78 protein-coding genes and 1 riboswitch are annotated in these 115,343 nt (G+C 74.5%); of the genes, 44 read left to right on the top strand and 34 right to left on the bottom strand.

Going from position 1 to position 115,343, the window contains the following annotated elements:
- Positions 1-170 precede the first annotated feature (170 nt).
- The gene (locus tag IF89_RS0113460; protein WP_043193866.1) at positions 171-968 is read right to left on the bottom strand and encodes a hypothetical protein; all 798 of its coding nucleotides are present in this window, start codon (positions 966-968) and stop codon (positions 171-173) included.
- A 165-nt stretch (positions 969-1,133) separates the two neighbouring features.
- Positions 1,134-2,813, bottom strand: coding sequence for a PucR family transcriptional regulator (locus IF89_RS0113455; RefSeq protein ID WP_030766105.1), 1,680 nt, complete (start codon positions 2,811-2,813; stop codon positions 1,134-1,136).
- A gap of 254 nt (positions 2,814-3,067) precedes the next feature.
- On the opposite strand from IF89_RS0113455, the gene IF89_RS0113450 reads away from it, so the two are divergent.
- The 7 genes from IF89_RS0113450 (at position 3,068) to IF89_RS0113420 (ending at position 12,762) form a co-directional block, all read left to right on the top strand.
- Complete coding sequence (locus IF89_RS0113450) at positions 3,068-3,961, top strand: FAD binding domain-containing protein (protein WP_030766102.1); 894 nt, start codon at positions 3,068-3,070, stop codon at positions 3,959-3,961.
- Between the two features lie 2 nt (positions 3,962-3,963).
- A complete protein-coding gene (locus IF89_RS0113445) occupies positions 3,964-4,563 on the top strand; it encodes a (2Fe-2S)-binding protein (RefSeq protein ID WP_030766099.1) in 600 nt (199 codons plus the stop codon).
- 2 nt (positions 4,564-4,565) lie between these two features.
- Positions 4,566-6,965, top strand: coding sequence for a xanthine dehydrogenase subunit D (pucD, locus tag IF89_RS0113440; protein WP_030766097.1), 2,400 nt, complete (start codon positions 4,566-4,568; stop codon positions 6,963-6,965).
- Between the two features lie 324 nt (positions 6,966-7,289).
- Complete coding sequence (locus tag IF89_RS0113435) at positions 7,290-8,753, top strand: NCS2 family permease (RefSeq protein ID WP_030766094.1); 1,464 nt, start codon at positions 7,290-7,292, stop codon at positions 8,751-8,753.
- 130 nt (positions 8,754-8,883) lie between these two features.
- On the top strand, positions 8,884-10,035 hold the full coding sequence (locus tag IF89_RS0113430; RefSeq protein WP_030766092.1) for an XdhC family protein: 1,152 nt from the start codon (positions 8,884-8,886) through the stop codon (positions 10,033-10,035).
- Positions 10,036-10,166: 131 nt separating this feature from the next.
- Positions 10,167-11,414, top strand: coding sequence for a YncE family protein (locus tag IF89_RS0113425; protein ID WP_030766089.1), 1,248 nt, complete (start codon positions 10,167-10,169; stop codon positions 11,412-11,414).
- A 103-nt stretch (positions 11,415-11,517) separates the two neighbouring features.
- Positions 11,518-12,762: a GNAT family N-acetyltransferase gene (locus IF89_RS0113420; protein ID WP_030766086.1), complete on the top strand. Its 1,245-nt coding sequence runs from the start codon at positions 11,518-11,520 to the stop codon at positions 12,760-12,762.
- A 47-nt stretch (positions 12,763-12,809) separates the two neighbouring features.
- On the opposite strand, the gene IF89_RS0113415 is transcribed toward IF89_RS0113420, so the two are convergent.
- Both IF89_RS0113415 and IF89_RS0113410 read right to left on the bottom strand, forming a co-directional pair.
- Entirely contained in the window at positions 12,810-15,026 is a 2,217-nt protein-coding gene (locus IF89_RS0113415) for a terpene synthase family protein (RefSeq protein WP_043193863.1), read from the bottom strand.
- Positions 15,027-15,136: 110 nt separating this feature from the next.
- Positions 15,137-17,185 (bottom strand): ABC transporter ATP-binding protein, encoded by a 2,049-nt coding sequence (locus IF89_RS0113410; RefSeq protein ID WP_078628277.1) that lies wholly within the window; start codon positions 17,183-17,185, stop codon positions 15,137-15,139.
- 350 nt (positions 17,186-17,535) lie between these two features.
- Between IF89_RS0113410 and IF89_RS0113405 the strand changes: the two genes are divergently transcribed.
- Complete coding sequence (locus IF89_RS0113405; RefSeq protein ID WP_030766078.1) at positions 17,536-19,044, top strand: immunity 49 family protein; 1,509 nt, start codon at positions 17,536-17,538, stop codon at positions 19,042-19,044.
- 127 nt (positions 19,045-19,171) lie between these two features.
- Here IF89_RS0113405 and cobN read toward each other — a convergent pair whose 3' ends face one another.
- A complete protein-coding gene (gene cobN, locus IF89_RS0113400; protein WP_030766075.1) occupies positions 19,172-22,789 on the bottom strand; it encodes a cobaltochelatase subunit CobN in 3,618 nt (1,205 codons plus the stop codon).
- Positions 22,790-22,842: 53 nt separating this feature from the next.
- Positions 22,843-22,922, bottom strand: a riboswitch (cobalamin riboswitch).
- Between the two features lie 425 nt (positions 22,923-23,347).
- Between cobN and IF89_RS0113395 the strand changes: the two genes are divergently transcribed.
- From IF89_RS0113395 to IF89_RS0113385, 3 genes are read left to right on the top strand one after another with little or no spacing between them, the layout of a single operon-like run.
- Complete coding sequence (locus tag IF89_RS0113395) at positions 23,348-24,628, top strand: cobalamin biosynthesis protein CobG (RefSeq protein ID WP_234327752.1); 1,281 nt, start codon at positions 23,348-23,350, stop codon at positions 24,626-24,628.
- A gap of 4 nt (positions 24,629-24,632) precedes the next feature.
- On the top strand, positions 24,633-25,280 hold the full coding sequence (locus IF89_RS0113390; protein WP_030766069.1) for a precorrin-8X methylmutase: 648 nt from the start codon (positions 24,633-24,635) through the stop codon (positions 25,278-25,280).
- Entirely contained in the window at positions 25,277-26,776 is a 1,500-nt protein-coding gene (locus IF89_RS0113385; protein WP_030766066.1) for a precorrin-2 C(20)-methyltransferase, read from the top strand. The genes IF89_RS0113390 and IF89_RS0113385 overlap by 4 nt, the downstream gene beginning before the upstream one ends.
- Positions 26,777-26,876: 100 nt before the next feature.
- Here IF89_RS0113385 and IF89_RS0113380 read toward each other — a convergent pair whose 3' ends face one another.
- The 3 genes from IF89_RS0113380 to IF89_RS0113370 are packed head-to-tail and all read right to left on the bottom strand — an operon-like array spanning position 26,877 to position 29,699.
- On the bottom strand, positions 26,877-27,650 hold the full coding sequence (locus tag IF89_RS0113380; RefSeq protein ID WP_051807048.1) for a cobalt-precorrin-6A reductase: 774 nt from the start codon (positions 27,648-27,650) through the stop codon (positions 26,877-26,879).
- On the bottom strand, positions 27,640-28,389 hold the full coding sequence (cobM, locus tag IF89_RS0113375; RefSeq protein ID WP_030766060.1) for a precorrin-4 C(11)-methyltransferase: 750 nt from the start codon (positions 28,387-28,389) through the stop codon (positions 27,640-27,642). The genes IF89_RS0113380 and cobM overlap by 11 nt, the downstream gene beginning before the upstream one ends.
- Positions 28,386-29,699, bottom strand: coding sequence for a bifunctional cobalt-precorrin-7 (C(5))-methyltransferase/cobalt-precorrin-6B (C(15))-methyltransferase (locus tag IF89_RS0113370; RefSeq protein WP_051807047.1), 1,314 nt, complete (start codon positions 29,697-29,699; stop codon positions 28,386-28,388). The genes cobM and IF89_RS0113370 overlap by 4 nt, the downstream gene beginning before the upstream one ends.
- A gap of 143 nt (positions 29,700-29,842) precedes the next feature.
- Here IF89_RS0113370 and IF89_RS0113365 point away from each other — a divergent pair, with 143 nt between their 5' ends.
- Positions 29,843-30,808, top strand: coding sequence for an oxidoreductase (locus IF89_RS0113365; RefSeq protein ID WP_030766054.1), 966 nt, complete (start codon positions 29,843-29,845; stop codon positions 30,806-30,808).
- A gap of 34 nt (positions 30,809-30,842) precedes the next feature.
- On the opposite strand, the gene IF89_RS0113360 is transcribed toward IF89_RS0113365, so the two are convergent.
- The 3 genes from IF89_RS0113360 to IF89_RS37950 all read right to left on the bottom strand — a co-directional run bounded on the left by IF89_RS0113360 (position 30,843) and on the right by IF89_RS37950 (position 33,870).
- Positions 30,843-31,592, bottom strand: a complete 750-nt coding sequence (locus IF89_RS0113360; RefSeq protein ID WP_030766051.1) for a hypothetical protein — start codon at positions 31,590-31,592, stop codon at positions 30,843-30,845.
- Complete coding sequence (locus tag IF89_RS0113355; RefSeq protein WP_030766048.1) at positions 31,585-32,826, bottom strand: hypothetical protein; 1,242 nt, start codon at positions 32,824-32,826, stop codon at positions 31,585-31,587. Before IF89_RS0113355 ends, IF89_RS0113360 begins: the two co-directional genes overlap by 8 nt.
- Positions 32,827-32,910: 84 nt before the next feature.
- A complete protein-coding gene (locus IF89_RS37950) occupies positions 32,911-33,870 on the bottom strand; it encodes a trypsin-like serine peptidase (protein ID WP_051807046.1) in 960 nt (319 codons plus the stop codon).
- A 162-nt stretch (positions 33,871-34,032) separates the two neighbouring features.
- On the opposite strand from IF89_RS37950, the gene IF89_RS0113345 reads away from it, so the two are divergent.
- The 5 genes from IF89_RS0113345 (at position 34,033) to IF89_RS37935 (ending at position 43,465) form a co-directional block, all read left to right on the top strand.
- A complete protein-coding gene (locus IF89_RS0113345; protein ID WP_043193897.1) occupies positions 34,033-35,229 on the top strand; it encodes a GDSL-type esterase/lipase family protein in 1,197 nt (398 codons plus the stop codon).
- 144 nt (positions 35,230-35,373) lie between these two features.
- Positions 35,374-36,642 (top strand): hypothetical protein, encoded by a 1,269-nt coding sequence (locus tag IF89_RS0113340; RefSeq protein WP_051807045.1) that lies wholly within the window; start codon positions 35,374-35,376, stop codon positions 36,640-36,642.
- Positions 36,639-38,714, top strand: coding sequence for a caspase family protein (locus IF89_RS40775; RefSeq protein WP_051807044.1), 2,076 nt, complete (start codon positions 36,639-36,641; stop codon positions 38,712-38,714). Before IF89_RS0113340 ends, IF89_RS40775 begins: the two co-directional genes overlap by 4 nt.
- 30 nt (positions 38,715-38,744) lie before the next feature.
- Entirely contained in the window at positions 38,745-39,890 is a 1,146-nt protein-coding gene (locus tag IF89_RS0113330) for an AAA family ATPase (protein WP_030766035.1), read from the top strand.
- Positions 39,887-43,465: a pentapeptide repeat-containing protein gene (locus IF89_RS37935; protein ID WP_030766032.1), complete on the top strand. Its 3,579-nt coding sequence runs from the start codon at positions 39,887-39,889 to the stop codon at positions 43,463-43,465. The genes IF89_RS0113330 and IF89_RS37935 overlap by 4 nt, the downstream gene beginning before the upstream one ends.
- Before the next feature lie 18 nt (positions 43,466-43,483).
- Here IF89_RS37935 and IF89_RS0113320 read toward each other — a convergent pair whose 3' ends face one another.
- The 4 genes from IF89_RS0113320 to IF89_RS0113305 all read right to left on the bottom strand — a co-directional run bounded on the left by IF89_RS0113320 (position 43,484) and on the right by IF89_RS0113305 (position 47,113).
- Positions 43,484-44,395: an ion transporter gene (locus IF89_RS0113320; protein WP_030766029.1), complete on the bottom strand. Its 912-nt coding sequence runs from the start codon at positions 44,393-44,395 to the stop codon at positions 43,484-43,486.
- A 150-nt stretch (positions 44,396-44,545) separates the two neighbouring features.
- Positions 44,546-45,319, bottom strand: coding sequence for a thioesterase II family protein (locus IF89_RS0113315; protein ID WP_051807043.1), 774 nt, complete (start codon positions 45,317-45,319; stop codon positions 44,546-44,548).
- 37 nt (positions 45,320-45,356) lie between these two features.
- Positions 45,357-45,551, bottom strand: coding sequence for an acyl-CoA carboxylase epsilon subunit (locus tag IF89_RS0113310; RefSeq protein ID WP_030766022.1), 195 nt, complete (start codon positions 45,549-45,551; stop codon positions 45,357-45,359).
- Between the two features lie 2 nt (positions 45,552-45,553).
- Positions 45,554-47,113 (bottom strand): acyl-CoA carboxylase subunit beta, encoded by a 1,560-nt coding sequence (locus IF89_RS0113305; RefSeq protein WP_051807042.1) that lies wholly within the window; start codon positions 47,111-47,113, stop codon positions 45,554-45,556.
- A gap of 254 nt (positions 47,114-47,367) precedes the next feature.
- On the opposite strand from IF89_RS0113305, the gene IF89_RS0113300 reads away from it, so the two are divergent.
- From IF89_RS0113300 to IF89_RS0113265, 8 genes are read left to right on the top strand one after another with little or no spacing between them, the layout of a single operon-like run.
- Positions 47,368-49,179: a fatty acyl-AMP ligase gene (locus IF89_RS0113300; protein ID WP_030766018.1), complete on the top strand. Its 1,812-nt coding sequence runs from the start codon at positions 47,368-47,370 to the stop codon at positions 49,177-49,179.
- On the top strand, positions 49,173-50,930 hold the full coding sequence (locus IF89_RS0113295; protein ID WP_030766017.1) for an acyl-CoA dehydrogenase: 1,758 nt from the start codon (positions 49,173-49,175) through the stop codon (positions 50,928-50,930). The genes IF89_RS0113300 and IF89_RS0113295 overlap by 7 nt, the downstream gene beginning before the upstream one ends.
- A 48-nt stretch (positions 50,931-50,978) precedes the next feature.
- Positions 50,979-51,281, top strand: coding sequence for an acyl carrier protein (locus tag IF89_RS0113290; RefSeq protein ID WP_030766016.1), 303 nt, complete (start codon positions 50,979-50,981; stop codon positions 51,279-51,281).
- Positions 51,281-54,235, top strand: coding sequence for a type I polyketide synthase (locus IF89_RS0113285; RefSeq protein ID WP_030766015.1), 2,955 nt, complete (start codon positions 51,281-51,283; stop codon positions 54,233-54,235). Before IF89_RS0113290 ends, IF89_RS0113285 begins: the two co-directional genes overlap by 1 nt.
- Positions 54,232-55,272: a 3-oxoacyl-ACP synthase III family protein gene (locus tag IF89_RS0113280; RefSeq protein WP_030766014.1), complete on the top strand. Its 1,041-nt coding sequence runs from the start codon at positions 54,232-54,234 to the stop codon at positions 55,270-55,272. The genes IF89_RS0113285 and IF89_RS0113280 overlap by 4 nt, the downstream gene beginning before the upstream one ends.
- Positions 55,273-55,279: 7 nt before the next feature.
- Entirely contained in the window at positions 55,280-57,172 is a 1,893-nt protein-coding gene (locus tag IF89_RS0113275) for an HAD-IIIC family phosphatase (protein ID WP_030766010.1), read from the top strand.
- On the top strand, positions 57,159-57,395 hold the full coding sequence (locus IF89_RS0113270; protein ID WP_030766007.1) for a phosphopantetheine-binding protein: 237 nt from the start codon (positions 57,159-57,161) through the stop codon (positions 57,393-57,395). Before IF89_RS0113275 ends, IF89_RS0113270 begins: the two co-directional genes overlap by 14 nt.
- Positions 57,392-58,261 (top strand): 4'-phosphopantetheinyl transferase family protein, encoded by an 870-nt coding sequence (locus IF89_RS0113265; RefSeq protein WP_030766004.1) that lies wholly within the window; start codon positions 57,392-57,394, stop codon positions 58,259-58,261. Before IF89_RS0113270 ends, IF89_RS0113265 begins: the two co-directional genes overlap by 4 nt.
- Here IF89_RS0113265 and IF89_RS0113260 read toward each other — a convergent pair.
- Complete coding sequence (locus IF89_RS0113260) at positions 58,258-59,289, bottom strand: LuxR C-terminal-related transcriptional regulator (protein ID WP_030766001.1); 1,032 nt, start codon at positions 59,287-59,289, stop codon at positions 58,258-58,260. The two genes, IF89_RS0113265 and IF89_RS0113260, sit on opposite strands and share 4 nt — an antisense overlap.
- A gap of 250 nt (positions 59,290-59,539) precedes the next feature.
- Between IF89_RS0113260 and IF89_RS49035 the strand changes: the two genes are divergently transcribed.
- On the top strand, positions 59,540-59,662 hold the full coding sequence (locus IF89_RS49035) for a hypothetical protein (protein WP_267882097.1): 123 nt from the start codon (positions 59,540-59,542) through the stop codon (positions 59,660-59,662).
- A 21-nt stretch (positions 59,663-59,683) separates the two neighbouring features.
- Here IF89_RS49035 and IF89_RS0113250 read toward each other — a convergent pair whose 3' ends face one another.
- Positions 59,684-60,412: a 4'-phosphopantetheinyl transferase family protein gene (locus IF89_RS0113250; RefSeq protein ID WP_030765998.1), complete on the bottom strand. Its 729-nt coding sequence runs from the start codon at positions 60,410-60,412 to the stop codon at positions 59,684-59,686.
- Between the two features lie 310 nt (positions 60,413-60,722).
- Between IF89_RS0113250 and IF89_RS0113245 the strand changes: the two genes are divergently transcribed.
- From IF89_RS0113245 to IF89_RS0113235, 3 genes are all read left to right on the top strand, one after another.
- Positions 60,723-61,550 carry a metallophosphoesterase family protein gene (locus tag IF89_RS0113245; RefSeq protein ID WP_030765995.1) on the top strand — a complete coding sequence of 276 codons (828 nt, stop codon included), beginning with the start codon at positions 60,723-60,725 and terminating at the stop codon, positions 61,548-61,550.
- A gap of 170 nt (positions 61,551-61,720) precedes the next feature.
- The gene (locus IF89_RS0113240; protein WP_078628276.1) at positions 61,721-64,468 is read left to right on the top strand and encodes a helix-turn-helix transcriptional regulator; all 2,748 of its coding nucleotides are present in this window, start codon (positions 61,721-61,723) and stop codon (positions 64,466-64,468) included.
- Between the two features lie 258 nt (positions 64,469-64,726).
- Positions 64,727-65,674: a polyprenyl synthetase family protein gene (locus IF89_RS0113235; protein ID WP_234327750.1), complete on the top strand. Its 948-nt coding sequence runs from the start codon at positions 64,727-64,729 to the stop codon at positions 65,672-65,674.
- A 70-nt stretch (positions 65,675-65,744) separates the two neighbouring features.
- Here the strand turns inward: IF89_RS0113235 and IF89_RS0113230 are convergent, their stop codons facing one another.
- From IF89_RS0113230 to IF89_RS0113215, 4 genes are read right to left on the bottom strand one after another with little or no spacing between them, the layout of a single operon-like run.
- Positions 65,745-67,490, bottom strand: a complete 1,746-nt coding sequence (locus tag IF89_RS0113230) for an AMP-binding protein (protein ID WP_051807041.1) — start codon at positions 67,488-67,490, stop codon at positions 65,745-65,747.
- Positions 67,481-69,754: an ATP-binding protein gene (locus tag IF89_RS0113225; RefSeq protein ID WP_234327749.1), complete on the bottom strand. Its 2,274-nt coding sequence runs from the start codon at positions 69,752-69,754 to the stop codon at positions 67,481-67,483. The genes IF89_RS0113230 and IF89_RS0113225 overlap by 10 nt, the downstream gene beginning before the upstream one ends.
- Positions 69,751-72,468 carry an AfsR/SARP family transcriptional regulator gene (locus tag IF89_RS0113220; protein WP_063831289.1) on the bottom strand — a complete coding sequence of 906 codons (2,718 nt, stop codon included), beginning with the start codon at positions 72,466-72,468 and terminating at the stop codon, positions 69,751-69,753. Before IF89_RS0113220 ends, IF89_RS0113225 begins: the two co-directional genes overlap by 4 nt.
- A 5-nt stretch (positions 72,469-72,473) precedes the next feature.
- Positions 72,474-73,478, bottom strand: a complete 1,005-nt coding sequence (locus IF89_RS0113215) for an AfsA-related hotdog domain-containing protein (RefSeq protein WP_030765979.1) — start codon at positions 73,476-73,478, stop codon at positions 72,474-72,476.
- A gap of 348 nt (positions 73,479-73,826) precedes the next feature.
- On the opposite strand from IF89_RS0113215, the gene IF89_RS0113210 reads away from it, so the two are divergent.
- The 11 genes from IF89_RS0113210 (at position 73,827) to IF89_RS0113160 (ending at position 85,909) form a co-directional block, all read left to right on the top strand.
- Positions 73,827-75,188, top strand: a complete 1,362-nt coding sequence (locus IF89_RS0113210; protein WP_030765975.1) for an MFS transporter — start codon at positions 73,827-73,829, stop codon at positions 75,186-75,188.
- An 89-nt stretch (positions 75,189-75,277) separates the two neighbouring features.
- Positions 75,278-76,225, top strand: coding sequence for an AIR synthase-related protein (locus IF89_RS0113205; RefSeq protein ID WP_030765972.1), 948 nt, complete (start codon positions 75,278-75,280; stop codon positions 76,223-76,225).
- Between the two features lie 246 nt (positions 76,226-76,471).
- Positions 76,472-77,071, top strand: a complete 600-nt coding sequence (locus IF89_RS0113200) for an acyltransferase (protein ID WP_030765969.1) — start codon at positions 76,472-76,474, stop codon at positions 77,069-77,071.
- A 432-nt stretch (positions 77,072-77,503) separates the two neighbouring features.
- Positions 77,504-78,673 (top strand): hypothetical protein, encoded by a 1,170-nt coding sequence (locus IF89_RS0113195; RefSeq protein ID WP_030765967.1) that lies wholly within the window; start codon positions 77,504-77,506, stop codon positions 78,671-78,673.
- A complete protein-coding gene (locus IF89_RS0113190; protein ID WP_030765965.1) occupies positions 78,670-79,440 on the top strand; it encodes a WecB/TagA/CpsF family glycosyltransferase in 771 nt (256 codons plus the stop codon). The genes IF89_RS0113195 and IF89_RS0113190 overlap by 4 nt, the downstream gene beginning before the upstream one ends.
- Positions 79,440-80,696 carry a nucleotide sugar dehydrogenase gene (locus IF89_RS0113185; protein WP_030765962.1) on the top strand — a complete coding sequence of 419 codons (1,257 nt, stop codon included), beginning with the start codon at positions 79,440-79,442 and terminating at the stop codon, positions 80,694-80,696. Before IF89_RS0113190 ends, IF89_RS0113185 begins: the two co-directional genes overlap by 1 nt.
- Positions 80,697-80,699: 3 nt before the next feature.
- Entirely contained in the window at positions 80,700-81,830 is a 1,131-nt protein-coding gene (gene wecB, locus IF89_RS0113180) for a non-hydrolyzing UDP-N-acetylglucosamine 2-epimerase (RefSeq protein WP_030765959.1), read from the top strand.
- Positions 81,831-81,859: 29 nt separating this feature from the next.
- Positions 81,860-82,570, top strand: coding sequence for a chain length determinant protein (locus IF89_RS0113175; RefSeq protein WP_199820500.1), 711 nt, complete (start codon positions 81,860-81,862; stop codon positions 82,568-82,570).
- On the top strand, positions 82,567-84,015 hold the full coding sequence (locus IF89_RS0113170) for an oligosaccharide flippase family protein (RefSeq protein ID WP_234327748.1): 1,449 nt from the start codon (positions 82,567-82,569) through the stop codon (positions 84,013-84,015). The genes IF89_RS0113175 and IF89_RS0113170 overlap by 4 nt, the downstream gene beginning before the upstream one ends.
- Before the next feature lie 9 nt (positions 84,016-84,024).
- The gene (locus tag IF89_RS0113165) at positions 84,025-85,089 is read left to right on the top strand and encodes a hypothetical protein (RefSeq protein WP_051807039.1); all 1,065 of its coding nucleotides are present in this window, start codon (positions 84,025-84,027) and stop codon (positions 85,087-85,089) included.
- A gap of 25 nt (positions 85,090-85,114) precedes the next feature.
- Positions 85,115-85,909, top strand: coding sequence for a glycosyltransferase family 2 protein (locus IF89_RS0113160; RefSeq protein ID WP_030765948.1), 795 nt, complete (start codon positions 85,115-85,117; stop codon positions 85,907-85,909).
- 31 nt (positions 85,910-85,940) lie between these two features.
- On the opposite strand, the gene IF89_RS0113155 is transcribed toward IF89_RS0113160, so the two are convergent.
- Both IF89_RS0113155 and IF89_RS0113150 read right to left on the bottom strand, forming a co-directional pair.
- Complete coding sequence (locus tag IF89_RS0113155; RefSeq protein WP_051807038.1) at positions 85,941-86,912, bottom strand: glycosyltransferase; 972 nt, start codon at positions 86,910-86,912, stop codon at positions 85,941-85,943.
- Positions 86,852-88,882, bottom strand: a complete 2,031-nt coding sequence (locus IF89_RS0113150; protein ID WP_030765941.1) for an O-antigen ligase family protein — start codon at positions 88,880-88,882, stop codon at positions 86,852-86,854. Before IF89_RS0113150 ends, IF89_RS0113155 begins: the two co-directional genes overlap by 61 nt.
- Positions 88,883-88,962: 80 nt before the next feature.
- On the opposite strand from IF89_RS0113150, the gene IF89_RS0113145 reads away from it, so the two are divergent.
- Positions 88,963-89,715 carry a hypothetical protein gene (locus tag IF89_RS0113145; protein ID WP_063831288.1) on the top strand — a complete coding sequence of 251 codons (753 nt, stop codon included), beginning with the start codon at positions 88,963-88,965 and terminating at the stop codon, positions 89,713-89,715.
- Here IF89_RS0113145 and IF89_RS0113140 read toward each other — a convergent pair.
- From IF89_RS0113140 to IF89_RS0113110, 7 genes are all read right to left on the bottom strand, one after another.
- Entirely contained in the window at positions 89,634-90,683 is a 1,050-nt protein-coding gene (locus IF89_RS0113140) for a glycosyltransferase (protein WP_030765933.1), read from the bottom strand. The genes IF89_RS0113145 and IF89_RS0113140 overlap by 82 nt on opposite strands.
- Positions 90,680-93,982 (bottom strand): DUF4082 domain-containing protein, encoded by a 3,303-nt coding sequence (locus IF89_RS0113135; protein ID WP_051807037.1) that lies wholly within the window; start codon positions 93,980-93,982, stop codon positions 90,680-90,682. The genes IF89_RS0113140 and IF89_RS0113135 overlap by 4 nt, the downstream gene beginning before the upstream one ends.
- A 30-nt stretch (positions 93,983-94,012) precedes the next feature.
- On the bottom strand, positions 94,013-95,125 hold the full coding sequence (locus IF89_RS0113130) for a DegT/DnrJ/EryC1/StrS family aminotransferase (RefSeq protein ID WP_030765930.1): 1,113 nt from the start codon (positions 95,123-95,125) through the stop codon (positions 94,013-94,015).
- Positions 95,122-95,976, bottom strand: a complete 855-nt coding sequence (locus tag IF89_RS0113125; protein WP_078628275.1) for a NeuD/PglB/VioB family sugar acetyltransferase — start codon at positions 95,974-95,976, stop codon at positions 95,122-95,124. The genes IF89_RS0113130 and IF89_RS0113125 overlap by 4 nt, the downstream gene beginning before the upstream one ends.
- Positions 95,973-97,142 carry a DegT/DnrJ/EryC1/StrS family aminotransferase gene (locus IF89_RS0113120; protein WP_234327747.1) on the bottom strand — a complete coding sequence of 390 codons (1,170 nt, stop codon included), beginning with the start codon at positions 97,140-97,142 and terminating at the stop codon, positions 95,973-95,975. Before IF89_RS0113120 ends, IF89_RS0113125 begins: the two co-directional genes overlap by 4 nt.
- A complete protein-coding gene (locus tag IF89_RS0113115) occupies positions 97,139-98,176 on the bottom strand; it encodes an SDR family NAD(P)-dependent oxidoreductase (protein ID WP_234327746.1) in 1,038 nt (345 codons plus the stop codon). Before IF89_RS0113115 ends, IF89_RS0113120 begins: the two co-directional genes overlap by 4 nt.
- Positions 98,177-98,240: 64 nt before the next feature.
- Positions 98,241-99,365 (bottom strand): Gfo/Idh/MocA family protein, encoded by a 1,125-nt coding sequence (locus IF89_RS0113110; RefSeq protein ID WP_234327745.1) that lies wholly within the window; start codon positions 99,363-99,365, stop codon positions 98,241-98,243.
- Between the two features lie 373 nt (positions 99,366-99,738).
- Here IF89_RS0113110 and IF89_RS0113105 point away from each other — a divergent pair, with 373 nt between their 5' ends.
- The 3 genes from IF89_RS0113105 to IF89_RS0113095 all read left to right on the top strand — a co-directional run bounded on the left by IF89_RS0113105 (position 99,739) and on the right by IF89_RS0113095 (position 103,076).
- Positions 99,739-100,599, top strand: coding sequence for a glycosyltransferase (locus tag IF89_RS0113105; protein ID WP_043193852.1), 861 nt, complete (start codon positions 99,739-99,741; stop codon positions 100,597-100,599).
- Between the two features lie 123 nt (positions 100,600-100,722).
- A complete protein-coding gene (locus tag IF89_RS0113100; protein WP_051807036.1) occupies positions 100,723-102,051 on the top strand; it encodes an MFS transporter in 1,329 nt (442 codons plus the stop codon).
- A gap of 8 nt (positions 102,052-102,059) precedes the next feature.
- The gene (locus tag IF89_RS0113095; protein WP_030765913.1) at positions 102,060-103,076 is read left to right on the top strand and encodes a TolB family protein; all 1,017 of its coding nucleotides are present in this window, start codon (positions 102,060-102,062) and stop codon (positions 103,074-103,076) included.
- 16 nt (positions 103,077-103,092) lie between these two features.
- Here IF89_RS0113095 and IF89_RS0113090 read toward each other — a convergent pair whose 3' ends face one another.
- From IF89_RS0113090 to IF89_RS0113075, 4 genes are read right to left on the bottom strand one after another with little or no spacing between them, the layout of a single operon-like run.
- Positions 103,093-103,938, bottom strand: a complete 846-nt coding sequence (locus IF89_RS0113090; protein ID WP_063831287.1) for an alpha/beta fold hydrolase — start codon at positions 103,936-103,938, stop codon at positions 103,093-103,095.
- Positions 103,939-103,952: 14 nt separating this feature from the next.
- Complete coding sequence (locus tag IF89_RS0113085) at positions 103,953-105,116, bottom strand: acyl-CoA dehydrogenase family protein (protein ID WP_078628274.1); 1,164 nt, start codon at positions 105,114-105,116, stop codon at positions 103,953-103,955.
- A 1-nt stretch (position 105,117) separates the two neighbouring features.
- The gene (locus IF89_RS40770; protein ID WP_051807035.1) at positions 105,118-111,540 is read right to left on the bottom strand and encodes a type I polyketide synthase; all 6,423 of its coding nucleotides are present in this window, start codon (positions 111,538-111,540) and stop codon (positions 105,118-105,120) included.
- Entirely contained in the window at positions 111,522-113,279 is a 1,758-nt protein-coding gene (locus IF89_RS0113075; RefSeq protein WP_030765902.1) for a fatty acyl-AMP ligase, read from the bottom strand. The genes IF89_RS40770 and IF89_RS0113075 overlap by 19 nt, the downstream gene beginning before the upstream one ends.
- Between the last annotated feature and the right edge of the window lie 2,064 nt (positions 113,280-115,343).

Raw genomic sequence — 115,343 nt, 5'->3', positions numbered from 1 at the left:
CGGGTTGTCCGGTTCGGGTTCGAGCCTCGGGGCTCCGCCCCGGACCCCGCGCCTCAAACGCCGGCGGGGCTGGGTTGGGCCAGCTGGGCTGGGTTGGGCCCGTGGGGCTGGGTTGGGCCCGCGGGGATGGAGTGGGCCCGCGGGGCCGGGTTCGTGGTGCGGGGGGCGTGTTACGCCGCTGGGGTGGGGGCCGGGGTGGGGTGGAGTTGGTCCGCCAGCCAGGTCGGGATGCCGCCCAAGAGGTGGAACAGGCGGCGGGCCTCGGCGCGCAGGCGGGTCGCCTCCGGTTCCGGCTCGGCCTCGGCCAGGGCCGCCAGTGCCGGGGCCGTGCCGATCAGGAAGCCCAGGTCCTCCCGGATCCGCAGCGACTCCGCGAAGCCCTTGCGGGCCTCGGCCACCTCGCCGTCCCGCAGGGCCAGCGCGGCCAGGTGCCGGAATGTGAACGACAGCAGCAGGGTGTCGCCGTGCGCCTCCGCCCCCGCGTGGGCGCGGTGGTACGCCGGCCGCGCCGACTGCGGGGCGTCCGCCAGGTGCTCGGCGACCAGGCCGCGGCGGAAGTCCAGCAGCGGACGGGTCCGGGAACCGGGCGACAGCAGGGCCGCGGCCCGTCCCAGCGCGGAGCGGGCCTCGTCGGCCCGGTCGCGTACGCCGAGCACGGTGGCGGCGTAGGCCAGCTGGCCCCGCTCGCACGCCGCCGCACCCCGGTCGTCGTCGTCCTGCGCGACCGCCTCGGCGACCCGCAGCGCGTCCTCCGCCTCGGACCAGCCCTGGCCCGTGAACAGGCACCGCTCGACCAGCAGCGCGGTCCGCTGCACGGCGGCGGCGGCCTGGCCGGCCCTGCCGACGTGAGGCGTCAGCAGTGCTGCCGCGTCGGTCCAACAGCCGCGCGAGCGCAGCCGCCATATCGCCCGCTGGAGGGGATCGTCTCCCCCGGTGGACCCGGCACCCGACATGGCGGTATCCGCCACATTGCCCTCCCCGAAGCAATCAAGCAGCACATGGTTGAGCCCTGGGGCGAAATGAGAGCACGGATCGGCGGCTCCGGCCAAGGGGTCGGGTGAACTCTTTCACAAAGTCCGGACGGATCATCAGCCGCACCGGTCGACCCGCGGCCGGTGGCGGGGGTGATCTCCTCAGCTCATGCGCAGTGCGAGGAAGAAGTCGAGCTTGTCCTCCAGCCGGGACAGGTCCCGCGCCGTCAACTGCTCGATTCGCCCGACCCGGTAACGCAGCGTGTTGACGTGCAGGTGCAACCGGGTGGCGCAGCGGGTCCAAGAGCCGTCGCAGTCGAGGAAGGCCTCCAGGGTCGGGATGAGCTCGGCCCGGTGGCGGCGGTCGTAGTCCCGCAGCGGGTCGAGCAGCCGGGCGGTGAAGGCGCGGCGCACGTCGTCGGGGACGAAGGGCAGCAGCAGCACGTGCGAGGCCAGCTCGTGGTGGCCGGCCGCGCAGACCCGGCCCGGGCGGGCCGCCGCGACCCGGCGGGCGTGCCGTGCCTCCTCCAGCGCCCCGCGCAGCCCCTCGGCGGAGTGCACGGCCGCGCTGACGCCCAGCGTGAGCCGGCCGTCGTCGGCGAGGCCGGCCGCCAGGGGCTCCCGTACCACGGCGAGCAGTTCGTCGGCGTGCAGGGCCGAGTCCGGGCCCTTGTCCTCCCCGGCGTCCCCCGGGAGCGAGGGCAGCGGGACCAGCGCGATGGCTTCGTCACCCGTGTGGGCCACCGCGATCCGGTCGGACGGCTCCGGGCCCGAGACCGACGGGTCGACGAGGATCTCCTCCAGCAGTGACTGGGCCACCGGCCCGCCGGGGATCTCCCCGTTCTCCCAGTCCACCCGCGCCACGACGACCTGCCAGTGCGGGGCGGCGCCCAGGCCGGGCAGCAGCACCGGGGCGGCCACCCGCAGGCGGGCGGCGATCTCGGCGGGCGCGGCCCCCGTCTGCACCAGCTCCAGGACCTCCTGCGCGAGGCGGCGGCGCACGGTGCGGGCGGCATCGCGCCGGTCGCGCTCCACGGCGATCAGCTGGGTCACGCCCTGGAGCAGGTCGAGGCGCTCGGCCGGCCAGTCCCCGGCGTCCGCCTCGACGGCCAGCAGCCAGTCGGACAGCACGGTCTCGCGTACGTCCCGCACGGCCGGACCGGCCGCGCCGCGGCCGTGTCCCCTGATCGGGAAGAGCGAGTAGGTAATACCCTGGATGGAGATCCGGTGCGGTCCTCTGCGGCCCGTCCGGACCGCCGCGAGGTGCTCGCCCGCCAGCGCCGCACAGATGCCCGGCGCCAGCGGCTCACCCGCCCCGGCGATCTGCCGGCCGGTGGGGGACAGCACCCACGCCCGGAGGTCGAGGTCGGTGGTGAGGAGATCCAGCACCACGTCGGGGCCGCCCCCCGCCGGGCCCGATGTCATCAGGCGGCGGTGCCGGTCCACGACGGCCGCCAGGTCCCCGGCGCGCTCGCCCGAGACCTGCCGGACGACGTACTCGGTGATCGTGGCGAATGCAACGTCCTCGTTCACTGCGAACAGCGGCAGCCGGTTGCGGACACAGGCGGAGACGAGATCGTCGGGGATGTCGCCCAGCTCCGCCTCGCCGGCGGCGAGCCCGGCGACGCCGGCGCTCGCGAGGATTCGTACGAATGGCTCGGAGTCGGCCGAATCTCGCCGCCAGGCCAGGCCGGTGAGGACCAGCTCGCCCCCGGACAGGTACCGGCTGGGATCGCGCAGGTCGGTCGTCATGACCCCGCGGACCGTCCGGTCGAGTTCGTCCTCGCCGCCGAGCAGCCGCAGCCCCAGCACCTCGGTCTCCAGCAGTGCGCGCAGCCGCATGATGTCGCCGCCGATCTGTCTCGAATGTTGCCGTTGGAAATCGGGCAGGTCGTCGCATCCTGCCTTTCATACGAATCTACAAGACGAGGGAGGCCGTCAGCCAACTCCTTCATGGTTTCGGTGACTGCACCCGGGGGACGGGCGGCTTGTGTACTGAGTCCACACCGCGTTAACAGCACGTGAACGACCAGTCGAGGGCCCTTTGGCCTCCTGGCTTGAAGTGAACGACACGATGAAGAAGAAGAGAGCCGCACATGGACTTCCTTCGCCCCGCCAGCTGGGAGGAGGCGCTCGCCGCTAAGGCCGAGTTCCCCACAGCTGTGCCGATTGCGGGTGGCACCGACATCATGGTCGAGATCAACTTCGACCACCGCCGTCCGGAGTACCTCCTTGACCTCAACCGCATCGAGCTGCTGCGGGAGTGGGAGGTAGGCGAGGAGGTCACCAAGCTCGGCGCCTCCGTCCCGTACGCCCAGATCATGGAGAACCTGCGCACCACGTTGCCGGGTCTCGCGCTCGCCTCGCACACGGTCGCGTCCCCGCAGATCCGCAACCGCGGCGGTGTCGGCGGCAACCTCGGTTGCGCCTCGCCCGCCGGTGACTCCCACCCCGCCCTGCTGGCCGCCGGCTGCGAGGTCGAGGTCGAGTCCGTACGCGGCTCGCGCATGATCCCGATCGACGAGTTCTACACGGGCGTCAAGCGCAACGCGCTGGCCGCCGACGAGCTCATCAAGTCGGTCCACATCAAGAACGCCACGGGCCCCCAGCAGTACTCGAAGGTCGGCACGCGCAACGCGATGGTCATCGCGGTGTGCGGCTTCGGCCTGGCCCTCCACCCCGACACCCGCACCGTGCGTACGGGCATCGGTTCGGCCGCCCCGACCCCGGTCCGGGCCAAGGCCGCCGAGGAGTTCCTGAACGCCGCGCTCGAAGAGGGCGGCTTCTGGGACAACGGGAAGGTCATCACCCCGTCGATCGCCAAGCAGTTCGGTGAGCTCGCCTCCGCCGCCTGCAACCCGATCGACGACGTCCGTGGCACGGCGAAGTACCGCCGTCACGCGGTCGGCATCCTCGCTCGCCGCCAGCTCGTCTGGACCTGGGAGCAGTACCGCGGCACGAACGGCCGCTCGCTTGAAGGGGCTGCGTAAGCATGCGCGTCAATTTCACCGTCAACGGTCGTCCGCAGGAAGCCGACGACGTCTGGGAGGGTGAGTCCCTCCTCTACGTGCTGCGCGAGCGCCTGGGTCTGCCCGGCTCGAAGAACGCGTGCGAGCAGGGCGAGTGCGGCTCCTGCACCGTCCGCCTCGACGGCGTGCCGGTCTGTTCCTGTCTGGTGGCCGCCGGCCAGGTCGAGGGCCGCGACGTCGTGACCGTCGAGGGCCTGGCCGACTTCGCCAAGCAGCGCGAGGAGCACGGCCACGGCTGCGGCACCGGCGCGTGCGGCAGCGGCGCGGGCGTGTCCACGGACGAGGCGCAGCGGTGGTCCGCCAGGGGCACCGACTCGCAGACCGGTGAGGGCGTCGAACTCTCCACCATCCAGCAGGCGTTCATCGACGCCGGCGCGGTCCAGTGCGGTTTCTGCACCCCGGGCCTGCTCGTACAGGCCGATGCGCTCCTGGAGCAGAACTCCGACCCGTCCGACCAGGACATCCGTGAGGCCCTGTCCGGCAACCTCTGCCGCTGCACGGGCTACGAGAAGATCCTCGACGCGGTCCGCCTCGCGGCCGCCCGTCAGGGAGAGGCTGTCTGATCATGGCCAACACTCGCACCGTGCCCTCCGGTACGCCGACGAACGTCACCCAGAAGCACACCAAGGGTGGGATCGGCGAGTCCACGCTCCGCCCGGACGGCACCCTCAAGGTGACCGGTGAGTTCGCGTACTCCTCGGACATGTGGCACGAGGACATGCTGTGGGGCCAGACGCTGCGCAGCACCGTCGCCCACGCCGAGATCGTCTCCATCGACATCTCCGAGGCGCTGGCCATGCCGGGCGTCTACTCGGTCCTGACGTACGACGACCTGCCGGCCGAGATGAAGAACTACGGCCTGGAGATCCAGGACACCCCCGTCCTCGCCAACGGCCGGGTACGCCACCACGGTGAGCCGGTGGCCCTCGTGGCCGCGGACCACCCGGAGACCGCCCGCCGCGCGGCCGCCAAGATCAAGATCGACTACCGGGAGCTGCCGCTCGTCACGGACGAGGCCTCCGCCCTCGCCGCCGACGCGCCGCTGATCCACCCGGGCCGCGACGACCACCACTCCGGCCACGTCCCGCACCCGAACATCGTGCACCGCCAGCCGATCATCCGCGGCGACGTGGAGGAGGCCCGCAAGCGCGCCGACGTCATCGTCGAGGGCGAGTACACCTTCGGCATGCAGGACCAGGCCTTCCTCGGCCCGGAGTCCGGCCTCGCCGTGCCGTCCGAGGACGGCGGTGTCGACCTCTACGTCGCCACCCAGTGGCTGCACTCGGACCTCAAGCAGATCGCCCCCGTCCTCGGCCTGCCCGAGGAGAAGGTCCGCATGACGCTTTCCGGCGTCGGCGGTGCCTTCGGCGGCCGCGAGGACATCTCGATGCAGATCCACGCCTGCCTGCTGGCCCTCGCGACCAACAAGCCGGTCAAGATCGTCTACAACCGCTTCGAGTCCTTCTTCGGCCACGTGCACCGCCACCCGGCGAAGCTCTGGTACGAGCACGGCGCCACCAAGGACGGCAAGATCACGCACATGAAGTGCCGGATCGTGCTCGACGGCGGCGCCTACGCCTCGGCCTCCCCGGCCGTCGTCGGCAACGCCTCCTCGCTCTCCGTCGGCCCGTACGTCGTCGACAACGTCGACATCGAGGCGATCGCGCTCTACACGAACAACCCGCCCTGCGGCGCGATGCGCGGCTTCGGCGCCGTCCAGGCCTGCTTCGCCTACGAGGCCCAGATGGACAAGCTCGCGGCGAAGCTGGGCATGGACCCGGTGGAGTTCCGCCAGCTGAACGCCATGGAGATGGGCACGATCATGCCCACCGGCCAGGTCGTGGACTCCCCGGCGCCGGTCGCCGAGCTGCTGCGCCGGGTCAAGGCCCGCCCGCTGCCGCCGGAGCGCCAGTGGGAGACCGCCGGCGAGGGCGCGGACGTCCGCGCGCTGCCGGGCGGCCTGTCGAACACCACGCACGGCGAGGGCGTCGTCCGCGGCGTCGGCTACGCGGTCGGCATCAAGAACGTCGGCTTCTCCGAGGGCTTCGACGACTACTCCACCGCCCGCGTGCGCCTGGAGGTCATCAACGGCGAGCCGGTCGCGATGGTCCACACGGCCATGGCGGAGGTCGGCCAGGGCGGTGTCACCGTCCACGCGCAGATCGCCCGTACCGAGCTGGGCGTCACGCAGGTGACCATCCACCCGGCCGACACGCAGGTCGGCTCCGCCGGTTCCACGTCCGCCTCGCGGCAGACGTACATGACCGGTGGCGCCGTGAAGAACACCTGTGAGGCCGTGCGCGAGGCGCTGCTGGAGATGGGCCGCCGCAAGAACGGCTCCTACCACCCGGCCTGGGCCCACGCCGAGCTCCTCCTGGAGGGCGGCAAGGTCGTCACCGACGGCGGCGAGGTCCTCGCGGACATCGCCGACATCCTGGAGGACGAGGCCATCGACCTCGAACTCGAGTTCCGCCACCGCCCGACGGTCGCCTTCGACCTGAAGACGGGCCAGGGCGACGGCCACGTCCAGTACACCTTCGCCGCGCACCGCGCGGTCGTCGAGGTGGACACCGAGCTCGGCCTGGTCAAGGTCGTCGAGCTCGCGACCGCCCAGGACGTGGGCAAGGCCCTCAACATGCTCTCCGTGGTCGGCCAGATCCAGGGTGGTACCACCCAGGGCCTCGGCGTGGCGGTCATGGAGGAGATCATCGTGGACCCGAAGACCGCGAAGGTGCGCAACCCCTCCTTCACGGACTACCTGATCCCGACCATCCTCGACACCCCGACCATCCCGGTCGACGTCCTGGAGCTCGCCGACCCGAACGCGCCGTACGGCCTCCGCGGTCTGGGCGAGGCACCGACCCTGTCGTCCACCCCGGCCGTCCTCGCGGCGATCCGGCAGGCGACCGGTCTGGAGCTCAACAAGACCCCGATCCGTCCGGAAGCCCTCACCGGGACCCTCTAGGACGGACCCGGTCCGGGGGCCGCGAGGCCCCCGGACCCCCTCGGACTCTCCGGGCGGTGCGACTCGGGAACGTCACACTTCACCGCCGCACCGCCCGGAGTACTCGAAGCACCGCACCGCTCGCGGTCGCCTTCGGCCGGCAGTACCCCTGCGAAAACCCCCATGTAGTACAAGCGGACACCCCGCTCTACCCGCAGTACACGCAGTGCACCTTCGCGTCGCCTCGGGCCGTCACCCCGGGTCGTGCAGCCAAACGCAGCATCCCAAATCCCGCATCTCCAATCCCCAAGCGGGTGCCCCTTTGAACCTTGGGAGTTAGGCACCATGACCCAGTCGTCAGTGGAGCCCAAGACCACCGCGGAAGAGGCCGGCGACGGCTCTCCGACCCCCGCCGGCACGTCTTGGCTCGACCGTTACTTTCACATAACCCACAGAGGGTCCAACGTCGGCAACGAGGTTCGTGGCGGTATCACGACCTTCATGGCGATGGCGTACATCCTCCTGCTCAACCCCCTGCTCCTCTCGGGCAAGGACGTCGCCGGAACCACGATGGACGGTTCCGCGATCATCACCGCCACGGCTTTCGCCGCCGCCGTGACGACGCTCCTCATGGGCTTCGTCGGCAAGGTCCCGCTGGCGCTCGCCGCCGGACTCTCCGTCTCCGGCGTGCTCGCCTCGCAGGTGGCCCCCCAGATGACCTGGCCGCAGGCCATGGGCATGTGCGTGCTCTACGGTGTCGTGATCTGTCTCCTGGTCGTCACCGGCCTCCGAGAGATGATCATGAACGCGATCCCGCTCGCCCTCAAGCACGCCATCACCATGGGCATCGGCCTCTTCGTGGCCCTGATCGGCTTCGTGAAGGCCGGTTTCGTCGGCAACGGCGGGGAGTTCATGCCCCCCGTCCAGCTGGGTGCGACCGGTGAGCTGTCCGGCTGGCCCGTCCTGCTGTTCGCCGTCACCCTGATCGCCATCTTCATGCTCCAGGCCCGCAAGGTGCCCGGCGCGATCCTGATCGGCATCATCGGCGGCACGGTCCTGGCCGCCATCCTCAACGCCATCCTGGACATCGACCCCAAGGCCTGGAAGAACGGCCCGCCGGAGCTGGACGGCTCCGCGGTCTCGATGCCGAACTTCTCGCTCTTCGGCGACGTCTCCTTCGGCGGCTGGGGCGACGTCGGCTACATGACCGTCGGCATGATCGTCTTCACCCTGGTGCTCGCCGGCTTCTTCGACGCGATGGCCACCATCATCGGCGTCGGCACCGAGGCGAAGCTGGCCGACGACAAGGGCCGGATGCCGGGTCTGTCCAAGGCCCTGTTCATCGACGGCGCCGGTGGCGCCATCGGTGGCGTCTCGGGCGGCTCCGGCCAGACCGTGTTCGTCGAGTCCGCCACGGGCGTCGGCGAGGGTGCCCGCACGGGCCTCGCCTCGGTCGTGACCGGCCTCTTCTTCGCCGCCTGCCTCTTCTTCACCCCGATCACGCAGATCGTCCCGGGTGAGGTCGCCTCCGCGGCGCTGGTCGTCATCGGCGCGATGATGATGCAGAACGCCCGCCACGTCGACTGGGCGGACACCTCCACCTCGATCCCGGTCTTCCTGACCGTCGTGATCATGCCGTTCACCTACTCGATCACCGCCGGTGTCGCCGCAGGTGTCATCTCGTACGTCGCCATCAAGATCGCTCAGGGCAAGGCCCGGGAGATCGGCGGCTTCATGTGGGCGCTGACGGGTATCTTCCTGGTCTTCTTCGCGCTCCACCCGATCGAGAGCTGGCTCGGGGTCGGCTGACCCCCACCCCCACGGGGTCGCCCGACCCCGTGGGGCCGCCCGTACGCCCCGGCGCCGCCGGACGTACGCGGCACCACCCGCACCCTCCGCCTGTCCGATACTGGAACCGAATCCTCCGAGGAGGCCGCACATGCTGGACATCGCCGAAGAGCTGAACCGGTGGGTCGAGCAGGGACGCGACTTCGCCGTCGCCACGGTCGTGGCGGTCGGCGGCAGCGCGCCCCGGCAGCCCGGGGCCGCCCTCGCCGTCGACAGCGAGGGCACGGCCATCGGCTCGGTCTCCGGCGGATGCGTGGAGGGTGCGGTGTACGACCTGTGCCGGCAGGCGCTCGAAGACGGGGAGGCCGTCGGTGAGCGCTTCGGCTACAGCGACGACGATGCCTTCGCCGTGGGTCTGACCTGCGGCGGCATCATCGACATCCTCGTCACCCCGGTCCCGGTGGGCTCGCCCGCCCGGGCGGTGTTCGAGGCCGCGCTGGCCGCCGCCGCCCGCGGGGAGGCCGCCGCGCTGGCCCGGGTCGCCGAGGGACCGGCCGAGCTGATGGGACGCGCCGTGCTCGTCCGGACGGACGGGCCCTACGAGGGCGGCCTCGGGGGACACCCGGAGCTGGACCGCACCGTGGCGGAGCAGGCCCGGGCCCTGCTCGACGCCGGCCGGACCGGCGTGCTGGAGATCGGCGCGGACGGCGGGCTCTGCGGAGAGCCGCTGAAGGTGCTGGTCGAGTCCAGCGTCCCGGCCCCGCGGATGATCGTCTTCGGCGCCATCGACTTCGCCTCCGCCCTCGTGCGGATCGGCACGTTCCTCGGGTACCGGGTGACCGTGTGCGACGCCCGGCCCGTCTTCGCGACCAAGAACCGCTTCCCCGAGGCCGACGAGATCGTCGTGGACTGGCCGCACCGCTACCTGGAGCGCACGGAGGTGGACGGCCGGACCGTCCTGTGCGTGCTCACCCACGACGCCAAGTTCGACGTCCCGCTGCTGCAACTGGCCCTGAGACTGCCCGTCGCCTACGTCGGCGCCATGGGTTCCCGCCGCACCCACGAGGACCGCAACAAGCGGCTGCGCGACGTCGGCGTCACCGAGCTCGAACTGGCCCGGCTGCGCTCCCCGATCGGCCTGGACCTCGGCGCCCGCTCCCCGGAGGAGACCGCGCTGTCCATCGCCGCCGAGATCGTCGCCAACCGCCGCGGCGGCAGCGGCGTCGCCCTCACGGGCGCGCACATCCCGATCCACCCGGACGTCGCGGGCACCGTGGTCGACAGGATCGGCTCCGTCGCTTGAAGGAGTGACGGCGGAAGGTGAGGAAAGGGCGCACCCCGTGGGGGTTGCGCCCTTTCGGCGTTCCCCCTATCTTACCCGCCGGTAATCGGAGGTCACCCTCTCCATCCTTTCCTCACAACGGAGTTGAGCGGATGTTGCGTACCGTGCGAACCCTGGGCGTGCTGGCAGCGGCCACCCTCCTGACCGCCTTCACGCCCGCCCCGGCCGCACCGCCCGCCGCGGCGGAGGGCGGCCTGCGCGAGGTGCTCTTCGTGGGGAACAATTGGGAGGGGACCGCCGACGTCCTCGCCTCCACCGGAGACCTGGCCAAGGTCGGCCGGATCGACGTGATCCCCGACAAGGCCGAGCGGCTCCGCGAGATCTACCTCAACCCGGTCAAGCTCGCCTTCTTCCTCGGTATCCGCGAGAGCGCCGGAGAGGGCCACGACCAGTTCGTCGACGACATGTTCACCACTCCGGACGGCTCCGCGGTCGTCGTCTCCCGCCCCAGTTTCGCCGACGTCGTCTCCATCGACCTGGCCTCCGGACGCATCAACTGGCGCTTCCCCGTCTCCGGTCACCGCTCCGACCACATGGCGGTCTCCCCGGACGGCACCCGCGTCGCGGTCTCGGCCTCCACCTCCAACACCGTGCACGTCCTGGACATCTCCACCGGGCGCCAGGCCGGCTCCTTCCGCACCGGCGACAAGCCGCACGAGAACACCTTCACCCGTGACGGCCGCTACCTGTGGAACAGCTCCATCGGCGAGGTGAACACCGCACTCGACGCGCCCTGGCTGGACTGGACGAAGGGCGACCGGAAGATCACCGTCGTCGACGCGCAGACCTTCCGCACGGTCCGGGTGATCGACATGCGGGAGCGGCTGGACGCCTTCGGCCGCAAGGACCTCTCCGACTCGGTACGCCCCGTCTCCTTCAGCCCCGACGAGTCGAAGCTGTACTTCCAGGTGTCGTTCTTCGGCGGCTTCCTGGAGTACGACGTGGCCACCGACCGGATCACCCGCCTCAAGGACCTCCCCGCCAACCCCGCCACCAGCACCGACCGCACCAGCTGGGTCAACGACTCCCGCCACCACGGCATGTCGATGAGCCCCGACGGGACGAAGCTCTGCGTCGCGGGCACCATGGACGACTACGCGACCGTCGTGGACCGCGCCACCCTCGCCGAAGGGCCGCTGGTCCCCGCGTCCAAGCCCTACTGGGCCACGGTCAGCGGCGACGGGACCGCCTGCGTGATCTCCGAGAGCGGCACCGACCGGGTGACGGCCATCGACTTCGCGACCGGCGCCAAGCGGGTGTCCGTCCCCGTCGGGGACCACCCGCAGCGGGTGCGGATCGGGCACGTGCCCGCCGCCTGGGCCGGCCCGACGGGCCGGTAGCCGCAGGCCGCCGCCCAGGAACCGGGATACGGAAACCGGCCGAACCCGCAGATCAAGCCACTATGGGATGACTGGTCCCCGATGACCGATTAGTCTCGTGATCATGGTGGACATCCGCGACGTGCCCGAGGCCGACATCGACCGCGCCCTGGAGCTCGCCTACCTGGTCTTCCACGACCGCCCGCCGAAGGAGGCCCGCGAGCGGCACCACGCGCTGCTCGTGCGCTGCGACCGGATCGGCGCCTACGACGGGGACGCCCTCGTCGGCTTCATGGCCGCGCACGACTTCCGGCTCTCGGTGCCCGGGGCGGACCTGCCCTGCCCCGGGCTCACGTTCGTCGGCGTCGCGCCCACCCACCGGCGGCGCGGTGTGCTCACCGGGCTGATGGCCCGGATGATGCGGCGCACCACCGACGCCGGTCGCCCCCTCGCCGCCCTCTGGGCCTCCGAGGCCGCCATCTACGGCCGCTTCGGCTACGGCAGCGCCACCACCGGCGCCACCGTGGAGATCGACTCCACCCGGCCGCTGGCCCTGCGCATCGACCCCGACCCCCGCCCGCTGCGGCTGGTCGACCCCGACGAGGCCGTCGACGTGATCGGCCCCCGCCACGAGGCCGCCCGCGCCGGCCGGGCCGGCCGCCCCACCCGCAGCCCGGAGCGCTGGCACGAGGAGTGGCTGGCCGAACAGGACGAGGAGGACGAGGAGCTCAGCCCGCCCAGGATCATCGTCCTGGGGGAGCCGGACGAACCCGTTGCCGGTTACGTCCTCTACCGCACGAAGCCCGAGTCGGCCGGGGACACGGCGGGGGCCGCCGCCCGCACCGCCGGGCTGGTGCGGGTCGACGAGCTGGAGGCCGACACCCCGGCGGTCGCCGCCGCCCTCTGGGAATGCCTGGCCGCCCTCGACCTCACCGGCAGGGTCTCCGCCCGGAACCGCCCGGTGGACGACCCGCTGCTCCACTTCGCCGCCGACCGCGACCAGGTGCGCGTCACCGCCCAGTTCCCGGCGCTCTGGCTGCGCCTGGTCGACGTACGCGCGGCGTTGACCGCACGGTCCTGGGCCGCGCCGGTGGACCTGGTGCTGGAGGTCCACGACGTACGGCTGCCCGCCAACGCGGGGCGGTTCCGGCTCAGGGCCGGGCCGGAGGGGGCGACGTACGCCCATGCGGACGGCGCCGCCGACCTGGCCCTCGATGTACGTGAGCTGGCCGCCTGCTACCTCGGCGGGACCCGGGTCCGCGACCTCGTCGCGGCCGGGCTGGTGCAGGAGCACACCCCGGGGGCGGTGGCCGCCCTGGACGACGCCCTGCGCACACCCGTACTGCCGCACACGGGCGACGAGTTCTAGTCCGCGCGGTGGTGGGGGCCGCCGGGCCGCCCCCGCCGCCGTACGGCTCACGCCGGCCGGGACAGCCGGGCGGCCGCCATGCCGAAGCCGGGGCCGAGGACCGCGGCGGCCAGGCCGCCGTCGGACCGGCGCAGGTCCTCGGGCCGGTAACGACGGCACTGCGCATGCCAGTTGAGGACGCCTGCGTGCCAGTCCCGCAGCTCCTGCACGTAGGCGTCCAGGGCGGCCCGGGCCCCGGCGTCGAGCTTCCAGTCGTCGTGGAGCAGCGGCAGCCGGCTCGCCGCGATGTGCTCGAACTCCTCGGTGCGCCGGGTCATCAGCGAGTGGCAGATGTGCAGGGCCTCCGGATAGCCGATGTCGAAGAAGTTCCGTGTGACCAGGATGTGGTTGTGGACCTCACCCTCGAACTCCACCTCCTTCTGGTACGAGTAGACGTCGTTGACCAGGCAGGCCGCGTCGGCGACCGCGTTCTCCAGGGAGCGGATGGTCCCGGAGGCGTAGATCTCCTCCGGGATGCCGCGGCCCCGGTGCCCGAGTCGGCAGAGGTACATGGTGAGGCGGCTGCCGAAGGTGCGCCGCCGCATCTCCGCATAGTCCACCGGGTCCGGGATGCGGTGGTGCACGGCGTTGTCCACCTCCCACAGCCAGCTCTCCAGCATCTCCACCACCGTCGCCCGGAACTCCGCGCGCTGCTCCATCGGCATGGCGGCGCTTGTCCGCAGCCACAGGTCGGCGAGCCCGCGCTCCATCGCGGTGGCCGGCTGCGGCTGCGCGGAGTGGTCGACGGGCAGCATGGCGACCAGCCGGGCCGTGGTCGCCTTGGCAGCCTGCAGGCCCCCGGCCCGCGCGAAGACCGCCGGGTAGTAGTCGTCGCCGTAGGTGCCCCAGGTCAGCCAGCAGGCGTTGAGGGCGAGTCCGTCGGGTGTGGCGTCCGGGTCGATTCCGGCCGAGCAGAGCGCGAAGTCGTAGCCGCGCAGCTTCTCCTCGGTCCAGATGGCCGACCCGGGATCGCCGGGCTGCGGGTCCAGCAGGCCCGTCCGCCGGGCCCAGGCGACCGACTCCTCGCGCGCGTGCGCCAGGTGGGGGCTCAGCGTGAGCCGGTGCGGCATGTAGATCTCCGGGATCACCGAGGGCCCGGTGGGTTCGAAGGGGACGTGGGTGAAGGAGCGGTGGCGCAGCTCCACCGAGCGCCGGGTGAACATGGACCGCAGGTCCAGCGCGCTGGTGCCGAGCCCCGACGGCATGAACGGGAGGGTGAGCGGGGCGGTCGGGCGGGCCTCCTTGTTCATGTAGCGACCGGAGACCATGTGCCATTCGTGGCCGCCGGACTGCCAGTCCTGGAGCCCCTTGGTGTAGGCGAGCACTGCTGCGATCTCGGTCGGCGCCAGGGCCAGGTCCGCGAAGAGCTGGGGCAGTTCGCACAGGGCGGTCTGCTCGAACTGCTGGAGGCGGGAGGTGAGCAGGTCGTTGCAGACCTCCGCGGCCTCCTGGGTGCCGCAGCCGAGGAACGTCTCCAGGACCAGCACGGCGTTGGAGAGTTCACCCTCGTCGGTCACCTCCCGTTCGTAGGAGAAGAGGTCGTTCCTGAGGTGGACGGCGTCGGAGAAGGCGTCGCGCAGCACGCCGAGCGGTCGCGCATGTGCGACGCGCGCCGGGACTTCGGCGGCGACGAACTCGACGAGGCCCGCCGACCAGGGGGCGCCGCCGACCTTGCGGCGCATCTCGATGTATTCGAGGGGGTTCGCCACCCGGCCGATGTCGATGTTGGCCAGCTCCCACATCGACTCGTCGAGGAGGTTCCTGGTGGAGAGGGAGAACCGTTCCCGCCAGTCCGCGGACATCGAGGGAACGGTTCGCCGCCACAGATCGGCGAGACCGGCCTCCACGGGGTTGGTCGGCTCGGGGAAGCCGGCGGCCGGGTCCATCGGCATGAAGGCGGCCAGCCGGTCGAGGTACGCCTTGGCACCCAGGCGGTCCCGCGAGCGCTTGAAGGTCTCCAGGAAGTGGTCGTCGAAGAAGAACACCCACACATACCAGTCGGTGACCAGCGACAGCGCCTCGGCGTCGCAGTCCGGGTGGGTGTAGGAGCACAGTAGCGCGTAGTCGTGCGCGTCGAGGTCGCTCTCCTCCCACACCCCGGAACCCTCCAGCATCCCGAAGTCGCGTGCCCACCGCTTGGTGTGCCGCCTCGCCTCCTCCAGGTGGGGGTTCAGTCGCGCCGGATACGGCAGGTAGAAGTCCGGCAGTCGGAACGGCTGCGTCACGGCGGGGTCGGCCCTTCGTCGAAGGTGCGGGGGCCGGTGGCCCGGCCCCCGCAAGAAGATCAGCAGTGCCCCGTCCCGGGTGCCCCCGGGACGGGGAGGAGTTCACCGCATCAGGTGACGGAAGTGTCGTTCGGGGCCGTGCGGGCCTGGCGGGGGTCGGGCACGCGGGCGTCCGGGCGGGGCCGCGGTGCGGCCGGGGGCCGGGTCGCCGGCTCGGGGTGCCCGGCGAACTGCTCCGCCTGCATCCGGAACATCGACGCGTACCGGCCGCCGCGTGCCATCAGCTCCTCGTGGCCGCCCTGTTCGACGAGCCGTCCCTCGTGCAGTACGTAGATGACGTCCGCGAACCGCACACCGGACATGCGGTGCGTGACGAGGACGACGGCGCGCTGCGGCCCCGCCAGCCCCCGGATGCTGTCGAAGGCCGCGATCTCCGCCTCCGGGTCCAGTGCGGAGGTGGGCTCGTCCACCACGATGACGCGGGCGTCCCGGAACCGGGTCCGGGCCAGCCCGACCTTCTGCCACTGGCCCCCGGACAGCTCCGAGGCGCCCCGGAACACCCGGGCCAGCAGCGTCTCGTAGCCGTTCGGCAGCTTCTCGACCACGCGGTCGGCCCCCGCGTACCGGGCCGCGGCGACCACCTCGGCCGCCCGTTCCACCGCCTCGTCGCAGCCCTCCCCACCGGGCCGGCCGATGGCGATGTTGGTCCGGGCGGTCACCGGCCACCGCTCGAAGTCCTGGGTCAGGAGCGCGACCCGGTCGAAGACCTGCTGCCGGTCGGCACCCCGCACGTCGACACCGTCCCAGGTCAGCGAGCCGGAGTCCGGCAGGTGCAGCCCCGCGAGAAGCTTGACCAGCGTGCTCTTGCCCGAGCCGTTCTCGCCGACCAGCGCGACCACGGTGCCGGCCTCGATGGTGAGCGAGACCCCGTCGAGAGCGGGCTCCTCCCGGTCCGGGTAGCTGAAGCGGACGTCCTCCAGCCGCACCGTTCCCAGCCGCTCCGGCAGCGGCAGCCCGCCGCCGGGGATGGCCCGCCGTCCGGCCTCGGCGACGAACCGTTCCAGGTCCCGTACGTAGAGGGACTCCTCGTGGAGGGTGTTGGTGGTGGCGACCAGCGCGCCGAGGCTCGCCGATCCGGTGCGCACCGCGATCACTGCGGTGCCGGCGACCGCGAGGTCCATCCGGCCGGTGACGATGAGCGCGATCATCGCCCCGTACGTGATTAGCGCGGCCGTACCGGAGAGCGCGGCGGCGAGCAGTTCGGTGGCCGCCTTGTCCTTGGCCAGGCGGGTGGCTTCCGTCTCCGCGACCTCGGCCATGTTGCGGTAGTGGCCCAGCAGGTAGCGGCCGACTCCGTGCACCCGTACCTCGGGGGCCGAGGTACGGGAGATCAGCAGCTGGCCGATGAGCCGGGCGGCCCGCACGTGCTCGACCCAGGTGATCACGGACAGGTAGCGGCGCTGCGCCACCCGCATCGCGCCCCAGCCGCGCGGGGCGGCGATCAGCAGCAGCATGGGCAGCAGCAGCGGGTGCAGGACGGTGAGCACCCCGGCGGTGGCGACGAGGGAGATGACCCCGCCGAGGGTGGCCACGCAGGCGCCGACGGTACGGCGGGCCGACGGCGGGCCCCACTGGGCACTGTCCAGCAGCCGCCTGAACTCCCCGTCCTCGATGGCTTCGAGTTCCACCTCGACGGCGGCCTTCAAGTACTGCTCGTGCGCGGCCCGTTCGATCTTCGGCTCCAAACGTCCGGCGGCCGCCGTGGAGCGGGAGGCCAGTACGGCCCCCAGGACGGCGACCAGCGCGCCCGCGGCCAGGGCGGGCAGCGCGGCATGCAGCCGCTCGGCGGGACTGCCCGGCGCGAGCAGCGTACGGAGCACCTCGCTCAGGACGAGCAGGCCGGCGGCGGAGGTGACCCCCTGCCCGGCCTCGGAGGCGGCGACGGTCAGCAGCGCGGGCCGGTCGGTGTCCCAGGCCAGGCGCAGCGTGCCGGCGACCATGCGGGGCATGGAGCGCAGGGTGGACAGCAGCCGCCCCTCCAGACGGGCGTAGTCGTGATGGGACCAGCCGGCGTCGTAGCGCAGGGGCCCGCCGAAGAGCCGTCGTTCGCTCTCGGAGACGGTGGGCTGGAGGGTCGTGGGCCGTTTGAGCAGCCTCATGCGCGGCCACCTCCGCCCGGTGCCGTGTCGAACACCACATGAACGTGCACGGATCGCAAGTTTCCTCCCGAGGCGCTGTCGGCTGCGCGCTGACGCCGGAAGAACGTGGCTGCTCAGAGCGGCGTCACGGCCTGCCGGGAACGAAAGCCCGCACACAGTTGCGACGCCCGCCCGGACCCCAAGGGCCGTGCGGAGACCCGCCCGTTCGAACCACCCGCAGGTGTCGGCCCCCTCTTCCGAGGGATTGCGCCCGCCCCTGCCGCCCGGAGGGAGCGGCCGCCTGCCGCGCATGCCGGACCGGCCGTCGGGGGCCGGGGGCGGGGTGAGGGGGCGTCTCGTAGGGTTCGGGGGTGAACCGAGACAACTCACCTGAATACAGCGCCGGTCGTGGCGGCGAGAGTGCCGAGGAGCTGCTGCGCGGGGTGCACGCGCGGCTGCTGCCCGTCGGGTTGGTCACACCGGAGGTCGCCGGCGGGATGCGCTACGCGCGGATCATCGCGGACGATCTGGTGTACGCCTACGCCTTCGACGGTCCCACCAGCGTGCGTTCCCTCACCGACGCGGACGTGGAACGCGTCGGGGCCGAGGAGCTGGGGCGGGCGGCGCACGCCAACCTGATGCGGATGCCGGTCTCGTACGAGGAGATCCCCCTCGCAGGGCGTGCCACGCTGCACTCCGTCTTCGGCGACTCGCACTTCGTCGCCTCCAAGGCGCTGTACCTGGGGGAGCTGGCGCGCCAGGTCACCGGTGTGATGCTGCCGTCCGCCGGTGCCCTCGTCGTCGTCCCGACCCGGCACCTGCTCGCCTTCCACCCGATAGCCGACGGCTCGGTGGTGGACGCTCTCAACGATCTCGCCGCGTACGCCCTCGGTGCCTACGAGGATGGTCCCGGACGGCTGTCACCGCGCGTGTACTGGTGGCACCGGGGCGGCCTTACCTCGCTCACCGTCGTCGACGAGGACACGCGCACGCTGTCGCTGCGGCCCCCGCAGGAACTTCTCGGCCTGATGAAGGGGCTGGTCCGCCTCGACGGTGCCGGGCGGATCGCCGTGGACCGCGCCGCCCCGGATCCGGCCGGTCTGACCCGGACGACCGTCGAGTCCGTCGCACGGCTCGCGCAGGACCCGTCGGGGCTCGGGGAGGCCTTCGCCGCGGCACTGGCGCTGGCGCACGTGCGCTGCACCGACGATCCCGTCGTCTCCGAGCTCGTCACGTGGGACGCGTGGGAGACGGCCGTACGCCTCGGCTCCGCACTGTTCGCCGGATCCGAGGCGGAGCAGTGGTACCTCGGCGAGGAGAACGCCCTCCGGTTGCCCGCCACGCCCGCCGCCCCGCCCGCGGACGCCCGGGCCTGGCTCGACGCCGTCTACCTCGCGCTCGCCTGCCGCGCGCACGACCGGGTCGCCCGGCTGTGCCGGGTCCCGCTGGAGACGCTGCGGCAGGACGACACCGTCGACGCCTACGTCCTGCACTGGATCGACACCCTGCGGACCTACCTCTCCGGCGGCCCGTCCGACGAGGTCGTGGAGAAGCTGCTCGCCGCCATCGGGACGTCCCTGCCCGAGGCGCTCACGCACGCGCCGGACGACTTCGTGAACCGGATCGACTTCCAGCCGGTCTCGCTCTTCCACCGCCTCTTCACCCAGGAGCACGAGGCCTTCGCCGAGGTACTGGCCGAGGCTCTCGCAGAACACGGCGGCTACTGGGGGCAGTCCGGGGCGCCGCGCGCCAGGGTGGCGCTCGGTCCGCTCGCCATGGCCTGCCTCGCCCACGACCGGGGCTTCCTGATCGACCCGGCGCGGCTGCCGCACCTGCCCCGGTACCTCGTCGACGGCAAGCGGGTCGAGGACATCTCCTGACGCACCGGCGGCACACCGCGGCGTGAGCCGGTCGTGCGCGGTCCCGACCGCCCGAAGGCCGCCCTCGCCGACCCGCCGGAGCGGGGGGCGAGGGCGGCCTTCGTCGTACGGGCGGCGGGCGGCGGGACTACTCCGCCTCACCCTCCAGGTTGCCCTCCGTGTCCAGGTACACCTGCCGCAGCGCCTCCAGCACCTGCGCGTCCGGCTTCTCCCACATGCCGCGGGACTCCGCTTCGAGCAGGCGCTCCGCGATGCCGTGCAGCGCCCACGGGTTGGCCTCCTCCAGGAAGGCGCGGTTCACCGGGTCCAGGACGTACGTCTCGGTGAGCTTGTCGTACATCCAGTCCGCGACGACGCCCGTCGTGGCGTCGTAGCCGAAGAGGTAGTCCACCGTGGCCGCCAGCTCGAAGGCGCCCTTGTAGCCGTGGCGGCGCATCGCCTCGATCCACTTCGGGTTCACCACACGGGCGCGGAAGACGCGCGAGGTCTCCTCCACCAGGGTGCGGGTCTTGACCGTCTCCGGACGGGTGGAGTCGCCGATGTACGCCTCCGGGGCCGTGCCGCGCAGTGCGCGGACCGTGGCCACCATGCCGCCGTGGTACTGGAAGTAGTCGTCGGAGTCCGCGATGTCGTGCTCGCGGGTGTCCGTGTTCTTCGCCGCGACCGTGATCCGCTTGTAGGCCGTCTCCATCTCGTCGCGGGCCGGGCGGCCTTCGAGGCCACGGCCGTAGGCGTAGCCGCCCCACACCGTGTAGACCTCCGCCAGGTCGGCGTCCGTGCGCCAGTCGCGGGAGTCGATCAGCTGGAGGATGCCCGCCCCGTACGTACCCGGGCGCGAGCCGAAGATACGGGTCGTCGCACGGCGCTCGTCGCCGTGCACGGCCAGGTCCGCCCGGGCGTGCGCGCGGACGTAGTTCTCCGACTCCGGCTCCTCCAGCGACGCCGCCAGCCGGACCGCGTCGTCCAGCAGGCCGATCACATGCGGGAACGCGTCACGGAAGAAGCCCGAGATGCGCAGCGTCACGTCGATGCGCGGCCGTCCCAGCTCCGCCGGCGGGATCGGCTCCAGCCCGGTCACGCGGCGCGAGGCCTCGTCCCAGACCGGGCGGATGCCGAGCAGCGCCAGGGCCTCGGCGACGTCGTCGCCCGCCGTGCGCATCGCGCTCGTGCCCCACAGGGACAGGCCGACGGAGGCCGGCCACTCGCCGTTGTCGGTGCGGTAGCGCGTGAGCAGGGAGTCGGCCAGCGCCTGCCCCGTCTCCCATGCGAGGCGGGACGGCACGGCCTTGGGGTCGACGGAGTAGAAGTTGCGGCCCGTCGGCAGGACGTTGACCAGGCCGCGCAGCGGCGAGCCCGAAGGGCCGGCCGGGACGAACCGGCCGTCCAGGGCGGCGACCACATGGGCGATCTCGTCCGTCGTCCCCGCCAGGCGCGGCACCACCTCGTGCGCGGCGAACGCCAGGACCGCCGCCACCTCCGGGGCGTGGCCGGCGGCGACCGCGGCGACCGCGGACGGGTCCCAGTCCGCGTCCTCCATCGCCTGCACCAGGGCGCGGGCCGTCTCCTCGACCGCGTCCGCCGAGGTACGGGTGGCCGCGGCCTCGTCCAGGCCGAGCGCCTCGCGCAGCCCCGGGAGGGCCGCAGTGCCGCCCCAGATCTGCCGGGCGCGCAGGATCGCGAGGACCAGGTTGACCCGGGCCGCACCCGTCGGGGCACCGCCCAGGACGTGCAGACCGTCGCGGATCTGGGCGTCCTTGACCTCGCACAGCCAACCGTCGACGTGCAGCAGGAAGTCGTCGAAGCCGTCGTCGTCCGGCCGCTCCTCCAGCCCCAGGTCGTGGTCGAGCTTGGCCGCCTGGATGAGCGTCCAGATCTGCGCGCGGATGGCCGGCAGCTTCGCCGGGTCCATGGCGGAGATCTGCGCGTACTCGTCCAGGTGCTGCTCCAGGCGCGCGATGTCGCCGTACGACTCCGCGCGCGCCATCGGCGGCACCAGGTGGTCGACCAGGGTGGCGTGCACGCGGCGCTTGGCCTGGGTGCCCTCGCCCGGGTCGTTGACCAGGAACGGGTAGACGAGCGGCAGGTCACCGAGGGCTGCGTCCGGCGCGCAGGCGGCGGACAGTCCGGCGTTCTTGCCGGGCAGCCACTCCAGGTTGCCGTGCTTGCCCAGGTGGATCATCGCGTCGGCGCCGAAGCCGCCGTCCTCCGCGCGCGCCTGGATCCAGCGGTACGCGGCCAGGTAGTGGTGCGAGGGCGGCAGGTCGGGGTCGTGGTAGATCGCGATCGGGTTCTCGCCGAAGCCGCGCGGCGGCTGGATCAGGATCAGCAGGTTCCCGCGGCGCAGGGCGGCGAGGACGATGTCGCCCTCCGGGTTCGCGGAACGGTCCACGAACATGCTGCCCGGGGCCTCGCCCCAGTGCTCCTCGACGCTCTCCCGCAGCTCGGCCGGCAGCTCGGCGAACCAGCGCCGGTAGTCGGCGGCGGGAATGCGGACCGGGTTGCGCGCCAGCTGCTCCTCGGTGAGCCAGTCCTGGTCGTGGCCGCCGGCCTCGATCAGGGCGCGGATCAGTTCGTCGCCGTCGCCCGAGACGAGACCGGGAATGTCGGCGACCGGGCCGAAGTCGTAGCCCTCGGCGATGAGGGTGCGCAGCAGTTCCACCGCGCTGGCCGGGGTGTCCAGGCCGACCGCGTTGCCGATGCGGGAGTGCTTGGTCGGGTACGCGGAGAGGACCAGCGCGATCTTCTTGTCGCGGCGCTCGATGTGCCGCAGGCGGGCGTGGCGCACGGCGATGCCGGCGACCCGGGCGGCCCGCTCGGGGTCGGCCACGTAGGCGGGCAGGCCGTCCTCGTCGAGCTCCTTGAAGGAGAACGGGACGGTGATCAGGCGGCCGTCGAACTCGGGCACGGCGACCTGGGTCGCGGCGTCGAGCGGCGAGAGGCCCTCGTCGTTCTCCTCCCAGGCGGAGCGCGACCCGGTGAGGCACAGGGCCTGGAGGATGGGCACACCGAGCGCGGCGAGCGCGCCCGCGTCCCAGGACTCGTCGTCCCCGCCCGCCTGGGCGGTGGCGGGCTTGGTGCCGCCGGCCGCTAGGACGGTGGTGACGACGGCGTCCGCGGAGGCCAGCGCCTCGACCAGCCCCGGCTCCGGGCTGCGCAGGGAGGAGACGTAGAGGGGGACCGGCCGGGCGCCGTGGGCCTCGATCGCGTCGCAGAGGGCGTGCACGAAGCCGGTGTTGCCGCTCATCTGGTGGGCGCGGTAGTAGAGCACGGCCACCTCGGGGCCGTCGGCCCGCTGCGCGGTGCGCTCCAGGGGGCCCCAGGTGGGGGCGGCGGCGGGCGGTTCGAAGCCGTGGCCGGTGAGCAGGACGGTGTCGGAGAGGAACCGCGCCAGCTGTTCCAGGTTGGCCGGGCCGCCGTGCGCGAGGTAGGCGTGCGCCTCGGCCGCGATGCCGATCGGTACGGTGCTGGCCGCCATCAGCTGGGCGTCCGGGGCCTGTTCACCCGTCAGGACCACCACCGGACGGGTCTGGCCGGGGGCCAGCAGCAGGTCCAGGCCGTCCTGCCAGGCGCGCAGGCCGCCCAAGAGGCGTACGACGACCAGGTCGGCGCCGTCGAGGAGACCGGGGAGGTCGTCGAGGGGGAGGCGGGAGGGGTTCGCGAACCGGTACGGGACGGGGGCGTCCGCCGTGTTCGCTGCGCGAGCGCTGAGCAGATCGGTGTCGGACGTCGACAGCAGCAGGATCATGCGGCGGCAGGCCTTCCTCGGGGTTTCCGCGCCCCGGGCAGTGAGGACAGCGGGAGTTCCTGACTCACCCGGCCGTGTGGCTCTGCCGGGTTCACAGTGGCGGGACCGCGCCGGATTCGCACCGGGCTTCCTCCCATGTCGCCGTCCTCGGCGACGGCGGACCGTATGGGCCGCCGGAAGGTCATCCTAGGTGGCGTGCGCGGTGGTCGGGAGCGGGGGTGGCCGGTGGCTCCGCCGGCTGGGGCGGGTGCGGTGCGCGGGTGCGGCGCCGCTGCGGGGGCTCTGCCCCCGAACCCCCGCGCCTCAAACGCCGGCGGGGCTGGAGATGTGCGGGGGCTCTGCCCCCGGACCCCCCGCGCCTCAAACGCCGGCGGGGCTGGAGTGTGCGTGACGGGGCTGGGAGTGTGCGTGGCAGGGCTGGGAGTGTGCGGGGCGGGGCTGGAAGCGTGCGCGGCGGAGCCGGGTGTGTGCGCGGCAAGGCCGGAGAGGTGGGGCGGGTGACGGAGGGTGGCGGTGGACACAGTTCCGGGGAGGGGAATCGTGGGTATGCTCGCCGCCATGCCCCAGCCGCCCTCCGCCGTATCGCGGGACGAACCCGTCATACGGGACCGCGGTGACGCCTGCCCCGGTGCGCTCCGGCTGCACGCGGCGGACGACGGATACCTCGCGCGCGTCCGGCTCCCCGGCGGGCTGCTGACCGTGCACCAGGCCGCGCTGCTGGCTTCGGCCGCCGACCGGTTCGGCGACGGGCACCTGGAACTCACCTCCCGCGGCAACGTCCAGCTGCGCGGCCTCGGCGACGGCTGCGGCACCGCGCTCGCGGAGCTGCTCGACGCCGCCGGGCTGCTGCCGGCACCCAGTCACGAACGCGTACGCAACATCGTGGCCACCCCCGCCTCCCAGGACGTCCTGCCCTGGGTGCGCGAGCTGGACCGCCTGCTGTGCGCGAACACCCGCGTCACCGCCCTGTCCGGCCGCTTCCTCTTCGCCCTCGACGACGGGCGCGGGGACGTGGCCGCGCTGGATCCCGACGTCACCGTGCTCGGGCGGCCGGGCGGCCGGGCCCTGGTGCGTCTGGGGGCCGCCCCGGGCGCCGTGGCCGTCGCCGTGCGCAACGCCCCGCGCGCCGCGCTGCTCGCCGCCGAGTACTTCCTCGACGCCGTCGAAGCGGCCGGCACCCGCGCCTGGCGGGTGGCCGAACTCCCCGCAGGCCACGCCCTGGACGACGCCGGGTTCGCTGCCCGGCTGGCCGCCGCCGGCACCGACGCGCTGCGTGTGCCCGCCGTCGACTGGCCCTCCTGTGCCCCGCCCGCGCCCGGCCCGCGCGATCCCCTGTGCGTGCTGCCCCCCTTCGGCCGGCTGAGCACCGGTCAGTGGAGGGTCCTCGTGCAGGTGGCGGAGGGCGGCGACGGGCTGCGGATCACCCCGTGGCGCACCGTCGTCCTCCCCGGCACCCCGGACCCGTCCCCCCTGGAGGCGGCGGGGCTGGTCGTGTCCCCGGACAGCCCCTGGCGGGGCGTCACCGCCTGTACAGGGCGACCCGGTTGTGCCAAGTCCCTCGCCGACGTACGCGCCGACGCCCGCGCCCTGGTGGACCGGGCGCGGGGGCCGCTGCCCGTCCACTGGTCCGGCTGCGAGCGCCGGTGCGGCCACCCGCGGGGCACGCAGTGGGTGGACGCGCTCGCCACCGCGGACGGATACCGGCTCTCCGTGGACGGGCGCACCCTGCCGCACCGGCCGGACCTGGCGGCCGCCCTCACGGCCGCACGCGACGGCACCGCACGCGACAGCGCCGTACGCAAGACCACCTCATCAGCCCAGAGTCCGAAGACGCAGTGAAGAAATGAGCGAGTACACCGTGTTTGAGTACGAGAAGGACGGCGCCGCGATCTACCGCCAGTCCTTTGCCACGATCCGCGCCGAGGCGGATCTCTCCGGGCTGCCCGCCTCGGTCGCCCAGGTCGCGGTGCGCATGATTCACGCCTGCGGGATGACCGACCTCCCCCAGGACCTGGGATACACCCCCGAGGTGGTGCTGCGCGCCCGTGCCGCTCTGGAGGCGGGGGCGCCGATCCTGTGCGACGTCCAGATGGTCGCCAGCGGGGTCACCCGCAAGCGGCTGCCCGCCGACAACGACGTGATCTGCACCCTCTCCGACCCGGCGGTCCCGGACCTGGCCGCGAGGATGGGCACCACCCGCAGCGCCGCCGCCCTCGAAGTCTGGCGCGACCGCGGTCTGTTGGAGGGCGCGGTGGTCGCCGTCGGCAACGCCCCGACCGCCCTGTTCCGGCTGCTGGAGATGATCGAGGAGGGCGCCCCGCGCCCGGCCGCCGTCATCGGCGTGCCCGTCGGCTTCATCGGCGCCGCCGAGTCCAAGGACGCCCTCGCCGCCCACCCCTCCGGCCTCGACCACCTCGTCGTGCGCGGCCGCCGCGGCGGCAGCGCCATCGCCGCCGCCGCCCTCAACGCCATTGCGAGCGTGGCCGAATGAGCGACGCACAGCCCAAGGGCCGCCTCTACGGCGTCGGACTCGGCCCCGGCGACCCGAACCTGATGACCCTGCGGGCCGTCGAGGTCATCGGCGAGGCCGACGTCGTCGCCTACCACAGCGCCCGTCACGGCCGGTCCATCGCCCGCTCGATCGCCGCGCAGCACCTGCGCGACACGCACATCGAGGAGCCGCTGGTCTACCCGGTCACCACCGAGACCACCGACCACCCCGGCGGCTACCAGGGCGCGATGGAGGAGTTCTACGAGTCCGCCGCGGCCCGGCTCGCCGCCCACCTGGACGCCGGCCGGACCGTCGCCGTCCTCGCCGAGGGCGACCCGCTCTTCTACAGCTCGTACATGCACATGCACAAGCGGCTCGCGGACCGCTACGACACCGAGGTCGTCCCCGGCGTCACCTCGGTCAGCGCGGCCGCCGCCCGGCTCGGCACCCCGCTCGTGGAGGGCGAGGAGGTCCTGACCATCCTCCCCGGCACACTGCCCGAGGAGGAGCTGACCGCGCGCCTCGCCGCCACCGACTCGGCGGTCGTGATGAAGCTCGGCCGGACCTTCCCCGCCGTGCTCGGCGCCATGGAGCACAGCGGCCGGCTCGCCGAGGCCCGCTACGTCGAGCGGGCCACGATGGAGGGCGAACGCACGGGCCTCCTCGCCGGCACCGACCCCGCCAGCGTGCCGTACTTCGCCGTCGCCGTGGTGCCCAGCCGGATCGGCAACCCGGGCAGTGTGCCGTCCGGCCCCGGCGAGGTCGTCGTCGTCGGCACCGGCCCGGCCGGTCCGCTGTGGCTCACGCCGCAGACCCGGCGCGCCCTCGCGGACGCCGAGGTACTGGTCGGGTACACCACCTACCTGGACCGGGTGCCCGTCAGGCCCGGCCAGATCCGGCACGGCTCCGACAACAAGGTGGAGTCGGAGCGCGCCGAGTTCGCCCTCGACCTCGCCCGCCGCGGCAAGCGGGTGGCCGTGGTCTCCGGCGGCGACCCGGGCGTCTTCGCCATGGCGACGGCCGTCCTGGAGGTCGCCGCGCAGCCGGAGTACAAGGACGTGCCCGTACGGGTCCTGCCGGGGGTGACCGCGGCGAACGCGGCGGCCGCCGCGGCCGGTGCCCCGCTCGGCCACGACTACGCGACCGTCTCGCTGTCCGACCGGCTCAAGCCGTGGGAGGTCATCGCGGAACGGCTGCGCGCCGCCGCCGCTGCCGACCTCGTGCTCGCCCTCTACAACCCCGGCTCGCGCAGCCGGACCTGGCAGGTGGCGCAGGCCCGGGAGCTGCTCCTGGAACTGCGCGCGCCGCAGACCCCGGTGGTCGTCGCCCGCGACGTCGGCGGCCCCGAGCAGTCGGTCCGCATCGTCACGCTCGCCGAACTGGAGCCGTCCGAGGTCGACATGCGCACGATCCTGCTGATCGGCTCCTCGCAGACGCAGATCACCGAGCGGGCCGACGGTTCGCGGATCACGTGGACGCCGCGCCGCTACCCGTGACCGTGACGGGTGCGAGGTGACGGGCCGCCGGGCCCGGGGTGCGGTGCCGCTCCGGGCCCGGCGGCCGCACGTCCGCTGCCTCAGCCGGTCGGGGGCGGCCTCACGTGTGCTGCCGCAGCCAGTCCAGGGCCGCGGGCACCGAGTCCGCTTCCGGCACGCCCTCCGGGACCGGGGGCCGGCGCACGACGAGGACCGGGAGGCCCGCCTCGCGGGCGGCCGCCAGTTTGGGGGCGGTGGCCGAGCCGCCGCTGTCCTTCGTCACCAGGACGTCGATCCGGTGCCGCGCCAGCAGCTCCCGTTCCCCGTCGAGGGTGAACGGACCCCGGTCGAGCAGGACTTCGAGGTGCGCGGGCACCGGCCCCGCCGGCGGGTCCACCGAGCGCACCAGGAACCAGACGCCGTCGAGGTCCGCGAAGGTGTGCAGGCCCATCCGGCCGGTGGTCAGGAACGCCCTGCGGCCCAGCCCCGGCAGCAGGGCGGCGGCTCCGGCCAGCGAGTCCGCGAGCGTCCACGCGTCGCCCGGGCCGGGCTCCCAGCCGGGGCGGCGCAACGCCAGCAGCGGGACCCCCGAAAGCGCTGCCGCCCCGGCCGCGTTGAAGCTCATGCGCTCCGCGAAGGGGTGGGTGGCGTCGACCACCCGGGTGACCCCGTGCGCGCCGATCCAGGCCGCCAGCCCGGCGACCCCGCCGAAACCGCCGATGCGCGTCCCGCCCGGCGGGAGAACGGGCGCCGCGACCCGCCCCGCCAGCGAGGTCGTCACCCGGTACGAGGACCCGCGCGCCAGCGCCTCCGCCAACCGGCGGGCCTCGGTGGTGCCGCCCAGGATCAGGACGTGGCCGCCGACCGGGCCCGCGGCCGCCGGTTCAGCAGACATGCCGGTCGCGTTCGGGGGAGTACAGGTGGCTGTCGCGGAACTGCTGCGCGCCGAGGGTGCGGCCCACCACGATGACGGCGGTGCGGACGAGGCCCGCTCCCTTCACCTGGCCGGCGATGTCGGCCAGGGTGCCGCGCAGGATCAGCTCGTCGGGCCGGCTGGCCATGGCCACCACCGCGACCGGGCACTCGGCCCCGTAGTGCGGCAGCAGTTCGTCCACCACCCGGTCCACGTAGCGCGTGGCCAGGTGCAGGACGAGGAGCGCGCCGCTGCGGCCCAGGGTGGCCAGGTCCTCGCCGGGCGGCATCGGCGTCGCCTGCTGGGCGATCCGGGTGAGGATCACGGTCTGCCCCACGGTGGGCACCGTCAGCTCCCGCTTGAGGGCGGCGGCCGCGGCGGCGAAGGCCGGTACGCCCGGGACGACCTCGTAGGGGATGCCCGCCGCGTCCAGGCGCCGCATCTGCTCGGCGACGGCGCTGAAGATCGACGGGTCGCCGGAGTGCAGCCGCGCCACGTCCAGGCCCGCCTCGTGGGCGCGTACGCACTCGGCGACGATCTCGTCCAGGTTCAGCTGCGAGGTGTCGACGAGGCGGGCGTCCACCGGGCACTCGGCGAGCAGCTCGCGCGGCACGAGGCTGCCCGCGTACAGGCAGACCGGGGCGGCGGCGAGGGTCCGGGCACCGCGCACCGTGATCAGGTCGGCGGCGCCGGGGCCCGCACCGATGAAGTACACGGTCATGTCTGATCCTTCTCCTTCGTTGCCGGCCGGGGTGTCGGCCGGTGTGCCGTCCGGGGCGACGACTGCGGTGCCGCCGCGGGCTTCGCCACCGACCACTGGGTGACCGGCATGGCCTGCCGCCAGCCCGTGAAACCGCCGACCGGCACGGCGTGCGCCACGGCCAGCTTCACCAGGTCGCCGCCGTGGCGCCGGTGGCGCTCGGCGAGGACCGCCTCCGATTCCAGGGTGACCGTGTTGACGACCAGTCGGCCGCCCGGGGCCAGGGCCGCCCAGGCCGCGTCGAGCAGGCCCGGCGCGGTCAGTCCGCCACCGATGAACACGGCGTCGGGCGCCGGGAGCCCGGCGAGCGCCTCCGGCGCGGAGCCGACGACCACGCGCAGGCCGGGCACGCCGAGCGCCGCCGCGTTGTGGGTGATCCGGGCCGCGCGCTCCGCGACGCGCTCCACGGCCACCGCCCGGCACGAGGGGTGCGTTCGCATCCACTCGATGCCGATGGAGCCCGAGCCGCCGCCGATGTCCCACAGCAGCTCGCCCGGGGCCGGGGCGAGCGCGCACAGCGTCGCCGCGCGGACGTGGCGCTTGGTCAGCTGCCCGTCGTGCTCGTAGGCGGTGTCCGGCAGGCCCGGGGTCGCGCCCAGACGCGGCGCGCCGTGGGACGGGTCCCGGCGGCAGTCGACGGCCACCACGTTCAGGGGGTCGCCGGGCGGTCGGGTCCAGGTGTCCGCCGTGCCCTCGTACGCGTCCTCGCGCTCCGAGCCGAGCTGTTCGAGCACCCGCATCCGGCTCGGGCCGAAGCCGCGCTCGCACAGCAGGGCGGCGATCTCGCCGGGGGACGCGGCGCCCGCGCTGAGCACGAGGACCCGGCGCCCCTCGTGCAGCGCGGCGGCCAGCCGGGCCACCGGCCGGCCGACGACCGTGACCACCTCCGTGTCCTCCACCGGCCAGCCCAGGCGGGCGCACGCGTAGGAGACGGACGACGGGTGCGGGCGGACCAGCAGGGCGCGCGGACCGAGCTCCTCGGCGAGGGCGCGGCCGATCCCGTAGAACATCGGATCACCGCTGGCCAGGACCGCGATCCGGAGCCCGGCGTGTTCGGCCATCAGCGTCGGCACGGCCGGCCGCAGCGGGCTCGGCCACGCCACCCGCCGCCCGGGGCACTCGGCGGCGGGCAGCAGGTCCAGCTGGCGCGGCCCGCCGATGAGGACCTCCGCCGAGGACAGCGACGACCGTGCGGCGGCGGTGAGCCCGGCCCACCCGTCGGCGCCGACGCCGACGACCGTCACGGGCAGGGGGGGCGGTGCGGAAGTCACTGCGCTGTACCTCGGGGCGGGAACGGGATGAGGGCGGAACCGCAGCCTACTGGCCTGCGGCTGCGGCGCCCGCGCCCACCCTCGCCAACCGGGACGGCCCCCCGGGGCTACCCTCGGGAACCACCGCGACCGAGGGAGCTGCCATGCCCGGCTGGAACGCCACGAACGTCCCCGACCAGAGCGGCCGGGTCGCCGTCGTCACCGGAGCCAACAGCGGCATCGGCTACGTCACGGCCCGTGTACTCGCACGGCGCGGTGCCTCGGTCGTCCTCGCCTGCCGCAGCGCGGCCCGCGGCCGGGCCGCCGTGGTCCGGCTGCGGGCCGAGGTTCCGGGGGCCGAGGCGGAGTTCCTGCCGCTCGACCTCGCCGACCTCTCCTCCGTACGGGAGTTCGCCACCGCCTGCGGACGACGGCACCCCGCGCTGGACCTGCTGGTCAACAACGCCGGCGTGATGGCGCTCCCGTACGGGCGGACCGCCGACGGGTTCGAGACCCAGTTCGGCGTCAACCACCTGGGGCACTTCGCCCTGACGGGGCTGCTCCTGCCGCGGCTGCGGGCCGCCGCCCCCGGAGCCCGGATCGTGAACGTCTCCAGCGGCTTCCACGTCCTGGGGAGGATCCCCTTCGGGGCGGACGGCCCTGCCGAGACGGGCGGCTTCGGCGGACCGGGCAGCGAGCACGCCTACCGCCGCTGGGTCGCCTACGGCCGCTCCAAGACCGCCAACCTGCTCTTCACCCACGAGCTGGCCCGCCGCTTCACCGCCGCAGGCTCCCGGATCACCGCGGCCGCGGCCCACCCGGGCTACGCCGCCAGCAACCTCCACGCCGGAGCGGCCGCGGTGGAGGGCCACACCCTGACCTCGCGGGCGGCGGCCCTCGGCAACAGCGTCCTGGCGCAGCCGACCGAGTCGGGCGCACTTCCCACCCTCTACGCGGCAACCGCGCCGGGCGTCCGGCAGGACGCCTTCATCGGCCCGCGGTTCGGCTGGCGCGGCGCGCCGGCGCCGTCCTGGCGGGCGGGCTGGACCCTCGACGACACCGCGGGCGAACGGCTCTGGGCCGCCTCCGAGCAGCTGACAGGCGTCTCCTACGCGTCCCTGCCGCGCTGACGGCAGCCCCGGCGGGCCGTGCCGCAGGTGGGCGTCACACGGGCGGCAGCAGGTCGCTCCCGCTGACGGTGTACGTCAGCGGGGGGTAGCCGAAGTCCGTTTCCTGGTTCTCGCGGCGGCGCAGACGGTAGAACTCGCGCTGCTGCTCCTCGTCGGCCGCCGTCAGCCGCGCGCCCCCGGGCAGGTACGGATGTCCGTCGCGGAACCGGACGAAGGTCCTGGACGTGCGGAACGTCACGCCCAGCCAGGGGTTGTCCACCGGGGGGCCGGCTGCGTCCAGCACGATCCTGTGCCTGAGCCGCCGGTTCGCCCCGACGGAGAACGCCACGATGCCGTGGTGGGCGAGAGGGACCTCGAACGTCTCCCCGCCCGACTCCTTCGACTCGAAGACCAGCTTCCGCGGCGGGCCCGCCGCGGGGTGCCGGTAGCACGAGAACACGGCGATGAACGAGTCGTCGGCCAGGTCCAGGGCCTGGTCGGAGTGCGCGCCCATGGTCCGACAGGCGTGCGTGTACGTCTCGATGAGGGCGTTGTTGAAGCCGACCGGCAGGGCGGCCCGCTCCTGGACCTGCCGGGCCAGCCGTTCGTGCACCGCCCCGAAGCGCTGGGCCGGGACGCCGTAGCGGGTGGTGGTCCGTACCAGGGGCACCCGGCCCGCCTCGTCGGTCCTGACGAGCGTGGCGCCCCGCCGGCCCTTGCCCACGTCCTCCCACTCGACGGAGGCATACAGGCGGCCGAAGAGGTCCTCGTCGGTCGGCAGGGCGCACGTGAGGATCTCATCCATGATCAGGCACCTCGGGCGCCAGGTAGTCCCCGGTGTTCATGCTGAAGAGGACGTCGTCGCCGTAGTCGACGAAGGACGAGGTGCGGTTCTCCTCGGCGTACAGGCGGCGCAGTCGGTCCATTCCGGCCGGTGTGGGCGGCTCCAACGGCGCCAGGCCCCGGGCCGTTTCGATGAACGTGCGGCCCCCCTTGTGCACGGCCACGGTGTCCGAACAGCGCACCACGTACCCCAGCCGGGTCGGGAGCAGCCCGGCGTCCAGGGACGAGGGCCGGACCTCGTGCGTGTACAGGCGGTTGGTGGACAGCGGCATGAGGAACACCGAGCCGGGGTGCAGGGTCAGGGTGAACTGTGCGGGCAGCGCCGCCCCGTCGGGCCGTGCCGCGGGGTCCTTCAGGCGGAAGTGGAGCCTGGTCAGAGCGCTGACCCCCTTCACACCGCGGTCGAACGGGTCGTCGGCCAGCGGCTCCAGCCCGTCCAGTCCGTCGTAGAAGGTGCAGAACGCCATGATGCCGTTCGCGGGCATGTCCTTGGTCTTGTCGGCGTGCGCCGAGATGCGGGCCTTGGACTGCCTGCGCCCGGGGGCTGCCAGGGTGTTGTGGTAGACCTGCGCCAGTACGTGGTTCAGCGGTGCCTGGTCGCGGAAGACGGTCGCGGCCTCGCGGTTGAGGGCCTCGACGACGGCGGTGTCGGTGGGGCCGAAGCCTTCGGTCGGCCCCGAGAGGTTCGTGGAGCACCGGAGCAGCCGGAAGTGCAGTTCGTCGCCGTGCCGGGTGACGGGCGTCAGGTAGATCCCACTGCGGTGCGCCGTTGCGGGCTTGTCGGACTCCGTCAGCGACTGGAACGCGTGCTCGGCGCGGATCCACCCGAAGTGGCCGGCGTCGGCTCCGAAGAAGCAGCGGTAGTACACGCCGACCCCGTGGACGCGGAGGGGGATCCGGCCGGGGCCGACGAAGGTCCAGGGTCCGTCGGTGCCTCCGGTGCCTCCGGTGCCTCCGTCCCGGACCGCGAACACCCGTGCGGCCGCGCGCAGTCGGTCGCGGCCGGCCGGGGACGGGTCGCCCCACACGTAGACGGTCCTCCCGGCCGGGTCGGCGGAACCGGAGGCGAGTTCCTCCGGCGTGACGACGGAGCCGAAGAAGTCCCTGGCCGCGGCCTCGCCGTGCAGGGCGGACGGCGCGACCAGGAGGGTGCCCGCGTCCTCCAGGCGGGCTTCCGGCGGCTCTGCCGTGTGCATCGGACCGTCCCTGTCGTCGGCGCGTCGGTGGACTGATCCGAACAGTAGCCGGTCCGCTCCGTCGAGGACCGGGTCGGGACCGGGTCAGGAGCGGGCGGAACGCTCGTAGAGGGCGCGGACGCCGTCGCCGAAGAAGCTGCTGTACGAGGTCTCCTCGTCGCCGCCCCCGTCGCGGCCGCCGATCACCCCGATGAGCGTGTGCCCGTCGGTGAGCACCGGGCCTCCGCTGGTCCCGTTGGGCACGCCGGCGCAGTCCAGCCTCAGCTGGGCCGGCCCGGCGGCAAGGGCCGTGGTACGGCAGTCCAGTGGCTCCTCGGAAGCGTTCGGATAGCCCACGAGCCGTGCGGGAGCCGGCAGTTCGGTTCCGAAGGCGATGGTCTTGGCGCCGGTGACGTCCTCCAGCCGCTGCCCGGGGTACCCGGGCCGGCGCAGCCGCAGGAAGGCGATGTCGTGGTCGGGGTCCTGCTCCGCGGTCCACCGCGGGTCCACCTCGATCCGGGCGGGCACCCAGACGCCGTACGGTGCGGTCCCGTCCCGGTAGCCGGGCACGAAGGCCAGGTTGGTACGGAAACCGCCGCCGTGGACGCAGTGGGCGGCGGTGGCGACGAGGTCGCCGGCGGGGGAGTGGACCACGACGCCCGAGCAGTGGTGGTCGGGATCGCCGTCCCTGCCGGGGGAGAAGAGCGCGCCGACCGCGGGGTCCGCGGGGGCGGGCCCCGCCTCCAGCGGGTCGGAGGGCTCCCAGCCGCCGGAGCGCCAGTCCACCGCAGCGCTGCCGGCGAAGGCCCTGCCGTCCGTCGGCGGCTGCGCCTCCTCGCGGACGATCCCGTCGAGCACGGCCGCCGCCGTCCGGTCGGCGCGCTCGGGGTCCTGCTGGTAGACGCCGCGGGCGGGATCGCCGTCCGCGCGGACGGCGGCGATGCCGCGCAGCTCCCGGGCGACGTACCCGGCGCCCGCGAGGACCAGCGCGCACACCAGGCCGACGCCCACCAGGCCCCGTGCCGCGGTCCGTCCCCGCTCCCGCCCCTGCACCCTGCTGGACATCCGGCCCCTCCCGCCCGCGTACGCGTCCGACTCTCGGTTCGATGGGTGGATCGCGGCCCGGGTTCCGGGGCCGGTACGTGTCCGTTCTCACAGCCCGGCCGCACCCGGAGCCCGCCGGAAACCCGAGTGCGGAACGCCCGCCCGGTCGGCAGGGTGGGCGGTATGGACGACTTCGACGACCTGCGACGCGACCCGGCCCCCGACGGCACACCCGGCTGGACCACCACCCCCGTAGGACCGGAACTCCTGCGCGGCGCACTGGAGGTGGAACGCACCGCCCGCGGCGTCCTGCCGTACCGGCTGCCCGCCCGGGCCCGCCGCCAGGCCCCCGCCGACCTCGTCGAGGTCGCCGCCCAGCCCGCCGGCGTACGCCTCGCCTTCCGCACCCGCGCCACCGCCGTCGAGCTGGACGTCCTCGCCACCACCACCGTCCACCGGGGAGCGCCCACACCCCCGGACGCCGTGTACGACCTCCTGGTCGACGGCCGCCCGGCCGGCCGGGCCTGCGCCGACGGCGGCACCGTCCGGACGGTCGACGTCACCACCTGGGCCGAGGTCCTCACCCCCGGTCCGCCCGGCACCGTCCGGTTCGCCGGACTGGGCGAGGGCATGAAGGACGTCGAGATCTGGCTGCCGTACCGCGGGACCCACGAACTCATCGCCCTGCGCACGGACGCCCCCGTGGAGCCCGCACCGGACGCGGGCCGGCGGGTCTGGCTGCACCACGGCAGCTCGATCAGCCACGGCTCCACCGCCGACGGCCCGACCGGTACCTGGCCCGCACTGGCCGCCGCCCGGGCCGGTGTGGAACTGGTCAACCTCGGCTTCAGCGGCAACGCCCTGCTCGACCCCTTCACCGCGCGGACCCTCCGCGACACCCCCGCCGACCTGATCAGCCTGAAGATCGGCATCAACCTCGTCAACCACGACGTGATGCGGCTGCGCGCCTTCACCGCGGCCGTCCACGGCTTCCTCGACACCGTCCGCGAGGGCCACCCCACCACGCCCCTCCTGGTCGTCTCCCCGCTGTACTGCCCGATCCACGAGGACACCCCCGGTCCGGCGGCGGCCGACCTCCGCGACGGCCGGCTGCGCTTCCGCGCCCTCGGCGACCCGGCCGAGGCCGCCCACGGGCGGCTGACCCTGCGCGTCGTACGCGACGAACTCGCCCGCGTCACCGCGGCCCGTGCCACCGACGACCCCCACCTGCACCACCTCGACGGCCGCGCCCTGTACGGGGAGGCCGACCACGGCGAACTCCCGCTGCCCGACGCGCTCCACCCGGACGCCGCCGGCCACCACCGCATCGCCGAGCGCTTCGCCGAGCACGCGTTCGGCTCCGCCTGGGCGGCCCGCTGACCCGAACCGGGCGTTCCCTACCCCCGGCCGAGCCCCCGGCGCTATCGTGCCGGGGCCGGGTCCTGTCGCCGCAGCAGCACCGCCCGGCGGTGCTGCTGCGGCGACAGGACCCGGGGGCGACGGCACGAGGGGGGCGGGGCGGCCATGCGTTTTCTCTTTGTCCACGGCACGGGCGTACGGCGTGAACGGCACGACCGGCTCTTCGCGCTGGTGCGCGACCGGCTGACGGCCAGATTCCGTGACGCAGCCGTCGACTCCTGCTACTGGGGCGACCGCTTCGGCGCGACGCTCGGCGCCGGCGGCCGCTCCGTGCCCGGTCTGCGGCCCGCCGCCGGATCCGCATTACCGGACTCCGCCGACGCGGAGACGGCCGAATGGGCGCTGCTGCTCGCCGACCCGCTCTGTGAACTGCGGGTCCTCGCCGAGGCCGGCTGGGCGGACGACGCCCGCGACCCGGGCGGCCCCGGGGACGGGGACGACGACGCCTTCGCGATGCCCGGCGTCGCGCCCGCCGGGACCCGCGTGCTCGCCCTGCTGGCCGCCTTACCGCCCGCGCCGCCCCACCCGGGCGGCGAACTCGGCGCCCTCCTGCACGGCACAGGCCTCGCCGCGGCCTTCCCCGCGGCGCTGGCCGCCGCCGCCGACTCCACCGAGGCGGCCCGGGCCGCGGACCGCGCCACCGGCGAACCGCAGGCACGGGAGCTGGCCACCGCCCTCGCCCGGGCCGTGGCCGCCGGCGCGCTCGCCACCGCCGGAGCCGACGCCGACTGCACCGGCGCCGAACGGGACCGGCTCGTCGAACTGCTCACCACCCGCCTCGGCGGCGACGCCCGCGTGCCCGGCGCCCGCGCCGCCGCCGTCCTCGGCCGGCTCGCCCTGCGGGTCACCACCCAGCCCCTGCTCAACGCCTGGCGCGGCTCCCTCACCGCCGGCGCCACCCCGGCCCTCGGCGACATCCTGCGCTACCAGGCCCGCGGCCGTGACCTGCGGGACTTCCTGCACGCGCGGATCACCGCCGACCCGGCACCGACCGTACTCATCGGCCACAGCCTCGGCGGCATCGCCCTCGTGGACCTCCTGGCCCTCGCCGCCGCCCGCGGCGAGGCCGTCCCCGGCGCGCACCTGCTCGTCACGGTCGGCTCCCAGGCCGCCTTCCTCCACGAACTCGGCGCCCTGACCGCGCTCGAACCCGGCGGGAAGCTCCCGTACGGCTTCCCGCGCTGGCTCAACGTCTACGACCGCCAGGACGTGTTGTCCTACCTCGCCGAGCCCGTCTTCCCCGGCGACCCCCGCATCACCGACCACGAGATCGGCAGCCGCCAGCCGTTCCCCGCCTGCCACAGCGCCTACTGGAAACAGGACGCCCTCTACGAGCGGATCGAACAGGCGGTGGCCGAAGCGGGGATCGGGTGATCCCCGCCGACTTCCTGCCCCCGGCCCTCGGCCCGCAGCGCACCTTCGCGCTCGTCGCCGGCGTCGAGCGCTACGACGTCAGCCACCGCTGGAACCTGCGCGGCCCGGCCCGCGACGCCCTGCGCTTCGCGCACTGGCTGACCGGACCGGCCCAGGTCCCGCCAGGCAACCTCAGGCTCCTGCTGTCGCCGCTCGACGCAGCCGAAGCCCTCGACTGGCCGGACTCCCCGGCCATGGCCGCCCTGCGCGCCGCCTGCCGCCCGGCGACCGAGGAGAACGTCAAGGCGGCGCTGCTCGACGAACTCCCGCAGTGCGACGGGGACCTGCTGTGGATCTTCTGGGCCGGACACGGCTACCTCGGGCCCCGCCAGGAGCTCATGCTGCCGTGCGCCGACGCCCGCCCCAGCCAGATCCGGCACCTCAACCTCGACTCGGCACTGCGCTGGTGGCGCACCGACCTCGTCAAGCACCGCAGGTTCCCCCTCCAGGCCGCACTCGTGGACTCCTGCCGCGTCGACGCGCCCCGCGACGCCCGCTGGAACTTCGGCAGCACCGACTACGGCGGCGGCAGCTCGGTGCCGGGGCGCCGGCAGTTCCGGCTCTACGCCTCCCGCGAGGGCGAGGCCGCGCAGAACGACGCAGAGCGCGGCGCCGGCCGCTTCACCGAAGCCCTCCTCACGGAACTCGGCGGACGTTCCGTCCGCGAGAGCGTCACCGGGCTGCCCACCGCCGCCCGCAGCATCCACCGCACCTTCCGGGAACTGCGCGAACGCGGCGAGGGCTGGCAGCTCCCGCAGTTCCTCGTGGACCGCGACTGGGACGCCTGCTCCTTCCTCGACGACGACCCGACCGCGATCGCGCTGCCCCGCGCGGCCCGCCTCGACCAGCAGGCGTGGGACGGCCTCGGTGTGCTCTTCGAAGGCCGCGCCCTGCCGCGCTGCGCCTACGAGGCCTACGCCTGGGCGTTCCGGACGGCCGGCTGCACCACCCCCGTCGGCGGCGGCCTGCCCGGGGACGGCCTCCTGGATGTGGTCCAGGACCTGGACGAACGCCAGGGCGGACGCGGCGGGATGCCGCTGGCCGTGCCCTTCGTACGGTTCCTCGCCGACCGGTCCGCCACGGCGGGCGACGCGCAGTGGGCGGCCCGGCTGAAGGACTGGGTGGACACCACCCGCGAACGGCTCGCCCTGCCGGCGCTGCCCCCGCCGCCGCCCCCGGCCCGTACGACCGTCGTGCACGTCGCGCTGGAGCCGCCGCCGGACGGCGGACCGGGCCTGCGCGCCCGCATGTGGCTGCGCGGCGAACGCACCGAGCACATCTGGGAGTCGCGGGGCGCGCCCGTACGGCTGGACACCGTGCGGGAGGAGCTCGTACGGCAGCTCGCTCTCGTCGGCGCGGCGTCCGCGGACGCCGCAGGAGCGGGGCCGCCCGCCGCGGGCGGCGTCGACCGCGTCGAGTTCCACGTGCCGTACGAACTGCTCGACGCCGACTTCGACCAGTGGCCGGTGCCCCGCGGCCCGGCCGGCCGGACCCGCGCCCTCGGCCTGCTCCACCAGGTCGTGGTGCGCTGCCCGCAGGAGCGCACGGACACCCGTCCGGAGTGGCACACCAGCTGGCGCTGGCTGTGCACGCGGGGCGGCCGCCACCCCGAGGCCGTGCGGGTGGTGGAGGAGGCCGAGGTGACGGACGTGCTCGGCATGGAGCTGGCCGAGCGGCCGGCGCCCGCGTGCGTCGTCGCGCACACCACCTCCGCCCCGCACGCAGGCCTGCTGGAGGCGGTACTGGAAGGCGGTGTCCCCGTCGCCGTGTGGCGGCGCGGCGGTGGAGCGCCGGCGCGCCCGCTCCTGGACCTGCTCGCACCGGCCGGGCCCGACGGCCGGCCGGACCCCGGCGCACTCGACGTGCTCGCCCTGCCCGCGCGCGTGCGGGAAGTGCGCCGGGCGGCCGCCGGCGCGGCCGCGGCAGCTGCGCGCGCCGGCCCGGATGCGGCCCAACGTCCCCCGAGGGAAGACCAGTTGGTGATCCTGTGGGACGATCCCGACGACATACCGGGCTCCCGGTCCCTGGCCTGACCCCGACCACTGACAGACGGCGACACGACGATGGAGGCAGAGGCAGTGGTGAAGGACTGGTGGCTGTACCACGGGACCGGTGAGGGCACGGACCGGCGCGCCCGCCTGGAGACCGGACCCCCGCCGCCCTGGCGGGACTTCACCGGCACCCCCGACCCGGGGTACGCGCCCCCCGGCTGCGAGGGACCCGCCTGGGAGCGCACCCGCCTGCGCGGCGAGGGCTACGTCCCCGACGAGCAGGAGAAGGACGTCGTCAACACCGCCCTGCACCTGCGCAGGCCGCTGCTGATCACCGGGAAGCCGGGTGTGGGGAAGTCCACCCTGGCCTACAGCATCGCCTCGGACCTCGGCCTGGGCCCCGTACTGCACTGGCCGATCACGAGCCGGACGGTGCTGCGCGACGGGCTGTACCTGTACGACGCCATCGGCCGCCTCCAGGAGGCCGGACTGGAGCAACTGCGCCTGCCGTCCACCCCGGTGGGCAACGCCGCTGCGGACGTGACCCGGCACGGGGCGGGCCCCGCCGGGGACGCGGCCCCCGCCCGGGCGACCGTCCCCGCGCCGGGGACCGAGCCGGCCCGCGCGCCGTCGATCTCCCGCTACCTGCGCCTCGGGCCGCTCGGCACCGCCCTGCTGCCGCAGGACCGGCCCCGGGTCCTGCTCGTCGACGAGATCGACAAGAGCGACATCGACCTCCCCGGCGACCTCCTCACCGTCTTCGAGGACGGCGGCTTCGCCATCCCCGAGCTCGCCCGCCTCGCCAAGGAGGACCCCACCGTCGCCATCGGCACCGACGACGACCCCGACGCCTCCGTGCGCGTGTCGCAGGGACGCGTGCAGTGCCGGTACTTCCCCGTCGTCGTCCTCACCAGCAACGGCGAACGCGACTTCCCTCCCGCCTTCCTGCGCCGCTGCGTCCGCCTGCACCTGGAGCCCCCAGGCCCGGAGAAGCTGGCCCGCATCGTCCGCCGCCGGCTCGGGGTCGACGTGGGGGCGGACGACGAGTACCAGGAACTCGTCCAGGACTTCATCGACCGCTCGGGGGACGGCGACCTCGCCACCGACCAGCTCCTCAACGCCATCCAGCTCCGCCTGGCCGGGGCCTGGTCCGCCCCCGGCGACCGGGACCGCTTCCTCAAGACCGTCATGCAGCACCTGACCGGGCCCACGGCGTGATCGAGGACCTGCTCGCCGCCCTCGCCGACGGCGCCGGCGTGGCGGGCCCGCGTCCCGGCATCGGGGCCGAGGAGGTCGCCGACATCCTGTGGCTGGCCGCCCGCGTGGACCCGGCGGGGCCCCGCCCGCCCCCGGTGGCGCCCGACGACGTCGAACCCGAGCCCCCGCCGGCGGCCGAGGCGGCGGCGTCCGAGGAGCCGGCGGCGGCCGGGGGACCGGCCGACGGCCGGCCGGCCGTGAAGCTCTTCCCCGCCTCCCTGCCCCACCCGGCCGGGAAGCCCGCCGACGACGGCGTCGGCCGCCGGGGCACACCCGTGCGGCTGCCCCGGGCCGCCTCCCTCGACGACCCGCTGGCCCTGATGCGCGCCCTGCGGCCCGTCGGGCGGCGCTCCATCGGCGGCCCCGGGGAGGAACTGGACGAGCAGCTGACCGTCGAGCGCAGCATCGAGCGCATGGTCCCGACCCCCGTCCTGCGGCCGGCCGAGAGCCGCTGGCTGGACCTTGCGCTGGTCGTCGACACGCACCACTCGATGCTGCTCTGGGCGGACCTCGTGGACGAACTGCGCCGTGTGCTGACCCGCAGCGGAGTCTTCCGCGACGTACGCACCTGGCAGCTGACCGGCACCGGCCCAGGCGCCGTCCCGATGCTCACCCGCGGCCGGTCCGGCCCGCCCCGCCACCCGCTGGAACTCGCCGACCCCGCGGGCCGCAGACTGATCCTGGTCCTCTCCGACACCGTGGCGGGCGGCTGGCGCGAGGCCTCCGTGCAGGGCGTGCTCCGGCACTGGTGCACGCACAACGCGGTGGCCGTGCTCAACGTCCTGCCCGAGCGGCTCTGGACGCGCGGCGCCGTCCGGCCCGTGCCCTTCGCCGTCCGGGCCGACCGGCCGGCGGCCGCCACCCGCTCCTGGCAGCGTGCGGCGACCGCCCGCCGCTCCCGCCCCCGCACCGGCCGCGCGCGCCCGGTCGACGTCGTCCCCGTCGTCGGGGTCGCGCCCGGCAGCCTGGCCCGGCTGGTCCGGGTGGTTTCCGGGGACGGCCGCTGGCGGCGCCTCGCCTGCCTGCGGCTCGACGCCGAGCCGGGGAGCGGCGGCCCCCGCGAAGCCCCGGCCGGCGGGGTCCGCAGCGCGCTGGAGGTGGTGGAGCGCTTCCGGGCGGGCGCCTCCCCGACCGCCCAGCAGCTCGCCGCCCACCTGGCCGCCGTACCGCTGACCCTGCCGGTCATGAACCTCGTCCGGCGCTCCCTGCTGCGGGACTCCGAGCACGGCCACCTCGCCGAGGTGGCCCTGGGCGGGCTGTTCGCCCCCTGGGACCACGAACGCAGTGCCGAAGAGGTGGAGTTCGAGTTCCTGCCGGGCGTACGGGAGGCGCTGCTGGGCTCGCAGCTGCGCGGGGAGGTGGCCGCCGTACGGGAACTGGTCCGCCGCCGCGTGTGGGAGTACATGTCCCGCAACCGCGGGACCGGGCCGGACTTCTCCGCGACCCGGGTCACCGACGGGCGGGAGGGGCGCCGCCGGGTGGCGGAGGGGGCCCTGCCGTTCGCGACGCAGCCGCCGCAGGACCCCGGCCTGGCGGACCGGGTCGTCCGGGTGCGGTACCACGGGCTGCCGGAGCCGCTGGAGGTCGGCACCCTGCTGACGCCCCGGCTCGTCCTCACGGTCGGGGACGCGGCGCCCGGGGCGATCGGCTGGGTACGGGCCGGTGAACGCGAGGTCTCCTGCCGTGCGGTGTGGTGGGACGACGCGCTGCCCCGCGTGTTCCTGCTCCTCGCCGACGAGGACCTCACCGGCCCGGCATCCCGGCTCGACCCCCTGCCGTGGTGGCCGGCGGAGGTGCCGCAGGGCCGCGTCAGGATCGACGGCCGCACCGACCAGGGCGACGCCGTCGCGCTGACGGGGGAAGTGGTCCCCTACGAGGGCGCCCGCAACGGGGAGCTGGTCCGGCTCTCCGCCGAACCGGAGGTCTGGACCCACTACCGCGGCGGCCCGGTCTCCCGCGACGGCGCGCTGGTCGGCGTCGTCCACGGCGTCTGGCCGGACCGCATGGTCTTCCTGTCGGGCGAGGCACTGCTGCACCAGCCGGGCTTCCGCGCGGCCGTGGCCGACCACACGCGGACCGGCCCCCCGGAGCAGGGGGACGGCGCCCCCGCACTATGGCTGGCGGTCCGTGCCAGGGACGGCAGCCGGCCCGAGGCGGAGGTGGCGGACCTGCTGGAGCGGCTCATGCAGGACACCGGTGTCACCGGGCGGCTGGCCGTCGTCGAGCGGGGTGCGCCCCTGCTCGTGCTGCTGGAGGCGCCGGACGCCCTAGGCCAGGCGGGCCGGTTGCTGACCGCGCTGCCGCGGAGCATCCTGCGGTCCGCGGAACGGACGGCGGGCGGCAGGCCGGTCCCCTGGGACGCAGCCCTGGCCGAGGGGCCCGGGGAAACGCTGTCCGCGGGGAGCCGCATCACCGGGCAGGCCGCGTCGGAGGCCGTCCGGATCGTCCGGCATCCCGCACTGGCGGACCGGCACCTGCCCGCCCCGGGCGCCCTCGCCGTCGCCCTGTCGCAGCGCGTGTACGAGGCGCTCGGCGAGAAGGTCGGCCCCACGGCCACGCGCGCGCTCGTACCCCTCGGCGGGGAGGGGGAAGGCTGGGTGAGCACCGACCCCGAAGGACTCGGCGCGGCCCTGGCCGAGGCGGCCGGGTCGCAGGACGCGGGCGTCGACTGGCCCACGTGCGGCCGTCGTTCCGCGCGGGAGCCCGGCACCCCGTGCAGGGGACGACGGCTGCCCGGCCACGACGTGTGCCTGGCCCATCTCGGGCCCGACGGGGAGCACGCGTACCTGGGGACCCTCGGGCCCGGGTCCCCGGTGGACTTCCGGGGCACCACCTTCGAGGAGGGGCTGCTCCAGCGGCTCCTGGCGGCCCTGCGCGGCCCGCGCTCGCAGCCCGTCAGGCTCGGCGAGGCGGACTTCGACCACGCGACTTTCGTGGACGACTGGAACGAGGGCGGCATCGAGTTCCTCGCCCGGGCCTCCTTCGCCCGGGCCGTCTTCGCCGGGCAGGCCAGGCTGGGCACGTCCACCTTCGCCGGACCGGTGTCCTTCGACGGGGCGGTGTTCCTGGGGGTGGGCGACTTCGACCACAGCCGCTTCCACCGGGCGAGCAGCTTCCGCCGTACGCACTTCCACGGCCTGGCCGGCTTCTCGGACAGCGTCTTCCTGGACGAGGTGTCCTTCGCCCGGTCGGTGCTGGAAACCTCGGCCGACCTGAACGGGATGCGGGTGGCCGCGCATGCGGACTTCTCGCGCGCCGTGTTCGGGGGCCTGACCGGGCTGAGCAGAGCGTCCTTCGCCGGCCCGGTCTCCTTCGCCGCCACGACCTGGGAGCTGGGCCTGGTGGCCACCGGAGCCGTGTTCGAAGGACCGGTCGACTTCGGCGGAGCCGTGTTCCGGGGCCGGGTCCGGCTGGAGCAGCTGCGCCTGCGGGAGGCGCCGGAGTTCGCCCTGCAGGACCGGCCCGGCCGATGGGGTGTCCACCGGCGTCCGGACGACAGCTGGGACATCCACCTGCTGGTCGCCGGAGCGCAGTGACCGGGAGCGAGCGGCCGGTCAGGAGCCCGCCGGGGTGGTCTCCAGGTGGCGGGCGGGGCGTGGGTCGGGGGCGGGCAGGCTCGCCTCCAGTTCGTCCAGGGCGCGCCGGGCCGTGGCGATGCGGTCGCGGACGTCGGCGCCGGGGACCGCGGCCGGTGGCGGCGGGCCCGGCTGCTTGCGGGCGCGGTGGGCCGCGTCCTCGATCTCGCGTGCCTCGTCCAGGGAGTTGAGCACCACCCCGATCAGGACGTTGACCAGCACGAAGGAGGCGAGCAGCGCGTAGGAGGCGTAGTAGACGATGCTGAGGCGGGAGATCTGCAGGCCTGCGCGGACGGCGTCGGTCAGCCCGTCCAGCGTGGTCAGCAGGAACAGCGTGAGCATCGCGCGGCCCACGGACCCGTAGTGCCCCGGGTCGGATTCGGCGAAGCAGACCCAGCCGACCATCGCGTACACGTACAGCACCAGTCCGCCGACGAACAGGAAGCTCGCGGTACCGGGCAGGCTGCGGCCGACCGCGATCAGCAGGATGCGCAGGTGCGGCAGGAAACGGGCCGTGCGCAGCACCCGGGCCAGTCGCAGCAGCCGCAGCAGGGTGGTGTTCTCCCGGACGAACGGGACGAAGGCGCAGACGACGACCGCGAGGTCGAAGAGGTTCCACGGGTCGCGGAAGAATGCTTTCGGCCGGTCCGCGTAGGCGCCGATGCGCAGCAGCATCTCCAGGCTGAACAGACCCAGGAAACACTGTTCGGCGGTGTGCAGCAGCAGTCGGTGGTCGGCGGCGAGGCCGCTGTACGTCTCGACGCCCATCAGCGCGGCGTTGAGCAGGATCACGCAGAAGACCGTCAGTCCGAAGGCGGGGGCCTCGGTGGCCACCCGGCACCGGGCCGCGAGCTTCATCCGGCCGCGTCCGGCGGGCCTGGGGTGTGTCATCGTGCTCCTCGTACTGTCGCGTGCACCACGGGCGAACGGCGGCCCACCTTCCCTAACGCCCCACTGCCGATCCGGTTTCACCTCGCGTGCGCCCCGGCGCGCCCGAGGCGTGCGCCCCCGGTCCGCACGGGGCGGGGGCGCCGCCCGGCCCTACGCCAGTGCGCGCCGGACCAGTTCGTTCACCTCGGCGGCGTGCTGGTTGAGGTAGAAGTGGCCGCCGGGGAAGCGGTGCAGGGCGAAGGGCCCCTCGGTGTGGTCGGCCCACCCCGCTGCCTCCTGCGCCGTCACCGCAGGGTCGGCGTCCCCGGTGAGGACGGTGATCGGGCAGGCCAGGGCCGGCCCCGGACGGTAGCGGTAGGTCTCGGCGGCCTTGTAGTCGCCGCGGACGGCCGGGAGCACGGAGCGCAGCAGCTCGTCGTCGGCCAGGACCGCCGGGTCCGTGCCGCTGAGCCCCCTGATCTCGGCGAGCAGCTGCTCGTCGGGAGCGAGGTGGAGCCACTGGTTCTCGCGGTGGTGCGACGGCGCCCTGCGTCCCGATGCGAACAGCGCCACAGGAGCCGGCTGCCCGGCCTCCCGCAGCCGCAGCGCCACCTCGAAGGCCAGGGACGCGCCCAGGCTGTGCCCGAACAGCGCCACCGGCCGGTCGCACCAGGGCAGCAGCTCCTCGGTGACCCGGTCCGCGAGCTCCATCAGGTCGTCGACGCACCGCTCGCCCCGTCGGTCCTGCCGGCCCGGGTACTGCACGGGCACGACGTCGGCGTCCGGGGACAGGGCCCGCGACATCGGGAAGTAGTAGCTGGCCGCGCCGCCCGCGTGCGGGAAGCAGAACAGCCGTACGGGGGCGTCGTCGGCGGGGTGGAAGCGGCGCAGCCAGTCGCCGGTCGCCGGCGGGGCGAAGGCGGTGGCCGGGGTCGTACGGTTCATCGTCGTTCGGTGTCCTTTCGGTGGGGGCCCGCCCCGGTCACGGGGAGGTCCAGGAGCCCGGCGGCCGCCAGCCGCGCGGGGGCGGCCAGGGGGCCCGGGGCGGTGACGCGGCGGCACCGCCGGTGTCGTCCGGCGGTGCGGCGACGGCGAGCAGCGCCAGGAGGACGGCCGCCAGCTCCGTGCTGTCCGGGTCGCCGCGCACGATCTTCAGGGGCGTGGGGGAGGCGGGCACGGTCAGAACGGCGGGTTGCCGTGCTTGCGTTCGGGCAGGGCCACGTGCTTCACCCGCAGTACCTCCAGTGCGTCCGCCAGCACCTGCCGGGTCCGGGCCGGGTCGATGACGTCGTCCACCAGGCCGCGCTCGGCGGCGTAGTACGGGTGCATGAGTTCCTGGCGGTACTGCTTGACGCGCTGCGCCCGCGCCGCCGCCGGGTCGTCGGAGGCGGCGATCTCCCGCCGGAAGACGATGTTCGCCGCACCCTCGGCGCCCATCACGGCGATCTCGTTGGTCGGCCACGCGAAGGACAGGTCCGCGCCGATCGAGCGGGAGTCCATCACGATGTAGGCGCCGCCGTACGCCTTGCGCAGGATCACCTGCACCCGGGGCACGGTGGCCGCGCAGTAGGCGTACAGGAGCTTCGCGCCGTGCCGGATGACACCGCCGTGCTCCTGCGCGCTGCCCGGCAGGAAGCCGGGCACGTCCACCAGCGTCACCAGCGGGATGCTGAAGGCGTCGCAGGTCTGCACGAACCGGGCCGCCTTCTCCGAGGCGTTGATGTCGAGCACACCGGCGAGCGAGGCCGGCTGGTTGGCGACGATGCCGACCACGTGCCCGTCGAGCCGGGCCAGACCGCAGATGATGTTCGTCGCCCAATGGGCGTGCACCTCGAACAGGTCGCCGTCGTCGATGATCTCCTCGATCACGGCGCGCATGTCGTACGAGCGGGCCGGGTCGGCGGGGACCAGCCCGCACAGCGCCCCGGTGGCCCGGCCGGCCGGATCGCCGGGGGCCAGCGCGGGCGGCAGCTCGCGGTTGTTCGACGGCAGCAGCGACAGCAGGTGCCGCACCTCTTCGAGGCACTCCTCCTCGGTGTCGTACAGGAAGGCACTGGCGCCGGAGACCGACGAGTGCACCTGGGCGCCGCCCAGATCGTCGTGGCCGATGCGCTCACCGGTCACCGCCTCCACCACATCGGGGCCGGTCACGTACATCTGCGCGATGTCCCGCACCATGAACACGAAGTCGGTCAGTGCGGGCGAGTACGCCGCCCCGCCGGCGCACGGCCCGAGCACCACGCTGATCTGGGGAATCACCCCGGACGCCGCCACGTTGCGGCGGAAGATGCCGCCGTAGCCGGCGAGCGCGGTGACCCCCTCCTGGATCCGCGCGCCCGCACCGTCGCTCAGCGACACCAGCGGGGCGCCGGCGGCCAGCGCCAGGTCCATCACCTTGTGGATCTTCTGTGCGTGGGCCTCGCCCAGCGAACCGCCGAAGATCCGGAAGTCGTGGGCGTACACGAACACCCGGCGGCCGTCGACCTTGCCCCAGCCGGTCACCACACCGTCGGTGTGCGGCCGGCGGTCCTCCAGCCCGAAGCCGGTGGCCCGGTGCCGGCGCAACTGCTCGATCTCACGGAAGGTACCCGGATCGAAGAGCAGGTCCAGCCGCTCGCGCACGGTCAGCCTGCCCCGGGCGTGCTGCGCCTCGGAGGCGCCCGGCGACGGCCCCAGCTCTACGGACTCCTTGATCGCTCCCAGTTCGGCCACTCGGACACCGACATCACCAGCTGTCATGCTCCACCCGCTTCCTCGGCCGTCGGGGCGCGCCCGCGGCGGCCCTGGACAGTGCCCGCCATTGAAGGCACCGGCGGCGCGCGCGGAGAACCAGCGACCACCCCCTGACCGGGATAGGGGTCCGGGGGACCAGGCGCCGGGGCCGGGCGGCCGGGCCGGGCGGGCGCAAGCCTCCCTTAAGGACCCGCCCGCATGATCCGGGCCATCGAGGTCCGCCACCGGCACGGGCCCGCTGACCCGAGGGGACGCCGAGGATGTCAGAGCCGCGCTTCGCCACCTTCACCGACCTCCTGCGGGCCCGGGCGGCCGAACTCGCCGACGAGGACGTGCACGTCTTCCTCCGCGGGACACCGGACGGGGTGGAGCCCGAGCACCTCACCTACGGGACGCTGGACCGCGAGGCCAGACGGATCGCCGCCTGCCTCCAGGAGTACGGGGCGGCCGGCCGGCCCGTACTCCTGGCGTACGCCTCCACCGTCGAGTTCCTCAAGGCCTTCGCGGGCTGCCTCTACGCCGGAGCCGTCGCCGTCCCCGTACCGATGCCCGGCGAGGCCGGCCGGGACCAGCGGCTGGGCCGCACCACCGCCGTCCTGGCGGACACCGGCGCGGACCTCGTACTGACCGAGACGGCCGCCGCCCCCGAGGTCGCGCTGTGGCTGGCCCGCAACTCCCGGCCCGAGGCGTCCTGCCTGGTCACCGACGCGCCCGAGGTCGGCGACGCCGAGGCCTGGCGGCCCGTCACCGCCCGCCCCGACGACCTCGTGTTCCTCCAGTACACGTCGGGCTCCGTCAGCGAACCGCGCGGCGTGACCGTCTCCCACCGCAACCTCCTCGCCAACCAGGCCGCCCTGCAGAAGGTGCTGCGCACCACCCGCGAGGACCGCTTCGGCAGCTGGCTGCCCTACTTCCACGACATGGGACTGGTCGCCCACCTGCTGCACCCCGTCTGGCTCGGCAGCCACTCGGTCCAGGTCACCCCGCTGTCCTTCGTCAAGCACCCGCTGCGCTGGCTCCAGGCCGTCGACCGCTACGGCGTCACCGTCGGCGGCGGCCCCAACTTCAGCTACGACCTGTGCGTACGCCGCGTCAAGGACGAACAGGTCGCCGGGCTGGACCTCTCCCGCTGGCGGCTGGCCCTCAACGGCGCCGAGCCCGTACGCCCCGAGACCCTCGACGAGTTCGCCCGCCACTTCGCCCCCGCCGGATTCCGGCCCGAAGCCCTCTACCCCTGCTACGGGCTGGCCGAGGCCACCCTGGTCGTCTCCGGCGGCGTCCCCGGCACCCCCCACGTCCGCAAGGACTTCGACCGGACCGCCCTCGAACGCGACCAGGTGCTTCGCGCCGCTGCGGACGGCCGCGTACAGACCCTGGTCGGCTGCGGCACCCCGGTCGACGTGGAGGTCCGCATCGTCGACCCGCTGACCCACCACGAACTGCCCGACGGCGCCGTCGGGGAGATCTGGCTGCGCGGCCACGGGGTGGCCCGCGGCTACTGGCGCCGCCCCACCGAGACCGCCCACACCTTCCGTGCCAGCCTCAACGACGAGGAGAGCAACTTCCTGCGCACCGGCGACCTCGGCATGCTGGAGGGCGGCGAGCTGTTCGTCACCGGCCGGCTCAAGGAAGTCGTCATCATCAACGGCCGCAACGTGTACCCGCAGGACGTCGAATGGGCCGCCCGCACCGTCAGCCCCGCACTGACCCTCGGCGCGGGCGCCGCCTTCTCCGTGGACGCCGGAGGCGAACAGCTCGTCCTCGTCCAGGAGGTCCGCGGCGCCGGCGGCGCCGAACTGCGCACGGTGGCCCAGCGGATCCAGGCGCTGATCGGCAAGGAGTTCGAGATCCCCGCCGGCAACGTCCTCCTCGTCCGGCCCGGCACCGTACGCCGCACCAGCAGCGGCAAGGTCCAACGCACCCTGATGCGCGGCCTGTTCCTCGACGGCGTGCTGCGCGGCGACTACGAGGTCCTGACCCCGGACGTACGGGAGCTGGCGCGGCCGCAGGACGCGCTGTTCGGCGAGGACCTGCTGCGCCCGGAGGGAGCCGACGGAGGAAGACGGTGGTGACCTCGCTCCTCGGCGAGCCGGCCGCCGCCGCGCAGCGGCGCGAACAGGCCGTCCGGGCACGGGTGGCCGCTCTGGAGGCCCGGTTCGGCGACCCCACGGATCCGGCCAACCCGGTCGGCTACACCGCCCTGCTGGAGGCCGACCGGGCCGCGGTGCCCTTCGCCGCGGGGGAGGCGCTCCTCGACGACTTCGGCATCGCCGACGAATACGTGCCGCGCGCGCTCGGCGGGCGGCTGGACGGCATGGACACGCTGGTCAGGATCATGCGTCCGGTCTTCCGCCGGGACGTGGGCCTGGCCATGGGGCACGGTATGACCACCTTCATGGCGGCCTCCGACGTCTGGGCCGCGGGCAGCTCCCGGCAGCGCCACTGGCTCGCCGGGCTGCTGCGCGGCGGCGGCAAGGCGGCCATCGCCCAGCACGAGACCGCCCACAGCAACGACTTCGTCCGCAGCCAGGTCACCGCCCGCCGCAGCGGCGACGGCTACCTGATCAGCGGCGGCAAACCGATGGTCAACAACCTGCAACGGGCCGGCGCGCTCGTCCTGTTCTGCCGTACCGACCCCGCCCCGGGCAGCGGCAGCCACTCGGTGCTCCTGCTGGAACCCGGACGGCTGACCGGCGCGCGGGCCGCCGTCACCGCCCGCCGGACCCCGGTCGGGCTGCGCGGCTGCCGCTTCGCCGGGGTGGAGTTCGACGACTGCCCGGTGCCGGGATCGGCCCTGCTGGGTCCCGAGGGCAGCGGGATCCGGACCGCCCTGCGGTCGTTCCAGATCAGCCGTACGGTGATCGCCGCGACGGCCGTCGCAGCCGTCGACACCAGCCTGCGCACCGCCGTCCGCCGCGACCGCGAGCGCTCCGGCGGCTGGCAGAGCGGCATCCGGGACTGCGGCCGCACCGGCCTCGCGCTCACCAACGCCTTCGTCGACCTGCTGCTGTACGACGCCCTCGCGGCCGTCGCCACCCGGGCCCTGCACCTGCTGCCCGCCGAGACCAGCGTCTACTCGGCCGCGCTCAAGTACCTGCTGCCCCGCGTGCTGACCGAGACCATGTACGACCTCTCGATCGTGCTCGGGTCCGGCGTGTACACCCGCGAGGGCACCCTGGGCATCTTCCAGAAGCACGTCCGGGACGTGCCGGTGCTCAGCCTGGGCCACGCCGGGACGGTCGCCTGCCAGGCCACGGTCGTCCCGCAGATGCCGCGACTGGCCCGGTCCTCCTGGTTCACCGAGGACGAGGCGCCCGCCGACCTGTTCCGGCTGCACGGCGACCTGCCGCCGCTGCGGACCGAACGCCTCAGCCTCGCCTGCGGACGGGACTCCCTCACCGCGACCCTGCTCGCCGTCGCCGCGGGCATCGACGGCGACGGCCCCGTCGAGCGGGCCCTGCGCAGCCTCGCCGACGGGCTCGTCGGGGAGTTCCGCGACGTACGCGGACGGGTGCTCGCCCTGGAGGCGGCGGGCGCGGCGACCCCGGCCCTGCCCGCGCGGTTCGCCCTCATGGACCGGTACGCGCTGCTCCTCGCCGCCGCCGCCGTGCTCGGGGTGTGGGACCAGGCCCGCCACGGCCCCGACCCGTTCCTCGCCGACCCGTCCTGGGCGGCCGCCGCACTGCACCGCATCGCCCGCCGGCTGGGCACGCGCACCGCCGACCTCCCGGCGGAGTGCGAGACCCGGATCCGGCACGAGGTCCAGCTCCGCTTCAGCACCCAGACCAGCTACGACCTCTACTCCACTCCCCTCCCCGGCTGAGCCGCACCCGGCCGGCGGATGCGCCGTACGCACCGAAGGAGCCCCACGATGACCGTTCACACCGGCCGGCACGCCGCCGCCGACGGCGTGCTGCCGCACGAGTGGCTGTACGCCCGGCTGTCGCTGTACCTGCGGCGCGCACCGGAGACCATCGACCCCACCGTCCCCTTCGCCGAGTACGGCATGGACTCGGTGGCGGCGCTGAGCCTGTGCGGAGACCTGGAGGACGAGTTCGGCCTGGAGGTCGAACCGACGCTGCTGTGGGACCACCCCACCGTGGAGCGTCTCGCCGGCCACCTCGCCTCGGTGCTCCCCCCGGCCGGCCCGGCGGACGCACAGGACCGGCACTGATGGGGGACGTCGCCATCGTCGGGATCGACTGCGCGTTCCCCGGGGCGGGGGACACGCAGGCGTACTGGGACCTGCTCATGCGCGGCGGGCACGGCAGCGCCCCGGTCCCCGCGCAGCGCTGGGAGGCCGGGGACTTCCCCGCGGCCGGCGCCCGCGGCGGCTTCATCGACGACGCCGACGTCTTCGACAGCGACTTCTTCTCGCTCACCCCCCGCGAGGCCGCCGCCATGGACCCGCACCACCGGCTGCTGCTGCCCTGCGCCTGGCGGGCCCTGGAGGACTCGGGCCGGGCTCCCGGCGACCTCGCCGGCACCGAGACCGGGGTCTTCGTCGGCGTGATGGGCGGCGAATGGGGCCGCCTCACCATGAGCGACCCCGCCCGCGTCACCCCGCTGCTCGGCTCCGGCAGCAGCGCCGGCATGGCCGCCAACCGGATCTCCTACCACTTCGACTTCACCGGACCCAGCCTCGCCGTCGACACGGCCTGCTCCTCCTCGCTCGTCGCCGTCCACCTCGCCGCGGGCTCCCTGCTCGCCGAGGAGTGCGACACCGCCCTGGCCGGCGGCGTCAACGTCGTGCTCTCGCCCTCCCTGGGCACGGTCTACGCACAGCTCGGACTGGCCGCCGCCGACGGGCGCTGCAAACCCTTCAGCGCCGACGCCGACGGGATCGGCCGCAGCGACGGCGTCGGCCTGGTGGTGCTGCGCCGGCTGGCGGACGCCCTCGCGGACGGCCAGCGGATCTACGCCGTGCTGCGCGGCAGCGCCGTCAACCAGGACGGCCGCAGCAACGGAGTGATCGCCCCCAACCGGTGGTCGCAGCAGTGGGTACTGGCCGCCGCCTACCGGCGCGCCGGGGTCGCCCCCGACCGGGTCGCCTTCGTGGAGGCGCACGGCACCGGGACCGTACTGGGCGATGCCATCGAGTGCGCGGCGCTCGGTGCGGTGCACGGCGTGCCCCGCGACACCCCGTGCGCCATCGGCTCCGCCAAGGGCAACCTCGGCCACACCGAGGGCGCGGCCGGCATCGCCGGACTCATCAAGACCGCACTGGCCCTGCATCACCGCATCGTCCCCGCCAGCCTGTTCGCCGACCGGGAGAACCCGCAGCTGCGGCTCGGCGAGCGGGGCCTGCGGCTGCTGAAGTCGCCCATGCGGCTGCCGCGCGGCGAGAGCCTCGCCGGCGTCAGCAGCTTCGGCATGGGCGGGACGAACGCCCACGCGGTCCTCGGCTCGGCGCCACCGACCCCGCGGGCCCCCCGGCCACCGCGGACGCCCGGCGCGGCCGACGCCGTCGGCGTCTTCACCGTCAGCGCCGACACCCCCGAGGCCCTGCGCCGCAACCTCGCCGCGCAGGCCGACGCGGTCGCCGGCCGGCCGCGCGGCGGCGCGGCGGCCCTGTGCCGCAGCAGCAACCGCGTCAAGACCGGCCTCCCGCACCGCTTCGCGGCCGCCGTACGCGACACCGGCGAACTCGTCGCCGCGCTGCGCCGGGCGGCAGCGCCGACGGACCCGGCCGCCGAGCAGGGACGCCCCTGGGGCAGGCCCGTCGTGGCCTTCCTCTTCACCGGCCAGGGCAGCCAGTACCCCGGTATGACGGCGGCGCTGCACCGGGAATCGCCGCTCTACCGACGCCACCTCGCGGAGGCCGACGAGGCGCTCGCCCCGCACCTCGGCGTGTCCGTGCGCGACCTCATCCTCGGCGGCGACGAGCGGGTGCACCGGCCGCAGCTCGCCCAACCCGCCCTGTTCGCCGTCGGGTACGCCCTCGCCCGCACGCTCACCTCGCTCGGGGCCGTCCCGGCCGCCGTCCTCGGGCACAGCCTCGGCGAGTACGCCGCAGCCGTCACCGCCGGCGCCCTCGGCCTGGAGGAGGCCGCCCGGCTCGTCGTCCGCCGCGGCGCGCTGACCGCCGCGCTGCCCGCCGGCGGCGGCATGATCGCCACGGCCGCCCGTCCCGGGGAACTGGACGCCGTCCTTGCATCCGAACCGGGTACGGCCCTCGCGGCCCTCAACGGCCCTGCGGACACCGTCCTCTCCGGCCCCCTGGACGCCCTGCACCGGATCACGGAGCAGCTCACCGCCCGGGGCACGCGGGTCAGACCCCTGCCCGCCTCCCACGCCTTCCACTCGCCCCTGATGGCCCCCGCCGCCGCCGGCCTGCGCGGTGAGCCGGTGCGCCCCGTGCCGCCCGCCGTACCGCTCGCCTCGACCCGCTACGGCCGGATGCTGCGTCAGGACCTCATGGACGCCGGCTACTGGGCCGGCCAGATCGAGGAGCCGGTCCTCATGGACGCCGCCCTGGGAGCGCTCGTCGCCGACGTCACGCCCACCCACCTGATCGAGATCGGCCCGCGCGGCGTACTGCTGCAGATCGCCGCCCGGGGCGGGCACGCACCCGGCGCCGAGCGCCTCCACCCGGCCCCGGGCCCCGGCGCCGACGGCCGGGAACTCGCCGAGACGGTCGCCGCCCTGTACCGCGCCGGGCTCGACCCGCTGTGGGAGGAGCTCTACGCCCCCGAGCACCGCCGCACCGAGCCCCTCCTGCCGTACGTCTTCTCGTCGGCGCGGCGCTCCTGGGACCGGGAGCCCTGCCTGCCGCCGGCCGCCCGGCCGGCCGCCGGGACCGCCCCGGACACCCCGCAGCCCGCCGGCGGCGCCGCGGCGAGGGACCCCGGCGGGGACCGGCCCGACGGCGAGGACCCGGTGCTGCACGCGGTGGTGCGGGCCGTCGCCGAGGTCGGCGGCCACCCGGTGGAGCGCGTCGTGCGCGAGGCCCGCTTCTACGAGGACCTGGGATTCGACTCGGTGATGGTCATGCAGCTCAAGAACGAGGTGGAGGCCCGACTGCCCCGGGTGGGAGAGGTGTCCGTGCAGCAGATGCTGCCCGCGCTGCGCTCCGTCGGCGCGCTCGCCGACTTCCTCGCCGACGTGCTCATGGCGAGGCCCTCATGACCCGGCGCCCCGGTGCGGCGGAGGGCGCCACGGCGTACCTCGCCTCGATCGGCACGGCGCTGCCCGGCGACCCGGTGGACAACGCCGCGCTCGGCCGGCTCCTCGGCATCGGCGAGGACTGGATCGACCTCTTCGTCGGCACGCGGACCCGGCACTTCGGCTGGGACCCCGTCACCGGCGAGGTCCGGGGCACGCTCGCCGACCTGTGCGCCGAAGCCGGGGCGCGGGCCATGGACGCCGCCGGCCTCGGGCCCGCCGACGTCGAGTTCGTCGTCCTGGCGACCGCGACGCCCGACACGCTGCTGCCGACCACGGCGAGCGAGGTCGCCGACCGGCTCGGCCTCGACCACCTGCCGGTCTACCAGATCCAGGCCGGCTGCTCCGGCGCCGTGCAGGCCCTCGACCTCGGCCGCAGCCTGCTCCTCGGGGGCCGGCGGGCCGGGCTGGTCCTCGGCGGGGACGTCACCCACCGGTTCCTGGCGCCGCGCCCGGACACCGCCCGGATGCCCACGGAGGAACTGGTCAACCACGTGCTGTTCGGGGACGGGGCCGGCGCCGCCGTCCTCACGGACGAGCCCGAGGGCGAGCGGATCGCCCTGCGCTCCGTCCTCAACTCCTGGGCCGGACGCGGCCGTCCACCCGGGCAGCTCCTCGACTGGTACGGCACCACCGACCGGGACTCGCCGCGCCGGATGCTGGCCGAGGACTACAAGGCCATCGAGGAACACGTCCCCGCGATCGCCGCGGAGATCCTCTGGGAGCTGCTCGGCGGGCTCGGCTGGGACCTCCACGACATCGCCTTCCTGCTGCCGCCCCAGCTGTCCGAGCGGATGACCGCCCGCATCGTCGAGCGGCTGCCGGCCGGCTCCGCCCGCGAGGTCTCCTGCATCGCCGAGACCGGGAACACCGGCAACGCCCTGCCCTTCCTCCAGATCGACCGGCTGCTCCCGCAGTGCGCCGCCGGCGACCGGGCGCTGGCGCTGTGCGTGGAGTCCAGCCGCTGGATCAGGGCCGGCCTGGCCCTGGAGAAGGTGTGAGGCGTCGATGACGAACGGACCCGAGACCCTGCGCACCCTGCGCGAGCGGGGCCTGCTGGAGCAGGCCTACGACCGTGTGCCGGTACTGCTCGCCGAGGAGGACGCGCCCGACGCCGCCGCGGCCGGCCGGCTGCTCGCCCGCCTCGACCACGCCGCCGTACTGGACCACCACCCGCACACCCCCGTGGTGACGGTGGCCGTCACCGGCCAGTCCACCGTGGGGCACCTCGTCGACCCGCTCCGGGGCGAACTGGCCCGGCACGGGATGCTGCTGCGCCCCGTGCTCGGCGAACACGGCACCTACCTGCGCGACCTCACCGACCCGGGCGGCGAACTGCGCAGGGCCGCACCGGAGATCACGCTCTGCCTGCTGGACGCCGAGACCCTGTGCTCCCAGGTGCCCGCGGTGTGGCGGCCCGAGGACGTCGAGCGTGCGGGGCAGGAGGCACTGGAGTGGTGCGCCGCCCTCGCGGCCGAGGTCCCCGGCACCCTCGTGCTGAACACCGTCCCGCTGCCCCGGTCCTTCAGCCACCAGCTCGTCGACCACCGCTCCAGGGCCCGCCTGGGAGCGGTGTGGCGGGAGTTCAACGCCCGGCTGCTGCGGCTGACCGAGTCCGCCACCCGGCTGGTGGTGATCGACCTGGAGCCGCTGGTCGGCGAGGGCGGGCCGGTCACCGACCCGCGCCTGGCCCGTCACGCCAAGGTCCAGCTCGGCGCCGGAATCCTCGCGGCGTACGCCCGGGAGGTCGGGCACCTGGTGAGAGCCCTGCGCGGCAGGGTCCGCAAGTGCCTCGTACTCGACCTCGACGACACCCTGTGGGACGGGGTGCTCGGCGAGGACGGGCCCGACGGCATCGCGGCGGCCGGCACCCTGCGCGGGGAGGCGTTCGGCGCCTTCCAGCGGTGCGTCGGACAGCTCGCCTCCCAGGGCGTGCTCCTCGCCGTCAGCAGCAAGAACGACGAGGGCCCCGTGTGGGAGGCACTTGCCTCCCACCCCGACCTCCTCCTGCGCGAGGCCGACTTCGCCGCGGTCCGCGCCGACTGGCGCCCCAAGGACCGCAACCTGGCCGACATCGCCCGCGCTCTGGACCTGGCGCCCGACGCCCTGGTCTTCGCCGACGACTCACCGGCGGAGCGCGCCCTGGTGCGGCACGGCCTCCCCGGCGTCGCCGTCGTCGCCCTCGACGGGGAGCCGGCGCTGCACGTGCCGCGCCTCCTCGCCGACGGCTGGTTCGACGCCCTGCGGCTCACCGAGGAGGACCGTGCCCGGCCCGGCGCGTACCGCAGGCGGCGCGAGCACCGTGCGCTGCGGGCGGGTTCGGGCTCGTACGAGGAGTTCCTGCGGGCCCTGGAGGTGACCGTCGGGCTCGGCCCGCCCCGCCGCCACGAATTCGCCCGCGTGTCCCAATTGACCCTGCGCACCAACCAGTTCAACCTGACCGGCGGAGGCTGTGCGGAGGACGAGCTGGCCCTGTGGGCGGCCGCGCCGGGGCGGCTCCTGCTCGTTGCGCGCAGCGCGGACCGGTTCGGGGACAACGGACTGGTCGGTGCGGTGCTCGGGACGATCACCGAGGGGGTGCTCCGACTGGACGGCATGTGGCTCAGCTGCCGGGTGCTCGGCCGCGGCGTGGAGCACGCCTGCCTCGCCCTGCTCCTGGCCCGGGCGCGCGAGCTCGGACTGTCCGGGGTGAGCGCCCGGTACGTGCCCACCGCCCGCAACCACCGGGCCCGGGACTTCTACCCGTCCTGCGGGTTCACCCGGGCGGCGGCGGAGGCGGGCGGTGCCTGCGCCGACGGGGCGGCGGTGTTCCACCACGACCTGGCGCGGCTGCCGGAGGTCCCCGCGCACGTACGCGTGAGCGAAACCCCGGGAGGAGGGCGGGCCGATGGGCCTCGGTAGCCTCGACGTGTTCCTGCGGACGGTCCGTGACGACCTCGCACTGGACCTGGCGCTCCCCGACGGCGCGGACACGGCGCTCACGGACCTGCCCGGCTGGGACTCGCTGAACCTGCTCCGCCTGGTGGCGCTCCTGGAGGAGTCCGGCCACCGGGTACCGGTACACCGCCTGCTGGAGGCGCGCAGTCTCCGGGAGGTCCACACCCTCGTGAAGGAGTACGGATGACCGCCCCCGGCAGCCCCTCGCTCGGCCCGCCGCTCGGTGAGCCCGTCGCCGTGGTACCGGGAGGCGATTCGTGGGACCGGGTACGGGACGACCTGGCCGCCCACGGGACCGCCCTGGTCTATGCGTGGCTGAGGGACCTGCAGCCGGTCGTGCCCTCCGGCGACGGGCTGCGCGAGCTGCTCGGCCGTGACTGGACGCGCTACCTCGACCTGACGCACGCCGATGTCCGGGGCCGCTACATCGCCTCCCGGATGCTCCTCAAACACGCGGCGGGCGCGGTCCTCGACAGCGACCCCGCCGACCTGGAACTGGCCTACGGGCCGACCGGGCGCCCCTACCTGCGCGGCTGCGACCAGATCGACATCAGCCTCAGCCACACCGACGACCTGCTGCTCGTGGGCCTGACGACCTGCGGGCTGATCGGGGTGGACGCGGAGCGGGCCGACCGCGAGATGCACGGCAGCGGACTGGGCCGGCACATCTGTACGCCGTACGAGTCGGTGCTGCTGTCGGGGATGCCGGAACGGCAGCGCAACGACGCCCTGGTGCGGCTGTGGACGCTCAAGGAGGCCTACAGCAAGGCGATCGGGCAGGGCATGCAGTTCCGGTTCACCGAGTTCGGCTTCGGCCCGGACGGCCGGGCCGTGCGGGTCCTGCGTCCCGACGGCACCGCCGGGACGGGGGACGAGTGGATCTTCCGTACCTTCCCGGTCGCCGACCGCTACGTGGTGAGCGCGGCGGTGTACGACGCGGGCTTCGGCCGCCTCCAGGACGCCCACGTCACCACCATGCTCGACCAGGACTGCGTGGACGCCATCACGGAGGCGCTCGACGGGGAACCGGACACCCCCCGGGCCGCGCCCTAGGAGGGCGCCGGGCCCCCGGCGAGCATCTCCTGCCGAGCGGCGTTGTAGCCGGCCTGGAAGCGGCTGGTGGCCTCCAGCTCCTCGGTGATCTCGGCGATGTGGCGGCGGCAGGTGCGCACGGACATGCCGAGCCGCCGCGCGACCATCTCGTCCTTGTAGCCCTTGGTCATCAGGCGGATGATCGACCACTTCAGCTCGTCGGAGGAGGCGGGGGAGCGCTGGGACTCCACCATGTAGGGGCTCGCCCCGTCCCACAGGTACTCGAAGACCGAGCAGAGGAAGGCCACCAGGGTGGGCTCGCGCACGATCGCCGCACCGGGGGTGCGGTCGCCCGCGGACCGTTCCGGCAGGAAGGCGACCTCCCGGTCGTAGATGATCAGCCGGTCGATGACCTCGTCGGCGGTGCGGATCTCCGCACCCTGCTCGCTGACCTCGCGCACATAGCTGCGGGTCGGCAGGTCGTTGCGGGCGGTGTGCTGGTAGATGGTCCGGATCCGGACCCCGCGCGAGAGGGTCGTCAGCGCGGACTCCCGGGCCTGGGCCAGCGCGTAGGCGGGGCGCGCGCCGCCCGGCTGGACGGTCAGCATCTCGCTCTGGCAGCTCTGGGTGAGGTGGTTGAGCATCGACTGGATCCGGGAGACGTCGGTGATGACGTCGAACGCCTCCAGCCGGTTGCGGACCCGGCGGCCCTCGAAGTACAGGGGGGTGAGGGACAGCAGCTTCGCCCGGACGTCCGTGACCGCCTGCTGGAGGTCCCGTATGTGCCGCTCGGCGGGTGCGACCAGGGACGCGGCCGCGACGTCGGGCGTGACGGGGGTCAGTTCGCAGGGGTTGCCCGGCATCGCCTGTAACAGGCGGACCCCGCTCAGCACCTGCTCGACGCGGGCGATCTCCTCGGCCGACAGCGACAGCTGTGCGGCGATCCGTTCCCGTTCGAAGCGGCCGTACTCGACGGCGAGGCCGTATGCCGCAGCACTGACGTCGTCCAGCTCGGCGAACCCCGAATCCGAGCCCTCCCCAGTAAACATGTCAGCCCCCGCTGATTGGTGTAATTGCTGCCACGTAACTTTACGCCAACGTACCGCCCTTGGCGGGATTGATCGAGAGCCAGCACTCTGTTCCCATCAACCGAGCCGCTGAGCCGGAAGTGGCCGGCGGTTCGGGTGAGTAGATCTCGATCTTCGACTGGGGGAAGTCGTGAGAACAGTTTCCGTTAAGGTCTTCTCGATTTGCTTGACTGCGGTGGCGGGTGTGGTAATGGCGGTGGGGGTTCAGCTCATGTCGGGACCGGTCGTGTCCGGCGCTTCCGCCGAGTCCTCCGTCACCGCCCGCCTGGCCGACACCGACAGCGGTACCGGTACTGGCGCCGGAGCCAAGCCCGAGGACGACCAGTGGACGTGATCTGAGGTCGCCTCCCGCGGTTCACGAAGCGCTCCCCGCACGGCAGATGCGGGGAGCGCTTCCGCGTACCGGAGCGCCGACGGCGGCGAGCCGGTCGGCAGGCACCGCTATGGCGCTCAGCAGTACGCCCCGCTCCGCGGACCAGCGACCGTCGAACGCGGTCGGCCCGGCCGGGGAGAGGGTCCGGGGGTCCGGCAGCAGCCGGGCGTGGAAGGTCCCCCGCCCCGGGTCCACGCTCACCAGGGCGTCGGTGAAGTCGAGTTCCTGGCCCGTCAGGGGGAACCACGTCTTGTACACCGCCTCCTTGATGCTGAAGAGCAGCCGGTCCCAGGCCACACCGGGGGCGCTCCGCTCCAGCGCCGCGACCTGGTCCAGCTCCCGGGGCAGGGCGATCGAGCCGAGCACCCCGTCCGGCATGGGGGCGTTGGGTTCCGCGTCCACCCCGACGGAGGCGAACTCGGCGGCGCGGGCGAGGGCCGCGCCCCGGAAGCCGGCGCAGTGGGTCATCGACCCGACGACCGACGGCGCCCACTGCGGGACACCGCGCCGGCCCGGCACCACGGGGGCCGGGGGCAGCCCCAGCTCTCCCATGGCACGGCGGGCGCACCACCTGACGGTGCCGAACTCCAGACGCCGCTTGGGTACGGCGTTGCGGACGAGGTGCTCCTCCTCCGGGTAGAGGAAGACGTCGGCGGGGTCGGTGGTGGCTTCGGCGGTCGCGACGTTCGCGGGCAGGAGCTTCGTGAGCACGGTGTTCCCTCGGGTCGCTGTTCCGGTCGGACGACTCCCACGGTCACGCCGCCGCGCCCGTCCGGCCAGCGTCGAAGGCGCAGGTCAACCGGACGCACCCGGCCACGGGGCGGTTTCCTCCCAGACCGCTGCCATCCGCCGGCCCGCCGGCCCGCCGCCTGCCCGTCCGCAGGCAGTCGGCCGCCCCGGCATTGCCATCCCCCTGCCATGCGCCCGCACAGGGGTTCGGTGAGCCCAATTGAGGGGCGGATAAGGGGTGTTCGGGAACGCGCCGGTCGGGCACACTCGCGGAATGCCGCACGGAAACCTCATGGGTATCAGCGACCTCCATGTCGGATTCCCGGAGAACCGCCGGATCGTCGAGGACCTCTATCCCGACAGTCCCGCCGACTGGCTCATCGTGGCCGGCGACGTGAGCGAGTCGCTCGACGATCTCCGGTGGGTGCTCGACCTCCTCACCCGGCGGTACGCCACCGTGGTGTGGGCGCCGGGGAACCACGAACTGTGGACCGTCCGGGACGACCCCGAGCCCCTGCGCGGGGAGGCCCGCTACCGGCGGCTCGTCGAGATCTGCCGCTCCTTCGGCGTCCACACGCCCGAGGACCCCTATCCCGTCTGGACGGGCCCGGGCGGCCCCCTCGTCGTGGCTCCGCTGTTCCTGCTGTACGACTACAGCTTCCGCACGCCCACCGCCGCCACCAGGGAACAGGCCCTGGAACAGGCCTACGAGGCCGGGGTGGTCTGCTCCGACGAGTTCATGCTGCACCCCGACCCCTACGCCTCCCGCCAGGCCTGGTGCCGGGCCCGGGTCGCCGCCACCGAGCAGCGGCTGGCCGCGTGCGGACCCGACCTGCGCACGGTCCTCGTCAACCACTTCCCGCTGGTCCGTGCCCCGACGGACGTCCTGCGCCACCCCGAGTTCGCGCAGTGGTGCGGTACCGGGCTCACCGCCGACTGGCACCTCCGCTTCCGGGCCGCCGCCGTCGTCTACGGCCACCTGCACATCCCGCGCACCACCTGGTACGACGGCGTGCGCTTCGAGGAGGTCTCCGTCGGCTATCCCCGCGAGTGGCAGCGGCCCGGCCACCCGCGGAATATCCCCCGCCGGATCTTCCCCGCCGCCGGCCGCGGGGATTGATGCCAGGCAACTTCCGGACACCCCCCGGGTGCGGATCCGGCCCCTAGACTGACCGGGAATTCTTGCTCGTTCCACGCTCGAACACCCGAGTCCGGTATTCGTGGTCGTTTTTCGCCTGCCGAATCCTCGAATACTGCGTATATCCGGAACGGGGATCCTGGGGGATTTTCATGCTGCCGTTCCGCCGTGCCGAGGAAATGTCCTCATGGAAAGCGCTGCTCGACGGCTGCGCCGAAGGAAAGGGCGGACTGCTCCTCGTCGAAGGGGCGGTCGGCTGCGGAAAGAGCGAATTCCTGGAAGCGGCCGCCGCCCACGCCGAGGACCGCGGCGCCCTCGTCCTGCGGGCCGCCGGCTCCGCCGCCGGCCGCGGCCGCCGGCTGGAGGTCCTGCGCCGGCTCGCCGCCGACGCACCGGGCGGAGCACTGCCGCTGCCCCAGCCGGCGGACGATGCCGAAGGCCCCCTGGTCCTGCGGGACTTCACCGTCGCCGTCCGCGCACTGAGCACCACCGCACCCGTCGTGGTCTGCGTGGACGACCTCCACCACGTCGACGCTCCCTCCGGCCGCCACCTGCTCCACCTCGCGGGCGAGACCCGCCGCGCCCCCGTCCTGCTGGCCCTGGCGGCCTCGCCGCACGAACCCGACACCGACCCGCACCTGCGCACCGAGCTGCTGCGCCTGCCCCACTTCGTCCGCCTGCGCCTCGGGCGGCTCACCCAGGACGCCGTCCGCACCCTGCTGCCCGACCGCACCGGGGCGGAGGCCGCCCTGCTGCACGAGGCCAGCGGCGGCAACCCGCTGCTGCTGCGGGCCCTGCTCCAGGACCCAGGAGCCCGGCCGGGCGACGCCTACGCCCAGGCCGTCCTCACCTGCCTGCACCGCTGCGGACCCGCCACCGCCCACCTCGGTGCGGCGCTCGCCGTACTGGACGGGCCGCCCGCGCCCGCACACCTCGCGCGGCTGAGCGGAGCCGACGAGAGCACCGTCGTACGCGCCCTCGCCGCCCTGGAGGACGCCGGGCTGCTCGCCGCCGACGGCCCGCCCGGCCCCCGCGCGCAGGACGGACGGGCCGGAGGGGGCGGGCAGCAGGGACTGCGCCACCCGGCCGCCCGGGCCGCCGTACTGGACCGGCTGGCACCGGCCGCCCGGTCGGCCCTGCACACCGAGGCCGCCCAGCTGGCGCGCGCCTCGGGCGCACCCGACACCGAGGTCGCCGGCCACCTCCTCGCCGCCCGCGACATCCGCCCCGAGTGGTCCCTTGCCGTGCTGCGCGCGGCCGCCGAGCAGCACCTTGCGCAGGGCGATCCCGACCGGGCCACGGCCCTCCTGCGGCTCGCCCACGAGGCCTGCCCGGACGAAGCAACCCGCGCCGAGGTGGACATCAGGCTCGGTGTCGTCCTGGCCCGCACCGACCCGGCGGCCGCCGAGCAGCACCTCGCGGCCCCGCTGGCCGCCGCGGCCGCCGGCCGGCTCGGACCGCCGGCCCTCGCCCCCCTGGCCAGGGCACTGGCCGCCCAGGGCCGCATTGACGAGTCCGCCGACGTACTGGAACGACTCGCCGCCGACGACTCCCGGCCCGACGGCACCCGCCACGGCCGCCTCCCCGCCGGCGACCCGCTGGACGGCCTGTCGGCGTTCCCGCGGTGGGCCGCCGGCCACCGCGGCACCCCGACGGAGTCCGCCGGGAACCCCGCCGTCGGGGCGGCCGGTACCGCCGGCCATCCGGCGGCCCTGTGGGCGCTCCCCGCCGAGGCGGAGGAGGCCTGCGCCGCCCGTTCGGCGGAGCTGTTCCTGCGGGGCGCCGCGCTCGCCGAGGGCACCGTCGAAGCGGTGGCGCAGGCGCTGCGCACCCTGCTCCACCTGGACGGCGCGGGCCGGGCCCTGCCCTGGTGCGAGGAGTTCGCCCGGCAGGCGGCCCGGCGCGGCGCCCCCGGCTGGCTGGCCGTCTTCGCGGGCCTCGCCGCCGAGGCCCGGCTGCGCCTCGGCGACCTGACGGGCGCGGTGGAAACGGCCCGGGGGGCTCTGCGCGCGGCACCGGCCCGCGGTACGAGCGCCCAGCTCGGCGCGGTGGCCGGCACCCTGGCCCGGGCCCTGACCGCGTCGGGCCGGCTGGACGAGGCGGCGGCCGTCCTGGCCCGGCCCGTCCCGACGGGGACCGCCGCCGGGGTGCACGTCCTGGCACACCTGCGCGCCAGGGGCCACCACGCCCTGGCGACGAACCGCTTCCACGCCGCCCTGGGCGACTTCCTGGACATCGGCCGGCACTCCCGGCGCTGGGGCCTGGACCGCCCCAGGGTGCTGCCCTGGCGCACCGACGCCGCCGAGGCCCTGCTCCGGCTGGGGGAGACCCGACAGGCGGAGCGCTTCCTCGCCGACCAGCTCACCACCCGCGACGCCGCCGATCCGTGGGTGCGCGGCACCTCCCTGCGGCTGCGCGCGGCCCTGCGCGAGCCCCGGGAACGCCAGGCGGTGCTGGCCAGGGCCGTCGACGAACTCCAGCGCTCGGGGGACGCGTACGAACTGGCGCGCGCCATGGCCGACTTCGGGCAGGCGCTGCGCGAGGCGGGAGAACCGGCCCGGGCCGCCCTGGTCCAGCGCAAGGCCTGGCACCTCGCGAAGAACTGCGGAGCGGACGCCCTGCGCGAGCGGATCCTCCCCGGCCACACCGAGTGCCCCCCCGGCGAACGCGGCGGCGCCCAGGGCCCGGACGCCGCCCTGGTGGCGAGCCTCAGCGAGTCGGAACGGCGGGTGGCGCTGCTGGCCGTGCACGGCCACACCAACCGGGAGATCGCCGGGAAGCTCTACATCACCGTGAGCACCGTCGAACAGCACCTCACCCGGGTCTACCGCAAGCTGAACATCCCCGGCCGGCAGTCCCTGCCGGTCGACCTCGACCCGTCCGCCACGGCGGCCCCCTAGGGACGCGTCTTCCGGATCGGGCCGGGCCCCGTGGGCCGGCATGATCCGAACGACACGCCCCAGGGTCGCCGAGCACGCCGCGGCCGGTCCGTGGCAAGGCCATGGCAAGTCCGGTGTGCCGGCCCCCGCCCTGGCAGGAGCCTGGCAGGGGCGGGGCCGTCGCACCCCCGGTTGCCGCCCGGGACCGGCGAACGGGTGGCTTCCGCGCGCTCCGTCCGGGAAAGTCGGTCATGAGCCGTAGCCCGCAGGGAGGGCACCATGACCAGAACACACGACCAGCCGTGGCGCACCGCGCCGCCCGGAGAGGTCCGCGACGCCATGCTCGACCGGGTCGAGGAGGAGCTCGCACGGCTCCTCGCGCGGGAGCACCGCAGCCGGCGCACCGCCGATCCGCGCAGCGCCGTCCTGGTGATGGGCCTGGCCGAACTGGTCCAGGCGGGCGGCGAACGGGCCCGCCCCGCCCTGTGCGTCACCGGCTACCTCGCCGCCGGCGGCGACCCGGACGCCGGGGACGCGCCGGCGGCCGCCGCCGCCCTCGAACTCCTCGACACCTGCTGGGTGATCCGCGCCGACGTGCGCGACAACGCACCGCTGCGCCGCGGCATCCCGACCCTGCACATCAGCCATGCCGCCGAGCACGAGCGCAACGGCTGGCGCGGCGAGCCGCGCCGGTTCGGCGAGGGCACCGCCGTGCTCGCGGGGGACCTCGCCCTCGCCTACGCGGACCGGCTGGCCTGCCAACTGCCGGCGCAGGCCCGCCTGGTGTGGGACGACCTGCGGATCGAGCGCGCGTTGGGCGCCCACATGGAGGCCGCCGCGGCCACCGAGTACCTCGACGACGCCTGGCCCGGCCAGTGCCTCGACGGCTGCGCCACCGGCTGCGGGGCGGGCTGGTACGGGCTGCGGCACGCGCTGCTGATCGGCGCCGCGCTCGCGGGCCGCGACGACGTCCGCGAGGCCTACGAGGAGTACGCCCGGGCCCTGCACGCCGCCTGGCGCATCCGCGGGTTCCTCGGCGGCGGCCCGGGCTTCGACGGCGACGCCCAGTTCCTGCGCGACGTGTTCTTCGACGCCGGCGCGCGGGACCGGGCCGAGGAGACGATCGCCGCGCTCGTGGTGCGCGCCGACCGGGCCGTGGCCGGCGCGCGGATCGCCCCCGGCTGGCGCGAGGAACTCGGCGCCCTCGCCCGGGAGATCGCCGGCTGACCCTGTCCCGTCGTCCAGGACAACCCGGACCCGTCCCCGCCCCGGGTCCGCCGGTACCGGGGCGCCGGGGTCAGGCGGGGGCGGGCCGGGGGCCGCCCGGCCGCAGCCTGGCCAGCCAGCTCCGCAGGGCCTCCCGGCGCAGTCGGCCCCCCTCGTCGCGCGGCAGCGCGCCGACGATCTCCAGCCGGGTGGGGAGGAACGCCTCCGCGACGCCGAGGGACACCAGGTGCTCGCGCAGTGCGACCGGACCCGGCGGCCGGTCCACCGCGTCCGGCACCACGACGGCGCACGGCAACTCCCCGTGTTCCGGGTCGGTGTAGGCCACCACGGCCGCCTCCCGCACCCTCGGGTGGGCCAACAACGCCTCCTCGACCTCCGCGACCGGCACCATGAAGATGGCACCGGTCCGCGTACCGGCCCTGGCGAGGACCCGTATCCCGCCGTGCCGGTCGGCCACCGCCAGGTCGCCGGTGTCCAGCCAGCCGTCCCCGTGCTCCCAGGTCGCCACCGGGGCCGCAGTGCCGTGCCGCCAGGTGGCCAGGCAGACCGACGGACCGCGGACCTCCAGCGCCGAGCCCGCGGGACCGGCCGACACCTCCAGCCCGGCCAGCGGACGGGCCCCGCCGCCGTCCGCGTCGGCGGAGAGCGCGCCCAGACCCAGTTCCGGCGCCCCCCACACGGACTGCACCGGTACGGCGAACACCTCCCGCAGCTCCGCGGCGAGCGGCTCCGGCGTACTGGTGCGGCCCCCCGACAGCACCCGCCGCAGCCGCCGCACCGGCCGCGGCCGGCGGCGCTGGGCCGCCACCAGCTCGGCCAGGTAGGCCGGCTCGGCGTAGACCTGGTCCACCCCCGCGGACGCCATCAGGTCCAGGCACCGGTCCGGGTCCCACACGTCCTGGCAGACCCCGGTCCCGCCGACGGCGAGCGGCCAGTACACGGTGTGGATCAAGGACGCCAGCGAGGTGAGCGGCAGGGTGCTGAGGAAGACCCCGCCGGGCCGCCGTCCGGACGCGTCCGACGCGCTCTGCGTGGAGACGTTGGCGTACAGGGTGTTGGGGGAGTGCAGCACCGAGGTGTAGGCGTCCCGCAGCCCCATGACGCTGATCAGCAGCGCGGGCCGGTCGGCCCGCCCGTCCTGCGGCCGGCCCGGCGGGCGTGCCCCGCCGCGTTCGTGCGCCGTCCGCAGGAAGTACGTGGTGAAGTCCACGGCCCCGGTCGCCGCCGCGTCACCCAGGACGACCCGGTGGCGCAGCCACGGCAGCCGGCCGGCCAGGTCCGCCAGGGCCGCTGCGTGCGGGAAGCCCTCCCAGGCGTCGGGCACCACGCAGACCCGGGCCCGCGTGGCGTCCAGGATCCGGTGCAGCCCGTGGGCCCGTACGGTCGGCAGCACGGGCACCGCGACCGCGCCCGCCCGCAGGCAGGCCAGGGTGAGCGCCGCGGTCTCCCACCGGTTCGGCAGCTGGAAGGCGACCGGATCTCCCGGTACCACGCCGAGCGACGACAGTGCGGCGGCGAACCGGTCCACGTAGGCGGCGAGCTGGGCGTACGTGACGGTGATCGGGGGACTTCCGGCGGGCCGGTGGGCCCGCTCGGACACGATCGCCGGGCGCTGCGGCGCGCGGGCGGCCGTCCGGTGCAGGTCGTCCAGGAAGGTCTCCGCGCGCCACCAGCCGGCGGCGCGGAACCGCTGCGCGACCTCGGCGGGCGGCGCCACGTCCAGCGGCCGGGCGGGCCTGCGCCCGGTGCGCCCCGCGGTGCGGGCGGCCGGGCCCGCCCGGGGCGTCGGGACGGGCCCCGTCCCCGTCAGGCCCATCGGCCCACCGCCCCCGCCACCTGCACCCGGGACGAGCACCCCAGGCGTCGCATGACCTGCCGGACGTGGTTGACCACCGTCCATTCGGAGATGCCCAGCCTGGCCGCTATCTGGCGGTTCGTCATGCCCTCGGACACCAGCAGCGCCACCTGGACCTGGCGTGGCGTCAGTGACTGGTCCTCGGGCGCGGGGCCGGCCGAGGGGCGGCGGGCGGGCACGGGCGCCGACAGGGCCTCCGCCACCGCCGCGGCCGCGGGCATCCGCACGCCCTCCGCCCACGCCACCGCGAAGTCCGTCCAGTCCAGGCGTGCGCTCAGATCCGTGCGGGCCCGCTCCGCCGCCGAGCGCCACTCGTCCGGCACCGCGGCTCCCGTCCCGGCGCGCAGGGCGTCCGCCGCCGCCAGCAGCCGCACCGTACGCGGCCGCTGAGCCGGCGCGGTGCGCATCAGCAGCAGCGCGAACTCCTCCAACACGGCCGGGAGTTCGGTCCGCTCACCGACGGATCCGTACAGCCGCAGGGCCTCCCGCAGCGCACCGTCGGCCCGGGCCGGATCGTCGCCGTCCAGGGCGAGCGCCGCCTCCCGGCGCAGGGCGCCCGCCAGACCCCGCGCGTCCCGGCTGCGCCGCAGCGACTCCACGGCCCGGTCCAACAGCTCCCCGGCCCGCCGCCGGTCGCCCTCGGCGCGCAGTACGCCGGCCAGCGAGGCGGCCGCTCCTGCGGCGCCGCCGGTGACTCCCATCGCCTCCAGCGCACTGAGCGCACTCACCAGCACGGCCCGCGCCCCCGGGGGATCCCCGGCCTCCAGCAGGGCCGCGCCGAGGTGCGCGGAGACCAGCGCGTTCTGCCGGCGGTCGCCGACACCCCTGCCGAGAGCGAGCGCGTGCCGGTGGCGGCGCACCGCCTCCTGCGGATCACCCAGGGCGAGCGCGAAGACGCCGGACAGGTCGGCGAGCCGGGCCCGCACAGCATCGGGCAGCCCGGGACCGCCCTCCCCGTCGAACCCGTCGCACCACTGCAGGCCCTCCCGCAGCCGCCCCTGCACCAGCCAGGGCAGGCGGCAGCCGAGCAGGAGGGTCGCGGCCGCCTCCGCGTCGCCCCGCTCGTGCAGCCACCGCAGCGCCGCGGCCACATTGGCCCCCTCGGCGGCCAGCTCCCGCAGGAGGTGCTCCTGCCCGGTCCCGCGGAGCCCGCCCCGCGCCGAGGCCACCAGCGTCCGGTAGCGCTCGGCGTGCGCGTCCCGGGCGGCGTCCGCGCGCCCCGCCTCCGCGGCCGCGTCGCGCGCGAAGGAGCGCACGGGCTCGGAGACGGCCAGCCGCAGCTCCCCCTGCTCCTCACCCACCACGACGAGCAGGCCGCGGTCCATCAGCGTGTCGACGGCCGGTTCGGCCGACAGGCCCGCCGCCGCCAGGCCGAAGCCCGGCTCGTACACCGCGAGCCGCTCCAGCAGCACGCGGGCCGCCGCGTCCAGGCCGCGGCAGCTCCACTCCGCGAGCGCGGCGAGCGAGCGGTGCCGTTCGGGCGCGTTCGCCGGCCCGCCGGACAGGACGGTCGTACGGTCCCGCAGCCGTACCCGCAGCATGTGCGCAGGCAGCAGCCGCAGTCGGCGCGCGGCGAGCTCCACGGCCAGCGGCAGGCCGTCCAACAGGGTGCAGATCTCGGCGACGGCCCCGGCGTTCTCCAGGGTCAGCGCGAAGGCCGGGTCGACGTCCCGGGCCCGCCGTACGAACAACGCCACGGAGGGCACCTCCAGGAGCTCGTGCGGATCGGGGCCCGCCGAGGCGCCGACGGCCGCACCGCGCCCCGGGCCCGGGACCGGCAGCGGTGCCAGCGGCAGCAGCAGCTCCCCGTACACCCCGAGCGGTTCGACCGCGGTGGCCAGCACCACCACCCGCGGTTCACCGGCCAGCGCCTCCAGGGCGTCCGCCGCGCCCGGGCGGGCCCCGTGGTCGCAGCCGTCCAGCAGCACCAGCAACCGGCCGGGCGCCGCCTGCTGCTGCCCCGCTCCCGAGGCCAGCGCGGACAGGGCCGGCGCCGTGCCCGGCGCCCCGGCGTCGAGGACCGCCACCCGGCCGAACCCGGCGCCGACCTCCCGCACGACCTCCCGCGCCAGCCGGCTCTTGCCCACCCCGGCCCGCCCGGTCACCGTCACCAGCCGTACCAGCGGGTCCCGTAGCCGCTCCCGCAGCAGAGCCGCCTCCGACTCCCGGCCGACGAGCTCCGTCACCGGTCCGAGCGACGCAGGCAGGGTGCCCATCGTGCTCATGGTGCTCCTCTCACAGGGGTCGCGGGGGCCGGCCACGGCCCGCCGGGTCGCACGGGGACACCCGCCGGGTGGATGCGCCACAGGCCGGGGCCGATCTCCACCGCGCGCGACGCCGGGCCGGCGCCGGGCCGCACGGGCCGGCTCAGTGCCCGCAGCGAACGCAGCGCGTACACCTCCAGCCGCTGGTCGCGCAGGGCGCCCGCCAGCTCCAGGCACTCGCCGAACCATGCGCGGGCGCTCTCCCGTCCTTCCTGCGCCAGCGCCAGCAGCGCCCGTGCCCGGCTCGCCTCGTACCGGCCGCGCGCGCGGCCCGGCGCCGACAGCGCGGCCAGGGCGGGCTCCAGCAGGGCGGCGGCCTCCACCGATTCCCCGGCGTCCAGGCGCAGTTCAGCCAGGCCCACGAGCGCGCGGGCGGCCTCCTCCTCGTCGCCGGCCTGCCGGGCCAGGGCGAGGGCGCCCGAGAACAACTCCTGGGCCCGCTCCACCCGCCGGTACTGCCAGGCGAGTTCGCCCAGGCAGCGCCGCATCCGCGCCTGCGCGGGCAGGTCGCCACAGCGCACCGCCGCATCCAGCGCCGCCGCGTACACGGCCTCCCCGTCGTCGGGCACCCACCCGGCCAGGGCGTCCGTCAGCCGTACCGCCAGGGCCCACAGCCCCGCCCCGTAGGCGGTCCGGGCCAGGCGTACGAGCCCGCGGGCGGCGGCGTCCGAGACCCGGCCCGGCTCCGCGTCGGCGGCGTCCGCATACGCCCGGCACACGCGCTGGGCAGCGGCCCGGGCCACCTCGGGCGGGTCCTCCTGCGCCAGCCGCTCTCCCGACAGCAGCCGCAGCAGCTCGGGGAGGCGGCAGCCGTCGCGGTCCACGGCCAGCAGCCGTTCGTCCGCCAGCGACTCCAGGACCGCCGAGGCCCGCGCCTCGGTCAGGCCGAGGGCGGCCGCGGCCTGACCGGCTCCGAACCGGCCGGGCGGCAGCAGGGACAGCAGCCGGAACGCCCGCCGCAGCGGGTCCGGGCAGGCCGCGTAGGCGTCGAGGAGGCGGGCCCGGACGTCCACGTCGCCCGTGCGCAGCACGTCCAGACGGCCGTCCTCGTCGCGCAGCCGGTCCGCCAGGACGGCCGCCGTCCAGTGCGGGCGGGCCGCGAGCTGCGCCGCGGCGGTCCGCACGGCGAGCGGGAGCCGTCCGCACAGCTCGGCGATCTCGGCGACCGTGTCGGGTCCGAGGCCCTGCCCGGCGTCCAGCGCGGCCGCGACGCCGAGCATCCCCGTACGGGATTCCGCGCGTCCGGTGAACAGCCCGACGAGGCGCTGCGCCTCGTCGGCCCGCCACGGCCGGAGCAGCAGCGACTGCAGCCCGGGCAGCCCGGCGGGCACCCGGCGCGCCACGACCAGCACCACGGCGTCGCGCAGGGCGGGCAGCAGGGCGCGCACCTGGGTCTCCGAACCGACCCCGTCGAGGACCAGCAGCAGCCGGGGGGCGGGCGGAGCGCCGTCCGCGGCCGGGCCGGGTACGCAGTCCGCGCGCAGGAGCCCTTCCGGGACGGGCCCCGCGTCCGGAGCCGGTCCCGGGCCGGCGCCCTGCGCCAGGTCCAGGAGGAACCGTCCGTCGGGGAAGGCGTCCGCGACCCGGTGGGCGGCCTCGACGGCCAGTGCGGTCTTCCCGACGCCCGGCATCCCGGTCACGGCGACGAAGCCGCCGGGCGGCGCGCTGCGCAGCATGCGCTCCAGCCGGTCCAGCTCCTCGGTGCGGCCGGTGAAGCAGGGGTCGGCGGGGGGCAGCGAACCGGGCGCCGCGGGCCGGCGGGCGACGGCCGCCGTGCTGCCCGTGACAGCGGGGGTGGCGGTGGCGGGCGGCCGGTCCTGACCGGCGTCGCGGCCCGTCCCGGCCGGCGTGGCCGCCCTCGCCGTGCCCGTCGCGGCGGTGACTCCACCCCCGGTGCGCGCCAGCGCCGGGTCGCCCTCCAGGATGCGCCGGTGCAGCCGGCTCGACGCCGGGCCCGGCTCGATCCCGAGCTCCTCGGCCAGGGTCCGCCGCAGCGACGCGAACACCTGAAGGGCCTCGGCCTGCCGCCCGCACCGGTACAGCGCCACCATCAGGTGCGTGTGGAACTCCTCGTGCATCCGGTGCTCGGCCACCAACTCCTGCAGCTCGGCCATGAGTTCGCGGTGCAGTCCGAGGTGCAGCTCGGCCCGGATCCGCTCGTCGAGGGCGCCGGTGCGTGCCTCGGCCAGTCGTACGGCGGCACCTTCCAGCACCGGACCGTGCGGGGTGTCCGACAGCAGCGGACCCCGCCACAGTGCCAGCGCCCGCCGCTGCAGGTCGGCCGCGGCGGCGAAGTCGCGTGCCTGCAGGGCCTGGTGGCCGCGCCGGTACAGGTCCTCGAAGACCGGCGCGTCCACATCCTCGGCGGCGACCCGCAGCAGGTATCCGGGGCGCCGGGTGACCAGGGCCCCGCGGCCGTTCTCCGGGTCGGCGCTCTGCAGGGTCTTGCGCAGGTGGGACACGTACACCTGGAGGGTGGTTGTCGCGGTGCGCGGCGGCGCGTCCGGCCAGAGCTCGTCGATGAGGCTCTCCACCGAGACGACCTCGTTCGCGCGGATCAGGAGTGTGCCGAGGACGACCCGCAGCTTGGCGGCCTGCGGAGCGTACGAGGCCGGCCGGCCGCCGGCGGCCGCGGCGCCGGTGACCTCCAGCGGGCCCAGGATCCCGAAGCGCATCGTGCTCAGTGGTCCTGCACCACGGTGGTGCGGGCCTCGGCGACCGCGCGCCGCCGCTGGGTGAGGGTGAGGGTGACCGCCACGGACGGCCGTCCCTCGTCGTCGCGCCCCAGCGGGCCGGCCACCGCCGCGCAGCGCAGCGGCAGGTCGCGCTCCGCGGGCCCGCGGAAGTGGACCTGGCACGCGCCGAGCGTGCTGTGCGCGGGGCTGAGCCCGTGCGTGCGGCCCGCGGCGACCAGCGAGGTCTGGCGCAGCGCCTCCAGCAGGTGCAGCCCGGAGAATTGGCCGTCCGCGCCGGTGAAGACGGGGCTGACGGGGGTCGGGAGCAGCCAGGTGCTCAGCCGGCCCCGCGAGACGTCGGCCGGTTCGCTGATCACGATGTTCTCGGGCGCGTACCGGCCCGCCTCGGCGGAGACGGCCGGGCGCAGCGGACGGTCCGGCGCGTCGTCGATCTCCGGCGCGGCCTGCAGGGCCCGCCGGGAGTGCTCCACGTGCTTGCGGTACAGCTGTGGCATGAGGAAGACCAGGCCCGCCGCGCCCGTCGCGCACGGCCGGCCGTCGATGGTCACCTGGAGGTGGAAGTCGAGTCCGCGCGGCACCTCGGCGACCACGTTCGCGGGACGGGCCCGGATGTGGGTGGCCAGCGGCACGGGGCGGGGGCCGTCCCGGTCCGTGCGCCATGCCGAGAGGTCGGTCAGGTCGAGGGTGAACCGGTAGAACAGGCCGGGCCGGTCGTCCGGGACGCCGAAGTAGCGGTGTCCGACGAACTCGCCGATCTCGCGGACCGTCTCGGTCGCGATCTGCAGGTCGTGGAAGCGGCCCGGGCCGTCGTTGAAGAGCGGGTGGGTGACGGGAGTCGCGCCGACGAGGGTGAAGTTCTCCTCGCCCAGGCTGGGTGCGTCGAGGGCGTAGTACGCCCGCGAGGGCGGGCGGTGGATCAGGTGCTGGGTGCCCGCGGTCGCATGTCCATGGATGGTGGGGGGCGAGGCCGTGCCGTTGTCGACTGTCATGTCCCTCTCCTTCTCTGCAGCCATGGTGGGGCGGCTGCGGAGCGGGCAGCCAGCGGCAGCCGGTGTCAGGAAAGTGCATGGCAGGAACTCGTGCGGGCCGCAGGACCGGCCCGGGAGCGGCGGGGCTTTAGCGGGGCCCATGGCCCCCGCCGGAGTGTGGGTGCCGGAGAGCCACCCCGTGCAGCCGCCCTCATCGCCACAGAGCTGCACGGCACCGGCCAGGGCCCCGCCCCTCGGGACCACCCCCGCTCCCGGGCGCGGGGCCCTGGCACCCCCGACCACCCCGGCCGCCCCGCTCGACCGCTCCTGCATCCATCCGCCCTCCCCGATCCCGGAAGGGAGCCCCGCATGGCCACCACAGGGACCGCCCGCTCGCGGGCCGCCACGGCGCCGCCCGCACCCGGCCCCCCGGCCCGGCTGCGCTTCGGCTACGCCTCGGGGTCCCTGGTGACGGCGACCTTCACCACCCTCCCGGGCCTGCTGCTGCTCCCGTACCTCACCGACACCCTGGGGGTGGGCGCGGCCCTGGCGGGGATCATCGTCTTCCTGCCCAAGGCCTGGGACGCGCTGCTGAACCCGCTCGTCGGCCGCGCGAGCGACCGCACCCGCACCCGGTGGGGCAACCGCCGCCCCTACGTCCTGTGGGGCGGGCTCGCCATGGCCGCGGCGTTCGCCCTGACCTTCTCGGGTCCCCTGCCCGGCACCGCGGGCGCCTGGTTCACGGCCGCCGGGTACCTGCTCACCGCCACCGCCTTCGCCTTCTTCCAGGTGCCGTACGTGGCCATGCCCGCCGAACTCGCCGTCCGCGACGAGGACCGCACGCGCCTGGTCGGCGGACGGGTCACGGTGATCGGGATCGCCGCCCTGCTCACCGGAGCCGCCGCCCCCGCCCTGATCGACGCCGGGGGCGGCGGCCTCGCCGGGCACCGCTGGGTCGGTGCGTTCGGCGCCGTGGTCATCGCCGTCGGCGCCGTCTGGGTGTTCGCCGGCACCGGCGGCGCCGCCCCGGCGGGCACCGGCCGGGCCGTCCGCGTCCGGGCCGCCGGGAGCGGACCCGGCCTGCGCCGCCAGTTCGCCGCGGCCCGCGCCGACGCGGCCTTCCGGGCACTGCTGTGGTGCGCCGTCGTCCAGTCCGCCGCGACCGGTGTCCTGCTCGCGGGCGCCCCGTACTTCGCCGACCACGTCCTGGGGGGCTCCGCCGGGGTGGGCGCCCTCGTCGTCGCGTTCGTCGCCCCCAACCTGCTGACCCTCCCGCTCTGGTCGCGTCTGCGTGGACGCCGCGGCTACGCCCTCGCCTCCGCGCTGTTCGCCGCCGGCTGCCTGCTCCTGTGCGCGGCCCCCGTCCTGCCGACCGCAGGGGTGGTCGCCGTCATGGCCCTCACCGGGACCGGCCACGCGGGACAACTTCTGTTCCTGTACGCCCTGCTGGCGCGGCACATCGCCCGGACCGATCACCGCAGCGCGGGCGTCCTGTCCGGGCTGTTCACCACCGGGGAGGGGCTGGGGCTCGCCGCAGGCCCCTTCGTCTACGGCCTCGTGCTCCAGCTCTCCGGCTACGCCTCCTCCGCCACCGGCCGGGCCGCCGAGCAGACCGCGACGGCCGAACTGGGCGTGCTGGCCGGCTTCGCGGTCCTGCCGGCCCTCGCCACCGCGGCCGCCGTGGCACTGCTGCGCGGGTACGGTCGCCCGCCCGCCCCTACCGACCCCTGACCCGTCGCCGTACGGCTGACACGGGTAGGCGGGGGCCGTGGGGCGGCCGATGATGGGGCGATCACGAATCGGGCGCATCGGGGGGCGGCGTGACCTACGCACGGGGACGGCACGCCGCCCAGGTCGGTTTCGGGCCGGGCGTCCGCGCCCTGGTCGAGGAGGAACTCCTCCCGCACGGCGGCGGCGCGGTCGTGCGCACCGGGACCTACGTCGTCGATCCGCCCTTCTTCGGCAACGGCGACATCGGACGGGTGGCCGTCTGCGGAGCCGTCAACGAACTGGCCGCCACCGGCGCCGACCCCCGGTACATCGCCCTCGGCATCGTGGTGGAGGCCGGCCTCCCGCTGGAGCTGCTGCGCCGGCTGACGGCGTCGGTGCGCACCGCGGCCGCCGAGGCCGGGGTCGCCGTCGCCGCAGTCGACACGCAGGTCGTCCGCGCCGGCGAGGCGGACCGGGTCTTCGTCACCACGACCGCGTTCGGGGTGCGCGAGGGGCCCTCCCGGGAGGTCCATGCGGTCCAGCCGGGGGACCGCATCGTCGTGACCGGCCCGCTGGGCAGCCACGCCGCCCACCTGGTGTCCTTGCGCGACGGCCTGGGCTACGACCAGCACGTGCCCAGCGACTGCGCCCCCCTCGCCGGCCTGCTGCGGACGGTGGGCGCCGGGATCCGGCACGCCCGGACCGTGGCCGCGGGCGGCCTCGCGGAGGTGCTGCGCCGGACCGCCGCGGACCGGGGCCTGACCCTGCGCGTCGACGAGTCCGCCCTGCCCGTGCGCCACGGGGCCCGGGTGGTCCTCGCCGCGCGCGGCCTCGCCCCGCTGGACGCGGCGTGCGCCGGCTGCCTGTGCCTGTTCGTGCCGCCCGAACGCACCGGCCTGGTCCTGGCGGCGCTGCGCGCGCACCCCCACGGCCGCCGGGCGGCCGTCGTGGGCGAGGTCACGGCCGACCCCATGGGCCAGGTGGAGTTCCTCGCCCCGGACGGGGGCCTGCGCACCCGCACCGTCCCGGCCGGCTCCGTCCCCGAACGCCTCCTGTGATGCGCTCCCGGAGTCGTGCCCGCCTCCCCGGGAGCGGTGGATGAACAGTCGGTCGATCCCCGGGTACGGCGGCCCGCGGACGCCTATGCTCGGCGCGCACCGCCGTACACCCGCACACCGGAACGTCTGAACACCCGCACCTGCGTGCGCCCGGACGTCCATGCACCGGTGCGCCCGTGCACCGGCCCGCCGTGCCGTCGCACTGCCGTGCGACGCACGCCTGACGAACCGTAAGGGGACCGCGCCGTGAGTGTCCGCATCCAACCCTCCTCGCAGGTCGACGAGAGTGCCGAGCTCGGTGAGGGGACCACCGTCTGGGATCTGGCGCAGATACGGGAGGAGGCCAGGCTCGGGCGCGGCTGCATCGTGGGCCGCGGCGCGTACGTCGGGCCCGGTGTGCGCATCGGCGACCACGTCAAGCTGCAGAACCACGCGCTCGTGTACGAGCCGGCCGAGCTCGGCGACGGGGTGTTCATCGGCCCGGCCGCGGTCCTCACCAACGACTTCTACCCGCGCGCCGTCGACCCCGACGGCACGCTCAAGCGGGACGGCGACTGGGAGCCCGCCGGGGTCGTCGTGGCCGAGGGCGCCTCGCTCGGCGCCCGTGCGGTGTGCGTGGCCGGGGTCCGCGTCGGGCGCTGGGCCCTGGTCGCGGCCGGCGCGGTGGTCTCCAAGGACGTGCCGGACTTCGCGCTCGTGGCGGGTGTGCCGGCGCGCCGGATCGGATGGGTGGGCCGGGCCGGGGTACGCCTGGTCGAGCGCGAGGACGAGCCGGGCACCTGGGAGTGTCCGCGCACCGGGATGCTGCACGACGAGAAGGACGGCACGCTCGTCGAGCGCAACTGACGCAAGGTCGGCAAATCTCGGCCACCACCATTTCCTCAAAACCACTATCGATGAACATCCGTGGGCATAACGTGTCCCTGCACACGGGATCTGAGCAGGCAACAGGCCTTGTTCAGTGGGGGGTTGTGTACGACGAGGCACCGCGGGCAGCGCCCGGCGGAGCGCGGGTCCACCGCGCCCGCCGACACTGCCGTGCGCGCGTGTCCCGGTCCGGAGGCATCGCTGGGGGGATCCAGACGGCAGCCTCCGGACGGCTCGTGCCCGCGGCGTCCGACGCCGCGCGCACGGGCGCCGTCACGCGCAGTCCCCCTCCGCGGAACGACGACCGCCAGGTCCGTCCGAGGAGCGATCAGAGGGGGTAGGTGTGTGGGAGCCGAAGAGCTCGGACATGCGGGGTGCGCGCAGCACCCGGGGCGCCGGGGTGGGGACCCGATGACCCTCACACGATTAGGAGCACTGGCCGGCGAGGACCCCGGGCTGCACGCGCTGGCGCAGCGGCTGCTCGGTCTGGCCGAGGCGGGACTGCCCGCCATGTACCGCGCGGAGGCCGAGACCTTCGCCTTCACCAGGGCGGGCACCGTCTCGCCCGAGGGCGCCCGCCGCCTGGAACTGCGGGGGACCAGCACCCGGTACGCGGCCATCACCGCGCTGGGCGCCCGGTTCCTGCCCGAGGACCGCCAGCGCGCCCTGTTCGGCGGGCGCTCCGCGGGTGAGTTCACCGCACTGCTCGTGGAGCGGCTGCCCGGGGTGGTCGACCTCGGCGACGCGGCGCTCGTAGCCTGGGCCGCCGCCGAGACCGGCCACCCGAAACTGTCCGACGCACTCGACCGGGTCGCCGCCCTGGACGAGCCGGGCCGCACCCGGTACACGGTCGAGGCGGCGTGGGTGCTCTCCGCCCTCGCCGCCGCCCGTGCCGCGGTGGACGTGGAGGACCGCATCCGGGCCGCCCGGGCCCGCCTGCTGGCCGCGAGGACCGCCACGAGCCCGCTGTTCCCGCACGCCACCGGGCCCGGACTGGTGCCCGGCTACCGCTCGCACGTGGCCTGCTTCGCCGACCAGACCTATCCGCTGCAGGCCCTGGCCCGGCTGCACGCGAGCGGCGGGGATCCCGAAGCCCTCGCCGCGGCGGACGCCTGCGCCACCCGCATCACCGACCTCCAGGGTGACGGCGGGCAGTGGTGGTGGCACTACGACGCCCGTCGGGGCACCGTGATCGAGGGCTTCCCCGTCTACAGCGTGCACCAGCACGCGATGGCCCCGACCGCCCTCTTCGACCTCGCCGAGGCGGGCGGCACGGACTTCGGCGCGGCGATCCGCCGCGGACTGGGGTGGATGACCGCGGTCCCCGAACTCGCCGGGCCCGACGGAACCCCGCGCGAGCCGATGATCCGCGAGGACCTCGGCATCACCTGGCGCAAGGTCCACCGCGGGGACCCGAAGAAGGCCGTCAGGGCCGCCCGCGGACTCACCACCCGGGTCGCCCCCCGCGTCCGCCTCGCACCCCTGGACGTCCTCTTCCGCCCGCGGGCGGTGGACCGCGAGTGCCGCCCGTACGAGTTCGGCTGGATGCTCTTCGCCTGGCTCGGGGGGCCGCAGAGATGACCCGTGACAGCCTCTTCGGGGTCGCGCTCGACCCCCTGACCATGGACGAGACCGTACAGCGCTGCCTCGACGCCGTACGCCGCGGGGAGCAGATCGAGATCGGCATGGTCAACGCCGCCAAACTGGTCAACATGCGGCGCGACCCCGCCCTCGCCGAGGCGGTCGCCGGCTGCGACCTCGTCCTCGCCGACGGCCAGGCCGTCGTCTGGGCCGGCCGCGTGCTGGGCGTCCGGCTGCCCGAACGGGTCGCGGGAATCGACCTGTTCATGCGCCTGCTCGCCGCGGCCGAGATCGCGGACATCCCCGTCTACCTGCTCGGCGCCGAACAGCGGGTGCTGGAGTTGATGCTCGGGCAGATCTCCGCACGCTTCCCGGGCCTGCGGGTCGCCGGCAGCCGCAACGGCTACTTCGGCGACGCCGAACAGGAGGGGATCGCCGACGCCGTCGCCGACAGCGGTGCCCGGCTGCTGTTCCTCGGCATGACCTCCCCCAAGAAGGAGATCTTCACCGCCGGCTACGGCAGACGTACCGGCGCCCACGTCGTGCACGGCGTCGGAGGCTCCTTCGACATCCTCGCCGGCATCACCAAGCGGGCCCCGCTGGCCTGGCAGCGCATGGGCCTCGAATGGTTCTACCGGGCCCTCCAGGAACCGCGCCGTCTCGGCAGGCGCTACCTCACCACCAATGCCGCCTTCCTCGCCATGACGGTCCGCGAGCTCATCCACCGGACCCCGTCTGCCGGTTCCGCGAACAGGAGTCACTGCTGATGCGCGTCGTCGTCGTGGGACAGGGATACGTCGGCCTCCCCCTGGCCGTCCGGGCCGCCGAGGTCGGCCACCAGGTGATCGGGTACGACGTGGACGCCCGGCGGATCAAGCGCCTCGCCGCCGGGGAGTCGTACGTGGAGGACGTCTCCTGCGAACGCCTCGCCCGCGCCCTGCAGCGCGGCACCTACCGGCCCAGCGAACTCGCCCGGGACTGCGGCGGCTTCGACGTCGCCGTCGTCACCGTCCCCACCCCCTTGCAGGACGGGGCACCGGACCTGCGCCACATAGAGGAGTCGGCCCACACCCTGGCCCGCTTCCTGCGGCCGGGCGCCACCGTGGTCCTGGAATCCACCACCTACCCGGGCACCACCGAGGAGCTCTTCGCCCCGATCCTGGAGGACGGCTCCGGCCTCACCGCCGGCGCGGACTTCCACCTCGGCTACAGCCCCGAGCGCATCGACCCCGGCAACACCGTCTGGGGCTTCCAGCAGACACCGAAGGTCGTCTCCGGAGTCGACGCCGCCTCCCTGAAGGCCGTCGAGGCCTTCTACGGGCAGCTGGTCGACACCACCGTTCCCGTCCGCTCGCCCAAGGAGGCCGAGCTGGCGAAACTGCTGGAGAACACCTTCCGGCACGTGAACATCGCCCTCGTCAACGAGATCGCCATGTTCGCCCGCCATCTCGACATCGACGTCTGGCAGTCCATAGAGGCCGCGTCCAGCAAGCCCTTCGGCTTCATGAAGTTCACCCCCGGACCGGGCGTCGGAGGGCACTGCCTGCCCATCGACCCCTCGTACCTGAACTGGCGCGTACAGCGCGAACTCGGCCAGAACTTCCGCTTCGTCGAACTCGCCAACGACATCAACAACCACATGCCCGAGTACGTCACGCGCCGGGTCATCGACGCCCTCAACGCCAAGCGCCGGTCCGTCAACGGATCCCGCGTCCTGCTGCTCGGCCTCGCCTACAAGAAGAACACCGGCGACGCACGCGAGTCGCCCGCCGTCCGCATCGCCGAACTGCTCCTCGACATGGGCGCCAGGGTCCGCGCGGTGGACCCGCACGTCGTGGAGAGCGTCAAGGTCGACGCCCGCCTCGCCCGCGTCGAGGCCACCCGCAAGGAACTGGCCGCCGCCGACGTCGTCGTGCTGCTCACCGACCACGACTGCTTCGACTACCGGATGATCACCGAGCACGCCTCCTTCGTCCTCGACACCCGCAACCGCATGACCGGCCCGAAGGTGGAGGTGCTCTGAACCATGACCAGGATCGTCTGCGTCGCCGGAGCGCGCCCCAACTACATGAAGATCAAACCGGTGATGGACGCACTGGAGCGCCGCGGCGCCGACGTGGTCCTCGTCCACACCGGACAGCACTACGACGAGTCCATGGACGACGTGTTCTTCCGCGACCTCGGCATCCGGCCGCCCGACCACCGGCTGGGCGCCGGATCGGGCAGCCATGCCCGGCAGACCGGGCGCGTGATGGCCGCCTTCGAACCGCTCGTCGACGAACTGGCCCCGGACGCCGTCGTGGTGGTCGGCGACATCAACTCCACCCTCGCCTGCGCCCTGGTCACCGCGAAGGCCGGCCCGCTGCTGGCGCACGTGGAAGCCGGCCTGCGCAGCCGAGACTGGAGCATGCCCGAGGAGGTCAACCGGGTCGCCACCGACCGGGTCAGCGACTACCTGCTGGCCCCCTCGCCCGACGCCGCGGCGAACCTGCGCGCGGAGGGCTACCGCGAGGACCAGATCCACATCGTCGGCAACGTCATGATCGACACCCTCCGCGCCAACCTGCACCGGGCCCGGCAGTCCGACGTCCTGGACCGCCACGGACTCACCCGCGGCGGATACGGCCTGGTCACCCTCCACCGGCCGGCCAACGTGGACGATCCCGGGGCACTGCGCGGCCTGCTCAAGGCACTCGGCGAGATCGCCGGCCGCTGCCCGCTGCTGCTGCCCGTGCACCCGCGGGCCGCGCAGCGGCTGGCCGCGGTCGGCGTACCCGACGGCATCCGTCTCGTACCGGCCGCCGGGTACCTCGACTTCATCGCCCTGCAGGACTCCGCCCGCCTAGTGCTCACCGACTCCGGAGGCGTCCAGGAGGAGACCACCGCCCTGGGCGTGCCCTGCGTGACCCTGCGCGAGAACACCGAGCGCCCCGTCACCGTCGAGGAGGGCACCAACGTCCTGGCCGGCACCGATCCCGACCGGATCGTCGCCACCGTCGACAAGGTGCTCGACGATCCCCCCGCACCGCGCTGCCCCGCCCTGTGGGACGGCCGCGCCGGCGAGCGCATCGCCGCAGTCCTCCTCGACGGCGGACCCGCCCGAACCCGGCCCCGACCCACCGACCTCGTGCCGGCCGCCGGGCACGCACCGCAGTAACCGCACCATCCGCAACGAGGGGGAGGACCATGGATCTCGCCGAGATGGGGCGGGTCATGCGCAGGCGCTGGTACGTGCTGCTGCCCGGACTGCTGCTGACCGCAGCACTGACCGCCGCCGTGCACCTGCTGATCCCGGTGGAGTACCAGTCGCAGAGCACCGTGACGCTGCTCAACTCGTCGAAGGCCACCGAGGCCTTCGACGGCAACCCCTTCCTCAGCACGCAGGCGTCGCTCACGGGCATGGCCGACGGGCTCGCCCGCAACCTCAACTCGGACGGCGCCAAAGCCGACCTCAAGGCCCTCGGCGTCACCGGCCGGCACGAGGCGAAGATCGCCGACAACGCCCAGGGCCCCTTCATGTGGCTGACCGTCACCGGCACCGACCCGGCCGCCGTCCTCACGTCCGACGAGCTCCTCACCGCCTACGCCGACAAGAGGCTCAAGGAGTTCCAGACCCAGCAGTCCGTCGCCCCCGAGGCCATGATCCGGATGGCCACCATCGTGCCCCCGCAGAAACCCCAGGCGCAGACCAGGACCCGGCTCCAGTACCTCGTGATGGCGGGCGCGCTCGGCTTCGTCCTCAGCCTGGCCGCCACGTTCTTCGCGGAGGCCCGGCGGCGCACCCCCCGCGGTAAGGACCACCCGGCCCCGGCCGGGACACCGGCCGCGGCGCCCGTCACCACCGACGAGACCATGGCCCTGCGCACCGTCGCCGCCGGCGGGGCGGAATCGACGTGACCGACACCGGCACCCCTGCCCGGACCACCCCGGCAGCACCGTCCCTGGGCCCCAAGGTCGGCTCCGCCGCCCGGTGGAGCCTGCTCAACACGGTCGTCATGCGCCTCGGCAACTTCGCGACCGGCATCGTCCTCGCCCGCTACTTCCTCGGCCCCGAGGCCTGGGGCGTGTACGGCATCGCCCAGACCGTCCTGCTGGTCCTGCTCTCCGCGAACGAACTCGGCGTCTCCCTCGCCATCGTCCGCTGGGAGGGCGACCCGCGTCGCTTCGCCCCCACCGTCCTCACCCTCAGCGCCGCCTCCAGCTGCCTGCTGTACGCCGTCCTCTTCGCCACCGCCCCGGCCGTCGCCGACGTCCTCGGCTCGCCCGAGGCCTCCGGCGTCCTGCGGGTCATGTGCCTGTGCGTGGTCCTCGACGGACTGTCCCAGGTCCCGGCCGGCTTCCTCACCCGGGAGTTCGCGCAGGGCCGGCGGATGGCCGTCGACGGCCTCAACTTCGTCCTCAGCACCGCGGTGACCCTGCTGCTCGCGGTCCAGGGCTGGGGCGCGATGAGCTTCGCCTGGGGGTCCGTCGTCGGCAACGTGGCCGCCCTCGTCGGCTGCTGCCTCGCCGCACCCGGCACCCTGCGCTTCGGCTGGGACCGCGAACAGGCGCGCGCCCTGCTGAAGTTCGGCCTCCCGCTCGCCGGGGCCAGCATGCTCGCCCTCGGCGTGCTCAACGTGGACACCATGGTCGTCGGGGCCACCCTGGACCCGCTCGCCCTCGGCTTCTACGTCCTCGCCTTCAACATCTCCGGCTGGCCCGTACGGATCATCTCCGAGGCGGCCCGCCGCGTCTCCTTCGCCGGCTTCTCCCGGCTGGCCGACTCACCGCACGCACTGGCCGCCGGCTTCACCCGCGCCCTCGGCATCGTGACGGCAGGCACCGTACCGCTCTGCGTCCTGCCGGCCGTCCTCGCCGCGCCCCTCGTCGAACTCGTCTACGGGGCACGCTGGCTGCCCGCCGCCGGCGCCCTGCCCTGGCTGATGGCCCTCGGCCTCGTCCGCATCGGCTGCGAACTCGCCTACGACTGCCTGGTGGCCATCGGCCGGCGCCGCTCCCTCATCGCCGTCCAGGGCCTGTGGCTCGCCCTCCTGCTACCGGCCCTCGTCCTCGGCGCCCGCGGCGGCGGTATCGTCGGCGTGGCCCAGGGACACGTCGCCGTCGTCTGCGCCGTCGTCGTCCCGGTGTTCCTCCTCGCCCTGCGCCGCGGCGGCATCCGCCCGGCCGCCCTCGTACGCGCCTGCGCCCTGCCCCTGCTCGGCGGCGCGGTGATGGCCGCCGTGCTCCTGGCCTGCGACCGTGCCCTCGGCGACTCCGCGCCGGCGCTCCTCGCCACCGCGACCGCCGGCACCCTCGCCTACGCCGTGTGCCTCCTGCCCGCCCGGAAAACGCTCCGAGGATAGGCGACGGCCATGACACGCAACCGAAGGCGCCCGGGGGCGTGGCTGCTCGCCGGAGTGGTGCTGGCCGTCGTCCTCACCCTCTACGGCGCCGACCGCACCGGAGTCGGCGACCCGGAGGCCGTCCCCTCCGCCATCCCGACGGGCTCCGCCGCCGGGCCCGCGGCGCCCCCGACCGGCGGTACGCCGAGCCCCTCCACCGCATCGCCGCCGCCCCCGCCGGAAGCAGGCCCACCGCCGCCGGCCCCGGCCACCACCACCGCCTGCACCTCCCCGGGGTCCTGCGGGTTCCCCGACGAGCACAGCACCGGTCCGCGGATCGCCCTCGAACGCCACGACACCGGCAACATGACGATCAGGAAGGACGGCACGGTCATCAGGGGCTGGGACATCCGGGGCTCCCTGGACATCTACGCCGACGACGTCACCGTCATCGACAGCCGGATCACCTCGACCAACTGGTGGGGCATCAACCTGCGCCCCGGCTTCAGCGGGCTGAAGGTCCTGCACACCGCGATCACCGCCGTGCCGGGCAAGGGCCCCGACAACGGAGGCGTCAACTACGCCGTGTCGAACATGGGCGGCAGCTCCATCGAGGTCGGCTGGTGCGACATCTCGGTGTTCGGCAACGCCCTGTCCATGGGCCAGGGCGACCTCCACGACAACTACGTGCACGACCTCGTCGCCTTCCGCAACCAGGGCGGCGAGTGGCAGCACACCGACGCCGTCATCAGCGGCGGCGGCAACACGGGCCGGCTGACCGTCCGGCACAACACGCTCCTCAATGCCACCCCCGTGGCCCAGGGCGCCACCGCCGCCGTGGGCCTCTTCGCCGACACCGGTTTCGTCTCCTCCGTCGTCGTCGAGGACAACTGGCTGGCCGGAGGGGCGTACGCGCTCTACGGCGGCGGTCCCGGCGCCACCGGCATCAAGGTCACCGGCAACGTCTTCTCCACCCAGTACCACCCGGCGAGCGGCGCCTACGGACCGGTCACCGCCTGGAACGCGGGCGGCGCCGGCAACGTGTGGGAGGACAACCGCATGTCCGACGGCCGCCCGGTGCAGCCGGCCCCCTGACCCCCACCACGACGGAGATCCCACCATGCGCCGTATCGCCCGGGCCCCCTGGGAACTGCTCAAGCGGACCTTCGGCTGGCTGGTGCTCTTCGAGGCCCGCAACAAGCTCCTGCTGCTGCCCTCCGCCGTACGGCTGCGGCGCTTCGAGGACACCGAGGCCACCCGCCTCGCCGCCCTCCTCGGCCGGCCCCCCGCCGCCCGGGTCGCCACCGTCATCGCCACCCACCGGCGCCCCGACGCGCTGCGCGCGGCCGTCCGCTCCGCCCTGGCGCAGACCGTCACCGACCAGGTGGTCATCGTGGTCGACGACGGCGCCGGCCTGCCCGCACTGCCGTCCCACCCACGCCTCTTCGCGGTCTCCCTGGCCCGCAACACGGCAACCGCCGGAGTGGTCCGCAACATCGGCATCCGGCTGACCCGCTCCCGGTACGTGGCCTTCCTCGACGACGACAACCTCTGGGAGCCCGACCACCTGGAGCACGCCCTGGCGGCCCTGGACGCGCCCGACGGTCCCGACGCCGTCTACACCGCGCTGCGCAGGGTGCTGCCCGACGGCACCGAACGCGATGTCCTGTCCGTGGCCTTCGACCGCCGCCGCGCCGCCCACGAGGCCTTCCTCGACACCAACGCCTTCGTCGCCCGCCGCAGCCGGGCCCTGCACTTCAGCCGACTGCGCCGCACCCCCGAGGTGCTGCCCCGCGAGGACTGGGAACTCGTCCGCCGCTACGCCCGCCGCCACCGGGTACGCCACCTGCCCCGCCCCACCGTCCGCTACCTGGTCAACCCCGGCAGCTTCTACACCGCCTGGGACACTGCCTGAAGGACGTGCCCGCAGCGGTGACGTCGGCCGGCTACGGGGCGCCGTGCGGCGCCGCCCGGCCGGCCAGGGCGCGCGCGGCCGCCCGGCTCGCCGGACGGCCCAGTGCCGCGCGGGAGGACTCCCGCAACAGCACCGCCGCCCGGAACGCGGTGGTGGCCGCAAGGCCGTGGCGGCGCCGGTAGAGCCGCACCCGGTTCAGTGTCAGCAGCGTCCACAGCCGCGGCGACACCCGGGAGTCCCCGCCGAGGTGCGTCGCCGACGCCGCCGGCTCCAGACGGGTCACGAAACCGAGGTCACGGGCCCGCAGGCAGTACTCCGTCTCCTCCGAGTACAGGAAGAACGACTCGTCCCAGGGGCCGCACGCGGCCAGGCAGTCCCCGGACAGGGCCATCAGCGCCCCCGTCGCCCAGTCCGCCACCGTCTCGCGTGCGTACGCGGCCGGGTCGGTCACCAGCTCGCTCCAGCGCGGGAAGCGCCCCGCCCGGCGGTTGCCGACCACCGCCTCGCCCAGGGCCCGGGTCACGCTCGACTCCCGGCGCAGCGAGTGCAGGAGGGTCCGGCCGTCCTCCTCGTACAGCAGCGGAACGCTGATCCCGACCCGGCCGCCGCCGGGCCCCGCAGCCCCGAGCGCGTCCACGAGCGCCCGGGCGCAGCCCCGCCGCATCCGGACGTCCGGATTGCACACCAGCGCCGCCCGGAAGCCGCCCTCCCACTCGGCCGCGGCCGCCAGCGCCGCGTTCACCCCGGCCGCGTACCCGGCGTTGCGGCCGGTGGAGACGACCGTCGCGGCCGGGGCCAGCGAGCGGACCACCTCCACCGTGTCGTCGGCGGAGTCGTTGTCGGCGACGACGAGACGCCAGTCGAGCCCGGCCATGCCCTGCGGCAGCGAGGCGAGGAAACCCGGCAGGACCCCCGCACTGTTCCACGTGACGACGAGGACCGCTACCGGGCCTGGGCGGGGTCCGCGGCCGGGGACGGCAGGCGCTGGTCGGAAGGAGGACATGGCGACTCCACGGGTCGGGGCTTCGGCGCCGCGCGCCGGACGAAGCCGAGGTAACTGCCTCCGGCGGCGATCGTCAGGAAGAACATCCCGGCGAACATCGGGAAGCTGAGTGCGTCGAAGGTGGCGCTGACGACCAGGGCGACGGCGGCCGAGGCGAAGAACGCCTGCCCCAGCTCCCGGTCGGACTCGCCGACGGCCAGCCGGCGGATCGCCCCGCCCTGGTGGATGCCGGTGAGGAAGAGGAACAGGAGCGCGATCAGCCCCAGCAGCCCCGTCTCGGCGAGGGTCAGCATGTACTGGTTGTCGGTGAAGAAGTACAGCTCCGGGATGAAGGTGCCCAGGCCCCGCCCGCACAGCGGCCGTTCGTCCAGATAGGGCACGATCGCGCTGTACTTGACCGTACGGGCCTGGGTGCTGCTGTCGGAGTTCGACAGGAACGACGCGAACAGCGCGGTGATGGTGCCGATCAGCCCCGGGACGACCACCTTGAAACAGGCGACCGCGCCCGCGAGCACCCCGATCGCGGTCCACCGCCGCTGCGGCTGCCACCGCGGCACCATCACCAGGACCACGATCAGCGCCCCGATGATCGAGGTGCGCGACACCGTCAGCGGCAGCGCCCCGCCCATCAGCGCCACCGGCCCCCAGCGGCGCCAGGCCTTCACCCGGCTCCGTACGGGATCGAAGGCCTGCTGCACGGCGAAGGGCAGCAGCAGCGCCAGCATCCCGCCGAACTCCAGCGGCTGCGCGGTCGTGGACCGGGGCCGGGTGAACGCCCCGCGGTTCAGGGTGGTGATCTGCGGGACGCCCGACGTCAGCCCCGGGATGCCGATGCTGTCGGCGATGTTCGTCGCGGTGAAGAAGTCGTAGAACCCGACGGCCGCCACCACCGATCCCATCACCACGGCCCGGCGCATCAGGACGTCCAGCCGCGCACGGTCGTGTATCCCCGCCGTGACCAGCACCACCAGCGACACCCACACCAACAGGGCGATCAGGCCCCGGTCCGCGCCGAGCAGCTCCTTGCGCACGCTCCCGCGGCCCGCGTTCGCGATGTAGGACGCCAGCACGGAGACCGCCAGCAGCCACATCGCCACCCGGGGCAGCCGGGTCCCGGACGCGGGCCGGATCCGGCCCGCGAGCCAGGTCGCCAGATACCAGAACAGGGCCAGCAGGGCGAACACGTTGGCCGGGGTTCCCACCCCGCCCAGCCCCGGCAGGGTCAGGTTCGACGGGATGAAGAAGGCCAGCGCCAGGTACCCGGTCAGCAGCGCGGTGGCGTCCACAGGGCGGCCGCGGGACGTGCGGCGGGCACCCCGCGCCGGCGGGCCGGCCGCCTCGGCGGCGCGTTCCCGCCTGCGCCGCCGGACCGCCGCCACGGCGTCCAGCACGAAGGACAGCACGAACCCGGCGCCGACCCCCAGGATGAGGACCCCCAGCACCTGCTGGTAACGGCTCTTCAGCTGCGGCACCGGGGTCTGCGGCAGCACCACCGGCGCCGTCTGCACCATGTACGCCGGCTGCACCTCGGCCGCCGCCTGCAGGGCGTCCAGCTGCTCCCCCGCGAAGGCGGTCAGTGTGTTCGTCTCCTCCAGCACCCGCTGCCGGTCGGTACCCGTGACCGTCAGCGTGAGCAGCGGGCCCGAGGCGTTCGCGGCGAACCCGACCGTGTAGGGGTCGGTCACGCCCCGGCTGTGCAGCTCGCGGGCGGCGTCCGCCCCCGACAGCGTCCTGATCAGCACGTCCGCGGTCACCACGAGGGCGCCGCCCGCGTTGGAGATCGGATTGCCGAAGGCGGGCGGCAGCTTGGCCGCCGCGGAGGAGTCCAGCAGCGCCACCGAACTCTGCGACTGGTAGGCCACCGGCACCGACCGGTACAGGTGCAGCGCCGCCAGCAGGCTGAGCAGGACCGCCGGCACCATCACGTACCAGCGCCGGCGCAGCACCGCGCCCATGTCGCGAAGGCTCATGAACACCCCTGCCGGGTCCCGGAATCGATGGCGGACCCCCTCGGGTCCTGCAAGGATCGGACCTGGACGAAAGGAGCCCCGTGTCGCCTGGTGAGTGGGTCCGAGCGCTGCGCCGGCGCTGGTACGTCTTGGTCGTGGCGGTGCTGCTCGCGACCGCAGCGGCGGCGGCGGTGCTGCGGCCCCAGCCGGTCCACCTCAGCTCCGCCATCGTGGTGCTCAAGCCGCCGGTGACCAGCCGGCAGCCCAACCAGCTCGCCAACCTCCAGCCGCCGCTCGCCGCGGTCTCCTACGCGGTCGTGCAGCAGCTGGAATCGCCCGCGGGAGCGGCCGAACTGCACGCGGCGGGCGTCGCCGGCAGCTACCGGATGACACCGCGCAACAGCGGCACCAGCGTCACCCCCCGCCATCTGATCCCCTCGCTCCAGATCCAGGTCGAGCACGCCGACCCGGACGTGGCCGACGCCTCCGTACGGAAGATCATCGAGATCTACACGCGACACCTCACCGACCTCCAGACCCGGCAGGGCATCCCGGACGAGGCCCGGATGAGCGCGGACCTGCTGGTGCAGCCGCACGCCGTGGCACGGACCGGCGACCGGGTGCGCGCCCTGGCCGGCGTGGCCCTGACGGCCGTCGTCGTCGCCGTCGCGGCGGCCCTGTGGACCGACCGGCTGCTGACGCGACGGAACCGGCGCCGGAGCGCCGGCACCGGTCCGCAGGACCCGCCGGCGGAAGCGGCGGAGACGGGACATCAGATCCCTCGGCGCTTCCAGGACCGCCACCACAGCCACTCGCGCCCCCGGTCGGCGACGGCCGACAGCACCAGCGGCTGAAGGTAGGGCATCACGCGCGGCCCGATCCGCCGGCGCCGCTGGAGCGCCCGGTACTCGGCCAGCGCCGTGTGGCCGCCCGGCAGGCACTGCGCGGCGAACTCCACCAGTTCGTCGACCGGCACCACCGCGGTCCGCCCGCGGTCGTACGCCCGGTAGGCGCGCCGCAGAGCGTACCGGGCGAGCCGGGTGCGCGCCGCGACCGCCAGCCGGCCGGAGTCCGGGAGCAGGCCGCCGCACTTGTCGAGCACCGAGTCGAAGGCGACCAGGCGCTGGCGCAGGTCGTCCAGCTGCCCGCCGAAGTCCGTGGTGGACATGTTGTCCCCGTGGACGCGGTAGAAGGCCTGGTCGGCCCCGCGGACGTAGCCCACGTCGGCGTGCGCCGCGAGCCGCATCCACATCTCGATGTCACCGGCGTGCGGCAGCTGCGGATCGTAGCCGCCGACCTTGCGCTGGAGGCCGGTACGGACGACCACCTCGGGCGAGGTGATGCAGCCGGTGCCCTCCCGGAACCGCCGCTCCAGCCACCACCGTCCCGGATAGACCACCGAACCCGTGGAGCGGGTACGGGCCGCCGGGAGCGGGCCGCCGTGCCGGAACCGCAGCGGCCTGCCGTACGCGAAACCCGCCTCCGGGTGTGCGTCGAGCAGGGCCGCCGCGCGCACCAGGGCGCCCGGCACCAGCCGGTCGTCGGCGGAGAGCAGGGCGACGTAGTCCCCGTCGGCCCACTCCAGCAGTCCCTCGTTGTAGGTCGCGATGTGCCCCCGGTTGCGCTCGTGGACGCGCACCTCGATCCGCGGGTCGGCCGCCGCCAGCGCGCGCGCCACGTCCGCGGAGTCGTCGGGCGAGGCGTCGTCGATGATCAGGACCCGGACGTCGACGCCCTCCTGCTCGTCCAGGACGCTCTTGACGCAGTCGGCCAGGAAGTGGCCGTACCGGTAGCAGGGGATCACCACGCTGACCGTGCTCACCGGCCGGACACCTCCGTCGAACCGTCGCCCGCCTGCGCGGCGATCGGCGGCGTCGTGGTGAAGACCGGCCCGACCCAGTAGTTCACGGAACCGTAGGTGTGGGACGGGAAGACCGTCGCGGAACCGTACTTGTAGACGCCGTTGGCACTCCCGGGCCCGTCGGCGGGCGCCACCAGCGGGTAGGAGCGGTGGGCTGCGGAGAAGTAGCCGCCGTCCACCGCGTAGGTGCCGTTCGGCGCGTGGTAGGAGGCCACGTACGTGGTGCCCGCGGTGATGGGCACGGGCGTCGCGAACGTCAGCTGCTGCCAGCCGGACAGGGTCTCGCTGCCGAAGGTGCCGGTGGCCAGCAGCGCGCCCGAGGCGGACCACAGGCTGCCCGTGTGGGTGCCGGTGTTGCCGGGCCCCTTGTAGAAGGTGACACCGGTGATGTAGCCGTTGACCGCAGACTGGAAGCGGGTGCCGAGCTCCACCGAGTTGGTGTCACCGCGCACGGCGGCCGTGCTCGGCGTGGCCGTGCCGCTCCACAGGGTGCACGGGCAGTTCACCGCGGGTGGACTGGCACTGGTCGTGAAGGTCCACGACACGGGCGCGCTCATGGCGTTGCCCCACAGGTCGGAGACCTGCACGGACGCCGTGTACGTGGCGTTCAGGGCCAGCTCGGAGGACGGGGTGAAGGTCGCGCTGTTGGAGGCACCGAGGACCTTGGTGCCGGGGACGGTGGCGCCGCCCGCGTCCTTCAGGGTGAAGGTGAGCGTCTCCGCGTCGACGGCCGTGCTGAAGGTGGCCGTCACCGCCGCCGTGATCGAGGTGCCGGTCGCGGCGGACTGCGGGGTGGTCCCGGTGACGGTGGGCGGCGTCGTACTGGCACCGGAGGTGTCCAGCACCGCGTCCACCCAGTAGTTGCTGCCGGACGCGGCCTTGTTCGGGAATCCGCCCGTGCCGCTGTAGCGGTAGACGCCGTTGCCGCCGTCGGTGCCGCTCTTCAGGGCCGTGAGCGGGGCCAGGCCCGCCTGGGCGGCGGCGAAGGTGTTGTCGAAGGAGTAGCCCCCGTTCGGGGCGAAGTAGGAGGCGATGTAGGTGGTGTTGGGTTTGATCGGGACCGGGCTGGAGAAGTTCAGCTGCTGCCAGCCGGACGCCGTCTCGTCGGTGAAGGTGCCGGTGGCCAGGCGCTGGCCGGTGCTGCTCCACAGGCTGCCGGTGTGGGTCCCGGTGTTGGCCGGGGACTTGTAGAAGCGGACGGCGGTGATCGAGCCGGCCACCGAGGAGCGGATCTTCACGCCGAGTTCGACGGCGCTGCCGTCACCGGCGTTGACGGTGCCCGGCACGGCCGCGGCGGGCCACACGGTGCACGGGCACTGCTGGGGCCCGACGGTCAGCGGGACCGTGGTCGTCGCACCGATGTTGACGCTGTCGTCGACCGCGCGCGCCTTGATCTGCACGGGACCGGGCGCGGTCGGGGTCCACGTGTGGCTCCAGTTCGCCAGGCCCGAGGCCGCCTGCCAGGTGGCGCCGCCGTCGGTGGACACCTCGACCCGGGCCACCACGCCGCCGCCGGTGTCGGTCGCCGTCCCGGTGACGGTCACGGGACGCAGCGCCGGCACGGTGGCATGCGCCGCCGGGCCGGTCACGGTGGTGCTGGGGCCCACGGTGTCCGTGGAGGCGGTGGAGAGGACCAGGTCGCTCTGCAGGGACCGGGGCTGCACGCCCATGTCGGCGAAGACGTTCACCGTCGCCTGCTGCATCCGCTTGTCGGCGGTGACCACGGTGTCGTCGGGGCGGGAGGTGGGCATGTTGGTCAGGCCCCAGGACCACTGCACCGTGCCCGCGCCGAACACCAGCGCGTTCGAGGTCTGGTCGCGGAACGCCACCAGGCTGTGCGTCGCGGTGCCGTTGCCGTAGGTGTTGCCGTAGTCCTTCAGGAGCTTGCCGTCCTCGATGTCGACCGTCGTGGAGGACATCCGGATCTGCCCGGCCGGACGGCTGGCGTTCTCCACGTCGCTGTCCCACTCGTAGCCCAGCGTTCCCTGCGGGAACGTGGCGGTCTGCGAGAGGGTGAGGTTCGCGACGGAGGTGTTGCGCCACAGGCGCTGCTTGGCGAAGGTGCCCGGCACCGTGATCGCGTCGCTGCGGTAGCCGTTGACGCTGAACAAGGAGCCCGTCAGCTGGTTCTGCGGCTGGAAGGGCCGGCCGCCGGTGGCACTGGCCGGGTCCATGAAGGTGCCCGTCCAGATCCCGCTCGGGTCGGGCACGCCGTTCGGCTGCGGGAAGGACAGCTTGGTCTCCTTGTACGACACCAGCGTCCGGTCGGGGGTGTTCGTCCCGTCGATGCTCGGGGCGAGCCGGGTCTTCCAGAAGACCTCGTTGCCGCTGAAGTACGTCTGGTGCTGCCCGGCGCGGCGCGCGTTCAGCGCGTTGGTGAACTGCTCCTGCGTCCAGTACTCGTCGTGCCCGGAGGACATGAACACCTTGTGCCGGGGCAGCAGGGTCGCGCCGCGCACCGACATGTCGATCCCGGAGATGTAGCTCACGTCGTAGCCGTTGCGCTCCAGCCACGCGACCATCTGGAACTCGGAGCCGTAGATCCCGTTGTCCCCGCCGATGTCCATGGGCCGGTTGTAACTCACCTCGTAGGCGCGCCCGTCGGGCGCCGGCCCGCCGCCGTCGTACAGGTCCTGGCCGCCGTAGTTGTTGTACGCCTGCCACGTCTGGTCACTGGTCTGCACGACGATGTCGGACTGGCCGGAGTCCTTGCGGACGACGAACGGGTACGGCATCACGCCGTTGCCGTCCGCCTGGTCGAAGTTGGCGATGTAGAGGCCCGAGACGGCGTCCGCCGGCACGGTCCACGTCGCGGTGGTGGGCCAGTTGCCGCAGTCGACCAGGCCCGTGGAGGGCTTCGTGGCGCAGGCCGCCGGGCTCCCTCCGGGCGCGACGTTCGCCGGGTACGTCTGTGCGGCCTGGGCCGGGCTCGACACCAGCCGAGCCCCGGCGCCCCCGTAGTGGCCCAGGCGGTACACCGACACCTTGTACGGCGTCGGCGACTGGACCTTGAACTGCAAGGTGTCGCCGGCCTGCACGCTTTCCCGGGCCGGGAAGCCCTTGATGTCGCCGTACGCGCTCGGCGCGAACCACTCCTCCATGGGGGTGCCCGGCTTGGAGTTCTCGCAGACGATGTCGTTCGCGGCGGGACCGCAGGGATCGGCCGCGGCGGCCACGGAGGCCGGCGGCAGGACCGTGGCCATCAGGGCCGCCACCACGGTGAAGAGACCGTAACGGAGCAACTGTGTCCGTCTGTTCATGTGGACCTCATTGAGTACGTCGGCACGTGGTCAGCGCAGGGCGCCGCAGAACGCGTCCACGACCCGCTGCTGCTGGGCGGCGGTGATCTGCGGGAAGAGGGGGAGGGAGAGCATCAGGTCCGCGGCCCGCTCGGCGTGGGGGAAGTCCCCGCGCCCGTGGCCGAGGTGCGCGAAGGCCGGGGTGAGGTGGACGGGGGCCGGGTAGTGCACGCCCGCGCCGATCCCCTCGGCGTTGAGCTTGCCGACGACGGTGTCGCGGTCGGCGCCGCAGACCCGTACGACGTACAGGTGCCAGACGTGGACGTTGCCCTCCGCGGTGACCGGCAGGGTGACCCGGCCGGCGGCGGCGAGGTCGCCCAGCAGGGCGTCGTAGCGGGCGGCGGCCGCCCGGCGGGCGGCGTTGCCCTGCGCCAGCCGGGCCAGCTTCGCCCGCAGGACCACGGCCTGCAGACCGTCCAACCGGCTGTTGAAGCCGGCCACGTCGTGGCGGTACTTGGCGACGCCGCCGTGGTTGGCGAGCGCCCGCACCAGGTCGGCGCTCTCCTGGTCGTCGGTCACCACCGCGCCCGCGTCGCCGTAGGCACCCAGGTTCTTGCCCGGGTAGAAGCTGGTCGCGGCGATGCCGCCGCCGGGGGAGCGGCCGTCCCGCGTCGCCCCCTGGCTCTGGGCCGCGTCCTCGACGACCTTCACGTGCGCCGGGAGCCGGTCCGCCAGCTCGGCGGCGGCCGCGCACTGCCCGTACAGGTGGACGGGCACCACCGCGCGGGTGGCCGGCCCGACCGCGTCCAGCGCCGCCTGCGGATCCATCAGCAGGGTGTCGGGCAGGCAGTCGACGAGCACCGGCCGGGCGCCGATGCGGGCCACGGCACCCGCGGTGGCGATGAAGGTGTTGGCGGGCACGACCACCTCGTCACCGACCCCGACCCCGCTCGCGCGCAGCGCCAGTTCGAGGGCGTCGGTGCCGTTGGCCACCCCCACGCAGTGCCGCACCCCGGCGAAGGCGGCGTACTCGCCCTCGAAGGCGCGGACCTCGGCACCGCCGACGAATGCCGTGTCGGCGAGCACCCGGTCGAAGCCGGCCCTCACTTCCTCGGCGACCTCGGCGTGCGCGGCCTTCAGGTCGACGAGCGGTATCTGGTTCATACGACGGGACTCTCCATCCGTGTCCGGGGCCGCGGGCCGCTCGGGCCGGCGCCCTCCTGCCTGCCGTGCGCCGCTGCCGGGGCGCGCCCCGGCGCCTCCTGCTCGGGCCCGTCCGCGGCGGCCCCGCCCGGCGGACCCGCCGCGCGGGCCAGTTCCGCGAGGGCCGCGGCCCCCGCGGGCCGCAGGAGGCGGGCCGGGCTGCCGGCCCACACCTGCCCGGCGGGGACGTCGGCGAGGACGGTGCTGCCCATGCCGGTCAGCGACCAGGCGCCGATCGCGGCGCCCTCCCGCACCAGCGCCCCCGCCCCCACGTACGCGCCGCACCCCACCCGCACCCCGCCGCCCAGACGGACGCCCGACGCGAGCGTGGCGAAGTCCCCGACGGTGTCGTCGTGTGTGAGCACCACCTGCGGCATGACCGCCACGTGGGATCCGACCCGGACGGCGGCCGTCAGGACGCAGTGCGCGAGCAGCACCGAGCCCGGCCCGACCACCGACGAGGCCGACACCGCCGCCGCGGGGTGCACCACCGTCGCGTACCGGTCCGCCGGCAGTTCCAGGCGCCGCACCAGGCGGGCCCGGACCGCGTAGTCGCGCGGACTGCCCACGCACACCACCACCCGGGCGGCCGGCAGCTCGTGCACCAGCCCGCAGCCGCCCAGCACCGGGACCCCGTCGACCTCGGCGCCGTGCAGCACCGGATCGTCGTCGAGGTGCCCGGCCAGCCGCCACCGCGCAGGACGGCCGCGCGCCGCGTCGGCGGCGCCGGCGTCCCGTACGGCCTGCGCGGCCTCCCGCGCGAACCCGCCGGCGCCGACGATCAGCAGGTCCTCGGTCGCCCGCCCGCTCATCCGCCCGCCTGCTCCCGCAGCACCGCCACCACGCGTTCCTGCTGGGCTGCGGTCATCGTGTGGAACAGGGGCAGGATCAGGGAGTCGCGGCTGATCCGCTCGGTCACCGGCAGCGCGGCCGCCCCGTGGCCCTCGTACGCCGGCTCCAGGTGGCAGGCCATGATCCCCCGCCGGGCGGAGATCCCCGCCTCGGAGAGCACCGCGAGCAACTCGTCGCGGCCCACGGGGAAATCCTCGGCCAGCAGCACCCAGTACGACTGGAAGTTGCCCTGCCCGTGGGCCGGATCGCGGACCGGGCGCACGCCGGGGACCTCCCGCAGCAGCTCCGCGTACCGGGCGGCGAGCGCACGCCGCCGGGCGACGATCTCGTCCAGCCTGCCGAGCTGCACCAGGCCGACCGCGGCCTGGATGTCGGTCATCCGGTAGTTGTGGCCGACCTCCAGATAGCGCTCGACGATCGGTCTGCTGCTCGCGTGGCGCTGCGCGGCGGACACGTTCATGCCGTGCTCGCGCAGCCGGCGCAGGCGCTCCGCCCACCGCGCGTCGTCGGTGGTCACCATGCCGCCCTCGCCCGTGGTGATGACCTTGCGGGGGTGGAAGGACCAGGCGGCGAGGAGCGCCCCGTGGCCGACGGACTTCCCGCCGACGGTCGCGCCGATGCCGCAGGCGGCGTCCTCCACCAGTGCGACGTCCCACCCGGCGCAGGCCGCCCGCAGCGCGTGCACGTCCGCGGGCACCCCGCCCTGGTGGACGGCGAGCACCGCCTTCGTACGGGAGGTGCGGACCGCGTCCACGGTGCCCGGGGTCAGATTGCCGGTGGCCTCCTCGACGTCGGCGAACACCGGGTGCGCGCCCGCGTGGCGCACGGCGTTGGCGGTGGCGATGAAGGACAGGGAGGGGACGACCACCTCGTCGCCCGGGCCGAGGTCCAGCGCGACGAGCGCCAGGTGCAGGGCGGCGGTGCAGGAGCTCACGGCGATGCCGTGCTCGGCGCCCACCCGCTCCGCGAAGGCCCGTTCGAACGCGGCGACCCGGGGGCCCTGGGCCACCCAGCCGGAGAGCACCGCGTCGGCTGCGGCCCTCGCCTCCTCCTCGCCCAGCCAGGGCACCATCACGGGGATCCGGGCCGGGGCGGTCCCGGCGGCCGCCGTGCCGGGGGCGCTCACCGGGCGTCCTCCGCGGCGGCGTCGGCGGTGCGCTCGGCCCGCCACCAGTCCACCAGGTCCCGCAGGCCCGTGCGCAGGTCGATCCCGGCCGTGAAGCCGAGCCGCTCAGACGCCCGCGCGGTGTCCGCGAGGCGGCGGGTCACGCCGTTCACGGCGCGGGCCGGGCCGTGCTCGGGGACCAGGCCGTCCGCGCCCATCGCCTCCAGCAGACCGCTCGCCAGCTCCAGCAGGCTCGTCTCGGAGCCGCTCGCGACGTTGAACACCTCGTCGGTCAGGTCCGACTCGGCGGCCAGCAGGTTGGCGCGGGCGATGTCGCGCACGTCGACGAAGTCCATCGTCTGCAGGCCGTCGCCGAGGATCAGCGGCGGCTCGCCCGCGGCTATGCGCTCCATCCAGCGGATGAGCACCTCGGTGTAGAGGCCGTGGATGTCCATCCGCGGCCCGTACACGTTGAAGTAGCGCAGCGCCACGTAGTCCAGCCCGTACATCGCGTGGAAGCTGCGCAGCATGCCCTCGTTGAAGGCCTTCGCCGCGCCGTAGAACGTGTCGTTGCGGTAGGGGTGGTGGCTCTCGGCCGTCGGGAACTCCTCGGCCTGCCCGTAGACCGAGGCCGAGGACGAGGCGATCACCTTGCCCACCCCGGCGGCGGCCGCCGCCTCCAGCACGTTGAACGTGCCGTCCACCATCACCTCGTTCGCCAGCCGCGGCTCCTGCGCGCACTGGGTGATCCGGATGGCTGCGAGGTGGAAGACCAGGTCGGCGCCCTCCGTCACCTTCCGCACCGCCGCCACGTCGCGGATGTCGCCCTCGACGACCTCGACGACGCCGCTGGGCAGGGCACGGGCCAGGTTGGCGGTCCGCCCCCGCACGAAGTTGTCGAGCACCACGATCTCGCGTGCCCCGTTGTCCACCAGCTGGTCCACCACGTGCGAGCCGATGGTGCCCGCTCCGCCGGTGACCAGAATCCTCTTGCCTCGTACGCTGCTGCTCAACGCCGCTCCCACCGAGTAGGTCGTGGTCTTGCGTGTGTCCACGGGCCGGTAGGGCCCGTGGGGGATCCGCTGCGGATCCACCGCGGATCCGCAGGGGACGCGTACGTCAGAGCCCGGTGCGCAGTCCGACGACCGCGCCGCGGAATTCCAGGCTCCGGGAAGCCGCTTCGAGGATGTCCAGCACCTTCAGGCCCGCCCGGCCGTCGGTCAGCGCCGGCCGACCCGTCCTGACGGCGTCGGCGAACTCCTCGACCATGCTGCGCAGCGCCTCCTTCTCGCCGATCGCGGGCGCCACCATGTCGCCGCTCCGGTAGGAGACCAGCATGTCGCGTCGCTCGTCGGCGCCGATCTCCTGCGGGGTGCTCAGCTCCACGCCGCGGTCGAAGACCGAGACGCGCTGCGTGGGGTTGAGGTCGTCCCAGACCAGGGTGCGCTTGGAGCCGCCGACCATGGTGGTGCGCACCTTGGTCGGGGACAGCCAGTTGACGTGCACGTGCGCGATGGCGCCCGTGCTCAGCTGGAGGGTCAGATAGGCCACGCAGGACTGCCCGGCACCGATCGGGTCGGCGCCGGTCGTGGCGACGGCCACCGGCTGCACGTGGTCGGGGAGGATGAAGTCGAGGACCGACAGGTCGTGGGGGGCCAGGTCCCACAGGACGTCCACGTCCTTCTGGACCAGCCCGAGGTTGATGCGTACGGAGTCGACGAAGTGGATCTCGCCCAGCTCGCCGGAGCGGACCATCTCCCGGATCCGGCGCACCGCCGGCGTGTAGCAGTAGGTGTGGTCGCACATCAGGGTGAGGCCGCGCTTCTCGGCCTCCGCCACCAGGCGCTTCCCGTCCTCGTACGTGGCCGCGAGCGGCTTCTCGACGAGGACGTGCTTGCCGGCCCGCAGGGCGGCCATCGCGACGTCCAGGTGCGTCCCGGCGGGTGTGGCCACCGCCACCGCCTGGACGGACGGATCGGCGAGGACCGCCGCGTAGTCCGCGGTCGGCTGCACCGTGGAGTACCTGCCGAGCACCTGACGGGCCCGGTCGACGTCCAGGTCGCAGAGCCACCGCAGCCGGTACTGCGGGCTGGACTGGAAATTGCGGACCAGATGGGGGCCCCAGTAGCCCGCACCGACCACCGCGATCCCCAGCGGAGCCGCGGAGCCCCGGCCGGGGATCCCCGCGCCTGGCCCGACGGTCGGGGCGGCACTCTGCGCGCCGTCCTTGGAGGTGTCCTTCACAGCGTTCCCTTCCTTCCGCGCACGCCGACCGGCGTGTCGACAACCCGGGGCCGGGACGCGTGCGGCGGAGGGGGAAACGCCGTCGCCGAGGGCACGCCGGACGCCTGCGCGTGCCGTGCGTGACCTGCTCGACGGTGGTGGCCCCCCACAACCAGTGTCCTGCGTGAATCGCGTATGCCGCCCCCCGGCCCGACCGCCCGTTCCCCACAAGCAGCCGAACCCGTACCACCCTTGCCGATTCCGGACCCATGCCGGCCGCGCACGGAGCGCGCCCAATCCGGTCGGCGCCGCTCAATCTAGTCCACCGGGCCCACGCCCGGGCAGAGTTGGCGGAATCGCCGGGAGCGGGCGCAGGAGCATGCATACTGCCCGGGTGACCAGCATCGTGATACCGGCCCACAACGAGGGCCGGGTCATCGGCCGGCTCCTCGACGCGCTCCTGGCGGACACCTCGTCCTGCGGACCCGACATCGTCGTGGTCTGCAACGGCTGCACCGACGACACCGCCCGGATCGCGGCCGCACACGGCGACCGCGTGCGCGTCGTGGAGATCCCGACCCCGTCCAAACACACGGCGCTCCGGGTCGGGGACGAGCACGCGCGCGGCTTCCCCCGGCTGTACGTCGACGCCGACGTCGTCGTCGGCGCCGCCGACGTACGGGCCCTGACGGGCGCGCTCGCCGGGGACCCGGCCCTGCTCGCCGCCGCCCCCGGCCGGGACGTGCCGCTCACCGGGTGCTCCTGGCCGGTACGGGCCTACTACCGGGTCTGGCAGCTCCTCCCGGCCGTCCGGGAGGGCCTGTTCGGCCGGGGCGTCATCGCCGTGACGGAGCAGGGGCACCGGCGGATCGCCGCGCTGCCCCCGCTGATGGCCGACGACCTGGCCGCGTCCCTCGCCTTCGGGCCGGGGGAGCGGCGGGTGGTCGGTGCGGCCCGGGTCGTCGTACGCCCGCCGCGCACCTGGGCCGACCTGATCCGGCGCAAGGTCCGCGCGGCGACCTCCTCCGCCGAGTTCGAGCGCTTCCAGGCCGCGCGGGAGGCCGGGGCGGGAGCCGCTCCCTCGGCACGCACCGCAGCGTCCGACCTCCGCGCCCTGCTGCGGGCCCGGCCGGCGCTGGCACCCGACGTCGCGGTGTTCGCGGCGGCCGCGCTCGCCGCCCGTCGCGGCTCCCGCAGGGCCATCCGCGACCAGGACTTCTCCACCTGGCTGCGGGACGAGAGCAGCAGGCAGTGACGCGACGGTCGGGACCGCCGAATCGCGCCGTACGCACCGCAGTTGGACCGTACAAGCACTAGGGTTCGGGTTCGACTCGCACGTCCGAACGACTCGGACCGTCTGCACGGGGGGCTGACGAGCATGTACCTCGCGGACCGCTCCGCGCCCGCGGGCGCGAAGACCGCGGCGGACCGGCGATCCGGCAGGGCGACGGCGGTCGCCCCGACCGTCCTCGCCCTCGGCACGGTCAGCCTGGTCACCGACGTCTCCTCCGAGATGGTCACCGCCGTCCTGCCGCTCTACCTGATCGCCGGACTGGGGCTGAGCCCGCTCGGCTTCGGCGCCCTCGACGGCGTCTACAACGGCGTCAGCGCCCTGGTGCAGCTCACCGGCGGCCACCTCGCCGACCGGGTCCGCAACCACAAGCTGGTCGCCGGCATCGGCTACGGCTTGTCCGCCCTGTGCAAACCCCTGCTGCTGATCGCCCACAGCCTGGGCCCGATCAGCGTGGTCCTCGCGCTCGAACGCACCGGCAAGGGGCTGCGCACCGCCCCGCGCGATGCGCTGATCTCCCTCTCCACACCGGACGCGTTACAGGGGCGGGCCTTCGGCGTGCACCGGGCCATGGACACCACCGGGGCGCTGCTCGGCCCGCTCGCCGCCTTCCTCATCCTGGGCGTGGCCGCCGACGGCTACGACGCCGTCTTCGGCGTCAGCGCCTGCGTCGCCGCCCTCGGCGTCGTCGTCCTCATGCTGTTCGTCCCCTCCGGCGCCACCGCGCCCCGCCCCCGCGCGGCCGTCACCGCGCCGCCCGCACCCGCGCGCCCGCACCCCGTACGGCTGCGCGACGCGGCGAACCTGCTGCGCCTGCCGCGGCTGCGCGCCCTGGCGCTCTGCGCGGTCCTGCTCGGCCTCACCACCGTCAGCGACGCCTTCGTCTACCTGCTGCTCCAGCGCCGGGCCGGGCTGGACGACCAGTGGTTCCCGCTCCTGCCCCTGGGGACCGCCGCCGTGTTCCTGCTGCTGGCCGTGCCGGCCGGCGCCCTCGCCGACCGGATCGGGCGACGCACCGTCTTCCTGGCCGGCCACGCCCTCCTGCTCGCCGCCTACGCGCTGCTGCTGTGGGCCCCCGACCTGCGGGCGCTGCCCCACCTCGTCCTCGCCCTGCACGGCATGTTCTACGCCGCCACCGACGGGGTGCTGCCCGCCGCCGTCGCGGCCACCGTCCCGGAATCGCTGCGGGCCACCGGCCTGGCCCTGGTCGGCACCGGCCAGGCGCTGGCCCGCTTCGGCTGCTCGCTGGCCTTCGGCGCCGCGTGGACCCTCTGGGGCACCGGCCCGGCGCTCGCCGCCGCCGCGGCCGGCCTGCTCGGCTGCGCAGCCGTCGCCGGTCACGTGCTGCGGCCGACGCCGCCCGTGCCTCCCGGACCTCCCGCCCCCGCTCCGACCGACCCAGCCCGACGCCCGTGAGGAACCCGATGACACGCTCACACCGCCTGCTCGTCCTCGCGGTGGCGGTGCTCCTGCTCGGGGGCGTCGGCGCCTTCCTGGTGCAGCGCGCCGCGTCCCGCGCCGACCGGCCGCACACCGGCGGACCGGAGGCGACCGCGGGGTCCGTCGGCCTCGGCGCAGGCCGGAAGTCGCTGGCCTTCCTGGGCAGCGGGCCGGGCCCCCACCGCGGAGCACTCGCCTCCGTCCCCGCCGACGCGCCCGACGGCCCCCGCACCGTGTCGGACCTGACCTGCCGGCGCTTCCACGCAGCCGCGGGGACGGGGGTCTGCCTGCGCTCCGACCCGGGCGCGCTCGCCCAGGACAACAAGGCGGTCATCGTCGACACCGAGCTGCGCCAGGTCCGCAGCTACCCCCTGGCGGGCACGCCCAGCCGGGCCCGCGTCTCGCCCAGCGGCCGCTTCGCAGCCTGGACCGTGTTCGTCTCCGGCGAGTCCTACGGATCCGCGTTCTTCTCCACCCGCACGGCGATCCTGGACACCAGGACCTGGAAACTCGACGCCAACCTGGAGGAGTACGCGATCACCCTGGACGGGCGGGACCACCGCGCCCCGGATGTGAACTTCTGGGGCGTCACCTTCGCCGGGGACGACGACACCTTCTACGCCACCCTGTCCACGGCCGGCGAGACGCACCTGGTGAAGGGGTCGGTCTCCCGACGCTCCGTCACCGCCCTCGCCAAGAACGTCGAGTGTCCGTCCCTCTCCCCGGACGGCACGCGCATCGCGTACAAGAAGCGGGTCCGCGCCGGGGCCTCGCTGTGGCGCGAGCACGTCATGGACCTGCGGACGCTGCGCGACCACCCGCTCGCGGAGAAGCGCAGCGTGGACGACCAGGCCGCCTGGCTCGACGACCGCACCCTGGCCTACGCCCTGCCCGCCGACGGCGCCGCCGACCGCACGGACCTGTGGACCGTGCCCGCCGACGGCACCGGCAGCCCCGAGCTGCTGACTTCCGCAGCCTCCTCCCCGGCCCGCCTGGGCTGACGGGACGGGCAGGACGTCAGACCTGGTCCACGAAGCTGCGTACCCGCTCGACGAGCGCGGCGCTGTCCCGGATCCAGGCGTAGTGCCGGCTGCCCGGGGCGCCCTCGGCGAGCGCCAGCTCCCAGTACGTCACCCGGGCGCTGGTGAGCTTGCCGGCGAGCCCCCGCACCCCGCCGGGCGGGGCCATGGCATCGCCCTTGACGGCGACCGCCAGCACCGGCAGGTCCAGCTTCGCCAGGGCCGGCTCGAAGTCCACCTCGCAGGACGGCACGTGGTAGCGGCCCGTCCTGACCTGGGTGGCCATGTCCCTGAGGACCTGGGCGGAGTCGTTGCCGAGGACCCCGATGCGGCGGCCGGGAAAGTACCCGTACACCGCCGCGAACGCGGCCGCGAGCTGGAAGGCGGCGAGCATCCCCAGGCTCTGCGGGAAGGGCCATCCGCGGTAGTGGCAGGAGGGGGCTCCCACCAGGACCGCGCCCGCCGCCATGTGCGGCTCCTGACTGAGGTAGAGCGCGCCGAGCTGCCCCCCGAGGCTGTGCCCGAGCAGGAGGCGCGGAGCCGCCGGGAAGACGGCCTCCACCGTGCGGAAGAGCGCCGGGTAGTCGTACGCCACCATCTCGTGGTAGCCGTAGCGCACCCCCCGCGCCGCGCGCACCGAGCTCGTACCCTGCCCGCGCAGTTCGCCGACGGCCACCTGGAACCCGGCCGCGGCCAGGGCGTCCGCCAGCGGGGCGTAGGCGGCGGCCCGGGTGCCCATGGCGGGCATGCACACCAGGACCGGCGCCGACGGATCGTCGGGCCTGCGGTGCAGCCGGACGTCTGCCGTGGCGCCGTCCTCGGCGCGCACGGTCTCGGTGGTCACCTCGACGGACGGAATCAGAGACCTCCCTCGCTCGTGGCCGTCCTGCGCATCTCACGGAAGACGTTCAACAGCTGGATCTCGCTGGAGCCCTCGAAGATGGTCAGGGCGCGCGCGTCCCGCCAGCGCTTCTCGACGCCGTGGTCGGCGGCGATGCCCCGCCACCCGTACAACTGGAGGATCTCGTTGGAGGCGCGGACGGCGAGTTCCGTGGCGTAGTACTTCGCCATGGAACTCTCCTTGCCGAAGGGCAGCCCCTGATCGGCCAGGGCCGTCGCCTCGTCCAGCAGCTTGCGGGCGGCGCACAGCTCGACGTACAGCCGGCCCAGCGTCAACTGGACGTGGCTGAGGCTGTCCATCCGGTCGTCCGGGTACACGCGGCGCTCGCCGACCCAGGTGAGCGCGTCCCGCAGCATGGCGGCGACGATGCCCGTGCCGCAGGCGGCGCCGCCGATCCGGATGGTGGCGAGGAGCTCGTTCAGCAGCATCTCCCCGTCGCCGGGGCGGCCGATCAGGCTGATCGGCTCCAGGGCGACGTCCCGGAAGGTCACCGACGGCGTCGGCAGGCAGCGGAACGCCGCCTTGTCGATGTCCTCGCTCACGGTCACGCCCGGCGCGTCCCGCGGCACCGCGAAGAACGAAAGGCCGCGTTTGCGGTTGTCCACCACGGTGTTGGCCAGGACGATGAACACGTCGGCCACCGTACCGTTCCCGGACATGCACTTGCCGCCGTTGAGGAGCCACCCCGCATCCGTCCGCACGGCGCGGGTGGTGGCCGCCAGCAGGTTGGAGCCGTTCTCGGGCTCGGTGAGCCCGAGGGCCGCGTACCCGTTGTCCTTGAGGAGCCGGGTGACGAACAGTTCCTTCTGCTCCGGGGTGCCCGCGGCGACCACGGGGTGCAGCGCGCCCCGGTTGAACACCAGTGTCCACGTCATGCCCGGGCAGACCGCGGACAGTTCCCCGATCACCTGGCCGAACTCCGTGTACGTCAGGCCCGCTCCGCCCAGCTCCTGCGGGAAGGCCGCGTTGAGGATGCCTTGCGCGGCGGCCCGCTCGTGGATCGCCACGGGGAAGGCCCGTTCCTCGTCGTAGCGGCGTACGTGCGGGGCCATCACCTCATCGGCGAACGTGCGGAACGTGTGCTGCCACTCTGATCGACTACGAGATTCTTCCACGACCATCCTAAGAAACGGTGACGACGAACTTGCCGATGTTGGCCCGGTTGCGGAGCTGCGCGATCGCCCGCGGGGCGTCCTCGAAGGCGAAGACACCGCCCACCGAGGGACGCAGCACGCCCGCGTCGATCAGCTCGACGAGGCGGTCCATCAGCGGGCGCAGCCGGGACGGATCACGTGCCAGCGCACCGACGTTGACGGTGCAGAAGGAGCGGCTGCTCATGAACAGGTCCCGCCCGTCCACGGACAGGTCGAGCACCCCCGCCGCCCCGATCTCCACGAAACGCCCCCCGGCCCGCAGCAGCTCCAGGCCGCGTCCCACGGCGTCGCCGGACAGCGAGTCCACGACCAGGTCGAGACCCTGGTCGGGGCAGAGTTCGCGGACGGCGTCGGCGAAGTCCGCCTCCGCGTAGTTGATCGGGTACTGGACGCCCAGGGCCCGCAGGTGGTCCAGCTTGGCTTCGGTGCTCGCGGTACCGAACACGGTGGCGCCGTGGTGCAGCGCCAACTGCACGCAGGCCGTACCCGTCGCGCCGGCCGCCGCCTGCACGAGCACCCGGTCGCCCGGGTGCACGCGGGCCTCCCGCTCCAGGCACGCGATGGCGGTGAGGCCGCTGATCAGCACGGAGACCGCGTCGACGGCACCGACACCCGCGGGCAGCGGAGCCACCGTGTACGAGGCCGTCGTCACCCGGGCGGCGTATCCCCCGTCCGGGGTCAGCGCGATGACCGCGTCGCCGGGCCGGACGTGCGTGACGCCCTCGCCTACGGCGTGGACGACGCCCGCCACCTCGTGCCCGGGGACGAACGGAGGCGTCGAGAGGAAGGGATGGAACCCGGTGGTCGCCAGCACGTCGATGAAGTTGACGCCGATCGCCTGCACGTCGATCACCACCTCGCCCGGCGCGGGCCTGCGCACCGGGACGTCCCGCAACCGCATGTCGAGCCCCGACGGGCCGGCCGCGACGGTGTAGCCGCGGACGGTGCTGTGCAGCTCCGCCTCGTCCAGCACGACCTCCTGGGCACCCGGTACGGGCACCGCGGACGGCGCGTCCGCCCCTTGGGGCTCCGCGGGCCCCAGCAGCCCCTCCAGATGGAGTCCGACGGCGTCCACCGTGCGGTGGTTGAACAGCAGGGTCGCCGGCAGCTCCAGCCCGAAGTGGGCGCCGATCCGCCGGGTGATCGACACGGCCAGCAGCGAGTCGACCCCCAGCCGGTCGAACCGCGCCGACGTGTCGATCTCGGCGGGGGAGCGGCGCAGGGCCCGGGCCAGCTCCGCCCGGACGAAGTCGGCCGCCGAACCGGCCGAAGCGGCCGGCCCCGCCGCGCCCCGCGGCCGCGCCGTACGAGCCCGGGGCGCCGCGGCCGCCCGGCCGTACCCGCGGTTGAACCGGTCCACCAGGCCGTCGGCGACCTCGTCCCCCACATCCAGGACCGCCAGCTGCAGGTGGGAACTGCCCAGCGCCCGCAGGAACGCCGCGGCGCCCGCCTCCGGCGACATCGGATGCAGCCCCGATTCCCGCAGCTGGGCCTGGTACTTGGGATCGGCGACCATCCCCCGTTCCGCCCACGGACCCCAATTGACCGTCCGCACCGGCGTGCGCCGGCTGCGCACCGTACCGGTCAGTGCGTCGAGCGCGGCGTTGCCCGCCGCGTAAGCGCCCTGGCCGGGCGTCACGAACAGGCTCGCCATGGAGGAGAACAGCACGATGAAGTCCAGGTCCTCCGACGCGACCGCGTCGATGAGGACCCGGGCCCCCTGCTCCTTCGGCCCGATGATCGCGTTCATCCGCTCGGCCGACGTCGACTCGACGAGCGCGTCGTCGAGGATCCCGGCGGTGTGGATCACACCGTGCAAGGACCCGAAGCGGCGCAGCGTCTCGTCCCGTGCGCGCCGCACCGCGGCCGCGTCGGTCACGTCGGCCTGGAGGTACAGCAGCCGTCCGCCGGCCGCGTCGACCGCCTCCTCCAGCCGCGGGTCGACCTCCGCGCGCCGCCCGGTCAGCACCACCCGTGCACCCGCCTCGCGCGCCAGGGCCACCGCCAGCGTGGAACCGAGCCCGCCCTGGCCGCCCGTGATCCAGTACACGCCGCCCGGCCTGAGCTCCGCCCCGCCGGCAGCCGGCTCGACGGGGGTCAGGGAGGGGGCGGTGCGCTCCCCGTGCCGGTAGCGGACGCAGAACGCCTCGGGCTCCGTGGCGAGCTCCGCCGCGATGTCCCGGGCCAGTTCCCGCGTCGCCAGCTCCTCCGCCTCGACCCGCACGGCCCGCCCGGACCAGCCCACGGACTCCTGTTCCAGGGCGCGCAGCAGCGGCGGCAGTGCGACGTCGGCGGTCACCAGGGCGAGTTCGCGGCGCACGGCGGAGCCGCTGCGCGCGGCGGACCGCAGGAACGCGAGGAACTCCTCGCGCCCCGGCTCCACGACGAGCAGGCGTGCCCGCTCGGGCAGCGACTCGAGGAACGCCGCCGCCGTGTCCTCGTCCTCCGGCATGGGGACGACCGAGCACGCCGCGCCGCCCCGGCCCAGTTCCTCCACCAGCGCCGCACACCGGTCGGCGTCACCGGTGAGCAGGACGACGGGCGTGGTGGCGGCGGCCGCGTCGGGCGCCGCGGGCCGCGGCTGCGGCCTCGCGTCCACGGCGTAGAAGCGCAGGCCGTGACGGCTGCCCATCCGCTTGAGCGACACGCCCGTGAACCGTACGAGGACCCGCCCGTCGGGGTCGAGCACGTCCACGTCGCAGTCGAAGGTGTCGGCGTCCGCGTCCAGTTCACCGCGCAGCCGCACGTGGGCGAAGGCCGGCCCCGACCAGGGCGCGAACACGTCGACCCGGCCGTAGCCGAAGCCCACGAACGTCCCGTCGGCGGCGCCGTCGAGGGACAGTCCGGCGATGGACTGCATCGCCCCGTCCGCGGCGTCCGCCGGCAGCGGCCGGCCCGCGGTCCGCGGCGACGGCGGCGCGAGCCGGGTCAGCACCTCCTTCTCGCCCAGCCACATCCCGGTCACCATCCGCATGGTGTCCCCGTACGAGAGACCGGACGCGGCGAGGCGCTCGTACAGGGCGTCGGGCTCGACGCGCCGCGGGCACCGTCGGCGGAGCGCGGCCAGGTCGGCCGGCTCCGGGGCCGCCGGGGCTTCGGACCATGTGGCGCAGAGGTGCTCCTCCCACGCGGAGTGCCGCTCGTCGGCCGCCCGGCTCTCCACCGACAGGAAGGGCTCGTTCCCCGAGCGCACCCGTCGGGAGACCCGCACGTGCCGGGCCTCACCCTCGGCCACCGCCAAGGAGTTCGTCACCAGCACGTCGCTCAGCCCGTACCCGCCCACCCGGTCCGGGGCGACCTCCTGCAGTGCCGCGTCGAGCATCCACGCGGCGGGCGCGATCGACCGCTCCTGCACCCGGTGGTCGCGGACGACCGGCAGGGCACCGGTGACCAGCGTCCCCTCCGAACGCGGGACCTCGGGACCGATCCAGTGCTCCTGGCGCTGCCACGGATACGACGGCAGCCGGGTGCCCGCCCGGGGCCGACCGCCGAAGAAGGCGGCCCAGTCGATCCCGCAGCCGGCCTCGAACAGCGCGGCGACCGCCTCGTAGGGCGCCCGGAGGTCCGAGCGCCGCATCGCGGGGACGGCGGCCACGGTGCGGTCCTCGTCCTCCAGGCACTCCGTCACGGACACCGACAGCAGCGGGTGCGGGCTCATCTCCAGGAACACCCGGTGGCCGGCCGCCCCGGCCGCGCCGACCGCGTCGGCGAACAGCACCGGCTCGCGCAGGTTGCGCCACCAGTAGCCCGCGTCCAGGCCGGCCGTGTCGATGCGCTCCCCGGCGAGGGAGGAGTAGAAGGCGGCGGTCGCGGCGCGCGGCGACAGGCCGGACAGCTCGGCGGTGAGGTCGTCGCGCAGGTCCTCCAGCAGCGCGCAGTGCGACGCCACGTCCACCTTGACCCGCCGACAGAACACGCCCTGGGCGTCCATGGCCGCGGCGAACTCCTCCACGGCCGCGGCCTCCCCGGACACCACCGTCGTGCCCGGCCCGTTGTGCGCGGCGAGCGAGAGCCGGTCGCCGTAGGGCTCCAGGGCCTTGCGCACGTCCGACACGGGCAGGGAGACCAGCGCCATGGCCCCGCGTCCCCGGTGGCGCATCATCAGGGCGCTGCGCCGGCAGATGATCCGGGCCGCGTCGTCCAGCCGCAGCGCACCCGCGACGTGGGCCGCGGCGACTTCGCCCATGCTGTGCCCGACGACCCCGGCGGGGCGCACACCCCAGGAGCGGAAGAGCGCCGCCAGTGCCACCTGCATCGCGAAGAGCGCCGGCTGGACCACATCGATCCGCTCCAGCAGCCCCGCGCCGTCCTCCGTCGTCAGGACCTCGCGCAGCGACCAGTCGACGTACGGGGCGAAGGCCTGCTCGCAGCGCGAGACCGCCAGATCGAAGGCGGGCTCCGACTCCAGCAGGGCCCGGCCCATCCCGAGCCACTGCGCACCCTGCCCCGGGAACACGAAGACCACGCCCGCCCCGTCCGGCGCACTCCGCGCGGCCGTGAAGGGCCCGCGCAGCCTGCCGAGCAGCTCCTCCTTGTCCGCGAAGGCGAAGGCGGCACGGAACTCGCGCCCCCGGGGACCGCCGCGACCGCGCAGCAGCGTCGCCGCAGCCGTGTCCCGGCCCAGCTCCCGCTCGCCGAGCCCCGCGGCCCAGGCCGCGTGGTCGGCGGCCTGCGCGCGCAGGGCCGCCTCGGTGGCGGCCGACAGCGCCAGCATCCGCACGGGGTGCCCTTCGCCCGCGGGCTGCTGCGCCTGAGTCTGCGCGTCGGCGGGTGCGGGGCCGAGCACCGCGTGCGCGTTCGTGCCGCCGAAGCCGAAGGAACTGAGGCCCGCCAGACCGGGCTCCCCGGGGGACTCCCAGCGGCGCAGCGAGGTCTGCACCCGCAGCCCCAGTGCGTCGAAGTCGATGTCCGGGTGCGGTTCCGCGCAGTGCAGGGACGGCGGCAGGGCCCGGTGCTCGAAGGAGAGGGCCAGTTTGATCAAACCGGCGATGCCCGCCGCCGCTTCCAGGTGCCCGAGGTTGGTCTTCACCGAGCCGATCGCGCACGGCCGGTCCGCCGCCCGGTCCTCGTTCAGTACGGCGCCCAGCGCGGCCGCCTCGATCTGGTCGCCGATCGCCGTACCCGTCCCGTGGGCCTCCACGTAGCCGACCTCCGCCGGCCGGGCGCCGGCCGCCGCGAGCGCGAGCCGCACGACGTCCTCCTGCGCGCGACGGCTGGGCGCCAGGAGGCCGTTGGTGCGCCCGTCCGACGTGACCGCGGACCCGCGGATCACCGCCGAGACCCGGTCGCCGTCGCGCAGCGCCGCGCTCAACGGCTTGAGGACGACGGCGCCGGCGCCCTCGCTGCGCACGTAGCCGTCGGCCTGCGCCGAGAAGGCCTTGCAGCGGCCGTCGGGTGCCATGACGCCCGACTGGTCGAACGCCTCGGTGAGGGCAGGGCTCAGGATCACGTTCACGCCGCCGACGACGGCGACGCCGCACTCGCCGCGCCGGATCGCGTCGCAGGCGAGGTGGACGGCGACGAGGGACGAGGAGCAGGCCGTGTCGACGGCCAGGCTCGGGCCGCGCAGGTCGAGCACGTAGGAGAGCCGGTTGGCGGCGACGGCGGACGCCCCGCCGAGCAGTGAGTAGGCGTCCGCGGAGGGCGAGTTCGCCAGCACGTCGCGGTAGTCCGAGCTGGAGATGCCGACGTAGACGCCGGTGTCCGAACCGGCCAGCCCGTACGGGTCGATCCCCGCGTCCTCGAAGGCCTCCCAGGCGACTTCCAGCATGAGCCGCTGCTGCGGGTCGATCTTGGCGGCCTCGTGTTCGCTGATCCCGAAGAAGTCGAGGTCCAGTCCGCCGACGCCGCCGAGGAAGCCCCCGACGCCGGCGCGGTCGGTGCCGCCGTCCCCGCGGCCCCAGCGGGCGAACCTGTCGTCCGGCACGCGGCCGACGGCGTCCACGCCCTGTTCGAGCACCTTCCAGAAGGCCTCGGGCCCGTCGGCCCCGGGGAACCGGCACCCCATGCCGATGATCGCGATCGGCTCGTCGTGGCCCGTGCCGGCGGTGGCGGCGCGGTGCGGTGCGGTGCTGCCGTTGCGGGCGGGTCCCCTGCCCTGCAGGTGGTCCAGGATCTCCCGCAGCGTGGGGAATTCGTACGCGATCGTCGGCGAGACCTTGCGGCCCAGCAGCGTGCCCAGTTCACCGGCCAGCGCCACCGCGTCGATCGAGGACAGGCCGTAGGCGGCCAGTGGTTCGTGGAGGGACATCCCGTCCCCCGTACCCGTGCGGGCCAGCTCGGCGACGCGCCGGCGCAGCCAGGTTTCCAGCTCGGCTTCCTTCATGTGCTCCCCCTGTGTCGTGCTGTTGCTGTCGTCCTGGGTGGTGCGGGTCAGGGCTGCGCCTTCCACGGCGAGCGGCCGGCCAGGTACTCCTTGCGCGTCTCGCGGCGCTGGAGCTTCCCGCTCGACGTCTTGGGCAGGCTCCCGGCGGGCAGGAGGACGACCTCGCGGACCGTCAGCCGGTGCTCCTGGGCGACTGCCCGCAGGACGGCGTTCACGACGCCCTCCTGTGCCTCCCGGTCCGTGCCGTCGCCGGCCTCCCGGCGCAGCTCGGCGGCGACCACCACCTCTTCCACACCGTCCGCGGCCACGCCGAAGGCCGCGACGCAGCCGGGGCGGATCGCGGGGTGGGCGCTCTCGGCGGTGCGCTCGATGTCGTGGGGGTAGTGGTTGCGCCCGCCCACGATGATGACGTCCTTGATGCGTCCGCAGACGAACAGGCCGTCCTCCGTCAGGAAGCCCAGGTCCCCTGTGCGCATGTACGGGCCCCGGCCGTCGCCGTCGACGAGGGTCGCCTCGAAGGCCTCGCGGCTGAGGTCGGGACGCTGCCAATAGCCGACGGCGACACTGTCGCCCGCAACCCAGATCTCACCGACGCGGCCCGGCTGGCACCGCGTGCGCGCCTGCGGATCGACGACGGCCACGTCCAGGGTCCGGCTCGTGCCGCAGCTGACCAGGACGCGCGCGGCCGGGCTGTCGTCGGCCACGCGCACGGCGGCGCCGCGTTCGAGCTGGTGCTCGTCGAAGGAACGGAACACCCACGGCCGTTCGAGGGGGGCGCCGCTCACCAGCAGGGTGCTCTCGGCGAGCCCGTACACCGGAATGATGGTTTCCGGTCGGAATCCGGTGGACGCGAATGCCTCGGAGAACCGCCGCATGGAATCGGCGCGAATGGGCTCGGCGCCATTCGTCGCGACCTTCCAGGAGGAGAGGTCCAGGGTCGCGCGGTCCTCGTCGGCCACTTTTCGAGTGCACAGGTCGAACGCGAAGTTGGGCGCCGCGGAAAGTGTTCCGCGGTACGTCGATATCGCGCGCAGCCAGCGCACCGGACTCTGCAGGAACGCCACGGTCGGCATGGAAACGGAATGGATTCCCAGCATGGCCGGGACGATGATCATCGAGATCAGTCCCATGTCGTGATAGGGCGGCAGCCAGCCCACGACCACGGTGGACTCGTCCATTCCGAGGGACGTGCGGATGAGGTCGATGTTGTGCGTGAGGTTGCCGTGGGTGACCATCACCCCCTTCGGCCGGCCCGTCGAACCGGACGTGTACTGGAGGAAGGCGACGGACTTCGGCTCCGGCGACGGCGCGGACCACCCCGCTCCGGCCCCTTCCGCGATCGTGTCGACCGCCAGCCAGGCCGTCTCCTGGACCTCCGGGATCGTGCGCGCCGTCGTCTCGATGGCCGCCCGGATCCCGGCCGTGGTCAGCACGGCCGCGGGCTGGGCGTCCTCGGCGATCCCGGCCAGCCGCAGCAGTCCGCGGGCGCGCTGCGCGGGGTGCGGCAGGTAGGCGGGCACTGCGACGACGCCCGCGTACAGGCAGCCGAAGAACCCGACGACGAAGTCCTGGCCGGGCTGGAACAGCAGGAGCGCACGGGAGCCGGGCTCCACGTGCGCGGCGTGCAGGCTCGCGGCGACGGCCCGCGCCTTGGCGTCGAGGGCCGCGAAGGTGAGCGGCGCCTCCGCCTCCTCGCCGTCGGGGAGGAAGGTGAACAGCGGGTGGTCCGGTATGCGCACGGCGTGCGCGCGCACGGCGTCGACCACCGTCTCGTAGTGGATCTGGTCCGGGGCAGCGTCAAGCATTCTCAGCCTCATTCAATGCCGGATCGGATGTCCGCACCGGGTGCGGGCCGGCAGGCGGGTGGCGCGGGTGCCGGGCGGGCGGCCGCGCGGAACACCCCTCTGCGGGGTGCCGGGGCTCCTGGGCTCACGGGGTCGGTGTTCTCCGCGGTGCCACTTCCTGATCCGCAAACATCGACCTTGTCTTCATTTCGTGCGGCCTCGGAGCGAGGCACCGGCTACCGCGTCATGGGCGATAGCTCCTGCAACGTGGGATTGGGCGGAATGAACAGTAAAAGCCGGAGAGGAGTACTGGTCAGTACTGGTCCAAACCTTAGGTTGATGCCTGCTGGGCGGTCAACTCGCATTGGATGTCCGGATGTTGACTGCGCATCCGAATGATTTCGGTCGACCTCGGCGGGGGTGGGGCGTCGCGCGGGGCGGGGCGGGACCGTTCCGAGCAGGGCGACAGGATCTGATCGCAGTTGAAACTCGATGAGCGAAACTGATCGCTTGGCCCGAACCCATTCCGCCGATCCGGCGCAAAATCTTCTCCCCCGGGGTGGCGCTGCGGGCCCCTCGGCTCCCGCCGGGGTGTCCGGTCCGGCCGGTGGCTGCCGGGGCCCTGGCCCCGACCCCGCGCCTCAAGCGCCGGCGGGGCTGGATTCGCTGCTCGGTGTCGGTTTCGTGCGGGTTGGCTTAGCCGGGGTTGGGCTGCGCGTGCCCGGTGGTTGTGCTGCGGCCCGGTGGTTGCTGGGGCGCTGCCCCAGGCCCCGCGCCTCAAGCGCCGGCGGGGCTGGATTTTGCTGCTCGGTGCCGTTTTGGTGCGGGGTGGCTTCGCCGGGGCGCGGCTGCGTGTGCTCGGTGGTGGTTCTGTGTGGGGTGGTGCCCCGCCGGAATGTCTCCTCGGCTCGGCGCGTTCGAGCGATCGCGGCTGTGCTCGGAGGTCGCGCGCTCGTCCTGCGGGGACACTCCGCCGTGTCCCCACCCCACCGCCCTCCAGCGGAGCCGGCCCGGTGACGGAACCCTCCTCGTCGCGGCTGGAGCGGGGACGGGCAGGGGTGTCCCCGCAGGACGAGGCGTCACCCCCGGGTATGGCCGCGAGGTGCGGCATCCGCCGAGCCGAGGAGACACCCCTGCCCGGCACCGCGACTCCGCCGCGCCGTGGCCGTGTTTCGCCCCCGCAGGCCACACCCCGACGGGGCAGCGCAGGCCCCCGGAACCGTCCCTCGTCGCGGCTGGAGCGGGGACGGGCAGGGGTGTCCCCGCAGGACGAGGCGTCACCCCCGAGCACCGCCGCGAGATGCGGCACCCGCCGAGCCGAGGAGACACCCCTGCCCGGCACCGCGACTCCGCCGCGCCGCGACCGTGTTTCGCCCGGCAGGCCGCACCCCGACGGGGCAGCGCACGCCATCGGAGCGGGCTCGTCGCGGCTGGAGCGGGGACGGGCAGGGGTGTCCCCGCAGGACGAGGCGTCACCCCCGGGTACGGCCGCGAGATGCGGCATCCGCCGAGCCGAGGAGACACCCCTGCCCGGCACCGCGACTCCGCCGCGCCGTGACCGTGTTTCGCCCGGCAGGCCACACCCCGACGGGGCAGCGCAGGCCGCCGGAGCGGGCTCGTCGCGGCTGGAGCGGGGACGGGCTGGGGTGTCCCCGCAGGACGAGGCGTCACCCCCCGGGTATGGCCGCGAAGTGCGGTACCCGCCGAGCCGAGGAGACACCCCTGCCCGGCACCGCGACTCCGCCGTCGCCGTGGCCGTGTTTCGCCCGCCACGGTGAAGACCCGGCCAGGGGGCGGTGCCCCGGTCGCGGCACCCCCGCGGGAGTGGCTCGGTCCCGGGCCCGGGGCCGGACCCGGTCTGCTGCCCCCGCGGGAGCGGCCCGGCGCATGCGACTCGGCCCCGCCGTGACCGTGTTTCGCCCGGCGAGGTGAAGACCCGGGCCCGGGGGCCGTGCCCCCGGACTGCTGCCCCCGGGCCCGGACGGGCGAAACCCGGGCCCGGGGCCGACCCCGGACTGCTGCCCCCGCGGGAGCGGATGGGCCGAGCGGCCGCCCCCACCCCGCTTTCGAGTGACACCCCCGCCC

It is taken from the genome of Streptomyces sp. NRRL F-2664 (genome assembly GCF_000719345.1).
GTDB lineage: Bacteria > Actinomycetota > Actinomycetes > Streptomycetales > Streptomycetaceae > Streptomyces.
The sequence above is the reverse complement of the archived record's forward strand: the minus strand, read 5'-3'. Positions and strand labels throughout refer to the sequence as shown.

What these genes read in the sequence shown, in the direction of transcription:
- IF89_RS0113430 (WP_030766092.1), top strand. Translation starts at nt 8,884, where the DNA reads ATGCTGGACATCGCCGAAGAGCTGAACCGGTGGGTCGAGCAGGGACGC.
- cobN (WP_030766075.1), bottom strand. Translation starts at nt 22,789, where the DNA reads ATGATCCTGCTGCTGTCGACGTCCGACACCGATCTGCTCAGCGCTCGC.
- IF89_RS0113245 (WP_030765995.1), top strand. Translation starts at nt 60,723, where the DNA reads ATGGGTATCAGCGACCTCCATGTCGGATTCCCGGAGAACCGCCGGATC.
- IF89_RS0113450 (WP_030766102.1), top strand. Translation starts at nt 3,068, where the DNA reads ATGGACTTCCTTCGCCCCGCCAGCTGGGAGGAGGCGCTCGCCGCTAAG.
- IF89_RS0113315 (WP_051807043.1), bottom strand. Translation starts at nt 45,319, where the DNA reads ATGAACCGTACGACCCCGGCCACCGCCTTCGCCCCGCCGGCGACCGGC.
- IF89_RS0113265 (WP_030766004.1), top strand. Translation starts at nt 57,392, where the DNA reads ATGACCGCCCCCGGCAGCCCCTCGCTCGGCCCGCCGCTCGGTGAGCCC.
- IF89_RS0113230 (WP_051807041.1), bottom strand. Translation starts at nt 67,490, where the DNA reads ATGGGCCTGACGGGGACGGGGCCCGTCCCGACGCCCCGGGCGGGCCCG.
- IF89_RS0113135 (WP_051807037.1), bottom strand. Translation starts at nt 93,982, where the DNA reads ATGAACAGACGGACACAGTTGCTCCGTTACGGTCTCTTCACCGTGGTG.
- IF89_RS0113150 (WP_030765941.1), bottom strand. Translation starts at nt 88,882, where the DNA reads ATGAGCCTTCGCGACATGGGCGCGGTGCTGCGCCGGCGCTGGTACGTG.
- IF89_RS0113340 (WP_051807045.1), top strand. Translation starts at nt 35,374, where the DNA reads ATGCGTTTTCTCTTTGTCCACGGCACGGGCGTACGGCGTGAACGGCAC.
- IF89_RS0113435 (WP_030766094.1), top strand. Translation starts at nt 7,290, where the DNA reads ATGACCCAGTCGTCAGTGGAGCCCAAGACCACCGCGGAAGAGGCCGGC.
- IF89_RS0113320 (WP_030766029.1), bottom strand. Translation starts at nt 44,395, where the DNA reads ATGACACACCCCAGGCCCGCCGGACGCGGCCGGATGAAGCTCGCGGCC.
- IF89_RS0113125 (WP_078628275.1), bottom strand. Translation starts at nt 95,976, where the DNA reads ATGAGCGGGCGGGCGACCGAGGACCTGCTGATCGTCGGCGCCGGCGGG.
- IF89_RS0113220 (WP_063831289.1), bottom strand. Translation starts at nt 72,468, where the DNA reads ATGCGCTTCGGGATCCTGGGCCCGCTGGAGGTCACCGGCGCCGCGGCC.
- IF89_RS0113195 (WP_030765967.1), top strand. Translation starts at nt 77,504, where the DNA reads ATGACCCTCACACGATTAGGAGCACTGGCCGGCGAGGACCCCGGGCTG.
- IF89_RS0113345 (WP_043193897.1), top strand. Translation starts at nt 34,033, where the DNA reads ATGGACGACTTCGACGACCTGCGACGCGACCCGGCCCCCGACGGCACA.
- IF89_RS0113095 (WP_030765913.1), top strand. Translation starts at nt 102,060, where the DNA reads ATGACACGCTCACACCGCCTGCTCGTCCTCGCGGTGGCGGTGCTCCTG.
- IF89_RS0113285 (WP_030766015.1), top strand. Translation starts at nt 51,281, where the DNA reads ATGGGGGACGTCGCCATCGTCGGGATCGACTGCGCGTTCCCCGGGGCG.
- IF89_RS0113155 (WP_051807038.1), bottom strand. Translation starts at nt 86,912, where the DNA reads ATGTCCTCCTTCCGACCAGCGCCTGCCGTCCCCGGCCGCGGACCCCGC.
- IF89_RS0113100 (WP_051807036.1), top strand. Translation starts at nt 100,723, where the DNA reads ATGTACCTCGCGGACCGCTCCGCGCCCGCGGGCGCGAAGACCGCGGCG.
- IF89_RS37950 (WP_051807046.1), bottom strand. Translation starts at nt 33,870, where the DNA reads ATGTCCAGCAGGGTGCAGGGGCGGGAGCGGGGACGGACCGCGGCACGG.
- pucD (WP_030766097.1), top strand. Translation starts at nt 4,566, where the DNA reads ATGGCCAACACTCGCACCGTGCCCTCCGGTACGCCGACGAACGTCACC.
- IF89_RS0113240 (WP_078628276.1), top strand. Translation starts at nt 61,721, where the DNA reads ATGCTGCCGTTCCGCCGTGCCGAGGAAATGTCCTCATGGAAAGCGCTG.
- IF89_RS0113290 (WP_030766016.1), top strand. Translation starts at nt 50,979, where the DNA reads ATGACCGTTCACACCGGCCGGCACGCCGCCGCCGACGGCGTGCTGCCG.
- IF89_RS0113160 (WP_030765948.1), top strand. Translation starts at nt 85,115, where the DNA reads ATGCGCCGTATCGCCCGGGCCCCCTGGGAACTGCTCAAGCGGACCTTC.
- IF89_RS0113445 (WP_030766099.1), top strand. Translation starts at nt 3,964, where the DNA reads ATGCGCGTCAATTTCACCGTCAACGGTCGTCCGCAGGAAGCCGACGAC.
- IF89_RS0113300 (WP_030766018.1), top strand. Translation starts at nt 47,368, where the DNA reads ATGTCAGAGCCGCGCTTCGCCACCTTCACCGACCTCCTGCGGGCCCGG.
- IF89_RS0113085 (WP_078628274.1), bottom strand. Translation starts at nt 105,116, where the DNA reads ATGGTCGTGGAAGAATCTCGTAGTCGATCAGAGTGGCAGCACACGTTC.
- IF89_RS0113130 (WP_030765930.1), bottom strand. Translation starts at nt 95,125, where the DNA reads ATGAACCAGATACCGCTCGTCGACCTGAAGGCCGCGCACGCCGAGGTC.
- IF89_RS0113075 (WP_030765902.1), bottom strand. Translation starts at nt 113,279, where the DNA reads ATGCTTGACGCTGCCCCGGACCAGATCCACTACGAGACGGTGGTCGAC.
- IF89_RS0113425 (WP_030766089.1), top strand. Translation starts at nt 10,167, where the DNA reads ATGTTGCGTACCGTGCGAACCCTGGGCGTGCTGGCAGCGGCCACCCTC.
- IF89_RS0113175 (WP_199820500.1), top strand. Translation starts at nt 81,860, where the DNA reads ATGGATCTCGCCGAGATGGGGCGGGTCATGCGCAGGCGCTGGTACGTG.
- IF89_RS0113215 (WP_030765979.1), bottom strand. Translation starts at nt 73,478, where the DNA reads ATGACAGTCGACAACGGCACGGCCTCGCCCCCCACCATCCATGGACAT.
- IF89_RS0113305 (WP_051807042.1), bottom strand. Translation starts at nt 47,113, where the DNA reads ATGACAGCTGGTGATGTCGGTGTCCGAGTGGCCGAACTGGGAGCGATC.
- IF89_RS0113410 (WP_078628277.1), bottom strand. Translation starts at nt 17,185, where the DNA reads ATGAGGCTGCTCAAACGGCCCACGACCCTCCAGCCCACCGTCTCCGAG.
- IF89_RS0113225 (WP_234327749.1), bottom strand. Translation starts at nt 69,754, where the DNA reads ATGAGCACGATGGGCACCCTGCCTGCGTCGCTCGGACCGGTGACGGAG.
- IF89_RS0113235 (WP_234327750.1), top strand. Translation starts at nt 64,727, where the DNA reads ATGACCAGAACACACGACCAGCCGTGGCGCACCGCGCCGCCCGGAGAG.
- IF89_RS0113385 (WP_030766066.1), top strand. Translation starts at nt 25,277, where the DNA reads ATGAGCGACGCACAGCCCAAGGGCCGCCTCTACGGCGTCGGACTCGGC.
- cobM (WP_030766060.1), bottom strand. Translation starts at nt 28,389, where the DNA reads ATGACCGTGTACTTCATCGGTGCGGGCCCCGGCGCCGCCGACCTGATC.
- IF89_RS0113210 (WP_030765975.1), top strand. Translation starts at nt 73,827, where the DNA reads ATGGCCACCACAGGGACCGCCCGCTCGCGGGCCGCCACGGCGCCGCCC.
- wecB (WP_030765959.1), top strand. Translation starts at nt 80,700, where the DNA reads ATGACCAGGATCGTCTGCGTCGCCGGAGCGCGCCCCAACTACATGAAG.
- IF89_RS0113355 (WP_030766048.1), bottom strand. Translation starts at nt 32,826, where the DNA reads ATGCACACGGCAGAGCCGCCGGAAGCCCGCCTGGAGGACGCGGGCACC.
- IF89_RS0113395 (WP_234327752.1), top strand. Translation starts at nt 23,348, where the DNA reads ATGCCCCAGCCGCCCTCCGCCGTATCGCGGGACGAACCCGTCATACGG.
- IF89_RS0113380 (WP_051807048.1), bottom strand. Translation starts at nt 27,650, where the DNA reads ATGTCTGCTGAACCGGCGGCCGCGGGCCCGGTCGGCGGCCACGTCCTG.
- IF89_RS0113185 (WP_030765962.1), top strand. Translation starts at nt 79,440, where the DNA reads ATGCGCGTCGTCGTCGTGGGACAGGGATACGTCGGCCTCCCCCTGGCC.
- IF89_RS0113365 (WP_030766054.1), top strand. Translation starts at nt 29,843, where the DNA reads ATGCCCGGCTGGAACGCCACGAACGTCCCCGACCAGAGCGGCCGGGTC.
- IF89_RS0113260 (WP_030766001.1), bottom strand. Translation starts at nt 59,289, where the DNA reads ATGTTTACTGGGGAGGGCTCGGATTCGGGGTTCGCCGAGCTGGACGAC.
- IF89_RS0113190 (WP_030765965.1), top strand. Translation starts at nt 78,670, where the DNA reads ATGACCCGTGACAGCCTCTTCGGGGTCGCGCTCGACCCCCTGACCATG.
- IF89_RS0113165 (WP_051807039.1), top strand. Translation starts at nt 84,025, where the DNA reads ATGACACGCAACCGAAGGCGCCCGGGGGCGTGGCTGCTCGCCGGAGTG.
- IF89_RS0113270 (WP_030766007.1), top strand. Translation starts at nt 57,159, where the DNA reads ATGGGCCTCGGTAGCCTCGACGTGTTCCTGCGGACGGTCCGTGACGAC.
- IF89_RS0113275 (WP_030766010.1), top strand. Translation starts at nt 55,280, where the DNA reads ATGACGAACGGACCCGAGACCCTGCGCACCCTGCGCGAGCGGGGCCTG.
- IF89_RS49035 (WP_267882097.1), top strand. Translation starts at nt 59,540, where the DNA reads ATGTCGGGACCGGTCGTGTCCGGCGCTTCCGCCGAGTCCTCCGTCACC.
- IF89_RS0113420 (WP_030766086.1), top strand. Translation starts at nt 11,518, where the DNA reads ATGGTGGACATCCGCGACGTGCCCGAGGCCGACATCGACCGCGCCCTG.
- IF89_RS0113360 (WP_030766051.1), bottom strand. Translation starts at nt 31,592, where the DNA reads ATGGATGAGATCCTCACGTGCGCCCTGCCGACCGACGAGGACCTCTTC.
- IF89_RS0113390 (WP_030766069.1), top strand. Translation starts at nt 24,633, where the DNA reads ATGAGCGAGTACACCGTGTTTGAGTACGAGAAGGACGGCGCCGCGATC.
- IF89_RS0113330 (WP_030766035.1), top strand. Translation starts at nt 38,745, where the DNA reads ATGGAGGCAGAGGCAGTGGTGAAGGACTGGTGGCTGTACCACGGGACC.
- IF89_RS0113455 (WP_030766105.1), bottom strand. Translation starts at nt 2,813, where the DNA reads ATGCGGCTGCGCGCACTGCTGGAGACCGAGGTGCTGGGGCTGCGGCTG.
- IF89_RS0113280 (WP_030766014.1), top strand. Translation starts at nt 54,232, where the DNA reads ATGACCCGGCGCCCCGGTGCGGCGGAGGGCGCCACGGCGTACCTCGCC.